The sequence below is a fragment of the Actinomycetospora sp. ABD4_176 genome (assembly GCF_056311855.1).
Genome location: NZ_CM149974.1, coordinates 225,789 through 337,881, shown reverse-complemented (window position 1 = coordinate 337,881; position 112,093 = coordinate 225,789). Strand labels below are relative to the sequence as shown.

Sequence of the window (112,093 nt, the reverse complement as noted above, 5' to 3'; positions counted from 1 at the left end):
GGCACCGCGCGCAGGAACGTCGCCGTGGCCTCGTCCGCCGGACCGCCCAGCACGTCGGCGAGCGCCCGGGCGGGCAGCGACGCCAGCGCCCCGCCCTGCACGACGCCCGCGTGGTTCACCGCGACGTGGTCGGGGGCCGCGCCCTCGAGCACGAGCCCGTCGGGCGCGCGCGGCGGGTCGGACCAGGTCGACGCGGCGCCGGGCCACGTCGACGCGGCGACCTCGTCGGCGAGGACCGCGTTGCGCCCGACCGCCCGCGCGACCGTGCGACCGGCGTCGTCGGTGATCATTGCGGTGCTCAGGGCGACGCCGTCGGTGACGTCGTCCAGCGTGCCCACCGCGCGCAGCGACCCGGAGGTGCGCGCGACGACGTGCAGCGTCAGCCGCAGCGTCGTGATCCGCTCCCCGGCGGCGAGCGTGCCGGTGACGGCCACGCCGGTGACGAAGTCGGCGAGCACCCACAGCGCCGCGTCGGGCTCGCGCGCCGGTGCCGGCAGCGCGGGCAGCGCGGGCAGCGCGGGCAGCGCGGGCAGCGCGGGCAGCGCGGGCAGCGCGGGCAGCGCGGGCAGCGCGGGCAGCGCGGGCAGCGCGGGCAGCGCGGGCAGCACCGCCTCGGCCCGCCCGGGCTCGACCGCCCGCAGCCGGGCCCCGACGGCCGCGTGCACCGGCGCGAGCGGGAGGTCGTCGGCGACGCAGCGCTCGAGCGCCCGCAGCGGGGCGTCGGTGGCGGTGCTCAGGACCGCGCGCCGGCGCGGATGTGCGGCGTGACCCCGGTCAGCTCCGCGGCGAGGTCCCACAGCGCGGCCTGGGTGGCGCGGTCGTGCGAGGCGACCGTCGAGCCGACCGGCACCGGCGGCCCGGAGATCTCCTGGAAGCCGCTGGGGCCGACGTAGGTGCCGCCGGGCAGGTCGGGCACCGTCGCCGCGTAGAGCGTGGGCTGCGCGCCACCGGCCGGGCCCTGCGCGACGATCTTGTTGAAGACGCCCATGGCGAGGTCCTGCACCGACTCGGTGCGGCTCTGCAGGTTGGTCGCGCTGTAGCCGGGGTGCGCGGCCATCGAGCGCAGCGGCGAGCCGGCGGCGACGAAGCGGTGCTCGAGCTCGTAGGCGAACATCAGGTCGGCGAGCTTCGACTGCCCGTAGGCGAGCCAGCGCTGGTAGCGCCGCCGCCGCCAGTTGAGGTCGGCGAGGTCGATCTTCCCGACGCGGTGGGCGACGCTCGACAGCGTCACCACGCGGTCGGTGACCACGTCGAGCAGCAGCCCCGTCAGGGCGAAGTGGCCGAGGAAGTTCGTGCCGATCTGCATCTCGAAGCCGTCGGCGGTGCGCCGCTCGGGGACCGCCATGAGGCCGGCGTTGTTGATCAGGACGTCGACCGGGCCGTCGAGGTCGGCGGCGAAGGCGCGCACCGAGGAGAGGTCGGCGAGGTCGAGGCGGCGGACCTCGGTGGTGCCGCGACCGGTGATCTCGGCGGTGATCTCGGCGGCGGCCTGCTCGCCCTTGTCGGTGTCGCGCACGGCGAGCACGACGCGGGCGCCGGCGCGCACCAGCTCGCGGGACGCCTCGAGGCCGATCCCGGAGTTCGCGCCGGTGACGACGAACGTGCGGCCGGACTGGTCTCCGATGTCGGCGGGGGTCCACGCGGTCATGCGCGTCCCGTGCCCCGCGGGGTGCTGATCCAAACGGTGGTCAGGGGGTGGTCAGGGCCGCGCGAGCACCTCGGCCAGGTGGCGGTACACCTCGACGTTGACGCCCAGCCCGACGTGGCTGCCGCGGACCTCGCGCCACTCCGCGTCGTCGGGGCGGCAGGCCGAGGGCCGCACGATCCCGTCCCCCGCGCTCCAGACGGCGACGACCGGCGGCGCGGCCGGCGCCTGCAGGTCGGCGGAGAACGGGCACGGGCAGCGCACGGTCAGGCAGTGCGGCCGGTGGGGGCGCACGACGTTCTGCGCGACGCGGGCGCCGCCGACCGCCGCGAGCGTGAGCACCGACGCGTCGAGCTGCGAGGCCAGCGGGCTGCCGAGGGCCACGACGCGCCGCACCCGGTCGGGGCTGCGCGCCGCGAGCGCGCGGGCGAACAGGCCGCCCCGGCTGTGCCCGACGAGGGTGACCGGGGCGCCGGCGCGCTCGGCGACGTCGGTGAGCCGGCGGTCGAGGCGGCGCACCGCGGCCTCGGAGCAGTCGACGTTCCAGGAGATGCCCGAGCGGTAGGACCGGTGGCCGATCCTGCGCAGCCAGTCGTGCAGGACCGCGAGGGTGAGGTCGCCGGCGAGGAACCCGGGCACGAGCATCACCGGCGCCCCGTCGCCGTGCGGGACGTCCGCGCCGCGCCAGGTGTCGGACAGGAGCAGCCGCGCCAGCTCGAGGTGCACCCGCGCCTCACCGAACGGGCGTCCCCACCAGCGCACCGGCGGCGGAAGCTCCGTCACGCCTCAACCCTATGTGAGCACTTTCCGGGGCTATAGGCCCGGAAAGTACTCACATGGGTGGGTCAGCCCCGGGCGTAGGTCTCCGCCGTCTTGGGCTCGAACTCCAGCGCGACGAAGGGCTCGTCGCTGATCACCCAGGCGTCGTGGCCCGGGGTCAGGCGGTAGGTCTCGCCGGCGTCGAGGTCCGCCTCGGTGCCGTCGTCGGCCCTGACGTGCAGGCGGCCCGCCACCACGTAGCCCAGGTGGGCCGTCTGGCAGCTCTCCCCGCCGACCACCGGCTTGATGCACTCCGACCAGCGCCAGCCCGGCTGCAGCGTCGCCCGACCGACCGTGGTGTCCCCGAGCTGCACGACCTCGAGGCGGGTCTTGTCCGGGGTGCGGGTCTCGTCCGGCGCACCCATGTTCCTGTGCTCGATCGCGGCCATGACGGCCTCCTTCGACGTGGCTCACCCGGGAACCCCGGGCGCCCCCCGTCGGGCCGCTCAGTGTGACCCTGCCCGCCGGGCCCGTCGCCGGACGCCACCCGTTCGGCCCTGCGCACGTCACTCAGGGCCAGCGTGTCAGCGTGCCCGGGTACAGCGCGTCGACGATCTGCGCCCACAGCTCCTGCGCCGGGACGGCCGCGCCGTTCCCGGCGTTGACCATCACCACGACGGTCGCCTGCCGCGCCGGGAGGTGGAAGACCATGTCGCTGTAACCGAAGATCGAGCCGTCGTGGCCCACCCAGTCACCGACCTGCGTCACGCCCAGCCCGTACTGCAGCCGGATGCCCGAGGCGGTCAGCGGCCCCCACACCTGGCGATCGGTCGCACCGGCGAGCATCGGGGCGTAGCGGGCCATGTCCGGCACCGTGGAGATCATCGCGCCGGCCGACCCGGGCACGGCGGGATTGGAGACCGTCCCGTCGCGGTAGGGCGGCGGGGTCTGGTCGTCGCCGGTGGCGATGGAGCCGCGGGCGAACGGCGCCGGGAGGTCGTCGCCCGAGGTCGGGTACGACGTCTGCGCGAGCCCCATCGCGCGCGCCTGCGCCGCGATCGCCTCGCCGGCGGGGCGGCCGGTCGCGCGCTCGAGGACGAAGCCGAGCAGGACGTACTCGGAGTTCGAGTACCGGGTCTCCGTGTTCGGCGGGCGGGCCTCGCCGGCGTGGGCCTGCAGGATCGGGACGACGTCCTCGGCGCGCCACCCCGGCAGCATCGGGTCGGCGTCGTAGCGGGCTCCGAAGCCGGGGTCCTCGGTGAAGTCGTAGACGCCGCCGCGCATGGCGACGAGGTCCCGCACCCGGATCCGCTCGCCGTTCGGGACACCGGCCACCGAGTCCGAGATCGGGGCGTCGAGCGACAGCCGCCCCTCGCCGGCGAGAGCGAGCACGGCGGCGGCGGTGAAGGACTTCGTGACGCTCGCGATGCGGTAGTGCGCGTCGGGCGCCATGGGGGTGCCGGCGGTGTCGGACGTCCCGTACGCGCGCAGCATCCGCAGGCCCGCCGGGTCCTCGATCGCCACCACCGCGCCGGTGATGCCGTTGCCGAGCGCGGCGTTCGCGAGCTGGTCGACCCGGGCGGCGGGGTCACCGCCCGGCGCGGCCGCCGCCGGGCTCGGCGCGGCCGGGGGCGGCGCCGCGCCCGACGAGCACGCCGCGAGCGCGGCCACGAGCAGGGGGACGAGGAGGGGGACGAGGAGGGGGACGAGCCGTGCTCTCCGCGGTGTCGTCACCCGGTCACCGCGATCATGACGTGGATCACGACCACGACCGTAGGAGATCAGGAGCACCGGAGCTGTCAGCGCGGCGACAGCGGCCGGCTCACCGTGCGCGATCGGTGAGGTAGCGGACGACGGCGAGGACGCGACGGTGGTCGTCGTCGGTCACCGCCAGGCCGAGCGCGTCGTAGATCCCCGACGAGTGGGCCACCACGGCCTTCTCGGTGATCCCCAGCCGGCGGGCGATCCCGCTGTTCGTGCGGCCCTCGGCGATGAGGGCGAGGACCTGCCGGCGACGGGGCCCGAGACCGGCGACGGCATCCTCGCGGCGCGACATCATCGCCGCCGCGACCTCGGGGTCGAGGGCCGTCCCGCCCGCGGCGACGCGGCGGAGGTCGTCGCAGAACCCGGCGCCGTCGGCGATGCGGTACTTCAGCAGGTAGCCCACGCCCGCCGCGGAGTCCCCGAGCAGCTCGCGCGCGTACCGCCGGGCGACGTGCTGGGACAGGACGACGACGGCGGTGCCCGGCACCTCGGCACGGACCCGCACCGCGGCGCGCAGGCCGTCGTCGGTGTGCGTCGGCGGCATCCGGATGTCGGTGACGAGCACGTCGGGGCGGCGCTGCCGGGTCAGCTCGACCACCTCGTCGGCGTCGGCGGCGCTGCCCACGACCTCGATCCCGGGCCGTTCCAGCACCAGGACGAGCCCTTCGCGCAGCAGCGCCTCGTCCTCGCCGATCACGACCCGCACGGCACCTCCAGCACCAGGCGGGTGCCCCGGCCCGGGGCACTGTCGAGGACGATGCCGCCACCGACCGCGCCCGCACGGTCGGCGACGCCCCGCAGGCCGGCGCCCGCCCCGACCCGCGCGCCCCCGACGCCGTCGTCGGTGACCTCCACCCGCAGCCGGCCGGCGACCCGGGCGACGTCGACGGCGATCTTGGTCGCGCCGGCGTGCTTGGCCGCGTTGGTGACCGCCTCGACGACCACGTGGTACGCGGTGCTCTCGACGGCCGGGAGGAGGTCGTCGTCGGCGCCCGCCTCGGCGGTGAGCACCAACGGCAGCGGGCTGCGCTCGGCGAGCTCCTCGACGGCGGCGACCAGGCCCTGCTCGATGAGCAGCGCGGGCAGCACGCCGTGGACGAGGTCGCGCAGCTCGGTGACGGCGTCCTCGATCCCCCGCCGCACCGCCGCGAGCGAGCCCTCCTCGGCCACCGAGGCGTCCGACGCGGCGACGGCCAGCAGCACCAGCCGGCTCTGCAGGCGGTCGTGCAGGTCCCGGGCGAGCCGGCGGCGCTCGCGGTCGCCGGAGGCGACGAGGCGCGCCCGGGACGCCCGCAGGTCCTCCCGACTCGCGAGCAGCGCCGCCGTCAGCCGCTCCCGGTCGGCGGCGAGGGCGACGATGCTCCCGGCCGCTCGGACCGGTTCGGGGTCGGGGTGCAGCGCGCGGTCGTGGATGACGACGGCGACCGCCCGCTCCCCCAGCACGACGGGGACGGCGACCCGGTCGTCGCCCGGCGGCGGGAGCGCCACCGGGGCGCCGGCCTCGTCGACCCACTCCCCGGCGGCCCACTCCCCGGGGACCCACGCCCCGGCAGCCCCCTCGGGGCGCTCCACCGGGAACGCGAGCCGCAGGGACGGGTCGCCGAGCGCGCGGGCCAGCGCCCCGCGCAGGTCGCCCTCACGCCCGGGGCGGGCGAGCCAGGCCGCGAGCTCCTGGAGCTCCCCGGTGCGCGCGAACCCGCCGCGCAGCATCGCCGCCGCGATCGCCACCGGCACCCCGGCCTGCGCGAGGAGCTGCAGCACCGGGGCGAGCAGCGGGTCGGCGCCGGCGTAGCGGGTCAGCGCGCTGAGCACCGAGATGCTCAGCACCGCCACCGCGCCGTAGGCGTACACGGGCAGCAGGGCCCGGCGCCGGTCGCGGTCGGCGACGACCAGACGCCGCACGAGCAGCAGGGCCGCCGCGCCGAGCAGGACGGTCGCCGCGACCGTCTGGGCCAGCGTCGCCGCCGTCGCGAGGGCCGGCCGGTCGGCGACGAACAGCGGGTCGTAGGGCGGGGACAGGGGTCGCCACGCGTAGCGGGCCGGCTGCGGCAGGACGGCCACGGCGTAGCCGGTCGCGGCCAGCGCGCGCGGGACCGGGGTGCCGAGCCGCCCGGACGGGAACGCGAGCAGCGCGTGCAGCACCACCGCGACCGGGATCCAGGCGGTGATCTGGCCGACGGCGATCAGGGGCGGGACGAGGGTGTTGACCAGCCCCGCCGCGAGCCACGCCAGGCCGCCGCCGACGAGGATCGCGCCGGTGCGGTTGCTCGGGCGGCGCGCCCAGGCCACGGCCCCGACCCCGGCGTACACGACGCCGGTGAGCGGGAGCAGCACGAGCAGGGCGTACGGAGCCTCCGGGCTGCCGACGAGCAGCACCATCTCGATCGCCGCGCAGAGCGCGACCGCGCCGACGAGCGCGACGAGGGCGAGGCGCAGGGTGCGCGTCGTCGCGCTCGCCCGTCGCCCCCCGGGGTCCACCTGATCACGGTGGCACGCCGCGGGGGCCGGGTCGAGACCGTGCCAGAGGCCGTGACGGGCGGGGCCGGGCCGATCACACGGCGTCGGGGGACTCCTCCTCGAGACGCTGCCGGCCGAGCCGGCCACGGGTCACGACGACCAGCACGAGCGCGACGACCCCGAAGCCGATCATGTACGGGAACGCGCTGGCCACGGCCTCGGGCGGGAAGATCGCCCCCAGGGTGCCGGTGAACGTGTCGATCGAGGAGTGCACGAGGACCGCGAGCAGCAGGCTGGCGCGCGTGTTGTTGAAGACCCAGGTGATCACGACGGTGAAGGTGATCGCGGTGAGGGTGAACAGCACGATGCCCGCCGGCCCGCCGCCGCCCGACGACGCCGCCCAGGACGGCACCATGAACTCGGGCAGGTGCCAGAGCGCCCACAGCACGCCGAGCAGCAGCGAGGCGCCGAGCGGCCCGAGCGAGCGCTGCATGCGCGGCAGGGCGAAGCCGCGCCAGCCGATCTCCTCGAACAGCGGCCCGCCGAGCACCGTCACGAGCAGGAACGTCACCACGTAGGACAGGAGGTAGGACGGACCGCCGAGCGCGCCGAACGCGGGCGTCGTGCCCGCGTAGACCATGGTGCCCACGAGCATGATCAGCGGCACGCCGACGAGCGCCACGACGTACCAGCGCAGCCCGACCCGCCAGAGCACGAGGCGCGCGAGGAGAGCGCGGACGGCGCCCGGGCCGCCGGTCACCCGCGCCATCACGAGCCCGGCCACGGTCGGGCCGGCGAGGATCGCCGCCGCGTTCAGATAGCCGACCAGTGCGGGATCGATCCGCACCGGGAGGAGCCCCGCCCCGTCCTGGCCGAGCACCCACGGCGACCACACGATCCACGAGAACGCGTAGGCCATGACGAAGAACGCGACGACCGGGTGGCGGGCGAGGAGCCCCCGCCGCTCGGACCGCGCTCGCTCCGGTGACACCGTCATGCTCGCCCTCCCGCAGCCCCGCGCCGGCTGTCGATCAGCCCGGCGCCGACGCTAGGCAGCACGCGGCGTGACGAGAAGGGACCTGGGTCCATCACCCCGACGGCCTAGTCAGGCGCGCTTCGCGGATAGGTCAGACGTCGGACGACGATCTCGGCCGGGCCGCGGTGCCCGGCGCGGGCGAGCGGGCCCGCGACGAGCACGCCCGCGAGCCACGTCGCGAGCCCCACCAGGGTCGCCGTCACCAGCGACGCCGAGGACCCCAGCCCGCCGGCGATCGTCGCGAACACGGCGACGAACACCACCGACTGGGAGAGGTACAGCGTCATCGACCACGTCCCGGCGGCCGCGACGAGGTCGCGCCCCGGCCAGGACACGCTGCCGAGCAGGCCCATGACGCCCAGCAGCCCGAGCGCACCCGCGTAGCCCCCGGCGGCGTGGGCCGCGCCGGCCAGCGCCCCGGTCGCCCCCGTCGGCGCCCACGTCCCCGCGACGGCCAGGGCCAGCGGCAGCCCGAGCAGCACGCCCGCCCCGAGCCCGCCCACCGCCCACACCGCGAGCCGACGCCGGTGCACGACGGGGTCGTCGAGCGTCCCGGACTGCGCGATCACCACGCCCACCAGCACCGCGGGTGCGGTGAGCAGCGCCGAGAACAGCGTCGTCACCAGCCACGCCGACGGGTGCTCGCCGAGGAAGGCGGCGACCGTGGGCGCCGCGATCGAGGGCACCGTCGGCACCCCCTGCGGGGTGCCCTGCCCGGTGGAGAGCAGCACCGCGATCGCCGCGATCCCCCCGGCCGTCACGAGGAGCGCCCGGGACGCCGTGGCCGACTCCCCGCGGCTGCCCACCGACGAGGCCACCATCGGCGCGCACAGCAGCGCCAGCAGTCCGTAGGCGCCGATGATGTCGCCGGGGAAGAGCAGGACGCCGTGCAGCGCCCCCACCCCGAGCAGCACCAGCCCCCGGCGGCGCAGCACCCGCTCGGGCGCGCGCTCGGCCAGTCGCGCCAGGCCGTAGCCGACGAGCGCGGCGAACAGCGGGTAGACGCGCCCGTCGACGAGCACCATCTGCACGACGGCGAGGACGCGGTCCGCCCCCGGGAGCTCCGCCGGGTAGCCGCGGTAGCCGATGGGGCGGGCGACGAGGTAGAGGTGCGCGTTGGCCACCGCGATGAGCGCGAGCAGCAGCCCCCGCGCGAGGTCGGGGGTGACGCTGCGCGTCGCCAGTCCGGCCGGTCCGGTCACCCTGGATTCCTCCTGCTCCGCCCCGTGTCTCCCCCGACCGGCGCCCGGCGGGCCGCGCCGGAGGACGGCGAGGATGACACGATGGCCCGGTGCACCTCACCGAGCCCCCGGACGGCGCGCCGGACGACGCCGCCCGCCTCGCGCAGCGGCACCGCGCGCTGGACGAGGACCACCGGGTGTGCGACGCCATCGCCGCCCTGCCCGACGACGCCGTGATGCACGCCTGGGTCACCCGCTTCGCCCTGCTCGCCGACCCCACGCGCCTGACGCTGCTGCTCTGCATCCACGCCGCCGGCGAGATCTGCGTGTCCGACCTCGCGGTCGCCGCGGGCCTCAAGGACACCACGACGTCCCAGGCGCTGCGCCTGCTGCGCGCGCAGGGCCTGGTCGCCACCCGCCGGGCCGGGCGCGTGGTGCGCTACCGGCTGGCCGACGAGACCGTGCACGCGCTGCTGCACGAGGTCGTCGGCGAGCCCGCCCGGCTGTAGCTCACAGCGCGAAGAGCTCCTCGAGGATCTGGGTCAGCCGGCGCGCCTCGATGAGGAACGCGTCGTGCCCGAACGGCGACTCGATGCGCCGCACCTCGCCCGCCCCGGGGATCAGGGCGGCGAGCTCCTCCTGCTGGTGCAGGGGGTAGAGCCGGTCGGACACCGAGCCCGCGACGACCGTCCGCGCCGTCACCGCGTCCAGCGCCTCGGCCAGCGACCCGCGGCCGCGGGCGACGTCGTGGCCGTTCATCGCCCGCGTGAGCTCGACGTAGCTGCCGGCGTCGAAGCGGTGCACGAGCTTCTCGGCGTGGTGGTCGAGGTAGCTCTCGACCGCGAAGCGCCCGTCGGTGCCCGGGTCCTCGCCCGGCTGCGGCCGGCGCGCGAAGCGCGTGTCGTACTCCTCGGCGGTCCGGTAGGTGTTGTGCGCGATCCGGCGCGCGACGCCCAGCCCGACGTGCGGGCCCTGCCCGCGCTCCCGGTCGTGGTAGTCGCCGCCGTTCCAGGCGGGGTCCTCGCGGATCGCGGCGAGCTGCGGGGAGGCCCACGCGATCTGGTCGGCCGACGCCGCGGCGGGCGAGCACAGCAGCAGCAGGCGCTCCACCCGCGCCGGGAACGTGGCGGCCCACTCGAGCGCGCGCATGCCGCCCATCGAGCCGCCGAGCACCGCGGCCCAGCTGCCGATGCCCAGCGCGTCGGCGAACCGCGCCTCCACCGCCACCTGGTCGCGCACCGTCGTCCGCGGGAACCGCGAGCCCCACGCCCGGCCGTCGGACGCCGGCGTGGCCGGGCCGGTCGTGCCCTGGCAGCCGCCGAGGACGTTGGGCGCGACGACGAACCAGCGGTCGGTGTCGATGGCCTTGCCGGGCCCGACCAGCGCCGTCCACCAGCCCGGCGTCGGGTGTCCGAGGCCCGCCTCGCCGGTGACGTGGCTGTCACCGGTCAGCGCGTGCAGGACCAGGACGGCGTTCGTGCCGTCGAATCGTCCCCACGTCTCGTAGGCGACACGGACGTCGGGCAGCGTCTCGCCGCCCTCGAGGGTGACCGCGCCGAGCTCGACGAAGCGGCGGTCACCGACCGGGTCCCCCTCCCGCCACGCGCCGGTGGCGGGAGGGAGCACCGGGACGGTCTGCAGTGAGTCGGTCACGCAGCCAGGGCCCTCACTGGGCCGACTTGGCCGCGGTGAAGCCCGCCTCGAGGTCGGCCAGGACGTCCTCGACGTTCTCGATCCCGACCGACAGGCGCACCAGGCCCGGCGTCACCCCGCTGGAGCGCTGCTCGGGCTCCGAGAGCTGGCTGTGCGTCGTCGACGCCGGGTGCACGATGAGGCTGCGCACGTCGCCGATGTTGGCGAGGTTCGAATGCAGGCTCGTGCCGTCGACGAACGCCCGGCCGGCCTCGACGCCGCCGCGCAGGTCGAACGCGACGATGCTGCCCGCGCCGCGAGGCATGTAGCGCTGCTGCGCCGCGTGCCACGGGCTGGACGCCAGACCGGCGTAGTAGACCTTCTCGACCTCGTCGCGGCCCTCGAGCCACTCGGCGACGCGCTGCGCGTTGTCGACGTGGCGCTCCAGGCGCAGCGACAGCGTCTCGATGCCCTGCAGGATGAGGAAGGCGTTGAACGGGCTCAGCGCCGCCCCGGTGTCGCGCAGGTGCTGGACCCGCATCTTCGCGGCGAACGCGCCCGGCCCGAGGGCCTCCCAGAACTTCAGGCCGTGGTAGCTCGGGTCCGGCTCGTTGAAGCCGGGGAAGCGCTGCGGGTCGTCGCCGAACGAGAACGTGCCGCCGTCGACGACCAGGCCGGCGATGCTCGTCCCGTGCCCGCCGAGGAACTTGGTGGCCGAGTGGATGACGATGTCCGCGCCGTGCTCGATCGGGCGCACGAGGAACGGCGTGGGCACCGTGTTGTCCACCATCAGCGGGACGCCCGCCTCGTGGGCGGCGTCGGCCACGGCCCGGATGTCGAGCACGTTGTTCGCCGGGTTGGGCAGCGTCTCGGCGAAGAAGAACTTGGTGTTCGGCCGGACGGCGTCGCGCCACTGCCCGAGGTCGTCCTGGTCGTCGATGAACGTGACCTCGATGCCCATCTTGGGCAGCGTGTAGTGGAAGAGGTTGTAGGTGCCGCCGTACAGGCTGGGGCTCGAGACGAAGTGGTCGCCCGCCTCGGCGATCGTCAGGATCGCCGCCGTCGTGGCCGCGCTGCCCGACGCGAACGCGAGAGCCGCGACCCCGCCCTCGAGCGCCGCGACGCGCTGCTCGAGGACGTCGTTGGTCGGGTTCATGATCCGCGTGTAGATGTTGCCCGGCTCGGCGAGGCTGAACAGGTCGGCGCCGTGCTGGGTGTCGCGGAACGTGTACGACGTCGTCTGGTAGATCGGCGTCGCCCGGGCGTTCGTCGTCGGGTCGGGGCTCGCGCCCGCGTGGATCTGCTGGGTCTCGAACGACCAGCCGGCGTTCGCGTCCGTCATGGGGTGATCACTCCATCGTGGGGTGGTTCGGGGGATGTGCTCGTCGCGCTCGCCGCGCTCGTCGTCGGTCGGGGTGCTGCCCCTCAACGACACCGCTCGTCGAACGCGTCGACACGACGACTCGGCCAGAAACCTTCGAGATCGACCCGCACCACGGCGGCGATCCTCTCGCCGGAGGCCACCGGGCACAACTCGCGCGCCGGGGTCACGGGGGTCACGTCCACCACCGCCTGGCGTGTCGGAGCGCTTGCTGGCAGCCTGCCAACGATGACGGCCTTCGCGGTGGATCTCGGTGACCGGGAGTTCTGGGCGGCGCCCTGGGCGCAGCGGTTCGAGGCGTTCGCCGGCCTGCGCGCCGACGCCGGCCTGCCGTGGTTCGCCGAGCCCGAGTTCCCCGGCTTCGAGAGGGGGCCGGGGTTCCGCGCGGTCACCCGCCACGCCGACGTCGAGTACGTCAGCAAGCACCCGGCCCTCTTCTGCTCGGGCCGCGGCGCGGTGTCGATCCTCGACCTGCCCGCCGAGGCGCACGAGTTCTTCGGCTCGCTGATCAGCATGGACGCCCCGCGGCACACGAAGATTCGCCGAATCGCCGCGCAGGCGTTCACGCCGCGGCGGACCGAGGCGCTGCTCGACGACGTGACCCGGGTGTCCCGCGAGGTGATCGCCACGGCGCGTGAGAAGGCGCTCGCCGGTGACGGGTCGTTCGACCTCGTCACCGACGTCTCCGCGCGCATCCCGCTGCTGATCATCTGCGACATGATGGGCGTGCCGGAGTCGCGGCGCGAGGAGGTCTTCGCGCACTCCAACGTCATCCTGGCCGGCGACGACCCCGAGTACGTCACCTCGGACAACCCGCTCGGGGACTACCTCGCCGCGGGCGCCGGGCTCTCGGGCCTGATGACCGAGCTGGCCGCGGCCCGCGAGGCCGAGCCGACCGACGACGTCACCTCCGCGCTCGTGCACGGCACGGTCGACGGCGAGCGGCTCACGCACCAGGAGATCGCGTCCTTCTTCATCCTGCTCTGCGTCGCCGGCAACGAGACCACCCGCAACGCGATCACCCACGGGGTCTGGGGCATGCACCTCGACCCGGCCCAGTGGGAGGCGTGGTCGGGCGACGTCGAGGGCGTCACCCCGACCGCCGTCGACGAGGTCGTGCGCTGGGCCTCCCCCATCAACTGGATGCGCCGCACCGCGGTCGAGGACACGACCGTCGGCGACGTCGAGGTCGCGGCCGGCGAGAAGCTGCTGCTCGTGTACGGGGCGGCCAACCGCGACGGGACCGTGTTCACCGACCCGGACCGGCTCGACCTGCGCCGCTCCCCCAACCCCCACCAGGGCTTCGGCGCCCACGGCCCGCACTTCTGCCTCGGCGCCCACCTCGCCCGCCGCGAGATCGCCGTGGCCTTCCGCGAGCTCTTCGCCGGGATGCCCGACCTGCGCGTCGTCGGCGAGCCCGATCGCCTGCGCAGCATCTTCGTCAACGGGATCAAGCACCTCCCCGTCGCGATCGCCGGGACCGACGCGGCGCGCTGACCGGCCCCGGCGCCTCGTGATCACGAGTTCGGTGACGAACGCCCGCAGAAGTGCGGGGGTTCGTCACCGAGGTCGCGATCATCGGGCCGGCGAGGGAGATCAGCTCGTCCGTACGGTCGAACCTGATCTCCGCGACGACCGCACGGGCGGGCTGATCTTTCTCAGGAAGCGGAGGCCCGCACCGGCGTCTCGACGGTGTCCGCCTCGGCGTTCCGCCGGGCGCGGTGGAGCACCCGGTGACGCAGGGCGAAGGCGGCCAGCGCCGAGAGGATCAGCGTGCCCACCACCGCCGGCGTCCCCAGCCCGCCGGGCACCGAGTCCACGGCCATGGCCTGGACGTCGCTGGTGGTGGTGACGCGGGCACCGTCGCCCTCGGCAGCCATCACGCGCAGCGGGCTGCCCGCCGGGGCGAGGAGCGCGAGGTTCGGTGCTCCGAAGTTCAGCGCCGGCACCCCGGCCAGGAGCCCGGCACCGCTGCCCGCTCCCGGTGCGACGAGGTTCGCGTTGCGGGCAGCCTGCTCCTGCGCGGCGCGCTGGGCCGCCCCAGCCGCGTCGTGCGCCGCGGCCTCCTGCTGAGCGTGCTGCTGCGACGCCTGCTGAGCCGTCTGGTCCCGCCTCGTCACCTGGGGTGCAGTGGGCGTCGAGGTGGCCGTCGGGCGAGACGTCGTTGTCGAGGTCGGTGGCGCGCTCGTCGTGGTGGTCGGCGGCACCACGACCACCTTCTGGAGGGCCCCACTGACGTCAGCGAGGACTGCCAGCAATCCCAACCGATTGCGACAGGTCCCGTCCTTGCCACGTGTGAACGGCTCGGCCACCTCGTAGCTGTCGTCGCCGACCTTGCACGTCTCAGGTTCCGCCGACGCCGCCCCCGCCCCGAGGGCCAGGGCCCCGGTGACGAGGGCGCCGACGATCACGCTCGGGAGCGGACGACCGGGACGGACGAGCATGCGCGGACCCCTTCGGCCGGATGGTGGACCCCCGAGTCGCACCCGTGTGGTTTGCGCGGTCATCGGTGCGTGCCGACCGTTGTTACCCGCCGGTCGCCCTTGCTGAGGAAGTGACTCGCTTCGGCCCAGCGCCTGCGGGCCGGACGGCGGTAACGGTTGACCCGAAGGCGAGGCGCGCGCCCGGGCGGATCGGTTGCGCCCTACAGGTCAACGCGCAGGCCCGACCGGGTGTCGGCCTCGTGCTCCACGCACCTGCCCGGTTGCGGTGCGTGACACTGATCGCATGACCGGGGAGTCGTTGCGCCTGGAGTTCCGGCGCCAGGTGCGCGAGCGGGTCCTCACGACCGCGTACCAGCACACGGTCGAGCGCGGCTGGGAGCGGGTGCGCGTGGGTGAGGTCGCCGTCGATTCCGGCGTCTCGCGCCCCACCCTCTACCGGGAGTTCGGGAACAAGGACGGGCTCGGCGAGGCGCTCATGAACCGCGAGGCCGAGCGCTTCTTCGCCGCCATCACCGAGGCCCTGGGCGAGCACGACGACGTCGGCGAGGCGGTCGCCGCCGCCACGCGCCTGACCCTCGAGGAGGCCGCGCGCAACCCCCTGCTGCGCGCCGTCCTCACCGGCAGCCGCTCGGGCGACGCCGGCCTGCTGCCGTTCCTGACCTCGCGCTCCGAGTCGATCCGCGAGTCCGCGCGCGCCCTGCTCGCCACCTGGCTGGAGCAGCGCCGCCCCGACCTCCTGCCGACCCGGATCGAGGAGGCCGTCGACGCCGTCGTCCGCCTCGTCATCTCGCACGTCGTCGCGCCGGCCCTCGACCCGGTCGACGTCGGCCAGCGCGTGTCCCGCCTCCTCCTGGCCCTCGTCCGACCGCCGAACTGAGACAAAAATCGGGTCTTGTCTCAGCGAGCGTCACAGCGCAGACTGTGTCGCGAGCCGTCGCGTCGAGGGAGACAGGCCCATGAGCACCACCGAAGTGACCACCGGGGACCGGACCGAGAGCGTCCCGCCGCGCCCGTGGCGGGACCGCAAGCGCTACCTCTGGCCGCTGGCCACGCTGATGCCGGCGATGCCGTTCGCCGGCGCCGGCCTGGTCGCGCTGACCGGCAGCCCCGTCTTCTGGTGGCTCGGGCCGATGATCCTGTTCGTCATCCTGCCGACGCTCGACATGGTGTTCGGCGCGACCGACGACAACCCGCCGGAGGACGAGCGCGAGCGGCTCGAGGCCGACCGCTACTACCGCTGGGTCACCTACCTGTTCCTGCCGATCCAGTACGCGAGCCTGGTGTTCAGCTGCTGGGTGTGGGCCACCTGGGGTCTGCCGTGGCACGCGCAGCTCGGCCTCGCGCTGACGATGGGCGTGGTCAGCGGCGTCGCCATCAACACCGCCCACGAGCTGGGGCACAAGCGCGAGGACGTCGAGCGCTGGCTGTCGAAGATCGCGCTGGCCAGCTCCGCGTACGGGCACTTCTACGTCGAGCACAACCGTGGCCACCACGTCCGCGTCGCGACCCCGGAGGACCCGGCGAGCTCGCGGCTGGGCGAGAGCTTCTGGGCCTTCCTGCCGCGCACGGTGTGGGGCAGCCTGCGCTCCTCCTGGCACCTGGAGCGCAAGCGGCGCGCCAAGGGCCGCCACAGCCTGCTCGACCACGAGATCGCGGTGGCCTGGGCGATGACCGTCGTCCTGTTCGTCGCCCTGGTCGCCGTCTTCGGCTGGGCGGTGCTGCCGTGGCTGGTGCTGCAGGCGGTGGTCGGGTTCACGCTGCTCGAGGTCGTCAACTACCTGGAGCACTACGGCCTCAAGCGCGGCAAGCGCGCCGACGGGCGCTACGAGCGCACCGACCCGCGCCACAGCTGGAACGCCGACCACACCGTGTCGAACCTGCTGCTCTACCAGCTGCAGCGCCACTCCGACCACCACGCCAACCCGCTGCGCCGCTACCAGACGCTGCGCCACTTCGAGGAGTCCCCGCAGCTGCCCAGCGGCTACGGCTCGATGATCGTCGTGGCCCTGTTCCCGCCGGTGTGGCGGCGGATCATGGACCCGAAGGTCCTCGCGCACTACGACGGCGACGTGACGCTCGCGAACCTCCACCCGCGCACGCGGGAGCGGTACCTCTCCCGGTACGCGCGGACATAGATTCGGCGCCGCGGGCGTTGCCACCGGGAGTGAGCGCCCCCGCAGCGGCCCCTGCCGACGCCCTCGACCCCGCCCGCCGCGGCCGGCTCTTCGCCGCGGTGGCCGGGGTCGTCGTGCTCTTCCTGGCCGCCTCGAGCGTCCCGTCCCCGCTCTACGTCGTCTACCAGGCGCAGTGGGGCTTCTCCGCCGCGACGCTAACGGTGGTCTTCGCCGTCTACGTGCTGTTCCTGCTGGCGTCGCTGCTGGTGGTCGGCGGGCTCTCCGACCACGTCGGACGACGGCCGGTGCTGGCCGTCGCGCTGGCGGTTCAGACGGTGGCCGTCGTGCTGTTCCTCGTCGCCGACGGGGTGACGACGCTGCTCGTGGCGCGGGCGGTGCAGGGCGCCGCGACCGGGGCGGCGATCACGGCGATGGCCGCGACGCTGGTCGACCTGCACCCGCGCCGGGCCGGGCTCGCCAACGCCACGACGCCGCTGGTCGGGCTCGCGCTCGGCGCCCTGGGCTGCGGGCTGCTCGTCGAGTACGCGCCGGCCCCGACGCGGCTGGTGTGGGGCGTGCTGCTGGCCGGGTTCGCGGTCGTCGCCGTCGTGCTCGCCCTGCTGCCCGAGACCGCGCCGCGCCGGGCCGGCGCCTGGGCGTCGCTGCGACCCCGGGTCCGCATCCCCGAGGGCCTGCGCGCCGACGTGCTGGCCATCGCGCCGACCCTCGCAGCGAGCTGGGCGCTCGGCGGGCTCTACCTGTCGCTGGGCCCGTCGGTGGCCGCCGAGATCCTGGGCCTGCGCAGCCACCTCGTCGGCGGGATCGTCGTGACGCTGCTGTGCGGGGTCGGCGCGCTGACCGCGATCACGGTCTTCCGCCGCCCGCCGGAGACGCTGCTCGCGCCCGCCGGCGGGCTGCTCGCGCTGGGCACCCTGGTGACGCTCGGCGGCCTGGTGCTGTCGTCGCCGCTGCTCACGGCGGTGGGGACGGTCGTCGCCGGGCTCGGGTTCGGGTCGGCGTCGCTGGCCTGCTTCGGCACGCTGGCGCGGATCGCGGCGCCGGAGACCCGCGGCGAGCTCATGGCCGTCGCGTACACCATCGCCTACCTCGCGTTCAGCCTCCCGGCCGTCGTCGCCGGGATCCTCACCGTGCGGATCGGTCTGCAGCCGGTCGCGGAGGGGTACGGGCTGGTCGTCGTCGCCCTCGGCCTCACCGCGGTCGTCGCGCGCCTGCTCGTGGTGCGCTCGCGCCGCGCGCGGGAGTGTGCCGGGACCTGACGCGGGCACCCCGCCGCCGACCCCACCGGAAGGACTCCCCATGCCCCGCCCCCCGCTGCCCGACGAGACCCAGCAGCTCCTGGCCCGTCCCAACCCGAGCGTGGTCGTGTCCCTGCGTCCCGACGGCCAGCCGGTGTCGGTGGCCACCTGGTACCTCTGGGAGGACAACCGGGTGCTGGTGAACATGGACAACGCGCGCAAGCGCGTCGAGTACCTCAAGAACGACCCGCGGGTCTCGATCACCGTCCTCGCCGAGGACGACTGGTACACCCACGTCAGCATGCAGGGCCACGTCGTCGAGTGGGCGGACGACCCGGAGCTCGCGGACATCGACCGGCTCGCGCAGCACTACACCGGCAAGCCCTACCCGATCCGCGACCGCGGACGGGTCAGCGCGTGGATCGAGGTCGACCGGTGGCACGGCTGGGGCGCGCACAAGGCCACCGACAACCCGGACAACGTCGGCTGATCGGGGCCCTCCCGGGCGGGGTGCGGTCACCCGTTCGGCATCGCCGCGCGCGTGGTTAGGGTTGCCTCGGTCGGCGCAGGAAGGATCGTCGCCGCCGTCCTGCCGCGTCGCGACGGAGGTGTGCGTGACCCTCGCCCGTGGGCCCCGCCCGGGCCCCGCCGGTGATCTCTCCCCCGGGTTCGATCCCGGTCGTGGACCCGTGTACGACACGGTGCTGGACGCGGTGGGCACGACGCCCCTGGTCCGGCTCGGGCGGATGTTCCCGCAGCCCGGCATGGCGGTCCTCGCCAAGCTCGAGCTGATGAACCCGGGCGGCAGCATGAAGGACCGCTCAGCGCGCTACATCGTCAGCACGGGGCTCGCGGACGGCTCCATCCCGCCGGGCAGCCGCCTCGTCGAGTCGAGCTCGGGCAACTTCGGGGTCGCCGTGGCGATGGCCGCGCGCCTGCACGGTCTCGCGTTCACCTGCGTCGTCGACCCCCACGCGAGCGCCGCCACCGTCGCGGTCATGCGCGGGCTCGGGGCGGACGTCGTCACCGTCGACGAGCCGGACGAGGCCGGCGGCTACCTGCACACCCGCCTCGCCCGCGTCCACGAGATCCTCGCGACCACGCCCGACACCGTGTGGATCAACCAGTACGCCAACGACCGCAACTGGCTCGCCCACTACCACGGCACCGGCGCCGAGATCGCCGAGGCGATGGTCGCCCCGACCCACCTCGTCGGCGCCGTCTCCACCACCGGCAGCCTGCTCGGCTGCGCCCGGCGGCTGCGCGAGAGCGGACCGGTCGAGGTCGTCGCCGCCGACGCCGTCGGCTCGGTGATCTTCGGCCCGGTGGGCGCGGAGACGGCAGCGCGGCGGGAGCTGCCGGGGCTCGGGTCCAGCCGCGTCCCCGAGCTGCACTCCCCCACCGAGATCGACCGCGTCGAGCACGTCGACGACGCCACGGCGGCCGAGGCGTGCCGCGAGCTGCTCGCGACCGAGGCGATCTTCGCGGGCGGCTCCACCGGCGCCGTCGTCACCGCGGTGCGCCGCCTGGTGCGCGACCTCGCCCCGCCGGCCCGGATCGTCGCGATCTTCCCCGACCGCGGTGACCGCTACCTCGACCGCGTGTGGGACGACGCGTGGCTCGACCGGGCCCGCGCCCGCCGGGTCGCCGCGCCGGTCTGAGCCGCCGGTGAGCACCGACCCGCGCGTCCTCGTCCTGCGCGACCTGCTCGACGCGGCCGTCGCCGAGGACCTCGCGGGCGCCGGGCGGGTGCGCCCCGGGTCGGGGCCGGACGGCCGGCCGGGCACGTGGGTGCGCCTGCTCCTGCCCGACGGGCGCTGCCTCGCCTGGCGGGCCCGGGCGGGCGGGGTGCTGCAGACCTCGCGCTACGTCGACGGGCCGGTACTGGTCGGGGCGCCGGGCGAACCGGTGTCCGAGACGACCGACCCCGCCGCGGTCCTCGAGGTCCTCGCCCCCGACGCGCCCTGCGGGGACGTCGTGGCCCGGGACCTGGGGACGGCGGTGGCGCACGCACTGTCCCTTCCCGCCGGCTCCGGTGAGGAGCTGGCGGCCGTGCGGGGCCGCCCCTTCCACCCGACGGCGCGGGCGGTGGCCGGCTGGTCGCGCGCGGAGCTCGACCGCTGGGGCCCGGGCCGGGAGGTCGCGCTGGACTGGGTCGCCGTGCGCCGCGACCACGTGCGGCACGGCACCGCGGGCCCCGTGGCCGCCGACGGCGCACCCGAGACCCCGGACGGCTACGAGGCGCTGCCCGTGCACCCGTTCGACCGCGAGCGCGTGCTCCCCGTCGCCTTCGGGCGCGAGCTCGCCGACGGCAGGGTCGTCCCGCTGGCCCGCGGGGTCGGGTCGGGCACGGCGACGTCGTCGCTGCGCACCCTCGACCTCGGCGGCGACCGGCACCTCAAGCTCCCGCTCGGGGTGACGACGCTGGGCTCGGCGCGCCTGCTCGGGGCGCGCTCGCTCGACCACGGGCAGCGCGGCGAGCTGGTGCTGCGCCGGGTACTCGCGGCCGACCCCGCCCTCGCGGCGCGGGTGGCGGTCGCCGGCGAGTCGGCGTGGTCGGGGTTCGCCGCCCCCGACGGCAGCGACGAGTTCCACGACCGGCCCGGGCACCTCGCCGCGGCGCTGCGCCGCCTGCCCCCGTGCCCCCATGGGGCTGTGCGCCTGCCCCTCGCGGCGCTCGCGGCGCCGGCCTGGGACGGGGCGCTGTCCGGGCTCGGGGACCCGGCGGCGGTGTTCGGCGCGGTGGTCGAGGCCGTCGTCGAGGCCGGGATCGGGTTCCTGCGCCACGGCGTGCTGCCGGAGATGCACGGGCAGAACGTCCTGGTGGAGGTGCGCTCCGGCCGGGTGGAGCGACTGGTGCTGCGCGACCACGACGCCGTGCGCGTCCACCCGCGCTGGCTCTCGGTCCCCGACCCCGCCTACCGCCTCGCGCCCCGCGGGACGCAGTCGCTGCGCCTGGACACCCCCGCGGAGCTGATCGGCTTCTTCTGCACCCTCGCCGTCGAGGTCGGGCTGGGCGGAGTGGTCGAAGCCCTGGTGCGCGCCACCGGGGAGCCCGAGCCGCGGTGGTGGTCGGTGATCCGGCACGCCGTGGAGGGGGCCGTCGACCGGACGCGCAGCCCGGTGGTCCGCCAGGCGTTGCGGGCGACGCTGCTCGACGCGGAGACCTGGCCCTACCGCACGGTGCTGCGCCCGCTGCTCGAGCGCGGCCCCTCGCGGGGCACGAGCATGCCAGCGGGCACCACGCGCGTCCCGAACCCGCTGCGGGCGGTGCCGTGAGGCCCGCCGAGGTCGCCGACGCGCTGGCGGCCGCGGGCCCGGTGCGCGACCGGGTGCTCGCGCAGCTCGTCGAGTCTCTGGTGCTCGAGGACGCCGTCGAGGTCGTCGGCGACGGTGGCCCCGGGACGACCGCCGGACCGTTCGCGCTGCGGTTCCTGCGCACGCCGTCGTTCGGGCGGGTGCGGCTGACGGCCCCGGTGACGCGCGACGGGCGGCCCGTCACCCCCGCCGAGTTCCTCGCCGACGCGCCGGTCCGCGCCGACCCCGCGCGCCGGGCCCGCCTGGCCGGCGAGCTCGCCGCGACCGTGCTCGGCGACGCGCTGGCGGTGCGCGCGCGCCCGGCCGGCCCGCTCGACCCGGACGCGGGCCACGCCGTGCTCGAGGCGCTCGTCGCGGACGGGCACCGCTACCACCCGGCGTACAAGTCGCGGATCGGGTTCGGGGTCGACGACCTCCTCGCCTACACCCCCGAGTTCGCGCCGACGGTGCGCCCGGTGCTGCTCGACGCCGACCCGTCGCTGGTCGCGGTGTCGGCGTCGGCGGGGCTCGACCCGGCGTCGGTGTGGCGCGCGCCGGCGGGGCGCGTCGGGATCCCCGTGCACCCGTGGCAGTGGGACCACCACGTGGCCGCCGCCCACGCCGAGGCCCTGGCGTCGGGGGCGTTGCGGGTGCAGGGCGACGACCCGGGGACCTACCGACCGCAGGCCTCGATCCGCACGCTGGCGCGGGTAGACAGGCCCTCCGCCCCGTCGGTGAAGCTGCCGCTGGCCATCACGAACACGTCGACCTCGCGGGGCCTCGCGCCGCACACCGTCCGCAACGCCGCCCCGATCTCGGACTGGCTGGCGGGTCTGGTGGCCGGCGACCCGGTGCTGGCGGACAAGGCCCGGGTGATCGTGCTGCGCGAGGTCCTCGGCGTGACCGTCGACGCGGGGCTGGGCGCGATCTGGCGGGAGAGCCTGCACGGGTACCTGCACCCCGGCGAGCGGGCCGTGCCGTTCCCGGGGCTGGCGTCGCGCTCGGTCGAGGGCGTGCCGCTGATCGACCCGTGGGTCCGGGCGCAGGGCGCGCGGGGGTGGGTGGAGCGGCTGGTCACGGCGACGGTGCTGCCGCTGGTGCACCTGCTCGTCGTGCACGGGGTGGCGCTGGAGTCGCACGCGCAGAACATGCTGCTCGTGCACGCCGGGGGCCTGCCGACGCGGGTGGCGCTCCAGGACTTCCACGACGGGGTGCGGTTCTCGCGGTCGCTGCTGCGCGCGCCGGCGCCGGTGCTGGAGGCCCCGCCGGCCGACCACCCCAACGCCAACTCCTTCCTCGAGACCGACGACCCCGCCCAGGTCACGGGGTTCCTGCTCGACTGCCTGTGCTTCGTGAACCTGGCCGAGGTGGCGTGGGTGCTGGCGAGCGACTACGGGTTCGGCGAGGAGGAGTTCTGGGCGGTCGTCGCGCGGGCGATCCGCGACCACGCCGGCCGGGTGCCGGAGTTTGCCGCCCGGCTGGCGACCTTCGACGTCTTCGCCCCGACGCTCGAGATCGAGAAGCTCACCACCCGCCGCCTCTGGCCCGACACCGAGCTCCGGGTGCACGACCTCCCGAACCCCCTACGTGAGCACTTTCCGGGGCTATAGCCCCGGAAAGTGCTCACGTAGCCCGGTCAGCGCAGGCCCACCGTCCGGAAGAGGCCGGAGGGGTCGTACTGCTCGCGCACGGCGGTGAGGAACGCGAGCGTCTCGGCGTCCCAGAGCGCCCCGAGCCGCCCGCCCGCCGCCGGGCCCTGGAAGTTCGGCAGCCCGCCGACCGTCCACGGCCGCACCGCGTCGACGACCCCGCGCGCCGCGGCCGGCGCGACCGCCGCCACCGGCGGGAACATCGGCGCCAGCGCGTAGAGGTGGAACGCGGCGTCCCGGCCCGCGACCGCGTCGTGGCCGCGCTCGGGGCGCCGCGCGATCGCCCCGCCGAGGTGGCGCAGCTCGGCCATGATCAGGGGCGTCTCCACCCCCGGCCCGGCGACGGCCAGCAGCGCGTCGACGGCCTCGGCGGGCAGGCTGCCCAGCGCCGCCGAGTCGTCCCAGATCGGCATCGGGTCGGTGGGGTCGGCGTGGATCGCGTCGATCGCCGCGAACGGCATCTCGTCGACCATGTCCGCGATCGGCGTCGCCACCGCCCGCATGGGCGCGAGCAGCGCGGCACCCTCCGCGGCGTCGCCGAGGTGCGTGAAGCGCAGGTGGGTCACGAAGGCACCCTGCAGCGGCGGCGGCAGCGTCGGGTCCGGGGGCAGGCGCAGCAGGGCGATCGAGCTCGATGCGGCGTCGGGCAGCGTCGCCACCCACTCCCGCCAGGCGTGCAGCAGCGCCGGCGACGCCTCGCCGGGGAAGAAGATGCCGCCGCCGTACAGGCGCGCGACGGGGTGCAGCGCGATCTCCATCTCGGTGACGACGCCGAACCCGGTCTTGCCGCCGCGCAGGGCGTCGAACAGGTCGGGCTCGCGCGCGGCGTCGACGTCGCGCTCGACGCCGTCGGCGGTGACGATCCGGAGCCGGCGGACCTGGTCGGCGCCGGTGCCGAACGCCCGGGACAGCGGGCCGTGCCCGCCGCCGAGGCAGAAGCCGACGACCCCGACCTGCGACGACGACCCGCACACCGGCGCCAGACCGTGCTCGGCGGCCGCGGCGATGACCTGCTTCCACGGTGTGCCGCCGCCGACGACCGCGGTGCGGGTGGCCGGGTCGACGCGCACGTCGTCGAGGTGCCGCGTCGAGACCAGCACCGAGCCGGCGAGGTCGGAGAGCAGCTGGTGGCCGGTGGCCTGCACCGTGACGGGCCGGCCCTCGGCGCCGGCCCAGCGCACCGCGGCGACGACGTCGGCGGGGCTCCGGGCCTCGACGACCAGGTCGGGCCGTGGCGTGGTCGTGGTGACGAACGGGGCGACGGCCGCGGCGAAGGCCGGGTCGCCGGGCTCGAGGGCGGCGGGGAGCGCGGGGGCGGTCATGGTCGGGTCCTTCCGGTGGGTGCGGGGAGGGTCAGCGGTTCAGCGGGCGGCGGTGGCGTCGATCTCGACGGCCATGCCGGGCAGGGCGAGGCGCGCGACCCCGAGGAGGGTCGTCGGCGGGGTGGCGCCGAGGGCGTCGAGCCGCTCGGTGATCGCGCCGTAGGCGGCGAGGGCGGTGTCGACGTCGGTCACGTAGACGACGAGGCGGGTGACGTCGCGCAGGTCCATGCCGCCGCGGGCCAGGAGGTCCTCCACGTACGCCATGGCGAGCGCCATCTGCGCGTACACGTCGCCGGTGTGCAGGACCTGCCCGTCGGCGTCGATCGACCCCTGACCGGCCACGGTGAGTAGCTGCGCGGGTGCCGGGCGGAGCTGGGCCTGGTCGTAGCGCAGGGACGCGTTCCAGGTGGTCGGGTTGATCCGCTGCGGGGCGGTGAGCTGCGGGAGTGGCATGGGGCAGAGCCTGGACCGCCGATCACGGCCCGCCCATCCCAGGGACCTGGGGTCCGGCCACCCCAGATATCTGGGATACCTCATCCGTCGCAGCGCGCACTACAGTGGGTGACGTGACCGTGATGAGCGCCGAGCGGGTGCGCGCCCAGATCGACGGGCTCGCCGCGGCGGGCCTGGACTGGCCCACCTTCGGCGCCGCCGCGATCGAGACCCTGCGCCGGGCGCTGCCGTTCTCCGCGGCGTGCCTGGCGACGCTCGACCCCGCGACCGAGCTGGTCACCGCCACCGTCAAGTGGGGCGACGTCGACGACGAGCACGACCTGCAGTGGTCCTACTACGAGTACGAGGTCGACGACGTCTACGACTTCCGCACGGTGTCGCGCCGGCCCGGGGCGGTCGCCGCGCTGGGCGCCGAGACCGGGGGCGACCCGGTGCGCTCGCGGCGGTTCGCCGAGATGTTCTCGCCGATCTGGGACTTCTCCGACGAGCTGCGGGCGGGCCTCGCCGCCGACGGCGCGACGTGGGGCGGCATCGCGCTGTTCCACCAGGGCGGGCGCACGTTCACGCTCGCCGAGCAGGAGTTCGTGAGCTCGGTGGCGCCGGGGTTCGCCCGCGGGCTGCGCACCGGGCTCGTCGTCGGCGCCGTCGACCTCGCGGCCGCGGACCACGGTGGGGCGCCGGCGGTGCTCGTGGTCGACGCGGACGACGAGGTGGTGTCGGCCAACGTCGGCGCCGAGGCCCGCGTCGCCGACCTGGGCGGCGGGCCGCTGGGCGAGTCGCCGCTACCGCAGGTGGTGTGCGCGATCGTCGGGGCCGCGCGGCGGCGGGCGTCGGACCCCACCGCCGCGGTCCCCCGGGCCCGGCTGCGCTCGCGGTCGGGGCGCTGGCTGGTCGCGCACGCGTCGCCGCTGGTGGGGCGGGGCGGGCGCGGCACCGACGTCGTCGTCACCCTCGAGGACGCCCGGCCGCCCGAGGTGATCCCGCTGATCGTCGCGTCCTACGGCCTGACCGGGCGCGAGCGCGACGTCGTCGGCCTCGTGCTCGCGGGCGTCGACACCGCCGACGTCGCGGCGCGGCTGCACCTCTCGGCGTACACGGTGCAGGACCACCTCAAGAAGGTCTTCACGAAGGTCGGCGTGCGCAGCCGCCGCGAGCTGATCGCCCGGATCTACCACGACCACTACGTCCCGCACCTCGTCGAGGGCGGCGCCCTGGCCCCCTCGGGGTGGTTCGCGCCGTAGCTCGTGAGCACTTTCCGGGCCTATAGGCCCGGAAAGTGCTCACGTGCGCGTAGCGCACACTGGCTCCACGTGGACGGGCTCTTCGTGGCGACGCCGTCGCCCGCGCTGGTCGAGATGGTCGGCGCCGCCGGGTACGACGTGGCGATCCTCGACGCCGAGCACGCGCTCGTCTCCCCCGACACCCTGCAGGAGATGATCCGCGCCGCCGAGGTGGCCGGGATCGCGCCGTGGGTGCGGGTGCCCGAGCACGACCCGGGGTTCGTCCTGCGCGTGCTCGACGCCGGGGCGACGGGCGTGGTGATCCCGCACGTGAGGACCCGCGCCGACGTCGAGGAGGTCGTGCGCGCGGCCCGGTACGCGCCGGCAGGGATGCGGTCGCTGAACTCGGGGCGGATGGTCGGCTACGGCCGGGTGGACCTCGCGACCCACGTGGCGACGGCGAACGCGCAGGTCACGGTGGTCGCGATGATCGAGGACGCCGAGGCGCTCGACGTCATCGACGAGATCGTCGCGACCCCGGGGCTGGACATGGTGCTCGAGGGCGCCGCCGACCTGTCCCAGTCGCTCGGGGTGCCGTGGCGCACGCGGCACCCGCGCGTGCGCCGGGCCGTCGAGCAGGTCCACGCCGCCTGCGCGCGCCACGGCGTGCGGTTCTGCGCCATCCCCCGCGTGCCCGCCGACGTCCACCGCTGGCGCGCCCGCGGCGTGCGCGACCTCGTCCACGGCGAGGAGCGGTCCCTGGCGGTGCGCGCCTTCCGTTCCCAGGTGAGCGAAATTCCCGGCTACAGCCGGGAACTTCGCTCACACGAGGACGTGATCGCCGCCGCCGTCGCCGGCCCGGGCCCGGTGTGCCTCTACTCCTACGATCTGCGCGCCCTGCAGGAGCACGTCCGGGCGGTCGTCGACGCCCTGCCGCCGCGGTGCCGGATGTTCTACGCGGTCAAGGCGAACGCCGACGAGCGGGTCGTCGCCGCTCTCGACGGGATCGTCGCCGGGTTCGAGGTCGCGTCGGGCGGCGAGCTGCGCGTCGTCGGCGACGCCGCACCGGACGCCGCGGTGCTCCTGGGCGGCCCGGCGCCGACCGACGACGAGCTCGCCGCCGCGGTCGCCGCCGGTGTCACCCGCGTCCACGTCGAGAGCCTGCTCGGCCTGCACCGGCTCAGCGACGCCGCGACCGCCCACGGCACCACCGCCGACGTCCTCCTGCGCGTCAACCTCGCCGGCCCCTTCCCGGCGGCCCGGATCGCCATGGCCGGGCGCCCGACCCAGTTCGGGATCGACGAGACCGACCTCCCCGCCGCCGTCGAGGCAGCGACGAGCCTGCCCGGGATCCGCCTCGCCGGGTTCCACCTGCACTCGCTGTCCAACAACCTCGACCCCGCCACCCACCTCGCGATGCTCGGGCACTACCGCGACGTCGTGCTCGCCTGGGAGGAGCGGTTCGGGGTCCGCGCCGAGGTCGTGAACGTCGGCGGCGGCATCGGCGTCGACTACGCGGCACTCGACACCCCGTTCGACTGGCCGGCCTTCTGCCGCGGCCTCGACGAGCTCCTGACGACGTTCCCCGCCCACTGGCGTGAGATCGACTTCGAGTGCGGGCGCTTCCTCGTCGCCCGCTGCGGCGTCTACGCCGCCGAGGTGCTCGACCTCAAGCACACCCACGGTCACGCCCACGCCCTGCTGCGCGGCGGCACGCACCACTTCCGCCTGCCCGCGTCCTGGCAGCACAGCCACCCGTTCCACGTCGTGCCCGTCGACGCGTGGCCCGCGGGGCGCCCGCGCCCCGAGGTCACCGGCGAGGAGGTGACGATCTGCGGCGAGCTCTGCACCCCGAAGGACACCCTCGCCCGCGCGCCCGTCGACCGGCTCCAGGCCGGTGACGTCGTCGTGTTCGACGCCGCGGGCGCCTACGGCTGGGACATCTCCCACCACGAGTTCCTGCGCCATCCGCACCCGCAGCGCGTCTTCCTCGGGCCGTGACGGATCAGCTCGCCTGCCGCTGCCCGTCGATCTTCCAGACGCCGTCGGCGAAGACCAGCCGGAACACCGTGCGCTCGTCGACCTCGCGGCCGTCGGCGTAGCGATAGGTCACCGTGGCGTCGACCTCGTCGCCGCCCGCGGACGACACCCCCCGCACGGTGACCTGCTGCATCTGGCCCCAGAACGCCCGGTAGCTCTCGAACCCGCCCGCGGTCTGCTGCTGGAACGAGGGCGTCAGGCGCCGCCAGCCCTCGTCCAGCTGGTCGGGGATCAGGCCGTAGTAGTCGATGATCGCCTGCTGGCGGGCCTGCTCCTCGGGGCTCCCGGACGGCGCCACCGTCGAGCCGCCGCCGGCGCTGCCGCTGCCCCCACCGCCGTCGCCCGCCGCGCTGCCGGTGGCGCCGCCCGTGCCCTCGCCCTCGGGCGCCGAGCTCTCCGGCGCGGCCGTGCCGCCCGGCACCGACGCGCCCGGCCGGTCAGCGGTCGTGCTCAGCAGCGCCGCCAGCGCGATCACGGCGACGACCGCGACGACCGCCGCCGCGGCCACGAGCCACGGCCACCGACGGCCACGGGCCGGCTCCTCGGTCGTCGGCGGCTCGTCCGGCCCTCCCGGACCAGCCGGACCGTCGCCGGGCGTCCCGACCGGCGCCGTCGTGGCCGGGCGCGTGTCGGGCGGCACGGCGACGGCGCCCTCCGACGCCCCGTGCCCCCCGGGAGCCGGTGGAGCCCCCGACGCGGGAGCCGGCGGGGGTGACGACACCGCGGGGGGCGGCGCCGCGCGTGACGCCGCGGGTGGCGCTGCGGGTGGTGACGCGGTCGACGACACGGACGCCGCCGGCGCCGACGTCACGGACATCCGCACGGGCGCCGGCGCATGGTCCGGCGCATGGTCCGGCCCGCGATCCGGCGCGTGGTCCGGCCCGTGCTCCGGCGCGTGCTCCGGCGCGTGGTCCGGCCCGCGGTCCGGTGCGTGCTCCGCTGCGTGGTCCGGCGCGGGAGCCCGGGCGGGCGCCGGGGACGGCCCGGGCTTCGCCGCCGGCACCGGCCGCGCCAGCACCGGCGTCACCGGCCCCTCCTCGGTGCCGGCCTCCGTCGACACGAGACGGGCGAGGTCGTCGCGCACCTGCCGCATGTCCGGGCGCTCCGCCGGCCCGGGCCGCAGCAGCGCCTCGACGAGCGGGGTGATCGGCCCGCGCGGCGTGGGCCGGGCGTACTCCCCGGACGCCACGCGGTGCAGCACCGCCAGCGGGTTGTCGCCGGTGCCGAAGGGCGGCGCGCCCTCGAGCGCGGCGTAGAGCGTCGAGCCGAGCGAGTACACGTCGGACCGGAAGTCGGCCGCCCCGCCGCGGGCCACCTCCGGCGCGAGGTAGGCCGGGGTGCCGGCCATCATCCCGGTCGAGGTGAGGGTGACGTCGTCGACGGCGCGGGCGATCCCGAAGTCGGTGACCTTGGCCAGCCCGTCGTCGGCGAGCAGCACGTTGCCGGGCTTGACGTCGCGGTGGACGATCCCGGCCTGGTGCGCGGCCGCGAGGGCGTCGGCCACCTGGCGCCCCAGCCGCGCGACCCGCTGCGGGTCGAGCGGGCCGTCGCCGACGAGGACCTCGGCGAGGCTGCGCGACGCCAGGTACTCCATGACCAGCCACGGGCGGTCGTCGTGCTCGACGACGTCGTAGACCGCGATCGCGTGCGGGTGGTGCAGCCGGGCGATCATCCGGCCCTCGCGGAAGACCCGCCGGTGGGCGCGGTCGCGGGACTGGTCGTCGGCGCCGGCGGGCAGGGAGACCTGCTTGAGCGCGACCTCCCGCTGCAGCCGGTCGTCCTCGGCGCGCCAGACGACGCCCATCGCGCCCTGCCCGACGCGCGCGAGGACGCGGTAGCGCTCGGCGACCAGCTCACCCTCGTCGGCCACCCGCGCTCCTCGCCGTCACGACGTCGTCTCCCGTTCGGTGCGGGGAGTCTGCCCCAGACGAGCGACGATCATGTGCAGACCGGGCGGTCAGCCCGACGGGAGCCGGAAACCGCCCGTCATGAGCTCGTAGCTCATCTCGTGCACGTCCTGGGTGGTGACGAGGTCGATGCCCCGGCGCGCGGCCTCGGCGCGCGCGGCGCCGAACGTGGCGTCGGAGTCCTCGTGCGAGCGCCCGAGCGTCCAGTAGCGGATGGCGTGGCAGTGGCTGCGCGCGAGCCCGCGGTCGAGGCGCAGGTGCTCGCGGATCGCCTTGACCGCGTGCCCCTCCCCCGCGACCCACACCGCGGTCCCGGCGGTGACCGCGCGGGCGCGCACGGCGTCGACGAGCGAGCCGCCCAGCGCCCGGTGCACCCACGTGACGGGGCGGGCGAGCGGCTGCTCGTCCTCGGGGTCGGCGACCTCGACGACCGTCGCGACGGGCAGGTCCGCGGGCAGCGCCTCGTGCAGGGCGGCGATGGCGGGCAGCGCCGTGTCGTCGCCGGCGAGCAGGACCGCACGGGCGTCGGCGGGCGCGGTCCAGCCGCCGCCCGGGCCGACGACGCCGGCGGGGTCGCCGGGGTGCGCCGCGGTGGCCCACCGCCCGGCGGCGGAGTCGCCGTGCAGGGCGATGTCGATCGTCATCGTGCCGCGGGCGCGGTCGAGCGCGCGCACGGTCATGCTGCGCGCGTAGGGCCGCGAGCAGTCCGCGGGCCACGTCAGCCCCGACGGGCCGGGGCTCGGGAGCGCGACCGGCGCCCCGGGCTCGGCGAAGAGCAGGCGGACGTGCGCGGCGGGCGGCACGGGCTCGAGGGCGCGCAGGGCGGGACCACCCAGCGTCACCCGCTGCATGCGCGGGGTGAGGCGTTCGGTCGCCACCACCTCGAGCAGCGGCAGCACCGCCATCCTCGCCACGGCCCCTCCTTCACCCGAACGCGAGGAAGGCTAGCCTCACCATCCTGGATCGAGCCACCCCGCGACCCGGTCGGGGCGCCGGGCGCGGTCCCGGACGCGACGGGCGGAGGTCAGGTCACAGCCCGAACACCTTGCGCGCGGTCTCGCCGAGGATGTTCCGCTTGGCGTGGTCGTCGAGGAACGGCAGCGACGCGATGCGCCCGGGGACGTCGAAATCCCAATGCGGCCAGTCCGACGAGTACATCAGCGTGTTCGGGGCGTCGATGGCCCGCAGCGTCGCCTCGAGCAGCGCGTCGTCGGTCCACTCCATGGGCTGCGAGGTGTAGTACATCTCGCGCATGTAGTGCGACGGCGGCTTCGTCAGCAGCGGGGCGTCGGACTGGCGCATGTAGTACTCGTGGTCGAGCCGCTGCATCATGAACGGCACCCACGCCAGCCCGCTCTCGATCCAGATCGTGCGCAGGTTCGGGAAGCGCTCGGGGATCCCGTTGATGACCCAGTTGGTCATGTGGGTCATGTTGCAGGTCACGAAGCTCATGGCGTGCGCCGACAGGAAGCGGTTCATCGTCGACGTCATCGAGTCGCCCTGGTTCGGGCCGGCGTGGAAGCCGATCGGCAGGCCCCGCTCCTCGAGCATCCGGTAGAGCGGCATGTACGCGTTGCGGTGCACGCCCGCGTGGCGCTGGCTGGTGACGAGGAAGCCGATGACGCCGGGGTGGTCGGCGAACTCCTCGACGGTCGCCAGGCACGCGTCGGGGTCTTCGAACGGCAGGCCGAGCATCGTCTTGACCCGCGGCTCGCGCGGCAGGATCTGGCTGGTGAACCAGCGGTTGTAGGCCTGGAGGAGCGCGCTCGCGACCTGCGGCTGCGGGTGCAGGCCGGTCTCGAGCATCGGCTGCGGGAAGACGACCTGCAGGTCGATGCTCATCGCGTCCATGGCCCGGCGCACGAGCGTCACGTCCCGCTCCGCGCCGGACGCCGCGCCCGGTGTCTCCTCGGCGAGCGACGCCTGGTGCGGGATGCGCCCGGAGACGTCCTGCATCGTCAGCCCGGGCGGGTGGTTGTGCAGAGCGAGGTGGGAGGCCTGCGGCCAGTTGCGCATCATCTGGTGCGCGGTGTCCTTGAGCACCGGCGAGTCCAGGTACTCGAGGATCTCCGGCCACGAGTCGAGCTCCACGTGGTGGGAGTCGACGTCGACGATGAAGTAGTCGTCGAGCCCGTAGCGCTCGGTGTCGCGGGCGGCGTTGGCGAGGATCTCGCGGCTGTCGGTGTGGGTGGTGATCTCCTGCGTCGGCAGGCGACGCACACCGTCGTCGATGGTCATGAGCTGCTCCTCGAGAACCAGAGGGCGAGGTCGAACGGGTTGAGGTCGTGCGCCTTGAGCGCCGCGGTCGCGAGCACGACCGCCTCCGTGGGCGTGATGTCGGTGCCCGTCGGCGGGTGCGCGTCCTCCTCGGCGGCGACGGCGTAGAGGCGGCCGGCGACGGCGAACAGGCGGCGGGCGACGTCGGGGTCCAGGGCCGCGATGGCCCCGTCGCCGAGGCCGGCGTCGACCTCGGTGGTCAGCTCCTCCACCAAGGAGGCGATGCGCTCAGACCGTGACACGGATCCGCCCGCCCTCCTCGGCGACCGTCACCGGGCGCAGCGCGTAGTCCGGCCGCCCGGGGTGGCGGCCGGTCGTCACGTCGTACTCGAAGCCGTGCCAGGGGCAGACGACGTGCATGACGGAGTCGTCGAAGACGAGGCCGAGGCTGCGCTGCCCGTCGTCGAGGCGCTCGCGCACCCGCGAGACGATGCGGCCCTGGCAGGCCGGGCCGCCCTGGTGGGCGCAGGTGTTCTCGTAGGCGTAGAGGCGGTCGCGGAAGCGGAAGACGCCGACGGTGACGGCGTCGGCGCCGTGCCCGAGGGTGACGACGAGCCGCCCGCGCTCGGCGACCTCGTCGCTCGCGCCGACGTCGTAGGTCCGCGCCGCCGGCGCCGTCCCGCCGGCGCCCGTCGACCCGTCCAGCGTGGTGGTCATGCGATCCACCGTGCGCCGCGCCACAACCGTTGTAAAGTTCAGGTATGTGGGCTGATACGTGAGCAATCCTGAGTATTCGCTGCGGCAGCTCGCCTACTTCGTCGCGGTCGCCGAGGCGGGGACGCTGGCCGGGGCGTCGGCGACGCTGCACGTCTCGGCGTCGGCGCTCTCACTCGCCCTCGACCAGCTCGAACGCGCCCTCGACGCCCAGCTCACCGTGCGCCGCCGCGCGCACGGCATCCGCCTCACGCCCGCGGGTCAGGAGACGCTGCGCCGGGCCCGGCGGCTGCTGCGCGAGGCCGGGGAGCTCGCCGACGCCGCGGCCGGCGACCCGGGCGAGGTCGCCGGCACCGTGCGGGTCGGCTGCTACACCACCCTCGCCCCCGGCCTGCTCCCCGCGGCGATCGGGCGCTTCACCGCGCGGCACCCGCGGGCACGCGTCGAGTTCGTCGAGGGCTCGCAGGACCTGCTCCAGCGGGGCCTGCTCTCCGGCGAGCTCGACGTCGCCGTCGTCTACGACCACCGCCTCGACCCGGCCCTCGAGCTCACCGGGGTCTCGGCGAACACGCCGCACCTCGTCCTGCCCCGCGGCCACGCGCTGCTGCAGGGGACGCGGCCGGTCGCGCTCGCGGACCTCGCCGGCGAGCCGATGGTCCTGCTGGACCTGCCGCCCAGCTCGGAGCACGCCCTCGGCGTCTGCCTCGCCGCCGGGCTGACACCCCGCGTCCGCTACCGCACGGCGAACGCCGAGACCGCCCGGGCGCTCGTGGCGCAGGGGCTGGGTTTCACGGTGCTCGCCCAGGCCGACCCGGGTGCCGGACGACGCGACGCGGTGGTCGCCGTGTCGATCGCGGAGGAGCCCGCCCCGCTGCCGATCGTGCTGGCCTGGTCGGGGCAGGTGGCCCCGACCGCGACGGCACGGGCCTTCGCGGCGGCGGTCGCCCCGTGAGCCGTGCACGACGCGGTCGCGATGGCCAGGATGGGACGGACAGGACGCACGACAGGCGGAGGCCACCGGTGGCTGAACTGCAGGACGACGAGTACGTCGCGGCACACCTGCGCGACGACCTCACCGAGGAGCCGCCGCCCTGGCCGCCCCACGAGATCGTGCCGGGGCTGTGGCAGTCCGGGAGCCCCGAGCCGGGCGAGCACTGGGACGCGGTGTTCGACCTGCACGGCAGCGCGCCGCCGCTCGAGGACGTCGAGTTCTACGTGCACTGGATCATCGAGGACGGCCCGGCGCCGGACTTCGCGACGCTGCGCGGGCTCGCCGACCTCGTCGACGACATGCGCAACGGGGGCAAGCGCGTGCTCATCCACTGCGCGGCGGGGATCAACCGCTCGGGGCTGCTCTCGGCGGCCGCGTTGATCCGCGGCGGTCACGACCCCGACGAGGCGATCGACCTGGTGCGCCGGGCGCGCACGGGCGCGCTCAACAACCCGAACTTCGTCGACCTGCTCCACGACCCCCGCTGGCACCGCCGGCCGGAGTGACCCCCGAGGGGGCGGACAGCTCGTCGCACGGGGCGCGTCGACGACGCCGTCCCCGCCGCGGAGAGGGGTCGTCCGGGCGTCGACCGACGCCGGCTCAGACCGTGTCGGCGAAGGTGCGGTGCGGCAGGTCGATGCCGTCGGTGTAGTGCTCGGCGGCGGCCCGCAGCCACATCGCCCGGCGCTCCTCGGCGTCCGGCTCGGGGAACCGCTCGCACATGCGCGCCCGGCCCGACGTCGCCTCCCCGCACGGCCCCCACACCTCGGCGTACTCGTACTGCCGCGACTCGGTCAGCGCGCGGGCCAGCACGACCGCGTCGTCGTGGTTCTCGCTCCACCCGAGGCTGTGCCAGCCCTCCTCGTCGGGCTGACGGCCCGGCGGGTCGGCCCACGCGCGGACCTCCCAGTCGAGCTCGGCGTGCTCGTGGCGGCGGCGGTCGGACAGCGGACGTTCACTCATGGCGATCGCGCTCCTCGCTCGGTCCCGGCGACGGAGGCGGCCCGGCCGCGAGGGGTGTGGCCGGGTCGTCAGCACCCGGTGTACACCCGCCGTTCACGCAGGTCGAGCCGACGAAACGGTCCTTCCGGGCGCCCTGCCACGTATCTCCGCGATCGTCAGGGAGACGCAAGACACCGGGTCGCCTCGGCGAGGTCCACGACGTCGGCGTACTTGGCGTCGAGGTCGGCGAGGTTCTGGTCGTGCAGCGCGGTGTTCCGGTCGGCGCACGCGTCGGCGACGACGATGGGCCGGAAGCCGTGCGCGAGCGCGTCGGTGGCGGTGGCGCGCACGCAGCCCGAGGTCGACACCCCGGCGACGACGACGGTGTCGACGCCGCGGGCGCGCAGCGTCCCCGCCAGCGAGGTGCCCGCGAACGACGACGCGTGCTGCTTGACGACGAGCGCCTCGCCGTCGGCCGGCGCCAGCGCGAGCTCGCCCCACCCGCCCGGCGCGCCCTCGGCGAAGCAGGCGAGCGAGGGCACCTTGGCGGCGAAGAAGCCGGCGTCGGCCATGTCCGGGGCGAACCGCACGACCGTCCAGAGCACGGGGAGCCGCGCGCCGCGGGCGGTGGCCACGAGGTCGGCGCAGGCCTCGACGACGGCCGGCGCGTCGAGGAAGAAGGGGCCGCCGGGCTCGGTGTAGGCGCGCACGAGGTCGACGACGACCACGGCGGGCCGGCTCCCCCAGCCCACGCGGCCGGCGAACGGGGCGCCGTGCGGGTTGCTCACCGCGCACCCACCATCACCGCGCGGGCGTTGCCCAGGTGGCAGCGCATCACCGCGCCCGCCCAGTCCCCGTCGCCGGCCCGCAGCGCGGCGACGATCTCGAGGTGGTGGGCGAGGCTGCGGGCGAGCGAGTCGGCGTCGTAGGCGCGGAAGGTCCGGGTGACGACGGGCGTGTGCACGACGTTCCCGAGCGCCGCGGCCAGCGCCGGCGCGTGGGCGAGGTCGAGCAGGCGCGCGTGGAAGTCGCGGTTGAGGTCGACGAGCGCGTCGAGGTCCTGGTCGGCCCCCGGGGCGCCGAGCTCCTGCATGCGGCGGGCGAGCGCCTCGAGGGCGTCGAGGTCGGCGGCCGTGGCGTGGGCGGCGGCGCGGGCGGTGGCACGGGGCTCGAGGGCGAGGCGGACGTCGAAGATGCCGTCGAGGTCGGCCCGGGAGAACCGGGTGACCCGCGCGCCGCGGTGGGCCTCGAGCTCGACCAGTCCCTCGGCGGCCAGCCGAGTGAGCGCCTCGCGGACCGGGGTGCGGGAGAGCCCCAGCCGCTCGGCGGTCTCGACCTCGCCGACGTGAGCCCCCGCCGCGAGGTCACCCTCGAGGATGGCGGTGCGCAGGTCGGCGAGCGCGCGCTCGGAGGCGCGTGCGGTGGTGCTGGTCATCGCCCTCCCGTCCCGTGATTGTGTGCAACTTAGGGTGCGTCGCCGCGCGCGACAAGGCACGATCGGCCACGGCCGTCCCCCGTTGTGCACAAGGAGCCCGCGTCGTGGGAGATCTGCTCAGCCGCCCCGGCAACCGCCGCGCCCGCCTGCGCGAGCTGCTCGACTCCGGGCGGCCCGTCCTCGCCCCCGGCGCCTTCGACGCCCACTCGGCGCGCCTCGTGGAGCAGGCGGGGTTCGACGTCGCCTACATGACCGGCTTCGGCACCACGGCCTCGCTGCTCGGGCGCCCGGACGTCGGCCTGCTCGGCCAGGCCGAGATGGTCGACAACGCGCGCCGGATGGCCGCGACGATCGACGTCCCGCTCATCGCCGACGCCGACACCGGCTACGGCAACCCGATCAACGTCATCCGCACCGTGCGCGAGTACGAGCAGGCGGGCGTCGCCGGGCTCCACATCGAGGACCAGGTGATGCCCAAGCGCTGCGGGCACCTCGCGGGCAAGGTCGTCGTCCCGTGCGAGGACATGGAGGCGAAGATCCGGGCGGCGGTCGAGGCCCGGTCCGACCCCGACATGGTCGTCATCGCGCGCACCGACGTCGCCGCCGTCGAGGGTCTCGACGCCGCGATCGACCGGGCGCGCCGCTTCCACGACGCCGGTGCCGACGTCCTCTTCGTCGAGGCGCCGACCTCCGAGGAGGCGATCGAGACGGTCGCGAAGGAGCTCGCCGGCCACCGCCTGCTGTTCAACTGGGCCGAGGGCGGCCGCACCCCGTCGCTGACCTACGACCGCCTCGCCGAGCTCGGCTTCTCGCTCGTCCTGTTCCCGGTGTCGACGCTGCTCGCCGCCGACACCGCCATGCGCTCGGTGCTCGCGCGTCTGCGCGCCGACGGCACCCCGGCCGCGGTGCTCGACGAGATCGGCGGCCTCGACGCCTTCGCCGCGCGCGAGGGTCTGGACGAGATCCGCGAGCTGGAGCAGCGCTTCACGACGTGAGCCGGGGCGCCGGCGCCGTCGTCGCGAGCACCCCGGCGAGGGGCACGTTCCACAGGCCGCGAGGCCTCTCGATCATGCCGAACGTGCCCCTCGCGGACCCGCGAGCGCCGGGCTCACTCCCCCGCGTCCACTCCCCCGTCGCGGCGCCAGCGGTCGCCCTCGAGGTGGTCGAGGTCCAGGTCGGCCGCGGCCTGCAGCGCCTCGGGCGAGCGGGCCACCAGCAGCGACATCCACAGCGGGTAGCGCTCCTGCTGGCGCAGCGAGACCTCGTGCTGCCCGGCGATGAGCAGCCCCGGGCGCGGGAGCCGGCACCAGCAGCGGGCGTGGTCGGGCATCGGCGCGTCGGGGTGGTGCGGGCAGTGCACGACGTGGTCGAGGAGGTTCGCGACGCGCTCGCGCACGGTCCACAGCGTGCGCACCGCGGTCTGCTCGTCGGTCTCCCCCAGCGCGACCCCGCCCTGCTGGCTGAACCCGATGACCCGCCCGCCGGCGCCCTTCCACAGCCGCAGCCGCTCGACGGCGTCCGGGAAGACCTCGATGTCGAACGGGCCGCGGTAGGGGCGGCCGAGGTCCTCGGGCGTCTTGCGCAGCACGCCCTCGACCTCGACGAAGAGCATCGGCACCGCGGGCCACGACGGTGGGGTCATGGCCCGGCGATCGTAGTGGTTCGCGGCACCGTGAGCGCTCGCCCGGCGCGGACGAGCACCCACGAGGGCGTCACGACCGCAGGGCGCGACGCAGCAGCTTCCCCGTCACGGTCTTCGGGATCTCGTCCATCAGCTCCACCTGGCGCGGGTACTTGTACGCCGACATCCGCTCCTTGCAGAACGCGATGAGCTCGTCGGGCTCGACGCTGTGGCCCGGGCGCACCGAGACGAACGCCTTGACCGTCTCGCCGCGATACTCGTCGGGCACGCCGACGACCGCCGCCTCACGGACCGCGGGGTGCTCGTAGAGCACGTCCTCGACCTCGCGCGGCCAGACCTTGTAGCCGCCGGCGTTGATCTGGTCCTTCTTGCGGTCGACGACGTAGAACCAGCCCTCGGCGTCCATGTAGCCCACGTCGCCGGTCCTGAGCTCCACCGACCCGTCGGGGGCGCGCAGCGCGTTCTGCGTCTCCTCGGGCTTGTTCCAGTACCCGGGCACCACCTGCGGCCCGCGCGTGACGATCTCGCCGACCTCGCCGACGTCGGCATCGGTGCCGTCGTCGCGGACGATCCGCACCACCGTCGAGAACACCGGCACGCCGACCGACAGGGCGCCCGACGCCGAGTCCACCGGGGCGTCGGCCTCGCGCGGCACGCCGTGCGAGGGCGAGCTGGTCTCGGTGAGCCCGTAGAAGTTGTGGATGTAGAGCCCGAACTGGTCGGAGAACGCCGTGATCGTCGACGGCGGGATCGGCGCGCCGCCGGAGTACAGCCGGGTCATCGACGCGAGGTCCTCGCGCTTGGCGCCCTCGGCGTTCATCAGCGCGATGAACACGGTGATCGAGCCGATCGAGAACGTCGGGCGGTGCTCGCGGATCGCGTCGAGCACCACGCCCGGCTCGAAGCGGTAGGCGAGCACCAGCGGGATCGGGATCAGCAGGGCGATCGCCATGTGCCCGATGACGCCGGTGATGTGGAACAGGGGCGCGACGCCGAGCACCGAGTCCTCGGGGCCGAGCTGGATCCAGTCGCGATAGGTGCGCGCGTTGAACACGACGTTGCGGTGGGTGTTCATCGCGCCCTTGGGCGGGCCGGTGGTGCCCGAGGTGTAGCCGAGGAACGCGACGTCGTCGAGGCCCAGGTCGACCGGCTCGGGCTTGCGATCCCCGATCGCCGCGAGCACCTCGGTGAGGTCCTCGGTGCCCTCGTGCCGCGTGCGCTCCATGCCCGTGAAGAGCCGCTCGTCGTGGCGGGTCTGGTACTCCAGCGGCGAGGTCGTCCAGGCGATGCGCAGCGACGGGATCGTCGGGACGACCTCCGCCGCGACCTGGCCGAACAGGTCCTCCTCGGCGAGCAGCGCGGTCGCCTCGCAGTCCGCGAGCAACGTGGTCAGCTCGCGGGTCCGGCTCATCGGGTTGATCGAGACGACGATGCCGCCGGCCTTCCACGTGCCGATGACGGCGATGAGCACCTGCGGGATGTTCTGCAGGTACGTCGCGAGCCGGTGCCCCTTCTCGAAGCCGCGGTCGGCGAGCGCGACGGCGAACCGGTCGGAGAGGCGGTCGAGCTCGCGCAGCGTGAGCGTGCCGTCGAAGTAGCGGACGATCTCGGTGTCCGGCGAGCGCTCCAGCGCCGCCGAGAACATCGCCAGCGCACTCGGGTACTCGGGCTCGACGTCGTGCGGGTAGTCGTCGCGGTAGCGCGGCAGCCAGGGCCGTTCGTCGTACGTCCCCATCAGCGGATCACCACGGGGTTGACGGGCGAGCCGGTCGCCTCGTGGATCTTCAGGGGCGCCGCGGTGTAGAGGAAGTCCCACCGGCCGTCGGCGGCGCAGGCGTCGGCCAGGTCGTCGAGCCAGATGATCTCGGCGAGGCTGACGCCGAGGTTGCGCAGCAGCGAGGCGTGCAGCGGCAGCAGCACCCCGGTCTCCGGGTGCGCGGTGACCTCGTTGGCGATGGTGTCGGTGACGAGGTTCGGGATCTCCTTGTCCTGGAACCACTGCACGAGCTCGCGCGAGTAGGTCAGGCCCGGCTCGACGAAGCCCTCGTAGAACTCCTCGGCGGGCGTCGCGTAGAAGTACTTCAGGAAGCCGGTGCGCACGAGCAGGATGTCCCGGTTCTCGATGGTCACGCCCTGCGTCGACGCGGCGGACTGCAGGTCCTCGTGCGTGAACGTCTCGCCCTTGTCGAGCCAGTCCTTGCCGCGGTGGCGCGCCATGTCGACGAGCACGCCGCGTCCGGCGACGCCCCGCTCGGCGATGGGCAGGATCGACGCCCAGCTCATGCCGCCGCCGGTGGTGGTGTCGGCGTGGCGCCCGTTCCAGAGCGTGTCGTCGTACCAGGCGTGGCCCAGCGCGTCGTACTGCGAGGAGCCCTGCAGGAAGATCTCGGCCTTGTCGTCGGTCGCGCGGATGCCGCCGGGGAAGCTCGGGCCCTCGCCGGACTCGAAGACGTCGTGGTCCCACACCATCTCGCGCTTGATGCCCTCGCGACCGGGGAAGACCGGGTCGCCGTGGGGGTGGCCCATCGGGCACTGCAGCGTGAAGACCTGGCCGCTCTTGACGCTGGCCACGCCGCGCAGCACCTGGTTCGCGTCGAGGTAGTTCAGGGAGCCGACCTCGTCGTCGTCGCCCCACTTGCCCCAGTTCTGCGGGGGGTCGTCGCCCAGCAGTTCCCGCATCGACGGGACGTCGGCCATGAGCTCCTCCTCGAGATCACGTGGAGATCACCGTGGAGATCACCGTGACCCGGCCCACGGTGCACCGTCGCTCCGCGGGCGACAAGGGGTCGCCGCGGCGGTGCGTTCCGTGACGAGGACGGGGGTCGTTCGGGACGCTACGGTTCGGCCATGCGGCCGACGGTCGAGGACCTCGCGGAGATCGAGTGGTTCCGCCGTCTGCCCGCCGACCTCCTCGTTCAGGCCGCCCGCGCCACCGCCGTGGTGACGCTCGCCCGCGACGCCGAGCTCTACCGCTCGGGCGGCGTCGCCGACGCGTTCTTCGTGCTCCTGCGCGGCCGGGTCGGGGCGTGGCGCGGCGACCCGACGGGGCCCGAGTCGATGCTCTACTTCGTCGCCGACCGCCGCCACGAGAGCCTGTGCCTCGAGAACGTCGTCGCCGACATCCCCTACTTCGCCACGATGCGCGCGCTGCTCGACGACACCCGCGTCCTGCGCGTGCCGGCGACGCTGCTGCCCACGATGCTCGCCGCCGACCGCGAGCTCGGGATCGCGATCGCGCGCCACATCGCCGAGCGGCTGCAGGCCTTCACCGAGCAGATGACCGACCTCGGCTCGCTGCCCGTCGTGCGCCGCGTGGCGAAGTTCCTGCTGGCCAGCCGGCAGCACGGGTCCGACCTCGTCGTCGTCACCCTGCGCCAGGCCGAGGTGGCGAGCCGGCTCGGGGCGGCCCGGCAGTCGGTCAACCAGGCGCTCGCGACGCTGGTGGCGCGCGGGATCATCGAGCCGGTGGGGCGCGGGGTCTACCGGATCCACGACCGGCCGGGTCTCGTGGCGCTCGCCCGCGGCGGGCCCGCGCCGGGGCCTGGATCACGGGCGCGCGGCGTGGTCGGATCACGGGGTGCCCGCGACGCATGAGGTCACCAACCAGGTCCCCGATCTCGTCGGCCACGACGTGGCCGCCGACCCGCCGCTGCTCGAGGCGCTCGAGCGCGAGGGGGCCGGGTGGTACCGCGACGAGCTGCACGCCGTCGGCCGCCTGGCCGGCTCCGCGACCGCGCAGGAGTGGGCCGACGCCGCGCACCGCAACGAGCCCCGGCTGCGCACCCACGACCGCGTCGGGCACCGCATCGACGAGGTCGACTACGACCCCGGCTACCAGGAGCTGACCCGCGTCGCCGTCGAGCACGGCTTCGCCGGCGCCGCGTGGGCCGACGACCGGCCCGGCGCCCACGTCGCCCGCGCGGCCGGCTACGTGACGTGGAGCCAGGTCGAGGCGGGCCACGGCTGCCCGATCACCATGACCTACGCCGTCCTGCCCGCCCTGCGCGCCGCGCCCGAGCTGCTCGCGCAGTACGGCCCGGGCCTGACCAGCCGGGTGCACGACCCCGGGCTGCGGGTGCCGACGACCAAGCGCGGCCTGCTCGCCGGCATGGGCATGACCGAGAAGCAGGGCGGCTCCGACGTCCGCGCGAACACCACGGTCGCCCGGCCCGACGGCTCCGGGGACACCGTCTACCGCCTGACCGGGCACAAGTGGTTCACCAGCGCCCCGATGTGCGACCTGTTCCTGGTGCTCGCGCAGGCCGGCGGGGCGAGCGGAGCGACGGGTCAGGGCGGCGGAGCCGGGCTGACCTGCTTCCTCGTGCCGCGCGTGCTGCCCGACGGCACGCGCAACACCTTCCGCATCCAGCGGCTCAAGGACAAGCTCGGCAACCGGTCGAACGCCTCCTCCGAGCCGGAGTTCGACGACACCGTCGCCTGGCGGGTCGGTGACGAGGGCCGGGGCGTGCGGACGATCATCGAGATGGTCGCGTGCACGCGTCTCGACACCGCGCTGGGCTCGACGGCCGGGATGCGGGCGGCGGTGTCGCGGGCCGCGCACCACGCGCGGTACCGCTCGGCGTTCGGGCGGACGCTGATCGAGCAGCCGCTGATGCGCGAGGTGCTCGCCGACCTCGCCTGCGAGTCCGAGGGTGCGGTGGCGCTGGCGATGCGGCTGGCGGGCGCGCAGGACCGGGCGGCGGGCGACCAGCACGAGGCGGCGTTCCGGCGGATCGGCGTGACGCTGGGCAAGTACTGGATCTGCAAGCGCCAGACCGCCGTCGTCGGCGAGGCGCTCGAATGTCTCGGCGGCAACGGCTACGTCGAGGAGTCCGGCATGCCGCGACTGTTCCGCGAGGCGCCGCTGAACTCGATCTGGGAGGGCTCGGGCAACGTCAACGCCCTCGACCTGCTGCGCCTTCTGGCCCGCGAGCCCGCGACGCTGGAGGCCTATCGCGCCGAGGTGCTCGGCGTCGACGACCGCGTCGACGCCGGGTTCAAGGACGTCGAGGCCGAGCTCGCCGCCCCCGAGGAGCGCGGTGCGCGGCGTCTCGCCGAGCGGATGGCGGTGCTGCTCACCGGGGCGCTGCTGGTCCGCAACGCCCCCTCGGCGGTGGCCGACGCCTACGTCGGCTCGCGGGTGGCCGGCGACCACGGGCACGCGTTCGGCACCCTGCCCCGCGGCACCGACGTCGACGCGCTGCTGGCGCGGCTGCCCGAGACGGAGGCGAGCGCCTGATGGACCACCTCATGCCGGGTGTGCGGGCCGCCGAGGTCCAGGGCCGCATCCGCACCCACTACCTCGAGTCCGGGCCGTCCGACGGCGAGCCCGTGGTGTTCGTGCACGGCAACCTCTCGACGGGCCGGTTCTTCGAGCACCTCATGCCCGGCGCGCCCGAGCGCTGGCACATCCTCGCCCCGGACATGCGCTGCTTCGGACGCTCCGAGGCCGCCCCGATCGACGCGACGCGCGGGCTCGGCGACTGGGCCGACGACCTGATCGGGTTCCTCGACGCGCTGGGGATCGACCGCCCCGCGCACCTCGTCGGCTGGTCCACGGCGGGCGCCGCGATCGCCCTCGTGGCGCGCGCCCGGCCCGTGGCGTCGCTGACCTTCCTCGACCCCGTCGCGCCCTACGGGTTCGGCGGGACCTTCCGCGACGGCAGCCCCTGCTGGCCCGACTTCGCGGGCTCCGGCGCCGGGGTCGCGAACCCCGAGTTCGTCCGCCGCCTGCGCGAGGGCGACCGCGGCGAGGACAGCCCGCTCTCGCCCCGCAACGTCATGAACGCGACCTACTGGCGCGCCGGGCACCGCGAGCCCCGCGACCGCGAGGACGTGCTCGTCGACGAGATCCTGCTGACGACGATCTCCGACGACGGCTACCCGGGCGACGCGCAGAGCTCGGAGAACTGGCCGGGCAGCGCGCCGGGCACCCGCGGGCTGCTCAACGCGCTGTCGCCGAAGTACTGCGACTGGTCGTGGCTGCCCACGCTCGCCGAGAAGCCGCCGGTGCTCTGGACCCACGGCAGCGACGACGTCGTGGTCGCCGACGGGTCGGCGCTGGAGCTCGGCACCCTCGGCGCGGGCGGGGTCGTGCCCGGCTGGCCCGGCGCCGACGCCTTCCCGCCCCAGCCGATGGTCAGCCAGATCCGCGAGGTGCTCGAGGCCTACCGCGCGGCGGGCGGGCGCGCGGAGATCGAGGAGTTCACGGGCTCCGGCCACGGCCCGCACGTCGACGCCGCCGAGCGGTGGGCGGCGACCTACTGGGCGTTCGTGGAGAGCGTGCGCTAGCTGAAGACCTGGTCCAGCCCGGTGAGCTTCAGCGCGCGGGCGGGCTGGCCGCGGGCCCCGCGGAGCACGAAGGTGGCGCCGACCTCGGTCGCGCGGCGGTGGGCGCCGAGCAGGACGCGCAGGCCGCAGGAGTCGCAGTAGGTCACCTCGGCGAGGTCGACGACGAGGTCCGCGGGCGGGTCGTGGAGCGCGGCGCCGACGGCGTCGTCGAGGCGGCCGTGGCTGTCGTAGTCGAGGTCACCGCCCACCACCACGACGGCCCGACCACCGGGGCCGTCCGTCCGCTCGGTGCGGATCGTCAGCTCGGGCATCGCGCCACCTCCTCACCCCACCGGGGCGGGCCGGCCTCCGTGGGCCCCGGGAGCGGAGCGGAGGAGTCGGACCGTGCGGGGGGAGTCTGCCAACGCCGCGGCCAACGCGTCGAGAGCGGGCGCGACCTCGCCGGTCCGCAGGCCGTCGGGGATCGTCACCGTGCCGACCCAGCGCACGAAGCCGTCGAAGAGGCCGGGGTCGTCGACGAACACGGCGGCGGCGAGGAAGTCGACGAGGTGCCCGAGGTCGTCGGCGAGCTCGTCGGGCACGTCGGCGGTCCCGGGCCGGACGGCCGCGGCGACGTGGCGCACGAGCTCGGCGCGGCGGGCGTGCAGCACCGCCTGCTCCTCGCGGGCCGGGACATCGCCGGGGGTGCCCGGGGTGCCGGTCGCCCTCGGGTCGGCGTCGGCGTCCTCGTCGGCGAACCACGGACCGTCGGGGTCCGCGGCGAGCATGGCGGCCGCCGCCCGGCCGTCGGGCGCCCAGCCGTCGGCGCCGACGGCGCGCGCCCACCGGCCGTCCTCGCCGAACGCGGCCCCGCCGGCGAGCACCGGCGTGCCCGTGGCGTGGCAGGCCTCGACCATCCGCCGCGCGGCGGGCAGCCGGGAGGGCAGCGAGCTGGAGATCGCGACGACGTCCGGCCCGGCCCGGTGCACGTGCGTCGCGAGCTGCGCGGCCGGCACCGAGGCGCCGAGGAACTCCACCGTCCAGCCGTGCCGGGCGAGGACCTCGGCGAGCAGCCGCGCGGGCAGCCCGTGCCACTCGCCGTCGAGGCAGGCCACCGCGACCTTCCCGAGCCCGCTCGGCACGGGCGCCGGGGCGCGCTGCGCGACCGCCGCGACGACCCGCTCGCTGATATGGGTGGCGACGTGCTCCTGCACGACGGTCCACTCCCCCGCCGCCCATAGGTCGCCGACCTCGCGCTGCGCGCCGGCGACGACGTCGAGCAGCACCGTCTCGGCGTCGACGCCCGCGTCGAGGGCACCGAGCGCCACCGCCACCGCGCCGGGCTCGTCGGACGCGGCGAGCCGCTCGAGGTACGCGGCGCGCAGGGCGTCCGGGTCATCGCCCGGGGACGTGCTGGTCACGCCTCGGTCCTCGGCGGCGCGGCGGCCGCGTGCGGGGGTGCCTGGACGGCGAGCATCGCGATGTCGTCGTGGTCGTGACCGTCGAGCCAGGACACGACGGTCTGCTCGAGGTACTCGCAGAGCACGGCGGCCGGGGTGCCGGCACAGCGCGGGAGGGCCTCGGCGAGACGCTCCTCGCCGAAGAAGTCACCGGCGCCGCGGGCCTCGACGACGCCGTCGCTGTAGAGCAGGCAGGTGTCGCCGGGTGAGAGCAGCACCTCGGCCTCGCCGAACCGGGCCCCGCGCAGGCCGCCGACGAGCATCCCGGCCACCGGCACCGCCTCGACCTCCCCGTTCGCGCGCAGCACCAGCGGCGGCGGGTGCCCGCCCGTGGCCAGCCGCAGCGCGACCGTGCCGTCGCCCCGGGTGCGGGCGTCGCCGAGCACCATCGTCGCGAACCGCGGGCTCTCGTCGCGGGTGGCGACGGCGTCGAGCAGGGCGGTGTTGAGCAGCGGGAGCAGGCGGCCCGGACGGTCCTCGAGCAGCCGCAGCGCGTGCCACGACTGCCGGACCCGCCCGGAGAGCACCGCGGCCTCGATGCCCTTGCCGCACACGTCGCCGAGCAGGAACGCCGACCGCTGTTCCCCGGGGTCGAGCTCCCCTATCGGCGTGCTCCCCCGATTGCTGCGTCTCCCGGAGCCGTCGACGACCTCGTAGAAGTCGCCCCCGACCCGCATCGTCTCGCGCGCCGGGCGGTAGGCCGCGCCCCACGCGATGCCGGGGGTGGCGGGCAGGCGCGGCGCGGCGAGGCTCTCCTGGAGGACGGCCCCGAGGTGGGCCTGCTCCTCGTGCAGCGCGGCCGCGGCCAGCGCGGCGCCGGCGCGGGCCACGTAGGAGGTGAGCACGTCCTCCTCGGCGACGGCGAGCGGGTCGCCGAGGCCCGGTCCCGCGCTGCGGGGGCCGGCGAGCACGACGAGGGCGTCGACGACCCCGGTGGTCGGCACCGCGAGCGCGCGCACGGCCCCGGCGGGCGCCTCCAGCCCCGTCAGCGTCGCCAGGTCGGCGGTGAGGAACGGGTCGCCGGTGCCGGCACCCTCGCCGGTCAGCGCGGCGGCGAGGCGGGGGACGCGGGCGAGGTCGGCGGCCTCCGCGTGGCCGAGGCGGGGGCGCCCGCCGCCGAGCTCCGCGGACGCCCAGGTGACGGTGTCGTCGTGGCGCACGACGAGCGTCACGCCCGCGGCCAGGCGCGGGACGGCGAGCGCGGCGACGCGGCGCGCGGTGCGGTCGAGGTGCAGGACGCCGTGCAGCGCCCGCCCGGCCTCGGCGAGGAAGGCGGCGCGCTCCTGGGCGGCGAGCAGCGTGTCGGCGCGCGCGTGCTCGCCGGTGACGTCGCGCAGGTACCAGGTGGTGTCGCCGTCCCGGGGCTCCGGCGGCGGGGGCGGGGCCGCGCCGAGGACCGGACCGCGGCGGCCGCGCAGGTGGCGCTCGCCCTCGGGGTGGACGACGACCGTCTCGAAGCTCGCGGGCGCGTCCCGGTCGTGGACCGCGCGCGAGAGTACCTCGCAGCGGGCCGCGTCGACGACCTCGCCGACGCGCAGCCGGGGAAGGAGCTCGCGGGCGGCGGGGTTCGCGGCGCGCACGACACCGGCGCGGTCGCAGACGACGACACCCTCCTCGAGCCCGTCGAGCAGGCCCGGTCCGCCGTCGGGCGGCGGGGCCGGGCGCGCGGGGGTGGTCGCGGCGGCGGGGGCGTCGGCGGGCTCGGCGGACCCGGCCGGCCCGGCGGCCTCGCGTGTCGGGGCGCCGTGACGTCCCTCCATGCCGCCCCCTCCCGTCCGACGATCCGGATCACCGTAGTCGACCGCCGGCCGGGACACCGTCACCTGCGGGCGACCGGACGGCGAGCCGTCGGTGACCGCGGACGAGCGGTGGGTGACGACGGACGGCCGGGCGGGCGCCACCCGGACGGTGTCCGCGACGGCCCGTCCCGCGGCGGCCCGCCTGCGCCGTCCGGTGTGATGCGGGCGGGCGCGGTGGGTACCGGCCCGCCATGAGCATCAGCCTGGAGCAGGCCCAGAGCATCGTGTCCGCCGCGCTCGCGCACGCCCGCGCGCAGGGGTTCAAGCCGCTCACGGTGGCGGTGCTCGACCCGGGCGGCGCGGTCGTGGCGCTGGGCCGCGAGGACGGGTCGGGCTTCCTGCGCCCCGACGTCGCCACCGCCAAGGCCTACGGCGTGCTCGGTCTCGGCATGGACAGCCGGGCGATCGCCGCGCGCGCCGCGGACTCGGCGGAGTTCTTCACCTCGGTCGCGTCGCTGACCGGCGGCAAGGTGTTCTCGGTGCCCGGCGGGGTGTTCATCCACGACGACGCCGGCGCCCTGCTCGGTGCGGCGGGCGCCAGCGGGGACGCCTCGCTCGCCGACGAGGAGGCCGTCGTCGCCGGCATCCAGGCCGCCGGCCTCACCCCCCGGACGGGCGCCTGACGGCAGGTGGTCCGATCGTCGCAGTGTCACGCGGCCGTCCGGATGGATTCTCGATACTCCCGAGCAAGATCGGCCGAGGACCGGGCACAGTGCCGTGCGACCGGAGGAGGTGGCGCGGGCCGTGACTGGCGGCGGTCTCCATCGCGGGCGTGTCACGGGCGGCCCCAACACCGGCGCGCACTGGTGGGGTGGTCGCGGCCCGGCCGGCGGCGGCTCGCACGCGGCGCCCGGCGGCCGTCGGCGCCTGCCGGTGCTCCTGCTCCTGCTGGGGGTCCTCGTCCTGGGCGGTGTCGCCGTCGCCGTCGCGGTCACCGGCACGTCCGACCCGCCACCGGCGCCGGCCGCCTCGCGCGCGCCGGCCCCGCCGCTGTCCGCCGCCTCCGGCACGCCGGCGACGTCCACCGCCGGCGGCGCCGACGTCGCCGTCCTGCAGGACACGATCGACGACGTCCTCGCGGCCACACCGCTGCGCTTCCCGCCGGACGGCGCCACGCCGGTGGACGGGGCCGACGAGGCCGTCGAGCGCCTGGCCGGGGCGTTGCGCGCGGCCCCCGACTCGCCGGTCACCGTCGAGGGCCACACCGCCCCGACCGGCGAGGACACCGACGACGCCCAGGACCTCTCGCAGCAGCGCGCCGAGGAGATCGTGCGCCGGCTGGAGGCGGCCGGGGTCCCCGCCGGCAGCCTCACCGCCGTCGGCGTCGGGTCGCAGCGGCCGCGGGACTCGCTCGCGGCCAGCCGCCGGGTCGAGGTCCGGGTGACCGACTGACGGCCCGGACTAGGAGACTGCTGAAGAACTCAGCGCGTCGGCGCTGGTGGTCGGCGCTCGGGCTGGGATCCTCTTTGGGTGCAGGGGCGCTCTGATGATCAGCGTGAGTTGCTGGATGTGGAGTCGGTCGCCGGGCATCTGCTCAAGCCGGGCAGCGTGTTCGCGTTCCTGGCCGCCCACCGGATGAGGCTGTTCGCGCCGGAGCTGTTCAGCGACCTGTTCCCGACCCGCCGGGGCCGGCCGAGTGTGCCGCCGGAGGTGGTGGCCAGCGTGCTGGTGCTCCAGGCGCTGCACGGGCTGTCGGACCGGGAGGTGGTGGAGGCACTGACGTTCGATCTGCGGTGGAAAGCCGCGTGCGGGCTGGCGATCACCGATGCCGCGTTCGACCCGTCGACGTTGACCTACTGGCGACGTCGGCTGGCCGCCTCGGCCCGCCCGAACCGCATCTTCGAGGTCGTCGCGCAGGTCATCGCCGCGTCCGGGGCGGTGGCGGGGAAGACCCGCCGGGCGCTGGACTCGACGATCCTGGATGACGCGGTGGCCCGCCAGGACACCGTGACCCAGCTGATCGCCGCGGTCCGTCGGGTCGCTCGCGAGGTTCCCGACGGCGCCGAGATCGTCGCAACGGTCGCCACGAGCGGGCACGACTACGCGAAGACCGGCAAGCCCGAGATCGCTTGGGACGATCCGGCCGCTCGCGACGAGTTGGTCTCGACACTGGTGGGCGACGCGCTGGCGGTGCTCGCCGAGCTCGAGGAACGCCATCCCGACAGCGCGGGGCTGGAGGCCAAGGCGGCCGAGGCGGTGGCGTTGCTTGCCCTGGTCGCGGGCCAGGACGTCGAACCCGCGGAGGGCTCGGATGGCACCGACGGCCGCTGGCGCATCGCCCGCCAGGTCGCCCCGGACCGGGTGATCTCCACCGTCGATCCCGACACCCGCCACGCCCACAAGAGCCGCGAACGCCGCCAGGACGGGTTCAAGGCCCATGTGGTGGTCGAGCCCGACACCGGGCTGATCACCAACACCGCCCTGACCAAGGCCACCGGGCCGGACAACAGCGACGCCACCGTGGGCATCGGCCTGCTGGCCGGCGATGCGAGTGTGGACTCCGCGGTCGGTGACCCGGTCGAGGTGCTGGCCGACTCGGCCTACGGCACCGGCGACGCGCTGGCCGTGCTCGAGCAGGCCGGCCACACCGCGGTGATCAAGCCGTGGCCGCTGCGTCCTGCCATCGAGGGCGGGTTCACCCTCGACGACTTCGCCGTCGACGAGACCGCCGGCACCGTCACCTGCCCCAACGGGCTCACCCGTCCCATCACCGCCAGCCGCACAGTGAACTTCAGGGCGGCCTGCACCGGCTGCCCGCTCCGCGCCCGCTGCACCAACTCCGCGCACGGCAGGAAGCTGGCGCTGCATCCCCACCACGAGCTCCACCGCGCCCACCGAGCCCGCGCCAGCACCGACCCCGGCTTCGCCGAGACCTACCGGCGTCACCGACCGATGGTGGAGCGCTCCATCGCCTGGCTGACCCGCGGCAACCGCCGCGTCCCCCACCGCGGCGTGACCAAGAACAACGCCTGGCTGCACACCCGCGTCGCCGCGATCAACCTGCGCCGCCTGCTCACCCTCGGGCTGCACCTCGACCACGACCGCTGGACCCTCGCCGCGGCCTGACCCCGGCCCTCGGCTCCAGCCTCGACACAACCGTCGACCCGGGCCACCATCGTCGCCGGGCGGGGCGACCTCTCGTCGCACCCACGGGTGCTGACCTCACCGCAGCGCGACTGCCGCGAGGCGCCCCGCCCCCCAACCCCACTTCTTCAGCGGTCTCCTAGGTCGGCAGGACCCCCGCCCGCCGCCGGTAGTCGTCGACGAACGCCAGCAGCTCCGGACCCCGCGGCCGGCGCCCGGCGACGACGTCGCACGTCCCGGTCTTGGTATCCATGATGTGGACGTTGGGGTCCAGCGAGATGCCGATGAGCTCGTTGGCGGCGTCGCCGGTGACGAGCCCGTTCGGCCCCCAGTGCCACGGCAGCCCCACCTGGTGCACGAGCTCGCCGTCGATGCGCAGCGGCTTGCAGCGCTCGGTGACGACGACGCGGGCCTCGATCGCCGACCGCGCGGTGACGATCGTGGCCCAGCCCGTGTGCTCCAGGCCCCGCTCGGCGGCCAGCGCCGGGGAGACCTCGACGAACATCTCCGGCGCGAGCTCCGCGAGGTAGGGCGTCCACCGGCTCATCCCGCCCGCCGTGTGGTGCTCGGCGATGCGGAACGTCGTGAACGCGTAGGGGAACACCTCCGAGCCCGGCTGGTGGTCCGACGGGTTGTAGAGGTTGTCGGGCCGCTCGAAGCGCTGCCGCGCGGGGTTGGCCCGGGTCGCCGGGTGCACCGCGTTGCGCGTCGGCGACTCCTCCGGCTCGTAGTGCACCGGCATCGGGCCGTCGGCCAGCCCGGTCGGAGCGTAGAGCCAGATCCGCCCGTCGGCCTGCATGATGAACGGCTCGTCACCGCCGATGGCGTCCTGGGCCGTGGCGCCCTCGGGCGGCCGGTAGGACGGCGGCTTCGTGGCCTCGAAGTCCGGCACGTCGTGCCCGGTCCAGGACTGCGACTCCTCGTCCCACCACACGTAGGCCTTGCGCTCGCTCCACGGCCGGCCCTCGGGATCGGCCGAGGCGCGGTTGTAGAGCACGCGCCGGTTCATCGGCCACGCCCAGCCCCACTCCAGCGCGGCGAGGCTCTCCCCGCCGCCGGGCGTGCGCCGGGCGGCCTGGTTGACGCCGTCGGCGTAGACGCCCGAGTAGATCCAGCACCCGCAGGAGGTGGAGCCGTCGTCCGCCAACGCGGTGTAGCCCGACACCGGGTCACCCTGCGCGTCGACCCCGCTGATCTCCTTGAGGACCGCGTGCGCGTCGGGGTCGCCGTGCGGCCCCTCAGTGGGGTAGTCCCAGGTCAGCGCCCGGATCCCGTCGTCGCGGGACAGGCCGGAGTCCGCCAGCCGCGCCCGGATCCGCCGGCCCAGCTCGTGGACGAACCACAGGTCGCTGCGCGCGTCGCCCGGCGGCTCGACGGCCTTGTGCCGCCACTGCAGCAGTCGCTGGGTGTTGGTGAACGACCCCTCCTTCTCGACGTGCGTGGCCGCGGGCAGCAGGAAGACCTCGGTGTCGATGTCCTCGGTGCGCATCTCGCCGGTCTCGATCTCGGGCCCGTCCTTCCAGAACGTGGCCGTCTCGATCTCCTGCAGGTCACGCACCACCAGCCACCTCAGCGCCGCGAGGCCCTGGCGCTGCTGCTTGGAGTTCGTCGTCCCGACCGCGGGGTTCTCGCCGAGGACGAAGTAGCCCTCGCAGTGCCCGTCGATCATGTTGAGGACGGTGGTGAACGTCGAGTGGTCGCCGGTGATCCGCGGGACGAGGTCGAAGCAGAAGTCGTTCTCCGGGGTGGCCGCGTCGCCGTACCAGGCCTTGAGCAGGCTCACCATGTAGGCGGGCATGTTGCCCCAGAAGCCCTTGGCCGCCGCGTCGGCCTCGAGGAAGTCCGACAGCTCCATCTTCTTGTGGGCGTGCGGCATCGGGATGTAGCCCGGCAACAGGTCGTAGAGCGTCGGGATGTCGGTGGAGCCCTGGATGGTGGCGTGCCCGCGCAGGGCCATGATCCCGCCGCCGGGCCGGCCGACGTTGCCCAGCAGGCCCTGCAGGATCGAGGCGCAGCGGATGTACTGCACGCCGACCGTGTGCTGGGTCCAGCCCACCGAGTAGACCCACATCGTGGTGCGCTCGCGCCCGGAGTTCGCGCAGATCGCCTCGGCGACCTGGTGGAACTGGCCCACCGACATCCCGCAGACCCGCGAGACCATCTCCGGGGTGTAGCGCGCGAAGTGGCGCTTGAGCACCTGGTACACGCAGCGCGGGTGCGTCAGCGTGTCGTCGCGGACCGGCTCGCCGCGGAAGTTCGCCCCGCCCGACCCCGCCGACTCGGACTGGCCGAGCAGGTGGGTCAGGCGGTTCGACTCGCGGCGGGCCTCGGGCTGGTGCTCGTCGGAGTCCCACTGGTCGCGGTCGCCGGAGGCGGCGGCCACGTCGGCGCCCTCGTACTGCCAGGTCGACGTGTCGTAGGTGCCCGACCCGGGGTCCCACCCGGAGTAGAGCCCCTCGTCGCCGACGTCGGCGAACTCCTCGGTCACCAGCAGCGGGGCGTTGGTGTAGGCGACGACGTACTCGCGGAAGTCCTTCTCCTCCGAGAGGACGTGGTTGATCAGCCCACCGAGGAAGGCGATGTCGGTGCCGGGCCGGATCGGGACGTGCGCGTCCGCCACGGCGCTGGTGCGCGTGAAGCGCGGGTCGACGTGGATGATCTTCGCACCGCGCGCCTTGGCCTCCATGACCCACTGGAAGCCGACCGGGTGTGCCTCGGCCATGTTCGAGCCCTCGAGCACGACGCAGTCGGCCTGCGCGATGTCCTGCTGGGTGTTGGTGGCGCCGCCGCGCCCGAAGCTGGTCCCCAGACCGGGGACGGTGGAGCTGTGTCAGATGCGCGCCTGGTTCTCCACCTGGACGGCGCCGATCGCGGTGTAGAGCTTCTTGAGGAGGTAGTTCTCCTCGTTGTCCAGCGTGGCGCCGCCGAGGTGGGCGATGCCCAGCGTGCGGTGCAGGACGCGGCCCTCGTCGTCGGTGTCCTGCCAGGTCCGCGCCCGGGTGTCGACGACGCGGTCGGCGATCATGTCCATCGCCGTGTCGAGGTCGAGGTCCTCCCAGTCGGTGCCGCCGGGCCGGCGGTAGCGCACGCGCGTCACCCGCGACGGCGAGGTCACCAGGGACAGGCTCGACGAGCCGCGGGGGCAGAGCCGGCCGCGGCTGATCGGCGAGTCCGGGTCGCCCTCGATCTGGGTGACGCGCCCGTCCTTCGCGTACACGCGCTGGCCGCAGCCGACGGCGCAGAAGGGGCACACCGAGCGGGTGACGCTGTCGGCGTCCGCCGTGCGCGCGTGCCACTCGGTGTCGGAGGACGACTCGACCGCGGCACCGCGTCCCAGGGGGTCGGGACCGGTCAGCTGGCGGACCAACGGCCAGGAGCGGATCAGGTCGGCCGCACGGCGGGACAGGCTCACGGCAAGCGCCTCCGGAGGTCTCCGGGTGGTGGGGGCGCACGGCTGCCGAGGGTGAACCGAGTGGGAGAACGGTGTCACCGGCCGGAGGAGAGCGCAAACAGGGGCGACGACGTTTGCGGCGCCGCCGGATCACCCACCTCTCGGCGACCCGCCCGACCCCGTGGAGGAGCCATGAGCCAGCAGACCGACGAATCGGACCGTTCGGACCCCGACGCCGGGCACGAGGGCGAGGCCATCACCCTCACGCTCGGCGACCGCGAGATCGTGCTGCGCCAGCGCTACGAGCTGCTGAGCATCCTCAACGACATCGGCATCTTCCTGTTCTTCACCATCGGCAGCATCGCCTTCTACTGGCACGAGCTGTTCAACGTGGGCGTGACGCTGTTCGTCATCGGCAGCGTGCAGCTCGGCATCCGCCCGCTCATCCGCTTCACCCGTCGCGTCCAGCTGCGCAAGGCCTCCCGGGGCATGCCGCACGAGGTGGCGCGGGACTTCTGAGGTCGCCGCTGTCCGCGTCCCGCAGCGCGGGGACTCCGGAGGGCCCGGCGGGGTCGGGCCGTTGGACCCCTGCCCCCGCGGGCACCGCGCTGTTGCCTCGGAGGCCCGCAGCTCCGGGAGGTGACCGACGATGGGCGACATCGACGAGACCGGCCGCACGCAGGCCACGCGGGACGGGCCGCCGGACGACGAGGAGCCGCTGGCGAGGCTGAAGGTCCGCGACATCAAGCGCCGGCTCGACGGGCACGAGACGGAGGCCGACATCGCGCGCGACTTCCGGATCCGTCCCGCGACCGTCCGCCGGATCCGGGACGGCGAGGTGTGGGCCGACGTGCCGAGCCCGACCGGTCGACCCTGGCCCCTCGACCTCGGCCTGTGGGGGGAGCCCGGTGGGGAGAGCGAGCGAGCCTTCCCTCCTCGGCGTCGGACCTCCCGGGACGACCCGGCACCGCGGCGCGGGGACACCTGAGCCACGGACGAGCCACCACGGACGAGCCACCGACCCACGCCGGGCGACCGGGTCAGCGCCGCGGCGTCTCGTCGTCGAGCTCGTGGTGGCGGACGGCGGCGCCGCGGTCGAGCGTCGTCAGCACCCGCTGCCACCACGGCTGCTCGGGCAGCGTGTGCCCGGGCTGCGGGGAGTCGTCGCCCGGCGCCGGGAGCAGGCGGTCGACGAGCGCCAGCGCCCGCTGGGTCAGCCCGGGGGCGAGCCCGTGCACGCGCAGCCCGACCTTCGCCGCCGGCGTCAGCACGACCTCGGGCCGCCCGGCGAGCCCGCCCGCGACGATCCGGCGGGCCGCGGCGCCCGCGTCCATGGACAGCAGCGGGAGCGACGCCAGCGTCGTGAACCACCGCAGCTCGCGCTCGCGGTCGCCGCCGACCAGGGCGTTGCGCGTGGACCCGGTGCGCATGAGCCCCGGGACGACGGTCGTGACGCTGATCCCGTCGCGACCGGCCTCGGTGCGCAGGGACTCGGCGAAGCCGACCGTCGCGAACTTCGCCGCGGTGTAGGGCAGCAGGCGCGGTGTGGGGATCTTCCCGCCGATCGAGCTGATGACGACGACCCGTCCCCCGCCGCGGCGGCGCATCACGTCGACGGCGGCCATCACCGGGTACACGGCGCTCCAGAAGATCGCGTCGTGGGCGTCGGCGACGTCCTGCGCGGTCAGCGCGCGCACCGGCGCGACCTGGATGATCCCGGCGTTGGCGACGACGACGTCGAGGCGCCCGAGCTGCGTCATCGCCGTCTCGACGACCGCCTCGGCGGCGGGTCGTGACGCGAGGTCGGCGGGCAACGTCAGCACCGTCGCGCCGGTGGCCTCGAGGTCGACGCGGGCCGCCTCCAGCCCGTCGGCGGAGCGGGCCACGACGGCCAGGTCGTGGCCGCGCCGGCCCAGCTCCTGCGCGATGAGGAACCCCAGCCCCCGGCTGGCGCCGAGCACCAGCGCCACCGGGCGGTCACCCCCGCCGCGGCCGGTCGCGGACGCGGGGCCGTCGGGCGCCGGGGTGTCCTCGCGGGTCCCGGTGCGTTCGTCCAGCACGACGATCCCTCCCAGGGCGCACGGCGTTCTCCGGGCGTCGGCGGCCCCGTCCGTGCTCGCGGACGCCGCCGATCGTGCCCGCGGCTACCCGCGCGACCGCCGTCGCTACCGGCGCCCGGTCCGACGGACGCCGGCCCGGCCGGGACCGGGCACGTCGCGGTTTCACGACGCCGTCACCGGACACCCCCGGTCATCGGGTTGAGCGAGCCAGCCCATTCCTCCGGCGGACACACCGCCGTTCCCGGCGTGCGACACCGCGGCGAGCCGCGGCCGACGACGCGCGCCCACCTCCGGCAAGGGAGCCCCATGAGCACGCGCAACACCGTCCTGCACGCCCTGCACGACGTCGGCCTGGCCGCCTGGTTCGGCGGCTCGCTGTTCGGCCTCGCGGGCCTGAACGCGGCGGCCGAGGAGGCCGGCGACCGGCGCACCGCCGACCGTGTCTCCAGCATCGGCTGGGCCAAGTGGAGTCCGGTCAACGTCGCCGCCATCGCTGCCCACACGATCGGCGGCGCCGGCCTGCTGGCCGAGAACCGCAAGCGTGCGCTGGCCCAGAAGGGCCACACCGGCACGGTCAACGCCAAGCTCGCGCTGACCGTCGCCGCGATCGCCGCGTCCGGCTACACGCGCATCGTCGGCAAGAAGGTCGAGGACGCGGTCGTCCACCAGGCGTCCGGCGTGTCGTCGTCGACCACCTCGACGCTCTCCGACGCCACCGCCAAGCAGGGCGGCGGCAGCGGCGTGGGCGAGGCCGCCCGCGAGGCCGACAAGCGCATCGGGCAGGCCGCCAGCACCGTCGCCGAGCAGCTGCCGGCCGACGTCGCGAGCGCCAACCGCCAGCTGCACGCCCTGCAGTACGCGATCCCGGTGCTCACCGGCGCGATCGTCGTGCTCTCCGCGCAGGCCAGCGAGCAGCAGCGCCCGGGCGACCAGGTCCGGGGCATCGCCCGCCGCGCCGGCTCCGCCGTGCAGTCGATCGCCTCCGCGGCGGCGGCCTGACCGCCCAGGAGTTCCCCTCACCGGCCGGTACCGCCCCTCGCGGTGCCGGCCGGTGGTGTGTCGTCAGTCGGGACGCACGACCGCCTTGATGGCGTCGGGGTCCCGGCGGGCGGCGAGCAGCGCGTCCTCGGCGCCGTCGAGGTCGTGGTGCGAGGTCACCATGTCGTCGAGCCGCACCGCCCCGGACGCCGCCAGCGCGATCGCCGCCGGGTAGACGTGGGCGTAGCGGAAGGTCCCCTTGACCACCAGCTCGCGGGACTGCACGACGTCCAGCGGCAGCGTCACCTGCTCCCCCGTGCCGACGAGCACGACGGTCGCGGCGGGCGCGGTCGCGGAGATCGCGAGGTCCACCGCGGCCTGCACGCCCGTGCACTCCAGCACGACGTCGACCGGCGCGAGCCCCGGGTCGCCGGCGGCGGGGTCGACGACCGCGTCGGCGCCGAACTCGAGGGCCTTGGCGCGTCGCCGCTCCACCGGGTCGGAGACCGCGACGTGCGCGGCGCCCCGGGCCTTCGCGACCTGCAGGCAGAGCAGCCCGACCGGCCCGGCGCCGCTGACGAACACGCGCACGTCCGGCCCGATCTCCGCCTTGCCCGCGGCGTGCACCGCGACGGCCAGCGGCTCGATCATCGCCGCGGCGTCGTCGGTCAGGCCGTCGGGCACGGGGTGGGCGCGGGTGGTGGGGACCACGACGTACTGCGCGAACGACCCGTCGATCGGCGGGGTCGCGAAGAACGCGATCCACGGGCATAGGTGGTAGCGCCCGCGGACGCACTGCTCGCAGCGCCCGCAGTTGCGCTGCGGCTCGACCGCGACGCGCGTCCCGACCGCCGGCGCCTCGACGCCCTCGCCCAGGGCGCTGACCACGCCCGAGGTCTCGTGCCCGAGGACGAGCGGGGCGTGCATGACGAACCCGCCGATGCGACCGTGGTCGTAGTAGTGCACGTCGGAGCCGCAGACGCTCACCGCCCGCACCGCGACCTGCACCTCCCCCGGGCCGGGCTCGGGGACCGGGCGGTTCTCGACGGTCATGTGCTCGGGCTCCTGGAGCACGGCCACGCGCTGCTCGACGGTCATGGACCCGGGGTACCCGACTCAATCGACGGCTGCGCGGACCTTCCGCGACGGCGAGAAGACACGCAGGTCGAGCATCCCCGGCGGCTCGGCGACCCCGGGTCCGCCCGCGTCGACCCACGCGACGACCTCGTCCTCGGTCTCGGCGTCGAGGACCCCGAACAGCCACACCGGCCGCGCGCCCGCGGCCCGCCCGTCCCGCGACGGGGACACGACCACGACGTTGGAGTACGCGCAGGCGTCGAGGCAGTCGGTGACCCGCACGCGCGCGCCCGTCGCCTCGAACCGGGCGAGCTGGGCGCGGTGGTCGATCTCGGGGTGCTTGCGCGCGGTGCCGCAGCAGCAGCCGCGGCAGACGGTGAGGGACGGGCCGCTGGTCATCACCCGCGACGGTACGTCAGCGGACGATCACCGCTGCCTCAGCGCCAGGTCGACGTGAGGCAGGCCAGGCGCCCGCCGGCGGTGCCCGCCTCGCCCGGTGCGGTCGCCGTCATCTCCTCCTCGTGCACGACCACCGAGGCCGGCGCCCGCTCCGGGAACCCGAACGGCACGGTGGCGGTCGCCGTGCCCGCCCCGGCCGCGTCGGTGCGCAGGTCCAGCCACACCTCGTTCTGCGGGTTCGCGTACGCGGGATCGGACGAGGGCGCCTGCGGCGTGGCGGCCGGGTCGACGCGGTTCTGGAAGTGCGGCCCGGCGTCGGCGCCGGTGGGTCCGCACGGCCGGACGTGGGCGTGCACCGCGTAGCCGCGGTCCGGGCGCATCCCCGCGACCCGGAACGTCGCCGTCGTCGAGCCCTCCGCCGGCACGACCTCGAGCACGAGCCGCGCGCCCGCCGGTGCGGCGTCGGGCGTGTAGGTCAGGGCGGGCCCGCCCTGCGCGGCCGGGGCGAGGACGCCCTCGGTCACGAGCGGGGCGGCCGCCTCGGAGGACGAGCAGCTCGCGACGAGCGCGGCACCCGCGAGGAGCAGGGCGATGTGGGCGGAACGGCGCAGCACGGGACGATCCTGGCAGGAGCCGGCGCACCCGGCGTCACCGGCCACTCACCCGGCGTGTCCCCGCCGCCGTCGAGACCTCCTGCCGGACCGGCCCGGCGGTTACCGTGGAGCCGGCCCTCGGGCGGGTCCGACGACGAAGGGGACGCCGATGACCACCACCTCCGTGACGGCGACCGTTCCCGTCGTGCGCGCGCTGGTCGCGGCCCTGCCCGCGGGGCGGGTCGTCGAGGACCCCGACGTCCTCGCGAGCTACGCCCACGACGACGCCGAGTGGGCCCCGCACGCGCGGCCGGCGGCCGTCGTGCGCCCCCGCACCGCCGAGGAGTGCCGGGACGTCGTGCTCGCGTGCCTGGCGCACCGCGCGCCGGTGGTGCCGCGCGGCGCGGGCACCGGGCTCTCGGGCGGGGCCAACGCCACCGAGGACAGCGTGGTGCTCTCCACCGAGCACATGACCGAGGTGCTCGAGATCGACGGCGCCGAGCGGCTGGCGGTCGTGCAGCCCGGCGTGGTCAACGACCACCTGCGCGCGGCCTGCGCCGACCAGGGCCTCTGGTACCCGCCGGACCCGGCGAGCTCGCCCTGGTCGACGATCGGCGGCAACGTCGCCACCAACGCCGGCGGCGTGTGCTGCGTGAAGTACGGCGTCACCCGCGACTACGTGCTCGGGGTGCAGGTGGTCAACGGGCTCGGCGAGCTCGTCCGGCTCGGGCGGCGCACCGCCAAGGGCGTCGCCGGGCTCGACCTCGCGGGGCTGATGGTGGGCTCGGAGGGCACGCTCGGCGTGATCACCGAGGTCACCGTGAAGCTGCGGCCCGCCCGCGCGCCCGAGCACACCGTCGCGGGCTACTTCGACTCGGTCGTCGACGCCGGGCGTGCCGTCGCGGCGATCACGGCGGCCGGGCTGACGCCCTCGGCGCTCGAACTCGTCGACCGCACCTGCCTCGAGGCCGTCGACGCCTGGAAGAACATGGGTCTGGCCGCCGAGGCCGACGTCGTGCTGCTGGGCCGCTCCGACGCGCCGGGTGCCGCCGGCGACGCGGAGGCGGCGGAGATGCTGCGCCACTTCTCCGACGCGGGGGCGACGTTCTCCGCGCAGGCGGCCGACGCCGAGGAGGCCGAGGCGCTCTTCGCCGCGCGCCGGCTGGCCTACCCGGCGCTGGAACGGCTCGGGCCGGTGCTCACCGAGGACGTCTGCGTGCCCCGCGCCGCCGTGCCCGAGATGCTCGCCCGCATCCAGGAGATCGGCCGCCGCCACGACACGACGATCGCCAACCTCGCCCACGCCGGCGACGGCAACCTGCACCCGCTGCTCATCACCCCGGTCGGCGACGAGCCGGCCCGGCAGCGCGCGCAGGCGGCGTTCGAGGAGATCCTCGCCGACGCCCTCGCGCTCGGCGGCACGGTCACCGGCGAGCACGGCATCGGCCTGCTCAAGCGGGACGGCCTGCACCGGGAGCAGGCCCCCGAGGTGCTCGCGATGCAGCACGCCGTGAAGGCCGCCCTCGACCCGCACGGGATCCTCAACCCCGGCAAGGGCATCTGAGCCGTTTCCCGGTGGTGGGCCCCGGGAAGTCCGCGCCGTGACCGACGTCCCGGCCCCCGACGCGTACGACGACCACGGCGGCTCCGTCCGCCACGAGACCGGCGAGGACGCGCCCGGCCCCGATCGCCGCGGCGACCTCGACGAGGCCACCGTCGAGGCGCTGGGCAAGCTGAGCGAGGGCTTGGAGTTCGTGGAGCGCGCCCGCGGCCACCTCTACGCGTTCCACCAGCTCTCGGGCACCGCCGACCTCACCATCGGCACCGCCGTCAACGCCTTCCGCGAGGCCGGTCACGACGCGATCGCCGACCGGCTCGCCGACGAGCTCGTGGGGCGGAACCTGCTCGAGGGGCGCTGGAGCTTCCAGATCGTCGAGGAGTACGACGACACCTACTGGTCGGTGGTCCGCGACCACGAGCGCCGGGCCCGCGAGCAGCTCGGGGGCGGGCGGCGGCACGTGTTCGAGGCGGCGATGAAGGAGTCGCGCCGCACCCACGGGCGCCGGCACCACGAGGCGCGGCCGGGCGACGAGGTGCGCTGAGGCGCCGCACGGCGTGTCGCGCGGGCGAGGATGTGGCGATCCTGGCTTCTGTTGCCAGCGATGCCGCATCGCTCGTCAGGAGCCGCCGGAGGTGGAGGTGGCGCTGGAGCTGTCGGTGGTCGTGGGGCTCGTCGTGTCCGGCGTGGCGGCGCCGCGGCAGGGTGCGCCCCACACGCCGCGCTCGGCGAGGCGGGCGCGGTCCTGGGCCGCGCGGACCGGTGGCATGGCGGCCGGGTCGGCGCCCACCGGGTAGGCGCGGGCGATGCCGGCCTCGGCGGCGAGCACCGCGTAGTCGGCGCCGTCGAGGGTGACCGCGGCGAGGCGGCGGTCGAAGCGGTCGGTCGCGGGCCCACCCACGAGCCGGACCGCGCGGCGGTCGAGGACGCGCGAGGCGAAGGCGGTGGCCTGCGCGCCGTAGCACGTGCCCGGCGGCTGCACCCCCAGGGCACGCACCCGCACGACCGCGCCGCCGTCGGGCAGGCGGACGTCGAGCGTCACCGCGTCGACCACCCGCTCCACGACGACCCGCTCCCCCCGTGGGGCGGTGCCGACGCCGGTGAGGGCGGCCGCGGGGTCCGCGGGAGGGACGGGCCCCGCGGCCACCGGTGCGGCTCCCGGCGAGCCCGGGGCGGTCACCAGCGTCACGACGGCGGCCGCCGCGCAGACGGCGACGGCGACGCCGAGGAGGAGGCGGGCGAGCGCGACGCGGGACACGCGCTCATGGTGACTGATCGTGATGGGTAGTCGACGTTCGGTCACCGGGGGCGTCGGTCACCCGATCAGGTCGCGACCACCGGCAGCCGTCGCGTGCCGAGCACACGACCCGTGTACGGCCGCTGCTCCCCCTCGCCCACGGACAGCCCAGCGTAGCGAGCGGTCATCTCCTCGAGCGCCACGCGCGCCTCGAGACGGGCGAGCGGCGCGCCGAGGCAGAAGTGGATGCCGTGACCGAACGCGGTCTGGGCGCCGCCGCCGATGCCGGGGCGGGTGGGGTCGAAGCGCTCGGGGTCCGGGTGCGCGTCGGGGTCGTGGGTGGCCGAGAGCAGCCACGGCATGACGAACGAGCGCGCCGGCACCGTCGTCCCCGCGACCTCGACGTCGCGCGTGGTGGCCCGCGCGGTTAGCGGGAAGGGCGGGCGCAGCCGCAGCACCTCCTCGATCGTCGCGGGGATCGTCGACGGGTCCGCGCGCAGCGCCGCCCACGCGCCGGGGTGCTCGTCGAGCATCCGCACCGCGTTGCCCAGCAGCAGCGTGGTCGTGATGTGGCCGGCGAAGAGCAGCAGCATCGAGAAGTTGGCGGCCTCCTCGTCGTCGAGGACCCGGCCGTCGACCTCCGTGGTCACGAGCGCGGACACGAGGTCGTCGGCGGGCTCGGCGCGCCGGGTGCGGCACCAGTCGCCGAGGTAGCCGGTGATCTCGCCCAGCGCGTCGCGGACGCGGGGGTCGTCGACCGCCTCCTTCGGGTCGTCGACCTGCATCGAGAACAGCCCGTCGGCCCACTCCCGGAACCGGCCGCGGTCGGCGGCGGGCAGCCCGAGCATCTCGGCGATGACGGTGACGGGCAGCGGGAAGGCCAGGGTGTCGACGAGGTCGAAGGTGGCGGGGGCGTCGGGGAGCATCTCGCGGGTCAGCTCGCGGATGCGCGGCTCGAGCCCGGCCACGCGCTTCGGGGTGAACGACCGGCTGACGAGGTGGCGCAGCGCCCCGTGCTCCGGCGGGTCGAGGCGGGTGAGCATGCCCTTGCTCATCTGCTGCGCCTGCGGCATCACCGCCGAGAAGTCCGAGCTGAACGTGGCCGTGTCGCGCAGCACGAGCTCGACGTCGGCGGCGCGGGTGACGTGGTGCACGCCGTAGCGGTCACGCCAGACGGGCGCCTCGGCGCGCAGGTGGGCGAGCCAGTCGAGGACGGCGGGCAGGTCGGCGACGTCGGGGGGCAGGTCGCGGTCTCGGGTGGTGTCGGTGCTGGTCATGGCTCCTCCGGGAGGGCCGCGGTGAGGTGGTGGAGGGTGCGCTCGTAGAGCGCGGCGAGGCCGGGGGCCGCCGCCGCGAGGGCGGCCGGGTCCGGCTGTCCGGGCGGGGTGAAGCCCGCCCGGACGACGGCGGCGAGAGCGTCGGCCCGGGCCGTGACGTCCATCCCGGCACCGGCCGGGACGAGGTGGTCGACGAAGAAGCCGATGCTGGCGGCGTTCAACCGGTAGGTCAGATCGGGCGTCGTGGCCGGGTCGTCGGCGAGCAGGCCGTGCCGGTGGAGCAGCGCGACGTGCTCGCGGGCGAACTCCGACTTGTCGGTGACGACCTCGAGCCCGGTCTTCGTGTCGGTGGCGATCGCGCCGAGGACCTCGACGTCGCCCGCGAACAGGGCCCGGGTGAGCGGCCGGTGCTGGACCGCGAGGAACGTCCGGCGCAGGGTGACGTCGAGCGCGGCCTCGGCCGGGTCCGCCCGCAGCGCGGCGAGCAGCTCCGCGGTGACGTCGACCGACTCCCGCACCAGCACCCCGGCGAAGAGCTCGAGCTTGCTGGCGAAGTGCAGGTACACGGTGCCCTTGCCCACGCCGGCCCGGCGGGCGACGTCCTCGACGGTGACCCGCCGGTAGCCGTGGGCGAGCAGCAGCTCCCCCGCCGCGTCCAGCATCTGCGCCACCCGGCCCACGCGGCCCTCCTCGCCGACCCGTGACCAGATTTCTCATCCGGTCACGGGTCACGGTAGGCCTCGACGTGCCGCGCGGACAGCCCTCGCGCGGAGATCATCGGACCGGCAAGCTCTCGGGTCATGACGAGAACGGTGCGGTTCTCCGAGCTCGGCGAGCCCGACGTGCTGCGGATCGACGACGAGCCCGACCCGGCGCCGGGGCCCGGCGAGGTCGCGGTGGACGTCGCCGCCATCGGCCTCAACCGGGCGGAGTCGATGTTCCGGCGGGGCACCTACATCGAGGAGACCCGGCTCCCGGCGCGGCTGGGCTACGAGTGCTCGGGCACCGTGGCCGCCCTCGGCGAGGGCGTCACGCGCTGGTCGGTCGGCGACCGCGTCAGCGTCGTCCCGGCGTTCTCGATGAACGACTACGGCGTCTACGCCGACCGCGCCGTCGTGCCGGCCCGCGCGCTCGTGCCGCTGCCCGCGGCGACGAGCTGGGTCGACGGTGCCGCGGTGTGGATGCCGTTCCTGGTCGCCTACGGCGGGCTCGTCGAGACGGGCGGGCTGCGGGCCGGCGACCACGTCCTGGTCACCGCCGCGACCTCGAGCGTCGGGCTGGCGTCCCTCGCGGTCGCCACCCGGGTGGGCGCGGTCCCGATCGCCACCAGCCGGTCGAGCGCAAAGGCGCAGCAGCTGTACGACGCGGGCGCGGCGCACGTGGTCGCGACCGGCGAGGAGGACCTCGTCGAGCGCGTCCTGGAGATCACCGACGGTCGCGGGTGCGAGCACGTGTTCGACGCCGTCGCCGGGCCGGGGGTCGCCGAGCTGGCCCGGGCCACCGCGAGGGGCGGGGTGCTGACGATCCACGGGCTGCTCTCGGGGCAGCCGACGCCCTTCCCGGCCGAGACGTTGCCCGATCTCTGGATGCGGGCCTATACGTTGTTCGCGATGACACACGACGCAGAGCGGCTGCGCCGCGCGGGCGCCTTCGTGGGCGCGGGCCTGCAGGACGGCGCCTTCGCGCCGCAGGTCGACCGGGTGTTCGAGGGCCTCGACCAGGTGGTCGACGCCCACCGGCACCTCGAGTCGAACACCCAGGTCGGCAAGATCGTCCTGCTCCCGGGCGGCACGCGGTGAGCGCCGAGGAGATCCCCGACGCCGTGACCGACTGGTTCCGCGCCCACGTCGACGAGGTCGAGGGCGCCCTGGCGTTCACGCGCATCGCGGGCGGGCGCTCGAACCTGACCTACCGGGTCACCGACGAGGCGGGGCACGCGTGGGCGCTGCGGCGCCCGCCGCTGGGCGGGGTGCTGGAGACCGCGCACGACATGGGGCGCGAGTGGCGCTTCCTCTCGGCGCTCAACCCCACCGACGTGCCGGTGCCCACGCCGCGGGCGTTCTGCGACGACCACGACGTCTGGGGCGCCGACCTCTACGTCATGGACTTCGCGCCCGGCACGGTCCTCAACGACACCGCGTCCGGGGAGAAGGTGCCGGCGGCGGCGCGCACGAACGTCGGCACGACGACCATCGACGTGCTCGCCGCCCTGCACCACGTCGAGCCGTCGTCGGTCGGCCTCGACGACCTCGCCCGGCCCGGCAACTTCGTCGCCCGCCAGCTCAAGCGCTGGCACCGGCAGGCGCACCAGTCGGCGATGGAGGACCTGTCGGCCATCGACGCCACCCACGAGGCATTGGCCGCTCGCATCCCGGAGGGCGAGGTCGGGATCGTCCACGGCGACTTCCGTCCCGGCAACATCTCCTACGACGCCGACGGGCGGGCGGTGGCGGTGTTCGACTGGGAGCTCGCGACCATCGGCGACCCGCTCTGCGACCTCGGGCACCTGCTCGTGTCGTGGAGCGAGCCCGGCGACACGGTGCCCGAGGCGCTCTCCAGCCCCACGCCGGCCGGCGGCTACCCCACCCGCGAGGAGCTCGTCGCGCGCTACACCGCGGCGACGGGCACCGGGGACGTCGACATCGCCTACTACCTCGCGTTCGCGCGGTGGCGCGCCGCGTGCATCCACGCCGGCGTCTGGACCCGCTACCGGGCGGGCGACATGGGCGCCGACGCCGACCCCGACGAGGTCACCGGCCCCGAGGCCATCGACCTGCAGGCCGAGACAGCGCTGGCGGAGCTGCAGCGCTGACCCTCGTGTGAGCGCGGGTGCGCGTCACAGGTGGGCGCGGTCACGGTGCGGGTCCGGCCGGGACGGTCCGGGCACCACACTGGGAGCGGCCCCGCGCTCGGCGTCGGCGTGCGGGACCGCTCCCCCAGCGCCGACGTGCCCGGAGTCCCGCGAATGATCACCGGCGAGTGCCACTACTGCGAGTCCGTACGGGTGTGGAAGCTCTACCCCCTGCGCCACGAGGACGGCTGCCCCACCGGCGGCCGCCGCCCCCAGCGCCTCAGCCCGGACGACGCGGCCCTCTTCGCCCACCCGGACCTCGCCGAGCTCGACCTCGAGATCAGCGCCTGGTACCCGCAGCTGGTGGCCTGACCCCGCCGGCGCGCCTCTCCTCGGGGACTTCCTCGGGGGTCGACCCCGAGGCTGCGGCGCCGACCCGTCCCTAGCGTCGTGCGCACCCGGCGGAACGGACGAGGGTGGGTGGGCGGGATGGGAGACGTCGAGCGCGACTGGGTGATGCTGCGCGGTCAGGTGTCGTGCCTGCTGCTCGCGCTGCGCGAGGCCGAGACCGAGGGCGGGGTCCCGCTCCCGGTGCCGCTGACGCACGGCGAGACCCTGCGCAGCTGGACCGCCGCGACGCGTGCGCCGGGCGCGGACGACGGGGAGGCCCTGGACCTCCTCGGCTGGGCGGCCCGCACGCTCGGGCGCTCGCTGTGCCGGTGGCGGGCGACGGGTGTCCGCGACGTGGTCGCGACCGTGCTGCTCCGCGAGGCGGCGGCGCACGGCTGCGAGCCCGAGCTGCTGGTGGCGCAGGTGGCGCGCGTCCAGGGCGTCCTCACCGCGCCCGACCCGGTCTCGGCCGCGCTCGTGTGGGACGCGCTGGCCTCCACCGGCGCCGAGACCGACACCGACGCCCCCGCCTGCTGAGGAGAGAGGGACCTCCGTGGACTACACGACCATGCGCGGCCTGTTCTTCGCGCCGCCCGACCGGCCCCGACCCGCCGACCCGCCCGCCCGCCGCGACCCGTCGCCGGCGCGCGCCCTGCGGGACGCCGTCGAGGCGGTGGCCTGCCTGTCGATCTGGTCGCCCGAGGCGGCCGAGGGCTACGCCGCGGTCGGGCTCGACGACTACTTCGCCGCCTACGTCCGCCAGCGCACCGCGCCGCTCGGGACGCCGCCGACGGCCGTCGCGGTGATGGCGCTCGGGGTGTTCGAGCCCGGTCTCGTCGGCCCGCAGTACGAGGCCGGCGTGGCGGCGGCGCCGCTCGCCGACGTCGTGCGGGTCCGCGTCGAGGCGCCGGGCGCGACGCTGCGCCGGCTGCTCGGTGACGTGGACGCCGAGGCCGCCGCGCTGCTGCCCGCCCTGCGCCGCGGTATCGACGCGGCCGACGTCACCGCCCGCCCCCTGTTCACCGGCCTGACCGTCGAGCCCTGGCCGTCCGACCCGCTCGCCGCCCTCGTGCACGCGTGCCACGTCCTGCGCGAGCACCGCGGCGACTCCCACCTCGCGGTCTGCGCCGTCGACGGGCTCGACGCGGTGCAGATGAACGTGCTCACCGAGCTCTGGTGCGGCTACCCCCTCGGGGCCTACACGCCGTCCCGCGGCTGGAGCCCGGAGCAGATCGCGGCGGCCGTCACCGGGCTGCGGGGGCGGGGACTGCTCGACGGCGAGGCGCTGAGCGACGACGGCCTGCGATACCGCGCCGACCTCGAGGGGCGGACGGACGCGATGCAGCAGGCCGTCGTCGACGCGATCGGCGACGATCTCCCGGCGGTCACCAAGCGGCTCGCCGAATGGTCCGACGCCCTGGTCGACCTCGACGCCGCGCCGCCCGACCCGGCGAAGCGGCTCGCCGGCTGACCATGTGAGCACTTTCCGGGCCTAGAGGCCCGGAAAGTGCTCACATACCGATCAGGCCTCCGGCTCGGGCTCCGGCCCGTCGATCGGCTCCTCGTGCCCGGAGCCCAGCACGGCGCCGGGGACGTCGCCACCCTGCTCCACGACCGGCTCGTACGACGGCTCGCCCTGCGCCGGCGGCTGGTCGGCCGTGGCCAGCGGGTCGGTGCGGTCGCTGCGCTCGCCCGCCATCAGTGCGCGCCCTCGAGCGTCGCCGCCGGGCCGGCCGCCGGGGTGCTCACGAGCTCCGCGGCCAGCTCGCGCAGCCGGAAGCGCTGCACCTTGCCCGTCGCGGTGCGCGGGATCTCGCCGATCTCGATGACGTGGCGCGGGCGCTTGAACGACGCCAGTCCCTCGCGGCACCAGGCGACCAGCGCCTCGGGGTCGACCGTGTGCCCCTCGTGCGGCACGACGCAGGCGACGGGCACGTCGAGCCCGTCCGCGTCGTGCACCGCCACGACGACGACCTCGGCGACCGACGGGTGCGCCACCAGCCGCTCCTCGACCTCGGCCGGCGTCACCCAGATGCCGCCGACCTTGAGGACGTCGTCGGTGCGCCCGAGGCAGGTGTAGGTGCCGTCGGGGTTGCGGACGTAGGTGTCGCCGGTGCGCAGCCACTCCCCCTCGAAGACGAGGCGGTTGGTGGCGGTGCGGCACCAGTAGCCGGTGCAGATCGAGTCGCCGCGCACGTAGAGCGTGCCGGTCTCGCCGTCGGGCACCGGGCTGCCGTCGCTGCCCCGGATCTCGACGTCGTAGCCGGGCACGGGCACCCCGGAGGTCCCGGGGACGACCTCGCCGGGCCGGTTGGACAGGTAGATGTGCAGCGCCTCGGTGGACCCGATGCCGTCGAGCACCTCGATCCCGAAGACCGAGCGCATCCCCTCGACCATCCGCGCCGGCAGCGCCTCGCCCGCCGAGACCCCGCGGCGCACGGTCGCGAACGCCGCCGGGTCGACCTGCCCCGACTCGGCCGCCGCGAGCAGCGGACCGAACGAGCTCGGGGTGCCGAAGAACATCGTCACGCGGTGGCGCGAGGCGAGCTCGGCGAGCAGCGCCGGCGTCGGGCGCGACGGCTCGAGCACCGCCGCGGCGCCGACCGACAGCGGGAAGAACATCGAGTTCCCGATGCCGTAGGCGAAGAACAGCTTCGCCACCGACAGGCACAGGTCGTCCGGGCGGATGCCGAGCACCTGCTGCCCGTAGGTCTCGCAGACGACGCGGATGTCGGCGTGCCGGTGCATCGCGGCCTTCGGCTTGCCCGTCGTGCCCGAGGTGTAGAGCCACAGCGCCTGCGACTCGTCCCAGGTGTCGTACGCCGGCGGCGCGCCGCCCAGCGCGTCCCCGGCGGCGAGCATCTCGTCCCACGTCCGCGCGGCCACATCGGCGCCGAAGCCGGACGCGTCGTCGCCGGTGACGACGACCTCCGCGACGTCCCCGCCCCGCTCCCGCGCCGCGAGGACGGCGGCGCGGGAGGTGTCGGCGAACGTCGCGGAGCAGACCAGCAGGCGGCTGCGCGAGTCGGCGACGAGCACCGCCAGCTCCGCGCCGCGCAGCATCGTCGACACCGGCACCGCGACCGCGCCGAGCCGCATCGTCGCGAGGATGCCGGTGAACAGCTCGACCTCGTCGACCATGCACAGCACGACCCGCTGCTCGGGCTGCACGCCCAGCGCCGCGAGCCCGGCCGCGACCCGCCCTGTCTCCGCGTCGAGCTCGGCGTAGGTCAGCGAGCGGGACGGGGCCCGCACCGCCTCCCGGTCGCCCTCGCCGGCCGCGATCCGGCGGCCGACGAGGTAGTCCGCGGCATTGAACGACTCCGCCATGCGCTGCCCGTCCTCGCTGTGGTGATGGCGTGGTGTGGTGGGTGGCCCGATCGTGGCCCGCGCCGCGCCCGAGCGGAAGACGCGTCAGTTGAAGTGCACGTACTCGAAGTCCACGGGCTTGTCGTTGATCCCGTTGGTCGGCGGCGCGATCCAGCTCGCAATCTTCCCGGGCTCCAGGACGGGGTGCATGAGCCCGCGCACGTGGGTCTTGTCGACCTCGGTGGGCAGCCAGCGGTCCTCGTTCCGCTGCCACTCGTCCTCGGAGATCATCCGGCCCTCGGGCGAGATCCGCTGGCCCGCGAACGCCCCCACCTGGCGGTTGAAGCCGACGTGGGGCAGGTAGAGCTGCGCGTCGATGCCGTGCTTGCTGAGGATGCGGTTCCAGCGCTTGAGGCCGTTGGAGCAGTCGCCGATGTACTCGCTGCGCAGGTCCTGGTTCAGCGCGAGCAGCGCCGGCACCTCGGACGTCGTGATCTGCCCGTCGCGCACGGCGTCCACCGCGCCGGCGTCGTCGGTGAGCACGTGGTCGTCCTTGCGCCGCTCCTCCTGCCAGCGGCCCTTCAAGCCCGCGGTGAAGTAGTTGGCGGCGTTGGTGGACGACTCGTTGCCGAAGAGGTCCAGCGAGACCGTGTAGTGGAAGTTGATGTACTTCTGGATCATGTCGAGCGGGATGCCGCCGGCGCCCGCGACGTCGGCGGAGTCGTGCTCGTTCATCAGCTGCGCGGTGCGGGTGACCACGCGGTCGATGCCGGTGGTGCCCACGAACATGTGGTGGGCCTCCTCCTTGAGCATGAACTCGCAGGTCCGGGAGAGCGGGTCGAAGCCCGACTCCTTGAGCGTGCCGAGCTGGTACTTCCCGTCGCGGTCGGTGAAGTACGTGAACATGTAGAACGACAGCCAGTCCGGGGTCTCCTCGTTGAAGGCCCCGAGGATGCGCGGCGAGTCGTCCGAGCCGGAGTTGCGCGCGAGGAGCTGGTCGGCCTCCTCGCGCCCGGCGCGACCGAAGTAGGCGTGGAGCAGGTACACCATCGCCCAGAGGTGGCGGCCCTCCTCCACGTTGACCTGGAACAGGTTGCGCATGTCGTAGAGCGACGGCGCCGTGGCGCCGAGGAAGCGCTGCTGCTCGACCGACGCGGGCTCGGTGTCGCCCTGGATGACGATGAGGCGCTGCAGGTCGGCGCGGTACTCGCCGGGCACCTCCTGCCAGACCGGCTCGCCCTTGTGCTCACCGAAGGCGATCTTGCGGTCCGGGTCGTGCTCGGAGAGGAAGACGCCCCACCGGTACTCGTTCATCGGCACGTGGTCGAAGTGCGCCCAGCCCTCGCGGCCGACGTCGACGGCCGTGCGCAGGTAGACGTCCTTGGTGTCGACGGCCGGACCCATGTCGCCCCACCAGTCGAGGAAGTTGGGCTGCCAGCGCTCGAGCGCGCGCTGGAGCTTGCGGTCCGACGCGAGGTCGACGTTGTTCGGGATCTTGGCGTCGAAGTCGATCCTCGGGCGTGATGACGTCACGGGGTCACACTCGCTTCTTGTCGAAGTCGGCCTTGCGCCCGGTGCCGTAGCGGCGCAGCGCACCCTCGGCCCCCGACGCGTTCGGGCGGATGAAGATCCAGTTCTGCCAGGCGGTGAGGCGGCCGAAGATCCGCGACTCCATCGTCTCCGGGCCGACGAAGCGGTGGTTGGCCTCCATGCCGGTCAGCGCGTCCGGGGACAGCGACGCCCGCTCCTCGAGCAGGATGCGGATCTCGTCGGCCCAGTCGATGTCGTCGGGGGCGTCGGTGACCAGCCCGGCCTCCTCGGCCTGCGCTCCGGTCATCCGCTCGCCCACCCGCTCCTGCAGCGCCGCGACGGTCTCGTCGTCGCCGTAGAAGCGGGACTGCAGGCGGGTCAGGCCGTTGCCCATCGGGAAGGCGCCGAAGTTGGACGCGGTCAGGACGATCTGCGCCGGGTCCTGCTCCTCGTCCAGATCCTCGAACGTGCCCTCGAGCATGTACTGCCGGTCGCACGCCAGGGCGAGCTCCAGGAGCGCGCCGGCGAAGCAGCTGCCGGGCTCGATCAGCGCGATGAGGCTGCGGCTCGTGACGTCGAGGCGCTTGAGCGTGCGCTTGAAGTAGTGGCGGATCTCGTTGACCAGCCAGTCCGAGCCCGAGCGCTCGGCGATCACCCGCTCGAAGGCCAGCGCGCCCTCGACCGAGCCCTGGGTCGTGATCAGCCAGGTGCCGATGTCGAGCTCGTTGGTGCGCAGCCGCAGGACGAGGTCGTCGAGCTCGCGGGTCATGGCGAGCGGCCAGAAGTCGGCGTCGAGCGCGTGGATGCGCTCCAGCGACTCGGGCACCGTGCCGGGCTCGGGGCCGAGGACGGTGATCGTCGCCGTGCGCGCCTCACGGTCGATCGCGCAGCGCACGTTCGGGTAGGTGATCGCGTCCTCGGTGACCTCGCGGCGAAGGGGCGGGAGGTCGATCCCCCGGGCGCCCTGCGGTCGCGACGATCCGGCGGCCGCCTCGGCGGCCCGCTGCCGCACGGTCTCGTCCCACTGCTTGCGCGACACCGTCTCGTCGACGAGCTTCCACTCGACGGCCTTCGGCCCCTGGAAGCCCTCCGACTTGGTGGCGAAGATGTCGGCGCGGTCCCTGCGGACGTGGCGCTTGTCGGTGACGCGGGTGAGCCCGCCGGTGCCGGGCAGCACGCCGAGCAGCGGGACCTCCGGGAGCGCGACGGCGCTCGACCGGTCGTTGACCAGCAGGATCGTCTCGCACGCCAGCGCCATCTCGTAGCCGCCGCCCGCCGCGGTGCCGTTGAGCGCGGCCACCCAGGTCTGGCCCGAGTGCGCGGTCATGTCCTCGATGCCGTTGCGCGTCTCGTTGGTGAACTTGCAGAAGTTCACCTTCCAGGGGTGGCTCGACTGCGCCAGCATCCGGATGTTCGCGCCCGCGCAGAAGTTCGAGTCCTTGCCGCTGGTCAGCACCACGCTGCGCACCTCGGGGTGGGAGAAGCGCAGCCGCTGGGTGATGTCGTAGAGCTCGATGTCCACACCCAGGTCGTACGAGTTGAGCTTGAGCTCGTAGCCCGGGACGAGGCCGCCGTCCTCGGCGACGTCGAGGTAGACCCAGGCCGTCTCGCCGTCGACCTCCAGGCGCCAGTGCCGGTAGCGCGTCGGGTCGGTGTCGAAGTCGACCTGTGGAACGGTCTCCAGAGGGGTTGCGGCTGGCGCGTCCTCGACAACGGTCACGGTGGTGGTCCTCCCTTGTCGTGCGGGCCACAGTCTACGAGAATTCGACGGCAGTGCATAGAGCTGTAGAACTTCTGGAGGGCACGATGACGTGGCACTGGGTCGCCGAGCACGAGCCCCGCTGGGACCAGGACAAGGCGGCGGCGCTGGGCGACCTGCCCCCCACCCTGTTCGGTCTCGGCCACCCCGAGGTGGGCCGCCCGCTGGGCGACGCGTGGTGGCGGGTGGAGGACGACACGGGCGCCGCCATCGGCTACGGCCGGCTCGACGACACGTGGGGCGACGCCGAGATCCTGATCATCGCCGCACCGACGGTGCGCGGGACCGGGGTCGGCGCGTTCGTGCTCGACAACCTCGAGCGGGAGGCCGCGGCCCGGCAGCTCAACTACGTCTACAACGTCGTGCCGACGCGCCACCCCGACGGCGAGGACGTGCGCGGGTGGCTGACGCACCACGGGTTCGCGGCCACCGAGGTCGGCGAGCTGCGCAAGCGCGTGGCGTCCGGCGCGGCACCGGGCACGGACTAGCCGACCAGCGTCGGGAGCTGCCGGCGCACCCCGTCGCGGAGGTCGTCGAGCGCGTCGGGCGACCCGGCGAGGTGGCGCAGCAGCGCCTGCTGGAACAGGCCGTCGACGGTCGCGTACGCGAACGACGGCGAGCACGTCGGCGTCGCGCCGACCAGCCCGGCGTACGCCTCGACCGTCCGCCAGATCATGCGCTGCAGGCTGTCGTCGATCTCGGCGACGTCGGCGCGGAACGACTCCTCGAACAGCGACTGGCCGCGCAGGTCGTACCAGAGCCGGTGCATCAGCGCGTCCTGCGCGAGCGTGTCGGCGAGGGCGTCGCCGACGCCCGCGAGCAGGGCGGCCGGCCCGGTCGCCGTGGCCACGATCCCGTCGTGTCGGTCCACGCAGTGGGCCTTGTACCGCCGCACGCAGTAGGCGATGAGGTCGACCTTGTCGCGGAAGTAGTAGTGCAGCACCCCGTGCGAGAAGCCGGAGTCCTTCGCGATCTCCCGCAGGCTCGTGCGCGCGTACCCGCGCTCGGACAGCGTCAGCAGCGCCGCGTCGGCGAGCCGGCGGCGACGGTCGGCGACCTTGTCCACCCGGCGCCGCGCGATGCGGTCGGCCGGGGCGTCGAACTCGGCGTCGGGCCCGTCGACGGGCCCGGCGACGGACGGGGACGTGCTGGTCACGGGCGGTCTCCGGTGGGATCGAGACGTCCGAGCGTAGCCGACCGCGGACTCCTGGACAGTCGTCCAACGATTCCTTGACGGCCGTCCGAGACCGTCCCTACGTTTGTGACCTGCGTCGCACCAGCGAAGCACGGGACGTGTCGTCCGGCCGCGGCGCCGGCGGGAAGGACTGCGGATGAGTGACGAGCTCGCCGGCCGGAGGGTGCTGATCACCGGCGGCGCCCGCGGCCTGGGCGCCGGGATGGGCGCGGCCATGGCGGCCGCCGGGGCCTCGGTGGTGCTGGGCGACGTGCTCAAGGACGTCGGCGAGCAGACCGCGGCGGGCATCCCGGGCGCGCGCTTCGTCCCCCTCGACGTCACCGACGACGCGCAGTGGGAGGCCGCGGTCGCCCAGACGGTCGCGGAGCTCGGCGGGCTCGACGTCGTGGTCAACAACGCCGGGCTCGAGGTCACGTCGCTGCTCGTCGACACCGAGCCCGACGACGTCCGGCGCATGCTCGAGGTCAACCTGCTCGGCACGATGCTCGGCATCAAGCACGCGTTCCGCGCCATGCGTCCCGGCGGTGTGGCGGGCAACGGCGGCGCGGTCATCAACATCGCCTCGGTGGCGGCGACCATCGCCTTCCCGGCGATCGCCGGCTACTCGGCGACGAAGTCGGGCGTCGACCGCCTCACCCGCGTCGCCGCCATGGAGTCGGGGAAGCTCGGCTACGGGGTGCGCGTGAACTGCCTCTACCCCGGCCTCGTGCCCACCGACATGGGCGTCAAGCTCGCGGTGGAGACCTCGGGGCTGGGGCTGTTCGAGAGCCCGGACGCCGCCGTCGCCGCGGTCGTCGACCTGACCCCGTCGGGCCGGCTCGCCGAGGTGTCCGACATCGCCGACGTGGCGGTGTTCCTCGCCTCCGACGCGGCGCGCTTCGTCAACGGGGCCGGCCTGCCGGTCGACGGCGGGATGGGCATGTGAGATCGCGTCCTCGGTGACGGGACGCCGCAGGTGTGCGGGGTCCCGTCACCGGGGTCGTGATCAGCGGTGCCCGGCCACCCCGCGGGGCTCGTAGCGCTCCTCGAGGCCGGCGATCTCGTCGTCGTCGAGGTGCAGGTCCAACGCCGCGACCGCGTCGTCGAGGTGGTGGGCCTTCGTCGCCCCGACGATCGGGGCGTCGACCACGGGGTTGGACAGCACCCACGCCAGCGCCACCTGCGCCCGGGAGACCCCGCGCTTCTCGGCGACCTCGGCCACCTTCTCGACGATGTGCCGGTCGGTGTCGCGGTAGAGCGTCTTGCCGAACTCGTCGGTCTCGCCGCGGGTGGTGGACTCGTCCCAGTCGCGCGTGAGCTTGCCGCGGGCCAGCGGGCTCCACGGGATCGAGCCGACGCCCTCGTCGGCGCAGAGCGGGAGCATCTCCCGCTCCTCCTCGCGGTAGAGCAGGTTGTAGTGGTCCTGCATCGTCACGAACCGGCTCCACCCGTTGACGTCCTGCAGGTGCAGCGCCTTCGAGAACTGCCACGCCCACATCGACGACGCCCCGATGTAGCGCGCCTTGCCCGCCTTGACCACGTCGTGCAGGGCCTCGAGCGTCTCCTCGATCGGCGTCTCATGGTCCCAGCGGTGGATCTGGTAGAGGTCCACGTAGTCCATGCCGAGGCGGCGCAGCGAGGCGTCGATGCCGGTCATGATCGCCTTGCGGGAGAGGCCGGCGCCGTTGGGGCCCTGCCGCATGCGGTTGAACACCTTGGTGGCGACGACGATCTCGTCGCGGTCGGCCATCTCGTTCAGCCAGCGGCCGGTGATCTCCTCGGAGGTGCCGGCCGAGTAGACGTCCGCGGTGTCGAAGAAGTTGATGCCGGCGTCGAGCGCCTGCCGGAAGAAGGGCTCGGCGTCGTCGGCGTCGAGCGACCAGGGCCAGCCGCCGGCGTCGGGGACGCCGTAGCTCATGCAGCCCAGGCAGATGCGCGAGACGTCGAGACCCGTCATGCCGAGCTTCGTGTACTCCATGGACGTCAGCGTGCCCCACCGACCGTTCGCCGACGCGGGATCCGCACGGGGAATCGGCCGGTGATCGGCCGCGCTGGCCCGGAGAGCGTCGCCGCACGCCGGGACAGCGCCGTCCCCTCAGCGCGAACCGCCCGGAACCACCCGGAACCTTCCAGAACGGTCGTACGCCCCGTGAACTCTCCCGCCGACGCGTCGCCGGACCGGCGCCGCTGGCTGATCCTGGCCGTCATCGGGGTCGCCCAGTTGATGGTGATCCTCGACAACTCCATCGTGAATATCGCCCTGCCCTCGGCCCAGGCGGACCTCGGGTTCGACGACGCGCAGCGCCAGTGGGTCGTCACGGCCTACGCGCTGGCGTTCGGGAGCCTGCTGCTGCTCGGCGGCCGGCTCTCGGACCTCTTCGGGCGCAAGCGCGCCTTCCTCGTCGGGCTCGTCGGGTTCGCCGTCGCATCGGTGCTCGGCGGGCTCGCGCCCGGCTTCGAGCTGCTCGTGGCCGCCCGCGCCCTGCAGGGTGTCTTCGGCGCGCTGCTCGCGCCGGCCGCGCTGTCGCTGCTGACCACGACGTTCACGGAGGGACGGGAGCGGGCGCGCGCGTTCGGCGTGTTCGCCGCCCTCGCCGGCTCCGGCGCGGCGATCGGGCTGCTGCTGGGGGGCGCGCTGACCCAGTACGTCGACTGGCGCTGGTGCATGTACGTGAACGCCGTCTTCGCCGCGGTCGCCTTCGTCGGGGCCTCGCTCCTGCTCCCGGCGCACCCGGTCGAGCACCGGCCCCGCCTCGACGTCCTCGGCACGGTCCTGGCGTCCGCGGGCCTGTTCGGCGTGGTCTACGGCTTCGCGAGCGCCGAGACCGACGGCTGGTCCTCGCCGCTGGTCTACACCTTCCTCGCGGCGGGCCTCGTCCTGCTCGTGGCCTTCGTCGTCGTCCAGCGCCGGGTGCGGGCCCCGCTGCTGCCGCTGCGCGTGGTCACCGACCGCTTCCGCGGCGGCTCGTTCCTCACGATCCTCGTGCTGACCACCGGCATGTTCGCGGTGACGCTGTTCCTCGCGTACGTGCTGCAGCAGGTCTTCGGCTTCTCGCCGCTGCTCACCGGGGTGGCGTTCCTGCCGATGGTGGCGTGCATCGTGACGGCCGCGAACACCGTGCCCACGTACCTGCTCCCCCGCACCGGCCCGAAGCCGCTGGTGGTGCTGGGGATGCTGCTGGGCGCCGGCGGCCTGTTCTGGTTCTCGTTCCTGACCCCGACCTCCGGGTACGCGAGCCACGTCCTCGGCCCGCTGATGATGATCGGCCTGGGCATGGGGACCGCCATGTCGACCTCGATCAACACCGCGACCTACGGCGTCGACCCCGGTGACGCCGGTGTCGCCTCGGCGTCGGTGAACACGATGCAGCAGGTCGGCGGGTCGGTGGGCACGGCGCTGCTCTCGAGCGTCGCGGGCACCGCGACCGCGGGCTTCGCCGGGCCGCCGCTCGCGGCCGCGCTGCACGGCTACACGGTCGCGTTCCTCGTCGCCGCCGGGATCTTCGTCGGTGGCGCCGTGGTCGTCGGCCTCCTCATCCCGGCCGGGCGCACCACCGGACGCCGCGCGGTGACGACGCGGACCGACGCCCCGGACTCCGCTGCGCCGGTCGGTACCGGCCTCGCCGGGGCGGTCCGCGACGCCACGGGGCGGACGGTCGCGGGCGCCACGCTGACCCTCGTCGACCCCGCGGGCCGCGAGGCGGGGCGGGCGGTCAGCACCGACGGCGGCGACTTCGACCTGCGCGCCGACGCCCCCGGCGACCACCTGCTCGTCACCGGCGCCCCGGGCCTCGCCCCCAGTGCCCAGCGGATCGTGCTCCTCGACGGCCGCACCACCCGCGGCGACGTGGTGCTCGACCTCGCCGCGGAGCCCGCCCGCACCTGACCTCGCCCGGGGGTGGGAGCGAGGGCCACCTCGGCTGCGTCCTGCGCAGCGAGCGTGACCCTCGCTCCCCCGGGGGCGAGCCCACCTCACGCCGTGTGGTGCACCTCCTGCTTGGCGTGCACCGGGGTCGGCATCCCGACGGAGCGGGCCTTGAGCTGCAGGGCGAGGTAGAGCGAGTAGAAGCGCGACTGGTGCAGGTTGCCGCCGTGGAACCACAGGTTGTCCTGCTGGGTCGGCTTCCACATGTTGCGCTGCTCGCCCTCCCAGGGACCGGGGTCCTTGGTGGTGTCCGAGCCCAGGCCCCAGACCTTGCCGACGCGGTCGGCCATCTCCTGGCCGATGATGTCGGCGGCGCGCTGGTTCATCGAACCGTAGCCGGTGGCCAGCACGAGCAGGTCGGCCTCGAGGCGGGTGCCGTCGTCGAGGACGACCTCGTGCTCGGTGAGCTCGCTGATCTGCCCCTTGGCCAGCTTCACCTTGCCCTCCGCGACGAGGTCGGCGGCGCCCACGTCGATGTAGTAGCCCGAGCCGCGGCGCAGGTACTTCATGAACAGGCCCGAGTCGTCGTCGCCGAAATCCAGGTCGAAGCCGGCCTCGGTGAGCTTGCGGTAGAAGTCCGCGTCGATCTCGCGGGCCTTGTCGTAGGTCGGCTTCTGGAACGTGTGCATGATCCGGTACGGCAACGACGCGAAGATCATGTCCGCGGTGTGGGTGTCGATGCCGCCCGCCACCGCGCGCTCCGAGTAGAGGTCGCCGAGCCCGTACTCCATGAGCGTGTCGGACTTGATGATGTGCGTGGAGCTGCGCTGCACCATCGTCACGTCGGCGCCGACCTCCCACAGCGCCCCGCAGATGTCGAACGCCGAGTTGTTCGACCCGATGACCACGACCTTCTTGCCCTTGTAGGCGTCGGGGCCGGGGTGCTGGCTGGAGTGCTGGATCTCGCCCTGGAACTTCTCCTGGCCCGGGATGGCCGGGATGTTCGGCTTGCCCGAGACCCCCAGGGCGAAGACCAGCTGCTTCGGGCGGAGGGTGACCTCGCTGGAACCGTCGGGGCCGGCGCGGTCGACGACGACCGACCACTCGCCGGACGCCTCGTCGAAGGTCGCGGACTTCGCGGTGGTGGAGCCCCAGTAGTTCAGCTCCATGATCTTCGTGTACATCTCGAGCCAGTCGCCGATCTTGTCCTTCGGCGCGAACACCGGCCAGTTGTCCGGGAACTTGAGGTAGGGCAGGTGGTCGTACCAGACCGGGTCGTGCAGGGCGAGGCTCTTGTAGCGCTTGCGCCAGGAGTCGCCCGGGCGCTCGTTGGCTTCGACGATGATCGCCTCGACGCCGAGCTGGCGCAGCCGCGCGCCCAGCGCGATCCCGCCCTGCCCGCCACCGATGATGACGACCTCGGGCTGGCGCGTGTAGCCCAGCTCCGCGGCCTCGGCCTCGCGGCGCTCCCGCCAGGTCACGCGGTCGGGGTTGGCGCCGTGCTCGGTGCCGAACGGCCGGCGGTCCCCGCGCGGCTCCTCGTGGCCCTTGAGCTCGTCCAGCGTGGTCAGCAGCGTCCAGGCCTTGCCGTCGCTGTTCAGCCGCAGGTGCCCGCTGCCCCGCCCGATCGCGGTCTCGAAGGTCAGCCACGCCTCGGTGACCCCGTCGGCCTCGGTCGGCTCGCCCGTCACCTCGAAACTCACCGGGGCCACCTGGCGCGCGGCCTCCGACCCCACCACGCCGGCCACGCCCGACGGGCCCTCCACGGTGACCAGGTTCCAGGTGAACGACACCAGGTCCCGCCAGTACGACTCGTCCGCGAACAGCGCCCCGGCGCGCTCGGCGTCGCCCGACGACACCGCGTCGGCGAAGTCCGCGAGCCAGCTGCTCACCCGCCGTCCGGTCTCGGTGCGGCCGCTCTCCACCGTCTGCGTCACTGCTGCCTCTCTCCACCGGGCGACCTCGGAGTGTCGACCGTGGGCGGACGCCCGCCTCCGCCCCCGGTCCTCCTGCGTGCCCGACAGTGAAGCCGATCACGCCCGCCGGCGGCAGGGGTTGCAGGGAGGTTGCGTGCGCCCGTAGGTGAGCACTTTCCGGGGCTATAGGCCCGGAAAGTGCTCACACGAGGGTCAGCCGAGGACCAGGGGGCGGTAGCCGAGGACGCTGGCGGCGCCGTCGAGGTAGGCGCGGCGGTGGGCGCGCGGGACCCACTCCTCCACCGGGTGCACGGTGAGCATCCCGCCGCCGGCGATGCGCCGGTGCTCCTCGTCGGCGACGGCGGCCGAGGCGTCCTGCTCGCCCTGGGCCCGGGCGACCTGCTCCGGAGTCATGACCGGCAGGCTCCCCCACGACGACGGCGCCCGTCCAGCACGAGGGGACCGACGCCGATCAGAAGATCGAGTACGCCCCGTCCACGACGATCTCGTCGCCCGTGTGGAACCCGCCCGCCCCGCCCGCGAGGTACACCGCGAGGCGCGCGAAGTCGTCGGGCGCACCCCAGCGCCGCTGCGGCATCCGCGGCATCACGGCGGCCTCGAAGCGCTCGTCGTGCAGCGTGCGGGAGGCCAGCGGTGTCTCGGTCCAGCCCACGACCAGCGAGTGCGCGTTGACCCCGTACCGCGCGAGCTCGATCGCCAGGCCCTTGATGATCGCGGTCAGCCCCGCCTTGCTCGCGGCGTACGCCTGGTTGCGCGGCGCGCCGTGGACCGTCGACACGCTCGAGGTGCCGACGAGCACCCCGCCACCGCCCCGGTCGACCATGTGCCGCGCCGCGGCCCGCAGCGTCAGGAACGCGCCGTCGAGGTCGACCCGCGTCACCCGCCGCCACTCCTCCAGCGTGGTGTCGACGAAGCGGCTCCCGGACCCGCCGATCCCGGCGTTGGCGAAGCACGAGTCGATGCGGCCGAAGTGCTCGAGCACGCCGGCGAAGGCGGCCTCGACGTCGTCCTCGTCGCCGACGTCGCAGCGCCAGGACCGCACGCGCGTGCCGTGGGCGCCCAGCTCCTCGACCGCGGCGGCGTTGCGTTCCTCGTTGGTCCCCCAGATCGCGACGTCCGCGCCGCTCCGCGCGAGACCCCGGGCCATGCCCAGACCGATCCCCGAGTTCCCGCCGGTCACGAGCGCGACGTGCCCGGTGAGGTCGAAGAGACCGCCGGTCACCTGACCGCCCACCGCCCCGTGAACGTCGCGTCGCGCTTCTCGTTGAAGGCCGCGAACGCCTCGGGCGCGTCCTCTCCCGCGAAGTTGACCGACTGCGCCCGGGCCTCGCTCGCCAGCGCGTCGCGCAGCGGGCGGTCGGCGTTCTCGTGCAGCAGGGCCTTGGACTGCGACACCGCGACCGGCGCCATCGCCGCGAGACGGCTCGCCAGGTCGGCGGCGTAGGCCTCGATCTCCTCGACGGGGACCACCCAGGTCACCAGCCCGAGCCGCAGGGCCTCGTCGGCGTCGATCATCTCGGCGAGCAGCGCGAGGCGCTTGGCCTGCTGCATCCCCACCAGGCGCGGGAGCAGCCACGAGCCGCCGAAGTCGAGCGAGAGCCCGCGCCTGGCGAAGATCTGGGAGAACCGCGAGCGAGGGGTCGCGACGACGAGGTCGCAGCCCAGCGCGAGGTTCCAGCCCGCCCCGACCGCGACGCCGTCGACCGCCGCGACGGTGGGCACCGGCAGATCGTGCAGCAGCAGGGCGACGTCGTTGACGAAGCGCATCCGGTCGAGCGGGTGGCCCTCGCGCGCACCCGACAGGTCGGCGCCGGCGCAGAAGTCGCCGCCCGCGCCCGTGATCACCACGGCCCGCACCTCGGGGTCCCGGCGCACCGCGGAGAGCCGGGTGTGCAGCGCCTCCCACAGCGCCGCGTCCAGCGCGTTCTTGCGGTGCGGGCGGTTGAGGGTGAGCGTGAGGACCCCGCCCTCCCGCCCGACGAGCAGGACCTCGTCGTCCATGGTGCGCGGCTCCGTCCCCGGTCGGCTGATGACCTCGCGAACCTATCGATCGATCGTTCGGGGGTCGAGGCGCTCTATGCTGTCGCGATGACCAGCCCGGCGGCGGTGCCGCGCGGGGGCGGGCGGGAGGCCATCACGCGCGCCGCCCGCGAGAGCTTCGCCGAGCGCGGCTACCACGGGACCTCGATCCGCGACATCGCCGCGCGCGCCGGCCTGTCCCTCTCGGCGCTCTACCACTGGCACGCCGGCAAGCAGGAGCTGCTCGCCGCGCTCGTCGAGGAGAGCACCGAGGAGTACTTCCGCCGCTGCGACGAGGCCCTGCGCGACGCCGGCGACGACCCGGCGGCCCGCCTGCGCGCCCTCGTCCGCGCGACGATCGAGTACCGGGTCAGCCGTCAGGTCGAGAGCACCATCACCGCCTCGGAGTGGCGCAACCTCGACCCCGGGAACCGCGAGCGCCTCGACGCGCTGCGCGCCGCCGCGTCGACGCTCTGGGCCGACCTCGTCGCCGAGGGCGTCGCCCGCGGCGTGTTCCGGTGCGAGCACCCCGACGACGCGCGCCGGGCCGTCGTCGCCGCGTGCAACGCCATCGCCCAGTGGTACGAGCCCGAGCGGAGCGGACTCGACGTGCCGGCCCTCGTCGAGCGCTACACCGCGATCGCCCTGCGGATCGTCGACTGCCGGTAGCGCCTCACAGCTTGGTCAGCACCACCTCGGCGGTGGACTTCTCGTGGTCCGGCGGCGCGTCCTCCACGTCCATCCAGGTCAGCGTGCCGTCCTCGATCACCGCCGCGTAGCGCTGCGACCGGACCCCGAGCCCGAAATCGGTGGCGTCCATGTCGGTGCCCATCGCCTTCGCGAACAGGGCCGACCCGTCGGCGAGCATGGTGATGCCGTGGACCTGCTGGTCCTTCGCCCAGGCGCCCATGACGAACGGGTCGTTGACCGAGACGCACACGATCCGGTCGACGCCCTTGTCCGCGATCTCGCCGGCCCGGGCCACGAAGCCCGGGAGGTGCGCGTCGCTGCACGTCGGACTGAACGCGGCGGGGACGCCGAACAGCACGCTCCGCCCGCTCGCGAAGAGCTCGCCGGAGCGCACGGACTCCGTGTTCCCCGCGGCGTCCACCGTCGTCAGCGGCACGTCGGGGATCTTCTCTCCCACAGCGATCATCGTTCGGGGCTCCTTCGATGGGTTGCGGACAACTACTAGCTGCCCACGGCAGCGGCGTCCAGGAGGTGAGCGAACTTCCGCTTCGCCTCCTCGCGGCGGGTCGGCACGTGCTCGCTCGGGACCTCGCGGGGCTCGTAGCCGCGCAGCACCCGCCGCGCGACGGTGACCTTGTGGACCTCGTCCGGGCCGTCGTAGATCCGCGCCGCGCGGGCGTGGCGGTACATGTTCTCGAGCGGCAGGTCGGTGGTGAAGCCCAGCGAGCCGTGCACCTGGATCGCGCGGTCGATGACGTTGTACAGGACCGTCGCGCCGTAGAACTTGATCATCGCGATGTCGGTGAGCGCCGCCTCGGTGCCGCCCTGGTCCATCTTCCAGGCGGCCTGCAGCGTCATCAGCCGCGCGGCGGTCATCTCCGCGGTCGAGGTCGCGATCCAGTCCTGGACCATCTGCTTCTCCGAGAGCACCGACCCGTGCGTGTACCGCGACACCGCCCGCTCGCAGAGCATGTCGAAGGCGCGCTGCGACTGCCCCAGCCAGCGCATGCAGTGGTGGATGCGCCCGGGCCCGAGACGCTTCTGCGCGAGCAGGAAGCCGTCGCCCTCCGCGCCGATGAGGTTCTCGGCCGGCACCCGGACGTCGCGGTAGACGACCTCGGCGTGCCCGCCGGGCTGCCCGGAGCGCTCCTCCGGGTGCTCCATCGTCGGGATGTCGCGCAGGACCTCGACGCCCGGGGTGTCGGTCGGGACCACGAACATCGACGCCCGCCGCCGCGGCGCCGCGTCCGGGTCGGTGACGGCCATGAGGATGAGGAAGTCGGCCACCGACCCGTTCGACGTGAACCACTTGTGCCCGTTGACGACGTACTCGTCGCCGACGCGCTCGGCCCGCGTCGTCAGCAGGGTGGGGTCGGCGCCGGCGTTCGGCTCGGTCATCGAGAAGGCGCTGCGCAGCTCGCCGTCGAGCAGCGGCTCCATCCAGCGCTTCTTCTGGTCGTCGTTCGCCCCGAGGGCGAGCAGCTCCGCGTTGCCGGAGTCGGGCGCGTTGTTGCCGAAGACCGCCGGGGCGTACGCGCACTGGCCGAGGATCTCGTGCATCAGCCCGAGCTTGACCTGCCCGAACCCGCCCCCGCCGAGCTCCGGCGGCAGGTGCGCGGCCCACAGCCCGCGCGCCTTGACCTCCTCCTTGAGCGGGGCGGTCGCCCGCGCCATCGTCTCCCCGTCGAGGTCGAGGGTCTCGAGGGGGAGGATCTCCTCCCGGACGAAGGTGCGCATCCACGCGAGCTGCGCCTCGAACTCGGGCTCGGTGGAGAAGTCCCAGGCCATGCGCTGTCCTTTCAGGCCGTGTAGGCGAGGTCGAGTCCGGTGCCGTCCCACTCGAGGGTGTACAGCACGCCCCGCCCCGAGGACGTCACCCAGGCCGTGCGCGAGTCGGCGCCGGCGAAGCAGATGTTCGTGACGTACGGGTCGTGCTCGGGCACCGGGATCTGCCGGCGCAGCTCCCCGTCCGGCGCGATCACGCTGATCGCGCCGGTCATCAGCGTCGCGACGCAGACGTTGCCCGCCCCGTCGACCGCGAGCGAGTCGAGCAGCTGGTAGCCGCCGAACCCGTGCAGCAGCGCCGCGCCGCGCGGCCCCACCGGCTCCGCGGCGCGGGCCAGGCGTCCGGGACGCGCGACGTCCCACGCCCAGACCCGGCCGGTGACGGTCTCGGCGATGTAGAGCCGGGACCCGTCGGGCGAGAGGCCGACGCCGTTGGGCTGGGTCAGCGGATGGACGACCTCGGTGATCGAGGACCCGTCGGCCTGCGCGTGGTACAGCGCCCCGGTGTCGCGGTCGCGCTCGCGGCTCTTGCCGATGTCGGTGAACCAGAAGCCGCCGTCGGTGTCGAAGACGATGTCGTTGGGCCCGCGCAGGGGCCGGCCGTCGCACTCGGTGTAGAGCGTGGTGACGGAGCCGGCGTCCGGCCCGTCGAGCTCGACCCGCTGGATGCTCCCGCCGACGTAGTCCGGGGGCTGGTGGCCGGGCGCGGTGATCCCGTCGCGGTCGTGCCAGGCGAAGCCGCCGTTGTTGCAGACGTAGACCGCACCGTCGGGCCCGATCGCCGCGCCGTTGGGTCCGCCGCCGAGCTCGGCCACCACGGACGTCTGGCCGTCGGGCGCGACGCGGGTCAGCGTGCCCCGTCGGATCTCGACGACGAGGACGTCGCCGCCGGCCAGGGCGACGGGTCCCTCCGGGAACCCCAACCCGGTCGCCACGGCGCGCATGCTCACGAGCCTCTCCCTGAACGGTCGTTCAGCGCAATGTCGGGGAGAGCTCACCCGGGTCGCGAGAGGTGGCGCGGGTCGGCGACCGCGAGCTTGTCGGTCACCGCGGCGCGGACGGCCGCGAGCAGCTCCGGGTCGGTGTCGTCGACCTCGCCGCGGCGGATCGCGGCCGCGAGCCCGGCCTGGTCGGCGTACCCGAGCGCCGCGAGCCGGTCGCGGTGGCGCCGCTCGAGCTCCGGGCCCAGCGCGATCTCCCGCCCGACGCCGTCGAGGACGTTCGCCGCGACCCGCCCGAGGAACGCGAGGCGCTCGTCGCCGGTGGTCATGACCTCGTCGCGCAGGAAGCCCGCGACGGCCTCGACGAGGTCGCCGGCGCTCGGCCGTCCGCCCAGGTCGGATCGCGGGGCCGGGGGATCCCGGCGCCCGGCTCGGCGGGCAGCCCGAGCAGGAGCAGCAGGTCGTGCTCCTGCTCGGCGACCCGCCGGCCGATCGCGGCCAGCTCGACCGAGCGCGTCTCCCCCGCGAGGTGGCGCCCGGCCATGCGCCGGCACCCCAGCGCCCACCACGTCGTGCGGTGGACCTGCCACCACCGCACGGCCTCGGGGTCGGGGCGCACGCCGGCGACCTCGGCGTAGCCGTCGAGCAGCTCGTCGATCGTGCCGAGACCCGCGACGGGCAGCGGCGAGCCGAAGCGCCAGCACTTGACGCAGAGCCACCCGAGGTCCTCGCGCGGGTCGCCGCGGTGGACCTGCTCCCAGTCGAGGACCGCGGCGAGCCCGGACTCGTCGACGATGAGGTTGCCGAGCCGGAAGTCGCCGTGGACGAGGGCGTCGGGGACCGGGTCGGGGCGGTGCCGGTCGAGCCACCGCAGGGCGATCTCCACGGTCGGCAGCGGCTCGTCGAGCGCGTCGTAGGTGGCGCGCAGGTCCTCGACGGGGTCGTCCGCCGGGAGCCCGGGGACCGCGTCGAGCGGGATGGCGTGGACGCGCGCGAGGGTGCGGCCCAGCTCGCCGGCCAGGCCCTCGCGAGCCGACGCGAAGCGCTCCTCGCGCAGGATGCGGGGCCCGAGGGTCTCGCCGTCGACGTGTTCGGTGAGCAGGTAGGGCGCGGCGACGACCGCCGGGTCGCTACCGCTGTCGACCAGCGGCGGGACCGGGACGCCCGCCGCCGCGGCCGCCGCCAGCGACGCCGCCTCGAGCGCCATGCCCTCGGGGCGGTCGTCGCCGGGCGGGTCGCGGCGCAGCACGAGGGCGCGGGAGCCATCGGCGTCGATCGCGGTGAACGACCACGTCTCGCGGCTGGCCCCGGCGGTCAGGCGGCGCAGGCCCTCGATGCGGACGTCGGTGCCGGTGACCGCGCCGAGGCGTCGGGCGAGCCGGTCACCGAGATCGCCGCCGGTCACCGCTGCCTGTTCGGGCCCGCGAAGCGGAACAGGTAGGCCGCGACCTTGCGCATCTGGATCTCCTCGGCGCCCTCGGTGATCCGGTAGCGCCGGTGGTGGCGGTAGATGTGCTCGAACGGCGTGTGCCGCGAGTAGCCGAGGCCGCCGTGCACCTGCATGGCGCGGTCCGCGGCGTCGCACACGAAGCGGTTGGCCCGGTAGTTGCACATCGAGACGCGGTCGCTGATCTCCGTGTGCGGGACGCGGTCGAGCTCCCACGCCGTCTTGCGGACCAGCCCGCGCAGCATCTCGCCCTCGGTCGCCAGCTCGACCAGCGGCCACTGGATCGCCTGCCGCGTGGCCAGCGGCGCGCCGAACGTCTGCCGCTCGCGGGCATAGGTGACGCTGCGGTCGATGCAGTACTGCCCCGCGCCGACGCCCGACGCGGCCTGGCGGATGCGGTTCTCGTGCACGAACGTCTGCGCGACGGCGAGCCCCTCGCCCTCCGCACCGAAGATCGCCTCGTCCGGGACCCGCACGTCGCGCAGGCTCACCTCGGCGTGGTCGGTGGGCATGTTGAACGTCCACCAGTGGAAGTCGACCGAGAAGCCCGGGGTGTCGGTCGGCACGAAGAACGCGGTGATCCCGCGCGCGTCGCCGTCGGAGCCCGACGTGCGGGCGAAGACGACGTCGTGGGTCGCGGAGTGCATGTTGGAGTTCCAGCGCTTCGCGCCGTTGATCACCCAGTCGCCCCCGTCGCGGACGGCGCGGGTCTCCATCCACGTGGCGTCGCTGCCGTGGTCGGGCTCGGTGAGACCGAACCCCAGCCGCGCGATGCGCGTGAGCATCGGCTCGAGGAACTCCTCGCGCTGCGCGTCGGTGCCGAACGCCATGAGCATGTGCACGAACGGGAAGTTGCCGACCACCGACGACTCGTTCTGCAGGTCGTTGTGCAGCCCGAGCCCGCGGTGCGCGAGGTGCTCGCGGATCACCGCCATGTCGAGGTTCGTCCCGCCGGACCCGCCCACCGCCGTCGGCAGCCCGTAGCGCAGCCACCCCGCGGCGTCGGCCCGGCGGAACATCTCGCCGAGCAGCTCCTCCCACTCGCGCCGCGGGACGCCGCCGTTCTCGAAGTCGGTGCGGGCGTACTCGCGGCGGTGGTCGAAGAACCGCTGGTTGTCGTCCTGCTCCTCGAGCGGCCTGATCTCCCGCTCGATGAAGTCGTCGAGGTCCGCGAGACGCTGCGTCAGCTCGGTCGGGATCTCGAAGTCCACGCCGACCTCCTCCTGAACGACCGTTCAGGGAGCATGCCAGCGTCGCGCGGCTCGCGGGAAGGGACGGGCGACCGAGGACCGGAGATCAGGAGCACGTCACATGCGCCTCGGCCGCCTGAGCTCCGGGGCCGCACGGGTTGACCCCGTACTCCTGATCACGGTGGAGGCGCGGGCACGGCGTGTCGCGCCGGCGAGCGTGTGGCGATCCTGGCGTCAGATGCCAGCGATGCCGCATCGCTGGTAGACCCCCTGCCATGAGCGACGAGCAGGAACGGGTGCGGGTCCAGGTCGTCGACGGCGTCGCCGACGTGCGGCTGTCGCGGCCGGAGAAGCGCAACGCCCTCGACCCGGCGATGTTCGAGGGCCTGGTCCAGGCCGGCGAGTCGCTGCGCGGGGACCCCTCGGTGCGGGTCGCGGTGCTCTCCGGCGAGGGCCCCGACTTCTGCGCCGGGCTCGACTTCGGCTCGTTCCGCGCGATGGCGGGCGGCGAGCGGCTCTCGGCGTCCGCGCAGCTCCCGCCGTCGAGCGGGCCCGCGCGGGCGACCGGGCAGCGCGCGGCGTGGGTGTGGGCCGAGCTCGAGGTCCCGGTGATCGCCGCCATCCGGGGCAACGCGCTGGGCGGGGGCCTGCAGATCGCGCTCGGCGCCGACATCCGCATCGTCGCCCCCGACGCGCGCCTGTCGGTGATGGAGGTCAAGTGGGGCCTGATCCCGGACATGACCGGGACGCAGGTGCTCCCCGAGCTCGTCGGGCGGGACGTCGCCAAGGAGCTCACGCTGACCGCGCGGGTCGTCAGCGGCACCGAGGCCGCCGCGCTCGGGCTGTGCACCCGCACCGACGACGACCCCCTTGGCGCCGCTCTGGCGCTCGCCCGCGAGATCGCCGGTCGCAGCCCGCACGCCGTCCGCGCAGCCAAGCGCCTGCTCGACGCCGCCGGCCGCGTCGACCTCGCCACCGGCTTCGCCGCCGAGCAGACCGAGATCGGCGCGCTGATCGGCAGCGCGAACCAGGTGGAGGCGGTGACCGCGGGCTTCGAGAAGCGCGCGCCGGTCTTCGACGAGGTCTGACCTCGGCCAATGTCAGGCGTCCAGGACGCCCATCAGCACCGAGGCGACGTCCTCCCCGAGCTCGCGCGACGAGCGCGGGCCGGCCGGGTCGAACCACTTGTAGGTCCAGTTCGCGGCACCGAGGCAGGTGTTGACGTAGGTCCCGACCGACATCGGCAGGGTCCGCCCGGTCTCGCGCAGGTGGGCCGCCACGGCGTGGCGCACCACGCGCTCGAACTCGCGGCGGCGCTCGAGGATCGGCTCGGCGAGCTCGGGCGGCAGCGCCGACTCCTCGTGGAAGCAGATCGTCAGCAGATCCCGGTGCTCGCAGGTGTACCGGACCCGCTCGACGATCAGCCCCCGCACCGCCTCCCGCGACGACGGCGCCTCGGCGACGATCCGCCGCGCGCTCCTCAGGCTCTCGTCGAGGACCTCCTCGTAGACCGCGACGAGCAGGTCCTGCTTGGTGCGGACGTAGTGGTACAGCGTCGGCTTCCGCAGGCCGACCTGGTCGGCCACCTCGTTCATCGACGCGGCCCGGTAGCCGCGGCGGCTGAACACGGCGACGGCGCCCGCGAGGATGCGCTGCCGCTGCTCGTCGGCGCGGCTGCCCGTCGCCGACCCTGCCCCGGTCTCCCGTGTCGCCATCGCGCTCCCGGTTCCCCTCGGACGTCTTGACCGAACGTCTGTGACGTGAGGTACTTTCGCCCGACCGGTCGGTCGAGACAAGGAGCAATGTGGCTGACGACCTCGGCGAGCTGCACGAGGACTTCCGGCGGACGTGCCGGGCGTTCACCGACCAGCGCGTGCGCCCCGTCGTCGCGGAGGCCGAGCGCGCGGGACGTCCGCCCGAGCGCCTGTGGAAGGAGCTCGGCGACGCGGGCCTGCTGGGCCTGCTGACGCCCGAGGAGTTCGGGGGCTCCGGCGGCACCGACGGGGACGACCGGGCCGACGACGGGTCCGGCCGGTCGCTCGCGGTCGCCGTGCTCGCCGAGGAGCTCTCCCGGGCCTGCGGCGGCATCGCGGTCAGCGCGCTGGTCAGCGCCTACATGGCCGCCCCCCACCTCGTCCGCTACGGCACCCCCGCGCAGCGCGAGCGCTGGGTCGGACCCCTCGCGGCCGGCGAGGCGATCGCCGCCATCGCCGTCACCGAGCCCGGCGCCGGCTCCGACGTCGCGGGCATCACCACGCGGGCGCGGCGGACCGGATCGGGCTGGGTGCTCGACGGCCGCAAGATGTACATCACCAACGCCGGCCTCGCCGACGTGCTGGTCGTCGGCGCCAAGACCGACCCCGACGGCGGCCACCGCGGCATCACGACGTTCGTGGTCCCCGCCGGGACGCCGGGGCTGTCGATGGGCGCGCCGCTGGCGAAGATGGGCTGGCACTCGTCGGACACCCGCGAGGTCGTCCTCGACGGCGTGGAGCTGGCCGAGGACGCGGTGCTGGGCGTCGAGGGCCGCGGTTTCCACCAGATCATGGCGGCGTTCCAGCTGGAGCGGGTCGCGCTCGCCGCCATGGGGCTCGGCCACGCCGCCGAGGCACTCGACACGGTCACCGAGTACGTCCGCGGGCGCGAGGTGGCGGGCGAGCCGCTGACCGCGCGCCAGACGATCCGGCACCGGCTCGCCGCGATGGAGGTCGAGCTCGAGGCGGCCCGCGTCCTGACCTACCGGGCGGCCGACCGCCTCGACCACGGCCATCCCGACGCCGACCGCTCGGTCGCCGCCGCGAAGTACTTCGCGGCCAAGGCGGCGGCGTGGATCGTCGACGAGGCCGTGCAGCTCTTCGGCGGCGCCGGCTACCTCGAGGAGACCCCGATCGCGCGCCACCACCGCGACGTGCGCATCCTGCGCATCGGCGGCGGCACCGACGAGATCCAGCTCGAGATCCTCGGGAAGCGGCTCGTCCCGTGACCGGCACCGCCCGCGACACACCTCCCCCGTGGGAGGTGCCGGCGCCCCATCCCCCCGGACGCCGGCACCTCCCTCGGGGGACGACGTGCTCGCGGCGGCGGAGGTGGCCCGCCGTGGCGGGGACACCAGCCGGTGGCCGGACAAGCTGCCGGTGCGCGAGCGCCTCGCGGTGCTGCTCGACCCGGGCAGCTTCGTCGAGGACGGCGTGCTGGCGTCGGCGGGCACCCCGGGGATGCCGGCCGACGGCGTCGTCACCGGGGTGGGCACCGTCGAGGGCCGCCCGGTCGCGGTGATCGCCCACGACTTCGGCGTCAAGGCCGGCTCGTGGGGCGAGCGGACCTGCGAGAAGCAGATCCGCATCCTCGAGCGCGCCGACCGCGACCTGCTGCCCGTCTTCTACCTCGTCGACTCCGCGGGCGGCCGGCTCACCGAGCAGATGGGCTTCTTCCCCGGCCGACGCGGCGCCTCCAAGATCTTCCACCTGCAGGTCGCGCTGTCGGGGCGCGTGCCCCAGATCTGCTGCCTGCACGGCCCCTCGGCCGCGGGCGGGGCGTACATGCCCGCCTTCACCGACTGGGTCGGCATGGTCGACGGGCAGGCGTCGATGTACCTCGCGTCGCCGCGGGTGGCCGAGAAGGTCACCGGCGAGCTCACCACCGCCGAGGAGATGGGCGGCGCGCGGATGCACGCCGAGGTCTCCGGGTGCGGCGACGCGGTGTTCGACGAGGACTGGCAGGCCGTCGCCGCCGCCCGGTTGCTGTTCTCCTACCTCCCGGGCCGGTTCGACGCCCTCCCCCCGGACGCCGAGCCGGTCGAGCCGGAGGCCGCCGGCTGGGACGGCCTCGTGCCCGAGGACCCGACCGTCGGCTACGACATCGCCGGCGTGATCGACCGGCTCGTCGACGGCGGCTCGTTCTTCGAGGTCAAGCCCGACTGGGCGCCCGAGATCGTGGTCGGGTTCGCGCGGCTCGAGGGGCGGGTCGTCGGGCTCGTCGCCAACCAGCCGCGGGTGCGCAGCGGCGCGATCCACGTCGACTCCGCCGACAAGGCCGCGCGCTTCATCAGCCTCTGCGACGCCTTCAACGTCCCGCTGCTGTTCCTGCAGGACGTGCCCGGCTTCATGGTCGGCGTCGCGGTCGAGCGCCAGGGCATCATCCGCCACGGCGCCAAGATGATCACTGCCATGGCGTCGGCCGAGGTCCCGAAGTTCACGGTCGTGCTGCGCAAGGCCTACGCCGCGGGCTTCTACGCGATGTGCGCGCCCGGGTTCGAGCCCCGGGCCACCCTCGCCCTGCCCAGCGCGTTCATCGGCGCGATGGGACCCGAGGCGTCGGTCAACGCGGTGTACGCCGGCAAGATCGCGGAGATCGCGGACGAGGACGAGCGCGAGGCGTTCGTCGCCGCCCGCGTCGAGGAGCACCGCGCCGAGGTCAACCTGCTGCGCATGGGCGACGAGCTCGTCGTCGACGCCGTCGTGCCCGGCGAGGAGCTGCGCGCGGAGCTGGTCGCGCGCCTGCGCCACGCCGACGGCTGGACCCGCACCCGCGGCCGCCGTCACCACCCCGTCAGCCCTGTCTGAGTTCCCGTTCGCAGGAGAGACGATCATGGACGATCGCGACACCCTGGCCACGCTCATCTCCGCGCCGCGGCAGCCCCTCGACGAGCGGTGGCGCTCCGGAGAGCGTGCGGCCGAGCTCGCCGAGGCCCGCGCCCTCCACGACCGCGACCCCGACGACTACTGGGCCTGGGTCGCCGGGAAGCACCGCTGGCTGACGCCCTGGCAGACCGTGCGCACCGGCGAGCTCGGCGACTTCCGGTACTTCGACGGCGGGCGAATCAACGTCGCCGACAACTGCGTCGACCGCTGGGCCGACGACCCGGCCACCGCCGACCGCCCCGCGGTCGTGTGGGAGGGCGAGCCCGGCGACACCCGCACACTGACCTACGCGCAGCTCGCCGACGAGGTGAACCGGCTCGCCGGCGGGCTGCGCTCGCTCGGGATCGGCCACGGCGACGTCGTCGCGGTCTTCATGCCCAACCTCGTCGAGGCCTTCACCGCGATCCACGCGTGCAACAAGATCGGCGCGATCTACACCGTGCTGTTCTCCGGGTTCGGGCGCGACGCCGTCGCCTCGCGCCTGGCGGCCGCGCGCGCGAAGGCCGTCATCGTCGCCGACGCGATCTACCGGCGCGGGAGGACGGTCGAGCTGCTCGAGACCCTGCGCGCGGCCCGGCCCGAGGCGCCGACCGTCGAGCACGTGGTGGTCGTCGACCGCACCGGGCGCGGGGTCGAGCTCGGGCCGGGCGAGGTGTCCTACGCGGCCCTGCTCGCCGAGCACCCCGAGGGCGCGCCGACCGTCGCCCTCGACCCCAACGAGCCCGCGTTCCTGATCTTCACCAGCGGCACCGAGTCCCGCCCCAAGGGCGTCGTGCACTCGGTCGGCGGCTTCCTGCTGGGCACCTGGGCGAACGTGCACTGGCAGGCCGGACCCGTCGAGGGCGACGTCTACTGGGTGGCCGCGGACGTCGGCTGGCTGACCTTCCCGATCCAGGCCGTCATCGGCGGGCTGGCGCACGGCTCGACGATCGCCTGCTACGAGGGCGCGCTGGACACGCCGGGCCCGTCGCGCTTCTACGACATCTGCGCGCGGCACGGCGTCACCCAGGTCCTGTGCGCGCCGACGGTGCTGCGGATGCTGCGCAAGTTCGGTGACGACCTCGCCGCGGAGCACCCGCTCCCCCGCCTCGCCCTGATCACCGTGCAGGGCGAGCCCCTCGACGGCGAGACCTTCACCTGGGCGACCGAGACCTACGGCGTGCCGGTCGTCAACGCCTACGGGCAGACCGAGACCGGGTCGACGTGGACCTACCCCGTCACCGGCGTCGACGACCTCAAGGCCGGCTCGGCGGGCACACCGGTGCCCGGGCACGCCTACGCGGTGGTCGACGACGACGGCCACGAGGTGCCGGCGGGGGTGAAGGGCAACCTCGTCATGACCCGCCCGTTCCCGACGCTCGCGCGCACCGTGTGGGACGACCACGAGCGCTACCTCTCCACCTACTTCGGGCGTTTCCCGGGCCGCTACGCCACCAACGACGAGGCCGTCGTCGACGACGACGGGCACCTCTGGGTGCTCGGGCGGGCCGACGACGTCATCAACGTGGCCGCGCACCGCCTGTCGACCATGGAGATCGAGGCGGTGGTGACCACCCATCCCCGCGTGGTGGAGGCGGCCGTCGTCGGGATCCCGGACCCGACCAAGGGCACGGTGCCGGTCGCGTTCGTGACCGTTACCGGCGGGAGCGCCGACGACGTCCCCGACGAGGTGCGCGCCCTCGTCGCCGACACCATCGGCGGCATCGCCCGGCCCGACCGCGTCATCGTCACCGCGGCGATGCCGAAGACCCGCACCGGCAAGATCATGCGGCGCCTGATGCGCGAGGTCCTGCTGCACGGCGAGGCCCGCAGCGACACCAGCGCGCTGGAGGACCCGGGGTCGCTGGACACCCTCGCGGCCGCGGTGAACGCGTGAGCGGCCTCTGGTTCGAGGACCTCACCGAGGGCCTCGTCGTCGAGCACGCGACCCGGCGCACGGTCACCGAGACCGACAACGTGCTGTTCACCACGATGACGATGAACCCGGCGCCGCTGCACCTCGACCACGCGTACGCGGCGACCACGGAGTTCGGGCGCCCGCTGGTCAACAGCATGTTCACCCTGGCCCTGGTGGTCGGGCTGTCGGTGCCGGAGCTGACGCTCGGCACGATCGTCGCCCAGCTCGGGCTCGACGAGGTGGCGTTCCCGGCGCCGGTGTTCCACGGTGACACCGTGCGGGTGGAGACCGAGGTCGTGTCGGCGCGGGAGTCGAGGAAACGTCCCGAGGCCGGGATCGTGGTGTTCGCCCACCGGGCGTTCAACCAGCGCGACGAGCTGGTGTGCTCCTGCACGCGCACCGGCCTGATGCACCGGCGGCCGGCGTGAGGGTCCCGCGGAGCCTGCTGTTCGTGCCCGGCGCGCGGCCCGACATGGTCGCCAAGGTGCCGCGCTGGTCGCCCGACGCGGTGGCCGTCGACCTCGAGGACGCCGTCGCCGCGGCCGACAAGGAGACCGCGCGCGAGGCGACGGTGCGGGCGGTCGGCGAGCTCGCCGACGGCGACACCCTCGTGCTCGTCCGCGTCAACGGCCCGACGACGCCGTGGTACGCCGACGACGTCGCCGCGGTCGCGGGCTCCGGGGCGCACGGGGTGGTGTTGCCCAAGCTCGAGTCGCCCGAGCAGCTCGCCGACCTGCGCGCGCGCCTCGACCTCCCGGTGGTCGGCGGGCTGGAGAGCGCGCGCGGCATCGCCCGGTGCCGCGAGATCCTCGCCGGCGGCGACCTGCTCGCCGCCTACTTCGGCGCCGAGGACTACATCGCCTCGGTCGGCGGGCGGCGCACCGCGGGGTCGCTCGAGGTGCTGCACGCGCGCAGCGAGGTGGTGCTCGCGGGCGCGCTGGGCGGGGTCGGGCTGCTCGACCAGGCCGTGGTCGCCGCGCACGACGCCGAGGCGTTCCGCGCCGACGCCGCCGCCGGCCGCGACCTCGGCTACGACGGCAAGATCTGCATCCACCCCTCGCAGGTCGCGCTCGCCCACGAGGCCTTCACGCCGACCGACGACGAGATCGCACACGCCCGGCTCGTCGTCGAGGCGGGGCGCTCCGGGGTCGGGGTGGTCGACGGGGAGATGGTCGACGACGTGCACCTGCGGATGGCGGCGGCGGTGCTCTCCCGCGCGGGAGTGTCGTGAGGGTCGGGCTGATGATGCCGCCGACCATGGCGGCGCAGGACGCCCGGCGGGCCGAGGAGCAGGGCTTCGACATCGTCGCCGCCGGCGAGCACGTGCTCTTCGGCAGCCCGACGGCCAACGCGTTCGTCACCCTCGCCGCGGCCGCGGCGGTCAGCAGCGGGGTGCGGCTGCTCAGCGCGGTGACGCTGCTGCCGCTCTACCCGGCGCCGCTCGCCGCGAAGATGGCGACCACCCTGGATCGCGTCTCCGGCGGGCGCTTCGAGCTCGGCATCGGGGTGGGCGGCGAGAACCCCGTGGAGTTCGCGGCCTGCGGGGTCCCGGTGCGCGAGCGCGGACGACGCACCGACGAGGGCCTCGACGTGCTCGGGCGCCTGTTCGCCGGCGAGGCGATCGACGTCGACGGCACCCCGGCGACGCTCGACCCGCTCCCCCTGCAGCGCCCGCGCCCACCGATCTGGGTCGGCGGGCGCTCGGAGGCGTCGATGCGCCGCGCGGGCCGCGCGGGCGACGTCTGGATGCCGTACCTCGGCAGCCCCGACCGCGTGGCCCGCGGGCTGCGCACCGCCCGTGAGGAGGCCGAGCGCCACGGCCGCGACCCCGCCGGGGTCACCGGCGCGTACTTCGCCTGGAGCTGCGTCGACACCCATCCCGCGGCCGCCCGGCAGGCCGCCTTGGACTCGCTGGCGGCGACCTACGGCCAGGACATGGAGCGGATCGTCGACGCCTGCGTCCCGCACGGCACGCCCGAGCAGGTCGCCGCGCGCCTCGCCGAGTACCGCGACGCGGGCGCGGAGTCGGTGGTGGTGGCGCCGGCGGTCGGTCCGGGCGGGCTCGAGGGCATGGTCGACCTCCTGGCCGGCGAGGTGCTCCCCCGCCTGCGCTGATCGTGAGGACGCGGTCCCGAACGAGACCTCCTCACCTCGGGGTCCGAGCGCTGGCAGCATCGTCCCCCGTGGCGACGACGCAGGTCCTGGTCCTCGGGCTCGATCCCCGCACGGTGCCGGGGTACGACCCGGCGCCGGTGGTCGCGAAGATCGCCGACGGCGAGCGGCGCTTCGTCGAGCGCGGCATCGCCGCCCGTCACGAGCTGCTCCCCTACGACGAGGACCCCGACGCCCTGGCCGCCCGCATCGCCGACGTCCTCGCCGCCGAGCCGTACGCCTGCGTCGTCGTCGGCGGCGGGATCCGCACCGACGAGCCACGCCTGGAGTTCTTCGAGCGCGTCGTGAACCTCGTCCGCCGCCACGCGCCGCAGGCCGCCATCGCGTTCACCGCGGGCGCGGGCGACGCCGCCGACGCGGCCGCCCGCTGGCTGCCGCGCCCGTGAGGGCGACCCTGCGTGGAGGTGTGCACACCGCACCGTGACGGCGGGACGAGGTCGTGCCGGCGGCCCAGTCTCGTGACCACTCCTTTGCCGAACCTTGACCCTGGTCCGGGCGGGCCGTTCGATGGCCGGGCACCCCGACGACGAGGAGCACCGCCATGGCCAGCGACGCGTCCGGAACCGACTCGGTCGAGGGCGGCCGCGCCGGACCCTCCCTACGGGTGCCGCGCCGGGTCGCCGCGGCCAGTCTCGTCGGCACGACCATCGAGTGGTTCGACTTCTTCATCTACGGCACCGCCGCGGCGCTGGTGTTCAACAAGGTGTTCTTCCCGGCCGCCGACCCGGCGATCGGGACGATCGCCGCGCTCGGCACCTTCGCCACCGGCTTCATCGCCCGCCCGATCGGCGGCGCGGTGTTCGCGCACTTCGGCGACCGGGTCGGCCGCAAGCCGATGCTCGTGTACTCGCTGCTGCTCATGGGCGTCGCGACGGTCGGCATCGGGCTGCTGCCCGGCTACGCGGCGATCGGTGTCCTCGCCCCCGTCCTGCTCGTGGTGCTGCGCTTCGCCCAGGGCTTCGGGGTCGGCGGCGAGTGGGGCGGCGCCGCGCTCATGGCCGTGGAGAACGCCCCCGAGGGCCGGCGCGGCTTCTACGGCAGCTGGCCCCAGGTCGGCGTCCCGCTCGGGCTCGTCCTGGGCACCGGCTCGTTCCTCGTGCTCGACCTGACCGTCAGCGAGCCGGCCTTCCAGTCCTGGGGCTGGCGGATCCCCTTCCTCGCCAGCGCGGTGCTCATCGCCGTCGGGATGTGGATCCGGCTCACCGTGGCCGAGAGCCCGGTGTTCCGCCGCGACCAGGAGCGGCGCGAGGCGAGCAGGCTGCCGGTGCTGCAGGTGCTCCGGGAGCACCCGAAGCTCATCCTCCTGGCGGCGGGGTCGTTCGTCGCCACCAACGCGACCTTCTACATCAGCTCGGTCTGGCTCGTCTCCTACGCGACGACCGAGCTCGGCTACACGCGCAGCACGATCCTCGGCGCCAACACCTTCCTGTCCGCGTCGGACATCCCGATGATCCTGCTGCTCGGGCTCCTGTCCGACCGGGTCGGGCGCCGACCGATGTTCCTGGCCGGGATGGCGGTGCTCGCGCTGTTCGCGATCCCCTACTTCCTGCTCGTGCAGACCGGGGTCATCGGGCTGTTCATCCTCGGCGGGCTCATCGTCCAGGCCTGCCGCAGCTCGGTGTACGGGCCGCAGTCGGCGTACTTCTCCGAGCTCTTCCCGACCCACCTGCGCTACAGCGGCGCCTCGCTCGCCTACCAGCTCGCGTCGATCGTCGGCGGCCTCGCGCCGGCCATCTGCGGCCTGCTCGTGCTCTGGACGGGCAGCCTCATGGCGGTCGCCGGCTTCACGGTCCTGCTCGCCCTCATCTCGCTGGCCAGCAGCTGGGCGATGAGCGAGACGCTGACCCGGGGCCTCGACGGCCCGGACGAGGCGCCCACGCGCGGGGTGGCCGCGCAGGCCTGACGTCCCCGGTCAGCGCGCGGGCTCGTCGATCCCGAACACGGCCCGCGCGTTGCCCGCGGTGCAACGCTCGCGCTCCTCGTCCCCGGGAACGTCGCGAGGAACGCCGCGATGTCCGCCGCCGACGGGCGCTGGAAGGGCTGGTCGGTGGAGAACGGCGGCCGTTCGGGCGTGGTGACCTTCGAGACGCTCGAGGTTGTCGCCCATCTCGTCGAGGGCGACGCTCTCGTCGCCCCGCTCGACGGGCAGGGCCTTCACGGCGGAGGTGAGCTCCGGCAGGTTCCCGTGCTCCTCGATCGCGATCAGGGACGACGCCGGTCTCCCCCTCGAGGCGGAGGGCGCCGGCGCGGCTCGTCCCCCGGACGGACGCGGCCCGACGGCCCGGGGGGCATCGTGGACGGCGCCGGGACACGAGGGGGCGATCCCTCGCGGCACGACGGTCCGGTCACCGACCACGGATGGAGCGAGGGACATGACGGGCGCGGGCGCCGACACGAGCCGCGGACAGCAGGACGAGCAGACCGAGCCCGTCACGGCGACGCCGAAGCGCTTCCGGTGGCGGACGAAGGACTACACGCCCGAGGAGATCGCCGAGGCCAAGAAGGTCTGGCGCGACGCCATGCCGTGGGACCACCCGATGTCGCGCGGCGACAAGGTCCTGGTCCTCTCCACGCTCGGCGTCCTCGTCGCGATGCTGGCGACGATGCCGCTGCGGCCGTTCCTGCTGGCGTCGCACCCCACCGCCCTGGCCGCCGTCACCGGCAGCCTCTCCGCGACCGGGGCGGGCGCCGCGTTCGCGCGGATCGGCGAGGGGAACCTGTGGCTGGTCATCGTCGCCGGGACCTTCGGCATGATCAAGTTCGACTGGCTGTTCTGGCTGGCCGGGCGCCGGTGGGGCGAGAAGATCGTCGCGCTGTGGGCGCCCGGTGACGTCGCGCAGCGCTTCGTCACGTGGATCCGGTCGGCGCCGCGGTGGGCGACCGCGCTGGCCGTCGTCGGTGCCTCGCTGCCCGGCGTGCCGGGCGCCGCGGTGTTCGCCCTGGCCGGTCTCGGGCGCATGCGGCTGCTGCCGTTCCTCGTCCTCGACGCCCTCGGGGCGGCGCTCATGACCGGGCTCGTCGCCGGCCTCGGCTTCGGGATCGGGCAGCACGCCGTCGACGTCGTCCTCACGGTCGACCGGTACGCGCTGTGGATCTCCCTGGGACTGATCGTCCTGGTGTCGGTCAAGGCCGGCCGGCGCTCGCAGCGGGAGCAGAAGGCCCGGAAGGCCCAGAAGCCCGAGAAGGCCGAGCCGACCGAGCCGGAGACCTCGGCCTGATCAGCCCGGAGCCGTGGACGGCTCGGCGCGGCGGACCGCGCTGGGGGCGTGCCCGCGGTGGCGGTGGAACGCGGTGCTGAAGCTGAAGGGGTTGGCGTACCCGACGCGGCGGGCGACCGCCGCCACGGTGGCGTCGGGCTCGGTGACGAGCGCGCGCTCGGCGAGGTCGAAGCGGTGCTCGCGCAGGTAGGACAGCGGCGAGGTGCCGACCTCCTCGCGGAACCGGCGGGCGAACGCCGCCCGGCTGACCCCGGCGTGCGCGGCGAGGCGCGCCACCGTCCAGGGCCGGGAGGGGTCGTCGTGGATGGCGGCGAGCGCGGCGGCGACGCCGGGGTCGGTGGCCGTCACCTCGCCGGCCGCCGCGGTGAGGACGTCGCGCACGGTGTCGGTGACGAGCCAGTCGAGCAGGCGGGTGGACACGACGTCGGTGGTGGGGGCGGCCTCGAGCTGGTCGGTGACGCGCTCGACGAGCAGCCGGCAGAACTCCGAGTCGGCGCGCACGACCGCCCGCGCGGGCAGCAGCGCCAGCCGGGGCGCGGCGCCGCGCAGCGCGAACTCGGCGACGAGCAGCGTCGCGCCCTCGTCGCCGACCCGGACGGCGAGGCGGCCGGGGCCGCGCAGGAGGACCGCGTCGCCGGGGTGCAGGGCGCCGTCGCCGAGGTCCGCCTCCCCGCGCGCGACGGCCACGAGGGCCCACCGCCCGCCGGTGGGGACGGTGGCGTGGCCGGGGGCGAGCGCGTCGGCACGCATCGCGGGCTCCTCGACGTGGACCGTCCCGAGCAGCGCGTCGATCGTCCCCACCTCCCCGAGGTTAGACGCTCGTGGAGGTGGAGGTTGGACGCTCGCGAAGGTGCCGGAGCGTCGCGCCGATGGGCAGGACCTCCTCCGCGGACGAGCCTGGGGGCATGGCAGACGATGTGGCGGTCCTCGCCGGGACCGGGAAGTCGGGCCGGCGTCTCGCGGCGGCGTTGCGCGTCGCGGGACACAAGGTCCGGGCGGCGGGACGACGCGGGCCGGTGCGGTTCGACTGGGACGAGCCGGCGACGTGGGGCGGGGTGGTCGAGGGCGCCGACGCGCTCTACCTCGTGGCCCCGTACAGCGACCCCGCGCCGATCGCGCCGTTCGTGGACACCGCGGTCGCCGCCGGGGTCCGGCGCCTGGTGATGATCTCCGGCCGCGGGCTCGAGCACTTCGACGGGCGGTTCGGCGACACGATGGTCGAGGCGGAGCGCGCGGTCGCGGCGACGGGGCGGGGCACGATCCTGCGCGCCTCGAACTTCGCCCAGAGCTTCACCGAGGACGCGCTCGCGCCCGGGGTGCGGGCGGGCCGGCTCGCCCTGCCCGCGAAGGCCGAGGTCGCCGACGCGTTCGTCGACCTCGGCGACGTCGTCGCCGTCGCCGCGCACGTCCTGACCACCCCCGGGTACGAGGGCCGCACCTACGAGCTCACCGGACCCGAGTCGCTGTCGTTCGGCGAGGCGGTCGACGTCATCGCCGCCGCGACCGGCCGCGACATCCGCTACGAGGCGCTCGACCCCGACGCCTACGCCGTCGAGCTGCGCGCCGACGGCACCGACGAGGCGACCGTCGAGGAGCTCGTCGGGCTCTTCGCGATCATGAGCGAGGGCCACCTCGACGCCGTGACCGACGACGTCGCGCGCCTGCTCGGACGGCCCCCGCACCCCTTCCGCGAGTGGGCCGTCGAACAGGCCGCGCTCGGCGCCTGGCACTGACACCCCTTCTCCTGGAGGCCACCGGCATGCTCACCGACGACGACCGCGCCCTGCTCGACCGCCCGCTGCACGGCCTGCTGACGATCCCGCCCGCACCGGGGCGCCTGCCCGCACCGCGCCCGGTGTGGTTCGAGGCGACGCTCGAGGGCGGCGTCCAGCTGTTCTCGCTGGTGAGCTCGCCCAAGGTGCGCCGCCTCGAGGCCGACCCGCAGGCCACGTTCGTCGTGGTCCGGCCGAACGGCGAGACCGAGGGCTGGGTGTCGATCGAGGCGGACGTGACCGTCCACCACGACGGCGCCAAGGAGCTCGCGGACCGCCTCGCCCAGCGCTACTGGGACGACCCGGACTCCGACGAGCACCGCGCGACCGCGGCGGCCTGGGCGGAGGAGGACGACATCCGGCGGATCGTCCTGCACCCGCGCCGCGTCACCCGCGTCTGAGCGCCCTTGCCCCGGGGTGACGAAACCCTGACCCCGGCGCACGGCCCCTGTGCCCGTAGCGGTGATTCTGCGGCGACGCCGATCGGCGGACGCTGTCGTGGTCACCCCCCGTCGGGCGCCAGGGAGCCTTGATGACCACGACCGAACCGCCTCGTCCGCGGACCCCGCACGCGGCGGGTGCGGTCACCCACCGCTTCCCGACGCCCCGGCCGCCGGCGGGCCCGGGGGCGCGGCCGGGCGTGCGGCCCCCGTCGGTCGACGCGCCGACGGTGAGGTTCACCCCGACCCGACCGATCGAGGTGGTCGCCGCGCCCGCCGCCTCCCGGACGTCACGGGTCCGCGGCGTGGACGTGGCCCGGGCTCTGGCGCTGATCGGGATGATCGCCGCCCACACGCTCCCGCTGTCCGCCGGCGACCAGCCGACGCTGGTCGGGCGCGTGGTCAACGGGCCCGCCGCGGCGCTGTTCGGCGTGCTGGCCGGGCTCTCGGTGGCGCTGCTGACCGGGCGGCGCCGCGTCGAGACCGGCACCGGGGGCGGCCGCCGCCACGCCCTGCGCCTGGTGGTGCGGGGCCTCGCGATCGGCACGATCGGGCTCGCCCTCGGCCAGGCCGAGCTCGGCAGCATCGACGTGATCCTCACCTACTACGGCGTGCTGTTCGTGCTCGCCGTGCCGCTGGTGCTCCTGCCGACCCGCGTGCTGGCCGGGCTCGGCGCGGCGCTCGTCGTCGTCGCCCCGATCACGAACCACCTGCTGCGGGCGCAGCTGCCGCCCACCGAGCTGCTCGACCCGTCGTTCACGATGCTCGTCACCGACCCCGCCGGGCTGCTGACCACCCTGCTGTTCACCGGCGCCTACCCGGTCTGGCCGTGGCTGGCCTACCTCTGCGTCGGCATCGCCGTCGGCCGCCTGCGCCTCGACCGCACCCGCACCGCCGCCCTGCTCGCCCTCGGCGGCGCCGCGCTCGCCACGGTCGCCGCGGTCACCTCGGCCGTGGCGCTCCAGGTGGCGGGTGGCCTCGGGCCGGTCCTCACGACGACCGGGCTCGACCCCGAGGAGGTCGCGGGCCTGGTCGTCGAGGGGCCGAACGGCGTCACGCCGGCCACGAGCTGGTGGTGGCTCGCGGTGTCGTTGCCGCACTCCTCCACGCCGTTCGACCTCGCGCGCACGATCGGGACCTCGCTGACGGTGCTGGGCCTGGCGCTGCTGCTCGACCGGCTGGTCGCCCGCTTCACCGACCGCACGCCCGGGCGCGTGCTGGGCGCGGTGCGGGCTCCGCTCGCCGCGGCCGGGTCGATGACCCTGACCTTCTACGTGCTGCACGTCGTCGTCACCGGGCTCGCCGAGGGGACCGACCCGTGGGTGATCTTCGGAGTGCAGGCCGTCGGCGCCCTGGTCGCGGGGATGGCGTGGCAGCGGTTCCTGGGCCGCGGCCCGCTGGAGGCCGGGGTGGCGCGGCTCGTCGACGCGGTGGCGCCCGCCCCGGCGACGACCCCGGCCCCGGCCACCTCGCGCCGTGTCGGGGCGGGCCTCGCGTCCGCGGTCGCCATCGGCGCCCTGCTCGTCGCCGTGACCGCCGGCGCCGGCGTGGCCCTGGCCTTCCCGTCGACCGGCGACCCGGCCGCGACGAGCGCGGAGACCGAGACGTCCGAGGAGGAGCCGGCCGACGCCGGGACGGCCGAGGAGACGGAGACGACCGGCACCGCCGAGCCGGGCGCCACCGCCGAGGACCCCGCCTCCGGGACAGGCGCCACCGACGACGACGCGGGCGACGCCGGCGACTCCGGCGAGGCCGGCGAGGCCGGCGAGGGCGGGACCGGGTCGGGCGAGGACGGCTGATCGAGGTGGGGCAGGTCGGGCTCGAACCGACGACCTGACGGATTATGAGACCGTTCGGACGCTCTCCGGGGGTGCCCGGGAACGCCGGTTCCCGATGACCGCGTAGCCGCGTTGTTACTGGTCAGAGCAACAAGTCCGCGTTGTCGGTCCCCGTAGCTCCCCGTCGCGCCGTGTCGCTCCCCGCGCTCGTCCGGGTCCCGTACGGGCCCCCGCGATCTTGAGCGTGCACCGGTGAGCGATCTTGTTCGCGGGAGTCGTGTACTCTGTGTAGTCATTCTTCGTACACAGCGCCACCTTCGCTCTCGTGATCAACTTCGTCCCGGGACCTCGTGCGCCGACTCCTCGGCCGTGGCCGGCCAGGGCGCCACCGCTCGACCGGAGGTGGCGGTCAGTGGTCGATGCGGGACCGTCGCCGTCGTCGGTAGCCGTTACCGAACCTTGACCTTGGTCGTTGATCCGAGGCCAGGCGGCGCGCTCGTCGTGCGGCCGCCGTGTGTATCGAGGGGGAACTATGTCGAGTCGGCACGGTCAGCCAGACCCGAGCGACGAGACGACGCAGCAGGCTTACTACGGCTCGCGGGGGCAGCAGCAGAGCTACGGCCAGCAGCCCGCTCAGCAGTCGGGACCGTACGGGAACTATCCACCGCCTGGCCCAGGCCAGTATGGGTCGGGCGGCCCGAACCAGCCGCCACCCCCGCAGTATCAGTTCGCGGGCGGCTACCAGCCGCCGCAGCCTCCCGCCCGCAAGAAGCGCAAGAAGTGGCCGTGGATCGTGGGGGCCGTCGCCCTCCTCTTCCTGATCATCGCGGTGTCCGGTGGCGGAGGGGCCCAGCCGACCACACCCGCAGCGGGGGTCGGGCAGCCGTCGAGTGCTGCACCCGCCGCGCCTTCAGCGGACGCGTCTGAGTCCGAGGCGCCCGCCGGTGGCAGCGGAACTGTCGTCTATGAGGTGACCGGCGAAGGCCGCGCCACCAACGTCACCTACTCGTCGAACGGCAGCGGAGGCCAGTCGCAGCGCACGAACGTCCGGCTGCCCTTCCGCGAGGAGATCCAAGCCGAGGAGTTCTTCGGCTTCTACTCCGTCGTCGCCCAGAACGGCCAGAGCGGCGGCACGATAACCTGCAAGATCACCAAGGATGGTGAGGTGATCGGCGAGGGCGAGTCAGAAGGCGCGTTCGCCGTAGTCACCTGCAACGGTTCGTAGCCATGCCGTAAGACCTATCGACGGCCCGGCCTCCCGCTTAGGAGCGCCGGGCCGTTGTGTTTCCACCTGGGGGTAGCCGAATCTCTGGGCGCGTGACCATCGTCTCATTCGCCTACTCCACGGCCGGTTCCGCGCCGGCACGATCCCGCACGACCGCACACAGCCCCGCGATTCGCCGTCGGACCCGGGGCGAGCTTCCTAGCGTCCCGAGACGTGCGATCTGCCCCGTGTGACGAACAGCCCCGACGGACGGCCGATCCGGGCGCGGGTACGCCGCAGTCTCGGACTCTGAGCCCCATGATGCGCCCTCGTTCCATCGCTCCCCACGCGAACCGGTCCCGCCCGGGTCGGCCCTACCGCCACCACCGGTCAGCCCGCGAGCGCCCACGAGAGGCGGCCCGCTCGCGTAGTCTAGTGAGCGGTCACCTTCTGGGGTGCCGAGCCGGGCCCGGACGACCCGCTGCCGCGTATATTCTATTTCTTCTTATTGTTCATACATCGCGGTTCGATCCTGCATCCTGCGGGGAGAACTAATGAGCAATCAAGTTCGCGATTGGCTTATAGTAGCGACTCTCGTCGTTGCTGTACTGGCTTTGGGAGTCGCGGTACTGGCGATGATTCCCGACTGGCTACAACTTATTGCGGAACTCGCAAAGGTGCCGTAGATGCGACAACGCCCCGGTCTCCCACGTCGGGGAGCCGGGGCGTTGGTCGGGCGGGGGCGGGTTACTCCTCGGCGTCGTCCTCCTCGAACGCAACCCAGTCGTGGACCGGGGCGGCGAGCCCGCGCATCGGCATCGAGCTCATCGTCTCGAACCGCCACCACACGCGGCCCTCGCGCTCGACGGTCGCCCTGTCGAACAGCAGCGCCTCGCCGCAGTCGGTCGGGCACCCATTCTCGTCCTCCAGGACGGAGAGCGCCGCCCGTCGGGCCAGGTCCGACGGGGGCGGGGTCGCGCCCTCGCGGACGTACGCGCCAGCCGAGACACCCAGCGCTCGATCTGGCGCGCGGTGATCGCCAAGGCGGCGAGATCGGGCCCGTTGCGGCGGACGAGGTGTCGGGGCCGGGCGTGCGTCACGGAGACAGCTCCTCTCGGTTGGATCGGAGAGAAGCCGGCGCTGATTCCCCGTTCTCTCCTAGGGAGTCAGCGCAGCCCGCGCGGGACCGCTGCCTTCCGTGTCGCTCCGGGGCTCCCCGCTGCTACCCGGGTCCGTCCGGGTCCCGGTAGGGTCCCGGTAGGGTTCCGACGATCTTGGAAGCGCGGTCGCTGGGCAACCTCGTAGGGCCACGACCAGCGATAATGGGTGGGGCAGGTCGGGCTCGAACCGACGACCTGACGAATTATGAGTTCGCTGCTCTGACCAGCTGAGCTACTGCCCCCCGGGGCGCCGCGCGCCGGGGCGGTCACGGCGGGGCGAGCGTACGACACTTCGGGCACGGGGCCGCCGAGCCCGCTCGACGTGACATCGGTGTGAACCCGCGTGACGGCGGCGTGATCTTGTCGAGATCCTCGCGAGGACCACCCGAAGGGCCCTGGACAAGGGCGTGCGGTCGCGCGGTGCAGTCAGTCCGTCACAGCGCGCGTGATGATCTCGTTACCGAGTCCCGGAATGGGCCGTTCTGGCTTGAACCGGACGCCGGGAGCCCGCGATGGTTCGGCCGTTCGGGTCAGCCGGACCCGGACGGTCACCGTCCTGATCGGGAAGGACTCCCATGAAGAAGAGCACGATGCGCCTCGCGTTCGCCGCCGTCGCCGTCCCCGCGGCCGTCACCGGCGTCGCCGCCCCGGCGGCCAGCGCGGTCGAGCTGGCGCCGTACGCCCACCAGCTCGACGAGGACGTCGCCGCCACCGAGGCCGAGGTCGGCGCCGCCGTCGACGCGCTGGGCCTCGCCGCCGAGTGACCACCCGACACCGCGTCGGTCGCACGACCAGCAGTGATGCAGCAGTGACGTACTGAGAGCCGCTCCCCACAGCAGCTTCCGCGAGGGCCCGGGTCGGGACCGACCCGGGCCCTCCGCGCGTCCGCGGGACGCGAACGCTGGACATCGCGGGGTTCGCCGACGACGCTGGTGGCACGTCACGTCGATCGCACGAGTTGCTCGGAGGCCGCCATGCGCCTGGGACGTCGACTCTCCGCCGGCATCGCCGAGGACCCGCCCGCGCCCGCAGCGCCCGAGGAGCGCGCGGTCGAGGAGGTCCTCGAGGACACGGATCAGCGTGAGCCGGCCGAGCAGCTGGTCGATCGCTAGGCACCGGCCGGAGGGCCCGCTCACCGGGTACAAGATCGCGTACCCGATGATCTCCGCGGACTCGCGCCGCGCGGGCTTCAACGGCGTCGCGTTGGGCCGCTCGCAGGTCTACGGCGCGGTCGCCGACGCCGTGTGCATCCAGAGCCCGCGGCACCGCTGCCCGTCGTCGTGGTGCGACTGCGGCTTCTACTGCTTCCACGCGCGGGACGACGCCCGCGACCTCGCATGCGACCCGCAGTACCAGCACTGCGTGCTGCTCGAGGTCGCGGCGTCCGGCCGGTTCGTGCGCTACGAGCTGGGCCTGCGCTACGCGCGCCAGACGGTCCGCTCCGTGCGGCTGGGGCGATGCGGCTGCGGCCGCGCGGCGACGGCGCTCGCCGACGGCGGGCCCGGCATCGTCGGCTGGCGGCGCCTGCACCCGGTGTGCGGGCTGTGCGCCGGCCCCCGTCCCGTGCTGACGCCGGAGGCGTTCGGGGTGCTGCTGGGACACGTGCCGGTGCAGGCCGAGGACGCCGCCGCCGACGGGCTCGCCCCGCTCGCGGGGCTCGGGGGCGAGGTCGACGAGGCCGCCCTCGTGCCGTTGCTCAGCGCCGAGGTGGCGCTGTTGCAGGCGCGCCTCGACCAGGTCCAGAGCCGCCTGGAGCAGCTGACCGACCGTTCGGACTGATCGCGACGCGCCCTGGCGTGGCCGCGCGCGGGCGCCCGGTGTAGGCAGGACGGGTGACCTCCCTCGAGCTGGGTCCCCTGCTCCGCCACGTCGGCACCACCACGGCCACGATCTGGGTCGAGACGAGCGAGCGCTGCACGGTCGAGGTGCTCGGCGCGTCCGCCCCGACCTTCGAGGTCTGCGGGCAGCACTACGCGCTCGTCGTCGTCGACGGCCTCGAGCCCGGGACCGTCCGCTCCTACGAGGTGCGCCTCGACGGCGAGCTGGTGTGGCCGATCGAGGGCACCTCGACGCCGCCGAGCTACCTGCGCACCCGCCTGGAGCGCACGCCCGAGCCCGACACCACGCGGTTGCGGTTCGTCTTCGGCTCCTGCCGCTACCCGCCGACCGACGACCCCGAGCTGGAGGCCTCGCTCGGCATCGACGCGCTCGACGCCTTCGCGACGCGGCTGATGGACGAGGTCGCCGCGGCCGAGGACCCGGCGACGGTCCTGCCCGACGCGCTGTGCCTGCTCGGCGACCAGGTCTACGCCGACGAGATCACCCCGCGCACCGAGCGCTGGATCCGGGAGAACCGTGACCCCGACGCCGAGGACGGCCCGGGCCTGGAGATCGCGGACTACGGCGAGTACGCCCACCTCTACAGCGAGTCGTGGACCGACCGGGAGCTGCGCTGGCTGCTCTCGACGGTGCCGACGGCGATGATCTTCGACGACCACGACGTGCGCGACGACTGGAACACCTCGCAGACCTGGCGCGACCAGATGGCGTCGAAGCCGTGGTGGCCGCAGCGCATCCGGGCCGGGCTCGCCTCGTACTGGGTCTACCAGCACCTGGGCAACCTCGACCCCGCGACGCGCGACGCCGACCCGCTCTACCGCAAGGTCCTCGAGGCCGACGGCGACGTCTTCGAGATGCTCGCCGACTTCGCCGCCCGCGCCGACGCCGAGGTCGGCGAGCCCACCGGCGTGCGCTGGAGCTACCGCTGGGACCTGGGACGCACGCGGCTGCTGATGGTGGACTCGCGCTGCGCGCGGGTGCTCAACGACGAGAACCGCCTGATGATCAACGACCACTCGTTCTCCTGGATCGAGGAGAACGCGTCGGAGCCCGACGAGGAGGTCGACCACCTGCTGCTCGGCTCGTCGATCCCGTGGCTGATGCCGCCCGCGGTCAGCCACGTCCAGTCGCTCGACGAGTGGGCCGCCGCGCGGGGCAGCAAGCTCGCCGAGACCGTGCGCCAGGCCGTCGACCTCGAGCACTGGCCGGCCTTCCGCGCCTCGTTCGACCGCCTCGCCGACCTCGTCCGCGGCGTCGCCTCGGGCCCGTCGGCGCCGGCGACGGTGTGCGTGCTCTCCGGGGACGTCCACCACAGCTACGCCGCCGAGGCCCGCTACTCCTCCCCCACCCGTTCCCGGGTCTACCAGCTGACCTGCTCGCCCGTGCGCAACGGCGTCCCGTGGTTCATGGAGTACGTGTTCGCGCTGGGCTGGTGGCGGCGCCTGACCAACGCCCTGGGAGGCGTCGCCAGGGCGGCGGGGATCGGGGACCTGCCGCTGTCCTGGTCGACGATCGGTGGGCCGTGGTTCGGCAACGCAGTGTCGACGCTCGAGGTCAGCGGCCGCGACGCCCGCATCCGCGTCGAGCGCTCGGGCAGCCGCGGCGGCCTCGAGGCGGTGGCGGAGCTCCCGCTGACCTGAGCGGAACCGATCGGCGGTCGGCTGCGTCGAACCCTGTGCCGGATCGGGTGCGTGTCGGTGCCCGTCCGGGCCGTGGCGTCGTTCTACGGTCAGGGGTCGAGCAGCGGAGGGAGCAGGCGTGCGGTTCGTGCACACCGCCGACTGGCAGCTCGGCATGACGCGACGGGTCCTCGGGGCCCGGCCGCCCAGGGAGGCCGCCGGCGGGCTGACCGGCGAGGCCCAGGCCCGCTTCGCCCAGGCCCGCCTCGACGCCGTGTCCGCGCTCGGGCGCCTCGCCGACGAGCGCGATGCCGCCTTCGTCCTCGTCTGCGGCGACGTCTTCGAGTCCAACCTCGTCGGTCCCGACGTCGTCGCCCGCGCCTGCGAGGCGCTGGCGTCGTTCCGCACACCGGTGCTGCTCCTGCCCGGCAACCACGATCCCGCCGACGCCGCCTGCGTGATGCGCCGCCCCGACTTCGCGCGCCGCTGCCCGCCCCACGTCACGGTGCTCGACACCCCGGGCGTGCACGAGGTCGCGCCGGGCGTGGAGGTCGTCGCCGCGCCGTGGCGGTCCAAGCACCCGCTCACCGATCTCGTCGGCGAGCAGCTCGCCGCCCTCGAGCCCGCGCCGCCGGGCACGGTACGGGTGCTCGCGGGGCACGGCGAGCTCGACGTCCTCGACCCCGACGACGACGAGCCGGCCCGCATCCGTCGCGACGGGGTGCTCGCGGCGCTGGCCGACGGCCGCGTGCACTACGTGGCGCTCGGCGACCGGCACTCGGCCTGGGTCGACGCCGTCGACGACCGCATCCGCCACCCCGGCACGCCGGAGGTCACCGATTTCGACGAGGTCGACCCGGGCCACGTCCTGGTCGTCGACCTCGACGAGCGCGCCGCGCAGGTGGCGGTCGAGACCGTGGGCCGCTGGCGGTTCGTCCGCCACGACGCGCGTCTCGACGGCGACGAGGACCTCGACGCGCTCGACGCCCGGCTCGGCGCGCTGCCCGACAAGGAGCGCACCGCGGTGCGGCTGGCGCTGGTCGGCACGCTGTCGCTGCGGCAGCGCGGCCGCCTCGACGACATGCTCGCCGCGCACGGCCACGCCTTCGCCGCGGTCGAGGTGCTCGAGCAGCACTCCGACCTCGCGACGGTCCCCGACGACGCCGACCTCGACGACCTCGACCTGCACGGCTTCGCCGGCGACGCCGCCACCGATCTCTTCGCCGCCGCCGGCCGCGAGGACGGCGAGGCCCGCGACGCCCTGCGCCTGCTCCACCGGCTGGTCGGGGGCCCGCGATGAGGCTGCACCGCATCCGGCTGCGCGACTTCCGCGGCGTGCACGACCGCGAGGTCGCCCTCGCCGAGCGCGGGGTCACCGTGCTGCAGGGAGACAACGAGGTCGGCAAGACCTCGACGGTCGCCGCGCTCGACCTGCTCTTCGACGCCGCCGACTCCTCGCGCCGCGCCGACATCCGCGCCGCGCAGCCGGCCGGGGTCGACGCCGGGCCCGAGGTCGAGGCCGAGGTGTCCACCGGCCCCTACCGCTTCGTCTACCGCAAGCGCTGGCTGCGCCGGCCGCGCACCGAGCTGCACGTGCTCGAGCCCGCCCGCGAGCAGCTCACCGGGGCCGACGCGCACGCCCGCGTGACGGCCATCCTCGACGAGACCATGGACCGTGTGCTGTGGCGCGGGCTGCGGGTCGAGCAGCACACCGCGGTCGGCCAGGCCGATCTCGGTGGCCAGGACGCCCTGACCCGCGCGCTCGACCGCGCCGCCTCGGGTGCGGGCGGGACGGCGCGCCCCGACCCCACCGCCGACGACGGGCTGGTCGAGCGCGCCGTCGAGGAGCTGCGCCGCTACCGCACGCCCAGCGGCCGGGCCACCGGCGAGCTGCGCGCCGCCGAGGTGCGCCTCGCCGACGCCGAGGTCGAGCACGAGCGCTGCCGGGCCGCGCTGGAGGCCGTGGAGCGCGACGTGGCCGCCCGCGACCGGCTCGACGCCGACGCCGCGGGCGTCCGGAGCCGGCGCCTCGCCCACGCCGCCCAGGCCACCGAGCTCGAGGACCGCTGGGCCGGGCTGCAGTCGCGGCTGCGGGAGGTCGAGACGGCACGCGGCCGCGCCGTGCTGGCGCGCGAGCGCGCGGGGACCGCTCGCGAGCGCCGGGAGGCGCGCGACGCCCTGGTCGCCGCGGTCGAGGCCGACTCCGCCGTGGTCGCGCGCGCCGAGGAGGCGCGTGACGCCCACGACGCCGAGCACACCGCGGCTCGCGACGAGCGCGACGCCCGGCGCGCCGCCGACACCGCGGCCCGCGAGGAGGCCGCAGCCGCCCGCCGGGCCGCCGACGGCGCCGCCCGGGACGTGTCCGCCGCCCGCGACCGCGTCGAGCTCGCCGACCTCGCCGAGCGCCTGCGCCGGGTCGAGGAGGCCGAGGCCGGCCTCGCCGCCGCCGAGCGCGTTCTCGCGGCCGCCACGGTCGGCCCCGACGACCTCGACGCGCTCGAGGACCTCGCCCGCGACCTCCTGCGCGCCGAGGCCGCCCGCGACGCCGCCGCCACGCGCGTCGAGCTGGCCGCGCCGGCGGAGCTGACGATCGAGGTCGACGGCGAGCCGGTGACGCTCGCGCCCGGCGAGACACGCTCGCTGCCGGTGGCGGGGTCGCGGGCGGTGTCGGTGCCCGGGGTGCTCGACGTGCGCGTGCGGCCCGGCCACGACGAGGCCGGTCGCGACGACGCCGTGCGGGCGAGCGCCCGCGCGCTGGCGCAGCGGTGCGCGGAGCTGGGCGTCGCCGACCTCGAGGCCGCCCGCGCCGCCCGCCGCCGTGCCGACGAGGCGTCCCGGCGCGCGAG

At 74.8% G+C, this 112,093-nt stretch carries 109 protein-coding genes and 1 tRNA gene (2 of these 110 only partly in view); 54 read left to right on the top strand and 56 right to left on the bottom strand.

What is annotated here, in order from left to right:
- The 9 genes from ACYX4T_RS01595 to ACYX4T_RS01555 form a co-directional block, all read right to left on the bottom strand.
- Window positions 1-797: the 5' portion of a PaaI family thioesterase gene (locus ACYX4T_RS01595; RefSeq protein ID WP_476012832.1), read on the bottom strand. It extends 139 nt beyond the left edge of the window; the window shows 797 of its 936 coding nt (coding positions 1-797); it begins with the start codon at window positions 795-797; its stop codon lies off the left edge, out of view.
- Window positions 734-1,648 (bottom strand): oxidoreductase, encoded by a 915-nt coding sequence (locus ACYX4T_RS01590; protein ID WP_476012831.1) that lies wholly within the window; start codon window positions 1,646-1,648, stop codon window positions 734-736. The genes ACYX4T_RS01595 and ACYX4T_RS01590 overlap by 64 nt, the downstream gene beginning before the upstream one ends.
- Before the next feature lie 51 nt (window positions 1,649-1,699).
- Complete coding sequence (locus tag ACYX4T_RS01585; protein ID WP_476012830.1) at window positions 1,700-2,428, bottom strand: esterase/lipase family protein; 729 nt, start codon at window positions 2,426-2,428, stop codon at window positions 1,700-1,702.
- A 62-nt stretch (window positions 2,429-2,490) separates the two neighbouring features.
- Window positions 2,491-2,853, bottom strand: coding sequence for a cupin domain-containing protein (locus tag ACYX4T_RS01580; protein WP_476012829.1), 363 nt, complete (start codon window positions 2,851-2,853; stop codon window positions 2,491-2,493).
- Between the two features lie 121 nt (window positions 2,854-2,974).
- Window positions 2,975-4,138 (bottom strand): serine hydrolase domain-containing protein, encoded by a 1,164-nt coding sequence (locus ACYX4T_RS01575; protein WP_476012828.1) that lies wholly within the window; start codon window positions 4,136-4,138, stop codon window positions 2,975-2,977.
- 88 nt (window positions 4,139-4,226) lie between these two features.
- On the bottom strand, window positions 4,227-4,874 hold the full coding sequence (locus tag ACYX4T_RS01570) for a response regulator (protein ID WP_476012827.1): 648 nt from the start codon (window positions 4,872-4,874) through the stop codon (window positions 4,227-4,229).
- Window positions 4,862-6,646, bottom strand: a complete 1,785-nt coding sequence (locus ACYX4T_RS01565) for an ATP-binding protein (RefSeq protein WP_476012826.1) — start codon at window positions 6,644-6,646, stop codon at window positions 4,862-4,864. Before ACYX4T_RS01565 ends, ACYX4T_RS01570 begins: the two co-directional genes overlap by 13 nt.
- A 73-nt stretch (window positions 6,647-6,719) precedes the next feature.
- Window positions 6,720-7,622 (bottom strand): CPBP family glutamic-type intramembrane protease, encoded by a 903-nt coding sequence (locus tag ACYX4T_RS01560; protein WP_476012825.1) that lies wholly within the window; start codon window positions 7,620-7,622, stop codon window positions 6,720-6,722.
- Between the two features lie 104 nt (window positions 7,623-7,726).
- Entirely contained in the window at window positions 7,727-8,863 is a 1,137-nt protein-coding gene (locus ACYX4T_RS01555; RefSeq protein WP_476012824.1) for a DUF418 domain-containing protein, read from the bottom strand.
- A gap of 89 nt (window positions 8,864-8,952) precedes the next feature.
- Here ACYX4T_RS01555 and ACYX4T_RS01550 point away from each other — a divergent pair, with 89 nt between their 5' ends.
- Complete coding sequence (locus tag ACYX4T_RS01550) at window positions 8,953-9,351, top strand: ArsR/SmtB family transcription factor (RefSeq protein ID WP_476012823.1); 399 nt, start codon at window positions 8,953-8,955, stop codon at window positions 9,349-9,351.
- 1 nt (window position 9,352) lies between these two features.
- On the opposite strand, the gene metX is transcribed toward ACYX4T_RS01550, so the two are convergent.
- From metX to ACYX4T_RS01535, 3 genes are all read right to left on the bottom strand, one after another.
- A complete protein-coding gene (metX, locus tag ACYX4T_RS01545) occupies window positions 9,353-10,495 on the bottom strand; it encodes a homoserine O-acetyltransferase MetX (RefSeq protein ID WP_476012822.1) in 1,143 nt (380 codons plus the stop codon).
- A gap of 13 nt (window positions 10,496-10,508) precedes the next feature.
- Complete coding sequence (locus tag ACYX4T_RS01540) at window positions 10,509-11,816, bottom strand: bifunctional o-acetylhomoserine/o-acetylserine sulfhydrylase (RefSeq protein ID WP_476012821.1); 1,308 nt, start codon at window positions 11,814-11,816, stop codon at window positions 10,509-10,511.
- Window positions 11,817-11,899: 83 nt separating this feature from the next.
- Window positions 11,900-12,034 carry a hypothetical protein gene (locus ACYX4T_RS01535; RefSeq protein ID WP_345381064.1) on the bottom strand — a complete coding sequence of 45 codons (135 nt, stop codon included), beginning with the start codon at window positions 12,032-12,034 and terminating at the stop codon, window positions 11,900-11,902.
- 49 nt (window positions 12,035-12,083) lie between these two features.
- Between ACYX4T_RS01535 and ACYX4T_RS01530 the strand changes: the two genes are divergently transcribed.
- Window positions 12,084-13,352 carry a cytochrome P450 gene (locus ACYX4T_RS01530; protein WP_476012820.1) on the top strand — a complete coding sequence of 423 codons (1,269 nt, stop codon included), beginning with the start codon at window positions 12,084-12,086 and terminating at the stop codon, window positions 13,350-13,352.
- Window positions 13,353-13,513: 161 nt separating this feature from the next.
- Here the strand turns inward: ACYX4T_RS01530 and ACYX4T_RS01525 are convergent, their stop codons facing one another.
- Window positions 13,514-13,975, bottom strand: coding sequence for a hypothetical protein (locus ACYX4T_RS01525; RefSeq protein ID WP_476012819.1), 462 nt, complete (start codon window positions 13,973-13,975; stop codon window positions 13,514-13,516).
- A gap of 607 nt (window positions 13,976-14,582) precedes the next feature.
- Here ACYX4T_RS01525 and ACYX4T_RS01520 point away from each other — a divergent pair.
- The 7 genes from ACYX4T_RS01520 (at window position 14,583) to ACYX4T_RS01490 (ending at window position 22,576) form a co-directional block, all read left to right on the top strand.
- Window positions 14,583-15,176, top strand: coding sequence for a TetR/AcrR family transcriptional regulator (locus tag ACYX4T_RS01520; RefSeq protein ID WP_476012818.1), 594 nt, complete (start codon window positions 14,583-14,585; stop codon window positions 15,174-15,176).
- 79 nt (window positions 15,177-15,255) lie between these two features.
- A complete protein-coding gene (locus ACYX4T_RS01515) occupies window positions 15,256-16,434 on the top strand; it encodes an alkane 1-monooxygenase (RefSeq protein ID WP_476012817.1) in 1,179 nt (392 codons plus the stop codon).
- A gap of 29 nt (window positions 16,435-16,463) precedes the next feature.
- Window positions 16,464-17,690, top strand: coding sequence for an MFS transporter (locus ACYX4T_RS01510; protein ID WP_476012816.1), 1,227 nt, complete (start codon window positions 16,464-16,466; stop codon window positions 17,688-17,690).
- Window positions 17,691-17,730: 40 nt separating this feature from the next.
- A complete protein-coding gene (locus tag ACYX4T_RS01505; protein WP_476012815.1) occupies window positions 17,731-18,159 on the top strand; it encodes a TIGR03618 family F420-dependent PPOX class oxidoreductase in 429 nt (142 codons plus the stop codon).
- A 199-nt stretch (window positions 18,160-18,358) separates the two neighbouring features.
- Window positions 18,359-19,330: a 2,3-diaminopropionate biosynthesis protein SbnA gene (sbnA, locus tag ACYX4T_RS01500; RefSeq protein WP_476012814.1), complete on the top strand. Its 972-nt coding sequence runs from the start codon at window positions 18,359-18,361 to the stop codon at window positions 19,328-19,330.
- A gap of 7 nt (window positions 19,331-19,337) precedes the next feature.
- A complete protein-coding gene (locus tag ACYX4T_RS01495) occupies window positions 19,338-20,948 on the top strand; it encodes an IucA/IucC family protein (RefSeq protein ID WP_476012813.1) in 1,611 nt (536 codons plus the stop codon).
- Window positions 20,945-22,576 (top strand): IucA/IucC family protein, encoded by a 1,632-nt coding sequence (locus tag ACYX4T_RS01490; protein ID WP_476012812.1) that lies wholly within the window; start codon window positions 20,945-20,947, stop codon window positions 22,574-22,576. The genes ACYX4T_RS01495 and ACYX4T_RS01490 overlap by 4 nt, the downstream gene beginning before the upstream one ends.
- Window positions 22,577-22,602: 26 nt before the next feature.
- Here the strand turns inward: ACYX4T_RS01490 and ACYX4T_RS01485 are convergent, their stop codons facing one another.
- Entirely contained in the window at window positions 22,603-23,937 is a 1,335-nt protein-coding gene (locus ACYX4T_RS01485) for an FAD-binding oxidoreductase (protein ID WP_476012811.1), read from the bottom strand.
- A 39-nt stretch (window positions 23,938-23,976) separates the two neighbouring features.
- On the bottom strand, window positions 23,977-24,390 hold the full coding sequence (locus ACYX4T_RS01480) for a RidA family protein (protein ID WP_476012810.1): 414 nt from the start codon (window positions 24,388-24,390) through the stop codon (window positions 23,977-23,979).
- Window positions 24,391-24,512: 122 nt separating this feature from the next.
- Here ACYX4T_RS01480 and ACYX4T_RS01475 point away from each other — a divergent pair, with 122 nt between their 5' ends.
- Together ACYX4T_RS01475 and ACYX4T_RS01470 are read left to right on the top strand one after the other, a co-directional pair.
- Entirely contained in the window at window positions 24,513-25,631 is a 1,119-nt protein-coding gene (locus ACYX4T_RS01475; protein ID WP_476015161.1) for a helix-turn-helix transcriptional regulator, read from the top strand.
- Between the two features lie 69 nt (window positions 25,632-25,700).
- Window positions 25,701-27,611 (top strand): aldolase/citrate lyase family protein, encoded by a 1,911-nt coding sequence (locus ACYX4T_RS01470; protein WP_476012809.1) that lies wholly within the window; start codon window positions 25,701-25,703, stop codon window positions 27,609-27,611.
- 4 nt (window positions 27,612-27,615) lie between these two features.
- Here the strand turns inward: ACYX4T_RS01470 and ACYX4T_RS01465 are convergent, their stop codons facing one another.
- The 5 genes from ACYX4T_RS01465 to ACYX4T_RS01445 form a co-directional block, all read right to left on the bottom strand.
- Window positions 27,616-29,520, bottom strand: a complete 1,905-nt coding sequence (locus ACYX4T_RS01465; protein ID WP_476012808.1) for a serine/threonine-protein kinase — start codon at window positions 29,518-29,520, stop codon at window positions 27,616-27,618.
- 87 nt (window positions 29,521-29,607) lie between these two features.
- The gene (locus ACYX4T_RS01460) at window positions 29,608-30,462 is read right to left on the bottom strand and encodes a siderophore-interacting protein (RefSeq protein ID WP_476015160.1); all 855 of its coding nucleotides are present in this window, start codon (window positions 30,460-30,462) and stop codon (window positions 29,608-29,610) included.
- Between the two features lie 124 nt (window positions 30,463-30,586).
- The gene (locus ACYX4T_RS01455; RefSeq protein WP_476012807.1) at window positions 30,587-31,795 is read right to left on the bottom strand and encodes an amidohydrolase family protein; all 1,209 of its coding nucleotides are present in this window, start codon (window positions 31,793-31,795) and stop codon (window positions 30,587-30,589) included.
- Window positions 31,792-32,076 carry a hypothetical protein gene (locus ACYX4T_RS01450; protein ID WP_476012806.1) on the bottom strand — a complete coding sequence of 95 codons (285 nt, stop codon included), beginning with the start codon at window positions 32,074-32,076 and terminating at the stop codon, window positions 31,792-31,794. Before ACYX4T_RS01450 ends, ACYX4T_RS01455 begins: the two co-directional genes overlap by 4 nt.
- Window positions 32,063-32,491 (bottom strand): Rieske (2Fe-2S) protein, encoded by a 429-nt coding sequence (locus ACYX4T_RS01445; RefSeq protein WP_476012805.1) that lies wholly within the window; start codon window positions 32,489-32,491, stop codon window positions 32,063-32,065. The genes ACYX4T_RS01450 and ACYX4T_RS01445 overlap by 14 nt, the downstream gene beginning before the upstream one ends.
- A gap of 58 nt (window positions 32,492-32,549) precedes the next feature.
- Here ACYX4T_RS01445 and ACYX4T_RS01440 point away from each other — a divergent pair, with 58 nt between their 5' ends.
- Together ACYX4T_RS01440 and ACYX4T_RS01435 are read left to right on the top strand one after the other, a co-directional pair.
- On the top strand, window positions 32,550-33,440 hold the full coding sequence (locus ACYX4T_RS01440; protein ID WP_476012804.1) for a LysR substrate-binding domain-containing protein: 891 nt from the start codon (window positions 32,550-32,552) through the stop codon (window positions 33,438-33,440).
- A 68-nt stretch (window positions 33,441-33,508) separates the two neighbouring features.
- On the top strand, window positions 33,509-33,985 hold the full coding sequence (locus tag ACYX4T_RS01435) for a protein-tyrosine phosphatase family protein (RefSeq protein ID WP_476012803.1): 477 nt from the start codon (window positions 33,509-33,511) through the stop codon (window positions 33,983-33,985).
- 94 nt (window positions 33,986-34,079) lie between these two features.
- Here ACYX4T_RS01435 and ACYX4T_RS01430 read toward each other — a convergent pair whose 3' ends face one another.
- The 3 genes from ACYX4T_RS01430 to ACYX4T_RS01420 form a co-directional block, all read right to left on the bottom strand.
- Entirely contained in the window at window positions 34,080-34,442 is a 363-nt protein-coding gene (locus ACYX4T_RS01430) for a hypothetical protein (RefSeq protein ID WP_476012802.1), read from the bottom strand.
- Window positions 34,443-34,597: 155 nt separating this feature from the next.
- A complete protein-coding gene (locus ACYX4T_RS01425) occupies window positions 34,598-35,209 on the bottom strand; it encodes an isochorismatase family protein (protein WP_476012801.1) in 612 nt (203 codons plus the stop codon).
- On the bottom strand, window positions 35,206-35,856 hold the full coding sequence (locus ACYX4T_RS01420) for a GntR family transcriptional regulator (RefSeq protein WP_476012800.1): 651 nt from the start codon (window positions 35,854-35,856) through the stop codon (window positions 35,206-35,208). The genes ACYX4T_RS01425 and ACYX4T_RS01420 overlap by 4 nt, the downstream gene beginning before the upstream one ends.
- A gap of 104 nt (window positions 35,857-35,960) precedes the next feature.
- Between ACYX4T_RS01420 and ACYX4T_RS01415 the strand changes: the two genes are divergently transcribed.
- Window positions 35,961-36,851, top strand: coding sequence for an isocitrate lyase/PEP mutase family protein (locus tag ACYX4T_RS01415; protein ID WP_476012799.1), 891 nt, complete (start codon window positions 35,961-35,963; stop codon window positions 36,849-36,851).
- A gap of 113 nt (window positions 36,852-36,964) precedes the next feature.
- Here the strand turns inward: ACYX4T_RS01415 and ACYX4T_RS01410 are convergent, their stop codons facing one another.
- From ACYX4T_RS01410 to ACYX4T_RS01400, 3 genes are all read right to left on the bottom strand, one after another.
- Window positions 36,965-37,498: an HAD family hydrolase gene (locus tag ACYX4T_RS01410; RefSeq protein ID WP_476012798.1), complete on the bottom strand. Its 534-nt coding sequence runs from the start codon at window positions 37,496-37,498 to the stop codon at window positions 36,965-36,967.
- Between the two features lie 70 nt (window positions 37,499-37,568).
- Entirely contained in the window at window positions 37,569-39,233 is a 1,665-nt protein-coding gene (locus ACYX4T_RS01405) for a class I adenylate-forming enzyme family protein (protein ID WP_476012797.1), read from the bottom strand.
- Entirely contained in the window at window positions 39,233-40,195 is a 963-nt protein-coding gene (locus ACYX4T_RS01400; protein WP_476012796.1) for a cyclase family protein, read from the bottom strand. Before ACYX4T_RS01400 ends, ACYX4T_RS01405 begins: the two co-directional genes overlap by 1 nt.
- Window positions 40,196-40,345: 150 nt before the next feature.
- Between ACYX4T_RS01400 and ACYX4T_RS01395 the strand changes: the two genes are divergently transcribed.
- Genes ACYX4T_RS01395 through ACYX4T_RS01385 form a run of 3 tightly spaced genes read left to right on the top strand, consistent with a single transcriptional unit; the run spans window position 40,346 to window position 43,789 of the window.
- A complete protein-coding gene (locus tag ACYX4T_RS01395) occupies window positions 40,346-41,092 on the top strand; it encodes a Crp/Fnr family transcriptional regulator (RefSeq protein WP_476012795.1) in 747 nt (248 codons plus the stop codon).
- The gene (locus ACYX4T_RS01390) at window positions 41,076-42,737 is read left to right on the top strand and encodes an acyl-CoA dehydrogenase family protein (protein ID WP_476012794.1); all 1,662 of its coding nucleotides are present in this window, start codon (window positions 41,076-41,078) and stop codon (window positions 42,735-42,737) included. The genes ACYX4T_RS01395 and ACYX4T_RS01390 overlap by 17 nt, the downstream gene beginning before the upstream one ends.
- Before the next feature lie 11 nt (window positions 42,738-42,748).
- Complete coding sequence (locus tag ACYX4T_RS01385; RefSeq protein ID WP_476012793.1) at window positions 42,749-43,789, top strand: alpha/beta fold hydrolase; 1,041 nt, start codon at window positions 42,749-42,751, stop codon at window positions 43,787-43,789.
- On the opposite strand, the gene ACYX4T_RS01380 is transcribed toward ACYX4T_RS01385, so the two are convergent.
- Genes ACYX4T_RS01380 through ACYX4T_RS01370 form a run of 3 tightly spaced genes read right to left on the bottom strand, consistent with a single transcriptional unit; the run spans window position 43,786 to window position 46,988 of the window.
- A complete protein-coding gene (locus ACYX4T_RS01380; protein WP_476012792.1) occupies window positions 43,786-44,100 on the bottom strand; it encodes an STAS domain-containing protein in 315 nt (104 codons plus the stop codon). The genes ACYX4T_RS01385 and ACYX4T_RS01380 overlap by 4 nt on opposite strands.
- Window positions 44,101-44,112: 12 nt before the next feature.
- Window positions 44,113-45,189 (bottom strand): cobalamin B12-binding domain-containing protein, encoded by a 1,077-nt coding sequence (locus ACYX4T_RS01375; RefSeq protein ID WP_476012791.1) that lies wholly within the window; start codon window positions 45,187-45,189, stop codon window positions 44,113-44,115.
- Entirely contained in the window at window positions 45,186-46,988 is a 1,803-nt protein-coding gene (locus ACYX4T_RS01370) for a PP2C family protein-serine/threonine phosphatase (RefSeq protein WP_476012790.1), read from the bottom strand. The genes ACYX4T_RS01375 and ACYX4T_RS01370 overlap by 4 nt, the downstream gene beginning before the upstream one ends.
- A gap of 230 nt (window positions 46,989-47,218) precedes the next feature.
- Here ACYX4T_RS01370 and ACYX4T_RS01365 point away from each other — a divergent pair, with 230 nt between their 5' ends.
- The 3 genes from ACYX4T_RS01365 (at window position 47,219) to ACYX4T_RS01355 (ending at window position 50,093) form a co-directional block, all read left to right on the top strand.
- Window positions 47,219-47,650 (top strand): GlcG/HbpS family heme-binding protein, encoded by a 432-nt coding sequence (locus ACYX4T_RS01365; protein WP_476012789.1) that lies wholly within the window; start codon window positions 47,219-47,221, stop codon window positions 47,648-47,650.
- Window positions 47,651-47,771: 121 nt separating this feature from the next.
- Complete coding sequence (locus tag ACYX4T_RS01360) at window positions 47,772-48,419, top strand: OmpA family protein (protein ID WP_476012788.1); 648 nt, start codon at window positions 47,772-47,774, stop codon at window positions 48,417-48,419.
- A 78-nt stretch (window positions 48,420-48,497) separates the two neighbouring features.
- Entirely contained in the window at window positions 48,498-50,093 is a 1,596-nt protein-coding gene (locus tag ACYX4T_RS01355; RefSeq protein ID WP_476012787.1) for an IS1182 family transposase, read from the top strand.
- Window positions 50,094-50,250: 157 nt separating this feature from the next.
- Here ACYX4T_RS01355 and fdh read toward each other — a convergent pair whose 3' ends face one another.
- Window positions 50,251-53,517 (bottom strand): formate dehydrogenase, encoded by a 3,267-nt coding sequence (fdh, locus tag ACYX4T_RS01350; RefSeq protein WP_476015159.1) that lies wholly within the window; start codon window positions 53,515-53,517, stop codon window positions 50,251-50,253.
- Window positions 53,518-53,694: 177 nt separating this feature from the next.
- On the opposite strand from fdh, the gene ACYX4T_RS01345 reads away from it, so the two are divergent.
- Window positions 53,695-54,021 (top strand): YrhK family protein, encoded by a 327-nt coding sequence (locus tag ACYX4T_RS01345; RefSeq protein ID WP_476012786.1) that lies wholly within the window; start codon window positions 53,695-53,697, stop codon window positions 54,019-54,021.
- Between the two features lie 130 nt (window positions 54,022-54,151).
- Window positions 54,152-54,490 carry a hypothetical protein gene (locus ACYX4T_RS01340; RefSeq protein ID WP_476012785.1) on the top strand — a complete coding sequence of 113 codons (339 nt, stop codon included), beginning with the start codon at window positions 54,152-54,154 and terminating at the stop codon, window positions 54,488-54,490.
- A gap of 52 nt (window positions 54,491-54,542) precedes the next feature.
- On the opposite strand, the gene ACYX4T_RS01335 is transcribed toward ACYX4T_RS01340, so the two are convergent.
- Window positions 54,543-55,562, bottom strand: a complete 1,020-nt coding sequence (locus ACYX4T_RS01335) for an SDR family NAD(P)-dependent oxidoreductase (RefSeq protein WP_476012784.1) — start codon at window positions 55,560-55,562, stop codon at window positions 54,543-54,545.
- Between the two features lie 306 nt (window positions 55,563-55,868).
- Here ACYX4T_RS01335 and ACYX4T_RS01330 point away from each other — a divergent pair, with 306 nt between their 5' ends.
- Window positions 55,869-56,561 carry a hypothetical protein gene (locus ACYX4T_RS01330; protein WP_476012783.1) on the top strand — a complete coding sequence of 231 codons (693 nt, stop codon included), beginning with the start codon at window positions 55,869-55,871 and terminating at the stop codon, window positions 56,559-56,561.
- A 63-nt stretch (window positions 56,562-56,624) separates the two neighbouring features.
- Here the strand turns inward: ACYX4T_RS01330 and ACYX4T_RS01325 are convergent, their stop codons facing one another.
- Genes ACYX4T_RS01325 through ACYX4T_RS01315 form a run of 3 tightly spaced genes read right to left on the bottom strand, consistent with a single transcriptional unit; the run spans window position 56,625 to window position 58,630 of the window.
- The gene (locus ACYX4T_RS01325) at window positions 56,625-57,638 is read right to left on the bottom strand and encodes an NAD(P)-dependent alcohol dehydrogenase (protein ID WP_476012782.1); all 1,014 of its coding nucleotides are present in this window, start codon (window positions 57,636-57,638) and stop codon (window positions 56,625-56,627) included.
- Window positions 57,639-57,656: 18 nt separating this feature from the next.
- Window positions 57,657-58,016 (bottom strand): hypothetical protein, encoded by a 360-nt coding sequence (locus ACYX4T_RS01320; RefSeq protein WP_476012781.1) that lies wholly within the window; start codon window positions 58,014-58,016, stop codon window positions 57,657-57,659.
- Between the two features lie 38 nt (window positions 58,017-58,054).
- On the bottom strand, window positions 58,055-58,630 hold the full coding sequence (locus tag ACYX4T_RS01315; RefSeq protein ID WP_476012780.1) for a superoxide dismutase: 576 nt from the start codon (window positions 58,628-58,630) through the stop codon (window positions 58,055-58,057).
- A gap of 148 nt (window positions 58,631-58,778) precedes the next feature.
- On the opposite strand from ACYX4T_RS01315, the gene ACYX4T_RS01310 reads away from it, so the two are divergent.
- Together ACYX4T_RS01310 and ACYX4T_RS01305 are read left to right on the top strand one after the other, a co-directional pair.
- On the top strand, window positions 58,779-60,173 hold the full coding sequence (locus ACYX4T_RS01310) for an FAD-binding oxidoreductase (protein ID WP_476012779.1): 1,395 nt from the start codon (window positions 58,779-58,781) through the stop codon (window positions 60,171-60,173).
- A 37-nt stretch (window positions 60,174-60,210) separates the two neighbouring features.
- Window positions 60,211-60,711, top strand: a complete 501-nt coding sequence (locus tag ACYX4T_RS01305; RefSeq protein WP_476012778.1) for a hypothetical protein — start codon at window positions 60,211-60,213, stop codon at window positions 60,709-60,711.
- A gap of 75 nt (window positions 60,712-60,786) precedes the next feature.
- Here ACYX4T_RS01305 and ACYX4T_RS01300 read toward each other — a convergent pair whose 3' ends face one another.
- The 3 genes from ACYX4T_RS01300 to ACYX4T_RS01290 form a co-directional block, all read right to left on the bottom strand.
- Window positions 60,787-61,425 (bottom strand): thermonuclease family protein, encoded by a 639-nt coding sequence (locus tag ACYX4T_RS01300; RefSeq protein ID WP_476012777.1) that lies wholly within the window; start codon window positions 61,423-61,425, stop codon window positions 60,787-60,789.
- A gap of 65 nt (window positions 61,426-61,490) precedes the next feature.
- Window positions 61,491-62,681, bottom strand: coding sequence for a cytochrome P450 (locus tag ACYX4T_RS01295; protein WP_476012776.1), 1,191 nt, complete (start codon window positions 62,679-62,681; stop codon window positions 61,491-61,493).
- The gene (locus ACYX4T_RS01290) at window positions 62,678-63,361 is read right to left on the bottom strand and encodes a TetR/AcrR family transcriptional regulator (RefSeq protein ID WP_476012775.1); all 684 of its coding nucleotides are present in this window, start codon (window positions 63,359-63,361) and stop codon (window positions 62,678-62,680) included. Before ACYX4T_RS01290 ends, ACYX4T_RS01295 begins: the two co-directional genes overlap by 4 nt.
- 120 nt (window positions 63,362-63,481) lie before the next feature.
- Here ACYX4T_RS01290 and ACYX4T_RS01285 point away from each other — a divergent pair, with 120 nt between their 5' ends.
- The 5 genes from ACYX4T_RS01285 (at window position 63,482) to ACYX4T_RS01265 (ending at window position 67,333) form a co-directional block, all read left to right on the top strand.
- Complete coding sequence (locus ACYX4T_RS01285) at window positions 63,482-64,480, top strand: zinc-dependent alcohol dehydrogenase family protein (protein WP_476012774.1); 999 nt, start codon at window positions 63,482-63,484, stop codon at window positions 64,478-64,480.
- Entirely contained in the window at window positions 64,477-65,493 is a 1,017-nt protein-coding gene (locus tag ACYX4T_RS01280) for a phosphotransferase family protein (protein ID WP_476012773.1), read from the top strand. The genes ACYX4T_RS01285 and ACYX4T_RS01280 overlap by 4 nt, the downstream gene beginning before the upstream one ends.
- 153 nt (window positions 65,494-65,646) lie before the next feature.
- On the top strand, window positions 65,647-65,844 hold the full coding sequence (locus tag ACYX4T_RS01275; protein WP_476012772.1) for a hypothetical protein: 198 nt from the start codon (window positions 65,647-65,649) through the stop codon (window positions 65,842-65,844).
- Between the two features lie 117 nt (window positions 65,845-65,961).
- A complete protein-coding gene (locus ACYX4T_RS01270; protein WP_476012771.1) occupies window positions 65,962-66,399 on the top strand; it encodes a hypothetical protein in 438 nt (145 codons plus the stop codon).
- A 16-nt stretch (window positions 66,400-66,415) separates the two neighbouring features.
- Window positions 66,416-67,333: an SCO6745 family protein gene (locus ACYX4T_RS01265; protein WP_476012770.1), complete on the top strand. Its 918-nt coding sequence runs from the start codon at window positions 66,416-66,418 to the stop codon at window positions 67,331-67,333.
- A gap of 51 nt (window positions 67,334-67,384) precedes the next feature.
- Here ACYX4T_RS01265 and ACYX4T_RS01260 read toward each other — a convergent pair whose 3' ends face one another.
- From ACYX4T_RS01260 to boxC, 4 genes are all read right to left on the bottom strand, one after another.
- A complete protein-coding gene (locus ACYX4T_RS01260) occupies window positions 67,385-67,561 on the bottom strand; it encodes a hypothetical protein (RefSeq protein ID WP_476012769.1) in 177 nt (58 codons plus the stop codon).
- Complete coding sequence (locus ACYX4T_RS01255) at window positions 67,561-69,192, bottom strand: benzoate-CoA ligase family protein (protein WP_476012768.1); 1,632 nt, start codon at window positions 69,190-69,192, stop codon at window positions 67,561-67,563. The genes ACYX4T_RS01260 and ACYX4T_RS01255 overlap by 1 nt, the downstream gene beginning before the upstream one ends.
- A gap of 84 nt (window positions 69,193-69,276) precedes the next feature.
- Window positions 69,277-70,704, bottom strand: coding sequence for a benzoyl-CoA 2,3-epoxidase subunit BoxB (boxB, locus tag ACYX4T_RS01250; RefSeq protein WP_476012767.1), 1,428 nt, complete (start codon window positions 70,702-70,704; stop codon window positions 69,277-69,279).
- A gap of 4 nt (window positions 70,705-70,708) precedes the next feature.
- Complete coding sequence (gene boxC / locus ACYX4T_RS01245) at window positions 70,709-72,385, bottom strand: 2,3-epoxybenzoyl-CoA dihydrolase (protein ID WP_476015158.1); 1,677 nt, start codon at window positions 72,383-72,385, stop codon at window positions 70,709-70,711.
- Between the two features lie 122 nt (window positions 72,386-72,507).
- Between boxC and ACYX4T_RS01240 the strand changes: the two genes are divergently transcribed.
- Window positions 72,508-72,948 (top strand): GNAT family N-acetyltransferase, encoded by a 441-nt coding sequence (locus ACYX4T_RS01240; RefSeq protein ID WP_476012766.1) that lies wholly within the window; start codon window positions 72,508-72,510, stop codon window positions 72,946-72,948.
- On the opposite strand, the gene ACYX4T_RS01235 is transcribed toward ACYX4T_RS01240, so the two are convergent.
- Window positions 72,945-73,541, bottom strand: coding sequence for a TetR/AcrR family transcriptional regulator (locus ACYX4T_RS01235; RefSeq protein ID WP_476015157.1), 597 nt, complete (start codon window positions 73,539-73,541; stop codon window positions 72,945-72,947). The genes ACYX4T_RS01240 and ACYX4T_RS01235 overlap by 4 nt on opposite strands.
- A 250-nt stretch (window positions 73,542-73,791) precedes the next feature.
- On the opposite strand from ACYX4T_RS01235, the gene ACYX4T_RS01230 reads away from it, so the two are divergent.
- Complete coding sequence (locus ACYX4T_RS01230; protein WP_476012765.1) at window positions 73,792-74,580, top strand: SDR family NAD(P)-dependent oxidoreductase; 789 nt, start codon at window positions 73,792-73,794, stop codon at window positions 74,578-74,580.
- Window positions 74,581-74,640: 60 nt separating this feature from the next.
- Here the strand turns inward: ACYX4T_RS01230 and ACYX4T_RS01225 are convergent, their stop codons facing one another.
- Window positions 74,641-75,612, bottom strand: a complete 972-nt coding sequence (locus tag ACYX4T_RS01225; RefSeq protein WP_476012764.1) for an aldo/keto reductase — start codon at window positions 75,610-75,612, stop codon at window positions 74,641-74,643.
- Between the two features lie 171 nt (window positions 75,613-75,783).
- Here ACYX4T_RS01225 and ACYX4T_RS01220 point away from each other — a divergent pair, with 171 nt between their 5' ends.
- The gene (locus ACYX4T_RS01220) at window positions 75,784-77,520 is read left to right on the top strand and encodes an MFS transporter (RefSeq protein WP_476012763.1); all 1,737 of its coding nucleotides are present in this window, start codon (window positions 75,784-75,786) and stop codon (window positions 77,518-77,520) included.
- 86 nt (window positions 77,521-77,606) lie between these two features.
- Here the strand turns inward: ACYX4T_RS01220 and ACYX4T_RS01215 are convergent, their stop codons facing one another.
- The 4 genes from ACYX4T_RS01215 to ACYX4T_RS01200 all read right to left on the bottom strand — a co-directional run bounded on the left by ACYX4T_RS01215 (window position 77,607) and on the right by ACYX4T_RS01200 (window position 81,437).
- Entirely contained in the window at window positions 77,607-79,436 is a 1,830-nt protein-coding gene (locus ACYX4T_RS01215) for a flavin-containing monooxygenase (protein ID WP_476012762.1), read from the bottom strand.
- Window positions 79,437-79,628: 192 nt separating this feature from the next.
- Window positions 79,629-79,829: a hypothetical protein gene (locus tag ACYX4T_RS01210; protein WP_476012761.1), complete on the bottom strand. Its 201-nt coding sequence runs from the start codon at window positions 79,827-79,829 to the stop codon at window positions 79,629-79,631.
- Between the two features lie 58 nt (window positions 79,830-79,887).
- Window positions 79,888-80,658: an SDR family NAD(P)-dependent oxidoreductase gene (locus ACYX4T_RS01205; RefSeq protein ID WP_476012760.1), complete on the bottom strand. Its 771-nt coding sequence runs from the start codon at window positions 80,656-80,658 to the stop codon at window positions 79,888-79,890.
- A complete protein-coding gene (locus ACYX4T_RS01200) occupies window positions 80,655-81,437 on the bottom strand; it encodes an enoyl-CoA hydratase/isomerase family protein (protein ID WP_476012759.1) in 783 nt (260 codons plus the stop codon). The genes ACYX4T_RS01205 and ACYX4T_RS01200 overlap by 4 nt, the downstream gene beginning before the upstream one ends.
- An 87-nt stretch (window positions 81,438-81,524) precedes the next feature.
- Here ACYX4T_RS01200 and ACYX4T_RS01195 point away from each other — a divergent pair, with 87 nt between their 5' ends.
- Window positions 81,525-82,124: a TetR-type transcription factor C-terminal domain-containing protein gene (locus tag ACYX4T_RS01195; RefSeq protein ID WP_476012758.1), complete on the top strand. Its 600-nt coding sequence runs from the start codon at window positions 81,525-81,527 to the stop codon at window positions 82,122-82,124.
- 4 nt (window positions 82,125-82,128) lie between these two features.
- On the opposite strand, the gene ACYX4T_RS01190 is transcribed toward ACYX4T_RS01195, so the two are convergent.
- The 6 genes from ACYX4T_RS01190 to ACYX4T_RS01165 are packed head-to-tail and all read right to left on the bottom strand — an operon-like array spanning window position 82,129 to window position 87,529.
- Window positions 82,129-82,611: a redoxin family protein gene (locus tag ACYX4T_RS01190; protein WP_476012757.1), complete on the bottom strand. Its 483-nt coding sequence runs from the start codon at window positions 82,609-82,611 to the stop codon at window positions 82,129-82,131.
- Window positions 82,612-82,646: 35 nt separating this feature from the next.
- A complete protein-coding gene (locus tag ACYX4T_RS01185; protein ID WP_476012756.1) occupies window positions 82,647-83,933 on the bottom strand; it encodes an acyl-CoA dehydrogenase family protein in 1,287 nt (428 codons plus the stop codon).
- Between the two features lie 11 nt (window positions 83,934-83,944).
- On the bottom strand, window positions 83,945-84,874 hold the full coding sequence (locus tag ACYX4T_RS01180) for an SMP-30/gluconolactonase/LRE family protein (RefSeq protein ID WP_476015156.1): 930 nt from the start codon (window positions 84,872-84,874) through the stop codon (window positions 83,945-83,947).
- A gap of 50 nt (window positions 84,875-84,924) precedes the next feature.
- Window positions 84,925-85,200 (bottom strand): DUF6285 domain-containing protein, encoded by a 276-nt coding sequence (locus tag ACYX4T_RS01175; protein WP_476012755.1) that lies wholly within the window; start codon window positions 85,198-85,200, stop codon window positions 84,925-84,927.
- A complete protein-coding gene (locus ACYX4T_RS01170; RefSeq protein WP_476012754.1) occupies window positions 85,197-86,276 on the bottom strand; it encodes a phosphotransferase family protein in 1,080 nt (359 codons plus the stop codon). Before ACYX4T_RS01170 ends, ACYX4T_RS01175 begins: the two co-directional genes overlap by 4 nt.
- The gene (locus ACYX4T_RS01165) at window positions 86,273-87,529 is read right to left on the bottom strand and encodes an acyl-CoA dehydrogenase family protein (RefSeq protein WP_476012753.1); all 1,257 of its coding nucleotides are present in this window, start codon (window positions 87,527-87,529) and stop codon (window positions 86,273-86,275) included. Before ACYX4T_RS01165 ends, ACYX4T_RS01170 begins: the two co-directional genes overlap by 4 nt.
- A gap of 254 nt (window positions 87,530-87,783) precedes the next feature.
- Between ACYX4T_RS01165 and ACYX4T_RS01160 the strand changes: the two genes are divergently transcribed.
- Window positions 87,784-88,596 carry a crotonase/enoyl-CoA hydratase family protein gene (locus ACYX4T_RS01160; RefSeq protein ID WP_476012752.1) on the top strand — a complete coding sequence of 271 codons (813 nt, stop codon included), beginning with the start codon at window positions 87,784-87,786 and terminating at the stop codon, window positions 88,594-88,596.
- A 12-nt stretch (window positions 88,597-88,608) separates the two neighbouring features.
- Here the strand turns inward: ACYX4T_RS01160 and ACYX4T_RS01155 are convergent, their stop codons facing one another.
- Entirely contained in the window at window positions 88,609-89,223 is a 615-nt protein-coding gene (locus tag ACYX4T_RS01155) for a TetR/AcrR family transcriptional regulator (protein ID WP_476012751.1), read from the bottom strand.
- A gap of 89 nt (window positions 89,224-89,312) precedes the next feature.
- On the opposite strand from ACYX4T_RS01155, the gene ACYX4T_RS01150 reads away from it, so the two are divergent.
- The 9 genes from ACYX4T_RS01150 (at window position 89,313) to ACYX4T_RS01110 (ending at window position 99,435) form a co-directional block, all read left to right on the top strand.
- Window positions 89,313-90,491, top strand: coding sequence for an acyl-CoA dehydrogenase family protein (locus tag ACYX4T_RS01150; protein ID WP_476012750.1), 1,179 nt, complete (start codon window positions 89,313-89,315; stop codon window positions 90,489-90,491).
- Window positions 90,492-90,576: 85 nt separating this feature from the next.
- A complete protein-coding gene (locus ACYX4T_RS01145; protein ID WP_476012749.1) occupies window positions 90,577-92,070 on the top strand; it encodes an acyl-CoA carboxylase subunit beta in 1,494 nt (497 codons plus the stop codon).
- 25 nt (window positions 92,071-92,095) lie between these two features.
- Window positions 92,096-94,024: an AMP-binding protein gene (locus ACYX4T_RS01140; protein ID WP_476012748.1), complete on the top strand. Its 1,929-nt coding sequence runs from the start codon at window positions 92,096-92,098 to the stop codon at window positions 94,022-94,024.
- Complete coding sequence (locus ACYX4T_RS01135) at window positions 94,021-94,473, top strand: MaoC family dehydratase (protein WP_476012747.1); 453 nt, start codon at window positions 94,021-94,023, stop codon at window positions 94,471-94,473. Before ACYX4T_RS01140 ends, ACYX4T_RS01135 begins: the two co-directional genes overlap by 4 nt.
- Complete coding sequence (locus tag ACYX4T_RS01130; RefSeq protein WP_476012746.1) at window positions 94,470-95,276, top strand: HpcH/HpaI aldolase/citrate lyase family protein; 807 nt, start codon at window positions 94,470-94,472, stop codon at window positions 95,274-95,276. The genes ACYX4T_RS01135 and ACYX4T_RS01130 overlap by 4 nt, the downstream gene beginning before the upstream one ends.
- The gene (locus ACYX4T_RS01125) at window positions 95,273-96,160 is read left to right on the top strand and encodes an LLM class flavin-dependent oxidoreductase (RefSeq protein WP_476012745.1); all 888 of its coding nucleotides are present in this window, start codon (window positions 95,273-95,275) and stop codon (window positions 96,158-96,160) included. The genes ACYX4T_RS01130 and ACYX4T_RS01125 overlap by 4 nt, the downstream gene beginning before the upstream one ends.
- A gap of 68 nt (window positions 96,161-96,228) precedes the next feature.
- A complete protein-coding gene (locus ACYX4T_RS01120; protein ID WP_476012744.1) occupies window positions 96,229-96,603 on the top strand; it encodes a hypothetical protein in 375 nt (124 codons plus the stop codon).
- A 155-nt stretch (window positions 96,604-96,758) separates the two neighbouring features.
- Window positions 96,759-98,120, top strand: a complete 1,362-nt coding sequence (locus ACYX4T_RS01115) for an MFS transporter (protein ID WP_476012743.1) — start codon at window positions 96,759-96,761, stop codon at window positions 98,118-98,120.
- 469 nt (window positions 98,121-98,589) lie between these two features.
- A complete protein-coding gene (locus tag ACYX4T_RS01110) occupies window positions 98,590-99,435 on the top strand; it encodes a DedA family protein (RefSeq protein WP_476012742.1) in 846 nt (281 codons plus the stop codon).
- Here the strand turns inward: ACYX4T_RS01110 and ACYX4T_RS01105 are convergent, their stop codons facing one another.
- Window positions 99,436-100,236, bottom strand: coding sequence for an AraC family transcriptional regulator (locus ACYX4T_RS01105; protein ID WP_476012741.1), 801 nt, complete (start codon window positions 100,234-100,236; stop codon window positions 99,436-99,438).
- 104 nt (window positions 100,237-100,340) lie between these two features.
- On the opposite strand from ACYX4T_RS01105, the gene ACYX4T_RS01100 reads away from it, so the two are divergent.
- The 4 genes from ACYX4T_RS01100 to ACYX4T_RS01085 all read left to right on the top strand — a co-directional run bounded on the left by ACYX4T_RS01100 (window position 100,341) and on the right by ACYX4T_RS01085 (window position 104,650).
- On the top strand, window positions 100,341-101,168 hold the full coding sequence (locus ACYX4T_RS01100) for a Rossmann-fold NAD(P)-binding domain-containing protein (RefSeq protein WP_476012740.1): 828 nt from the start codon (window positions 100,341-100,343) through the stop codon (window positions 101,166-101,168).
- A gap of 26 nt (window positions 101,169-101,194) precedes the next feature.
- Window positions 101,195-101,608 carry a pyridoxamine 5'-phosphate oxidase family protein gene (locus ACYX4T_RS01095; RefSeq protein ID WP_476012739.1) on the top strand — a complete coding sequence of 138 codons (414 nt, stop codon included), beginning with the start codon at window positions 101,195-101,197 and terminating at the stop codon, window positions 101,606-101,608.
- A gap of 131 nt (window positions 101,609-101,739) precedes the next feature.
- On the top strand, window positions 101,740-103,446 hold the full coding sequence (locus tag ACYX4T_RS01090; RefSeq protein WP_476012738.1) for a heparan-alpha-glucosaminide N-acetyltransferase domain-containing protein: 1,707 nt from the start codon (window positions 101,740-101,742) through the stop codon (window positions 103,444-103,446).
- Window positions 103,447-103,957: 511 nt separating this feature from the next.
- Window positions 103,958-104,650 carry an MmpS family transport accessory protein gene (locus ACYX4T_RS01085; protein ID WP_476012737.1) on the top strand — a complete coding sequence of 231 codons (693 nt, stop codon included), beginning with the start codon at window positions 103,958-103,960 and terminating at the stop codon, window positions 104,648-104,650.
- 1,306 nt (window positions 104,651-105,956) lie between these two features.
- On the opposite strand, the gene ACYX4T_RS01080 is transcribed toward ACYX4T_RS01085, so the two are convergent.
- A tRNA-Ile gene (locus tag ACYX4T_RS01080) sits at window positions 105,957-106,031 on the bottom strand.
- Window positions 106,032-106,364: 333 nt separating this feature from the next.
- Between ACYX4T_RS01080 and ACYX4T_RS01075 the strand changes: the two genes are divergently transcribed.
- The 6 genes from ACYX4T_RS01075 to ACYX4T_RS01050 form a co-directional block, all read left to right on the top strand.
- Entirely contained in the window at window positions 106,365-106,553 is a 189-nt protein-coding gene (locus ACYX4T_RS01075) for a hypothetical protein (RefSeq protein WP_476012736.1), read from the top strand.
- Window positions 106,554-106,763: 210 nt separating this feature from the next.
- Window positions 106,764-106,901, top strand: a complete 138-nt coding sequence (locus tag ACYX4T_RS01070; RefSeq protein ID WP_476012735.1) for a hypothetical protein — start codon at window positions 106,764-106,766, stop codon at window positions 106,899-106,901.
- A 46-nt stretch (window positions 106,902-106,947) separates the two neighbouring features.
- Window positions 106,948-107,568, top strand: coding sequence for a hypothetical protein (locus tag ACYX4T_RS01065; protein ID WP_476012734.1), 621 nt, complete (start codon window positions 106,948-106,950; stop codon window positions 107,566-107,568).
- A 53-nt stretch (window positions 107,569-107,621) separates the two neighbouring features.
- Window positions 107,622-109,268, top strand: coding sequence for an alkaline phosphatase D family protein (locus tag ACYX4T_RS01060; protein WP_476012733.1), 1,647 nt, complete (start codon window positions 107,622-107,624; stop codon window positions 109,266-109,268).
- Between the two features lie 118 nt (window positions 109,269-109,386).
- Window positions 109,387-110,547: a metallophosphoesterase family protein gene (locus ACYX4T_RS01055; RefSeq protein ID WP_476012732.1), complete on the top strand. Its 1,161-nt coding sequence runs from the start codon at window positions 109,387-109,389 to the stop codon at window positions 110,545-110,547.
- On the top strand, window positions 110,544-112,093 hold the 5' portion of the coding sequence (locus ACYX4T_RS01050) for an AAA family ATPase (protein ID WP_476012731.1). It continues 1,285 nt past the right edge of the window; the window shows 1,550 of its 2,835 coding nt (coding positions 1-1,550); its start codon is at window positions 110,544-110,546; the stop codon falls past the right edge of the window. Before ACYX4T_RS01055 ends, ACYX4T_RS01050 begins: the two co-directional genes overlap by 4 nt.

Bases quoted from the DNA above. Each gene is read 5' to 3' on its own strand.
- ACYX4T_RS01190 (WP_476012757.1), bottom strand. From the start codon at position 82,611: ATGATCGCTGTGGGAGAGAAGATCCCCGACGTGCCGCTGACGACGGTG.
- ACYX4T_RS01295 (WP_476012776.1), bottom strand. From the start codon at position 62,681: ATGACCAGCACCGACACCACCCGAGACCGCGACCTGCCCCCCGACGTC.
- ACYX4T_RS01160 (WP_476012752.1), top strand. From the start codon at position 87,784: ATGAGCGACGAGCAGGAACGGGTGCGGGTCCAGGTCGTCGACGGCGTC.
- ACYX4T_RS01255 (WP_476012768.1), bottom strand. From the start codon at position 69,192: ATGGCGGAGTCGTTCAATGCCGCGGACTACCTCGTCGGCCGCCGGATC.
- ACYX4T_RS01365 (WP_476012789.1), top strand. From the start codon at position 47,219: ATGAGCATCAGCCTGGAGCAGGCCCAGAGCATCGTGTCCGCCGCGCTC.
- ACYX4T_RS01210 (WP_476012761.1), bottom strand. From the start codon at position 79,829: ATGACTCCGGAGCAGGTCGCCCGGGCCCAGGGCGAGCAGGACGCCTCG.
- ACYX4T_RS01395 (WP_476012795.1), top strand. From the start codon at position 40,346: ATGCGGCCGACGGTCGAGGACCTCGCGGAGATCGAGTGGTTCCGCCGT.
- ACYX4T_RS01345 (WP_476012786.1), top strand. From the start codon at position 53,695: ATGAGCCAGCAGACCGACGAATCGGACCGTTCGGACCCCGACGCCGGG.
- ACYX4T_RS01320 (WP_476012781.1), bottom strand. From the start codon at position 58,016: ATGACCAGCGGCCCGTCCCTCACCGTCTGCCGCGGCTGCTGCTGCGGC.
- ACYX4T_RS01405 (WP_476012797.1), bottom strand. From the start codon at position 39,233: ATGGGGACGTACGACGAACGGCCCTGGCTGCCGCGCTACCGCGACGAC.
- ACYX4T_RS01455 (WP_476012807.1), bottom strand. From the start codon at position 31,795: ATGACCATCGACGACGGTGTGCGTCGCCTGCCGACGCAGGAGATCACC.
- ACYX4T_RS01325 (WP_476012782.1), bottom strand. From the start codon at position 57,638: ATGACCGTCGAGCAGCGCGTGGCCGTGCTCCAGGAGCCCGAGCACATG.
- ACYX4T_RS01385 (WP_476012793.1), top strand. From the start codon at position 42,749: ATGCCGGGTGTGCGGGCCGCCGAGGTCCAGGGCCGCATCCGCACCCAC.
- ACYX4T_RS01590 (WP_476012831.1), bottom strand. From the start codon at position 1,648: ATGACCGCGTGGACCCCCGCCGACATCGGAGACCAGTCCGGCCGCACG.
- ACYX4T_RS01370 (WP_476012790.1), bottom strand. From the start codon at position 46,988: ATGGAGGGACGTCACGGCGCCCCGACACGCGAGGCCGCCGGGCCGGCC.
- ACYX4T_RS01485 (WP_476012811.1), bottom strand. From the start codon at position 23,937: ATGACCGCCCCCGCGCTCCCCGCCGCCCTCGAGCCCGGCGACCCGGCC.
- ACYX4T_RS01180 (WP_476015156.1), bottom strand. From the start codon at position 84,874: ATGCGCGCCGTGGCGACCGGGTTGGGGTTCCCGGAGGGACCCGTCGCC.
- ACYX4T_RS01070 (WP_476012735.1), top strand. From the start codon at position 106,764: ATGCGCCTGGGACGTCGACTCTCCGCCGGCATCGCCGAGGACCCGCCC.
- ACYX4T_RS01065 (WP_476012734.1), top strand. From the start codon at position 106,948: ATGATCTCCGCGGACTCGCGCCGCGCGGGCTTCAACGGCGTCGCGTTG.
- ACYX4T_RS01225 (WP_476012764.1), bottom strand. From the start codon at position 75,612: ATGGAGTACACGAAGCTCGGCATGACGGGTCTCGACGTCTCGCGCATC.
- ACYX4T_RS01420 (WP_476012800.1), bottom strand. From the start codon at position 35,856: ATGACCAGCACCACCGCACGCGCCTCCGAGCGCGCGCTCGCCGACCTG.
- ACYX4T_RS01515 (WP_476012817.1), top strand. From the start codon at position 15,256: ATGAGCACCACCGAAGTGACCACCGGGGACCGGACCGAGAGCGTCCCG.
- ACYX4T_RS01505 (WP_476012815.1), top strand. From the start codon at position 17,731: ATGCCCCGCCCCCCGCTGCCCGACGAGACCCAGCAGCTCCTGGCCCGT.
- ACYX4T_RS01085 (WP_476012737.1), top strand. From the start codon at position 103,958: ATGTCGAGTCGGCACGGTCAGCCAGACCCGAGCGACGAGACGACGCAG.
- ACYX4T_RS01270 (WP_476012771.1), top strand. From the start codon at position 65,962: ATGGGAGACGTCGAGCGCGACTGGGTGATGCTGCGCGGTCAGGTGTCG.
- ACYX4T_RS01275 (WP_476012772.1), top strand. From the start codon at position 65,647: ATGATCACCGGCGAGTGCCACTACTGCGAGTCCGTACGGGTGTGGAAG.
- ACYX4T_RS01460 (WP_476015160.1), bottom strand. From the start codon at position 30,462: ATGGCGGTGCTGCCGCTGCTCGAGGTGGTGGCGACCGAACGCCTCACC.
- ACYX4T_RS01400 (WP_476012796.1), bottom strand. From the start codon at position 40,195: ATGGCCGACGTCCCGTCGATGCGGGAACTGCTGGGCGACGACCCCCCG.
- ACYX4T_RS01140 (WP_476012748.1), top strand. From the start codon at position 92,096: ATGGACGATCGCGACACCCTGGCCACGCTCATCTCCGCGCCGCGGCAG.
- ACYX4T_RS01330 (WP_476012783.1), top strand. From the start codon at position 55,869: ATGAGCACGCGCAACACCGTCCTGCACGCCCTGCACGACGTCGGCCTG.
- ACYX4T_RS01560 (WP_476012825.1), bottom strand. From the start codon at position 7,622: ATGACGGTGTCACCGGAGCGAGCGCGGTCCGAGCGGCGGGGGCTCCTC.
- ACYX4T_RS01115 (WP_476012743.1), top strand. From the start codon at position 96,759: ATGGCCAGCGACGCGTCCGGAACCGACTCGGTCGAGGGCGGCCGCGCC.
- ACYX4T_RS01195 (WP_476012758.1), top strand. From the start codon at position 81,525: ATGACCAGCCCGGCGGCGGTGCCGCGCGGGGGCGGGCGGGAGGCCATC.
- ACYX4T_RS01200 (WP_476012759.1), bottom strand. From the start codon at position 81,437: ATGGACGACGAGGTCCTGCTCGTCGGGCGGGAGGGCGGGGTCCTCACG.
- ACYX4T_RS01090 (WP_476012738.1), top strand. From the start codon at position 101,740: ATGACCACGACCGAACCGCCTCGTCCGCGGACCCCGCACGCGGCGGGT.
- ACYX4T_RS01285 (WP_476012774.1), top strand. From the start codon at position 63,482: ATGACGAGAACGGTGCGGTTCTCCGAGCTCGGCGAGCCCGACGTGCTG.
- ACYX4T_RS01260 (WP_476012769.1), bottom strand. From the start codon at position 67,561: ATGGCGGGCGAGCGCAGCGACCGCACCGACCCGCTGGCCACGGCCGAC.
- ACYX4T_RS01230 (WP_476012765.1), top strand. From the start codon at position 73,792: ATGAGTGACGAGCTCGCCGGCCGGAGGGTGCTGATCACCGGCGGCGCC.
- ACYX4T_RS01480 (WP_476012810.1), bottom strand. From the start codon at position 24,390: ATGCCACTCCCGCAGCTCACCGCCCCGCAGCGGATCAACCCGACCACC.
- ACYX4T_RS01520 (WP_476012818.1), top strand. From the start codon at position 14,583: ATGACCGGGGAGTCGTTGCGCCTGGAGTTCCGGCGCCAGGTGCGCGAG.
- ACYX4T_RS01475 (WP_476015161.1), top strand. From the start codon at position 24,513: ATGAGCGCCGAGCGGGTGCGCGCCCAGATCGACGGGCTCGCCGCGGCG.
- ACYX4T_RS01155 (WP_476012751.1), bottom strand. From the start codon at position 89,223: ATGGCGACACGGGAGACCGGGGCAGGGTCGGCGACGGGCAGCCGCGCC.
- ACYX4T_RS01075 (WP_476012736.1), top strand. From the start codon at position 106,365: ATGAAGAAGAGCACGATGCGCCTCGCGTTCGCCGCCGTCGCCGTCCCC.
- ACYX4T_RS01095 (WP_476012739.1), top strand. From the start codon at position 101,195: ATGCTCACCGACGACGACCGCGCCCTGCTCGACCGCCCGCTGCACGGC.
- ACYX4T_RS01340 (WP_476012785.1), top strand. From the start codon at position 54,152: ATGGGCGACATCGACGAGACCGGCCGCACGCAGGCCACGCGGGACGGG.
- ACYX4T_RS01410 (WP_476012798.1), bottom strand. From the start codon at position 37,498: ATGACCCCACCGTCGTGGCCCGCGGTGCCGATGCTCTTCGTCGAGGTC.
- ACYX4T_RS01100 (WP_476012740.1), top strand. From the start codon at position 100,341: ATGGCAGACGATGTGGCGGTCCTCGCCGGGACCGGGAAGTCGGGCCGG.
- ACYX4T_RS01380 (WP_476012792.1), bottom strand. From the start codon at position 44,100: ATGCCCGAGCTGACGATCCGCACCGAGCGGACGGACGGCCCCGGTGGT.
- ACYX4T_RS01445 (WP_476012805.1), bottom strand. From the start codon at position 32,491: ATGACCACCACGCTGGACGGGTCGACGGGCGCCGGCGGGACGGCGCCG.
- ACYX4T_RS01310 (WP_476012779.1), top strand. From the start codon at position 58,779: ATGACCACCACCTCCGTGACGGCGACCGTTCCCGTCGTGCGCGCGCTG.
- ACYX4T_RS01175 (WP_476012755.1), bottom strand. From the start codon at position 85,200: ATGACCACCGGCGACGAGCGCCTCGCGTTCCTCGGGCGGGTCGCGGCG.
- ACYX4T_RS01185 (WP_476012756.1), bottom strand. From the start codon at position 83,933: ATGGCCTGGGACTTCTCCACCGAGCCCGAGTTCGAGGCGCAGCTCGCG.
- ACYX4T_RS01580 (WP_476012829.1), bottom strand. From the start codon at position 2,853: ATGGCCGCGATCGAGCACAGGAACATGGGTGCGCCGGACGAGACCCGC.
- ACYX4T_RS01540 (WP_476012821.1), bottom strand. From the start codon at position 11,816: ATGACGGACGCGAACGCCGGCTGGTCGTTCGAGACCCAGCAGATCCAC.
- ACYX4T_RS01240 (WP_476012766.1), top strand. From the start codon at position 72,508: ATGACGTGGCACTGGGTCGCCGAGCACGAGCCCCGCTGGGACCAGGAC.
- ACYX4T_RS01430 (WP_476012802.1), bottom strand. From the start codon at position 34,442: ATGAGTGAACGTCCGCTGTCCGACCGCCGCCGCCACGAGCACGCCGAG.
- ACYX4T_RS01530 (WP_476012820.1), top strand. From the start codon at position 12,084: ATGACGGCCTTCGCGGTGGATCTCGGTGACCGGGAGTTCTGGGCGGCG.
- ACYX4T_RS01110 (WP_476012742.1), top strand. From the start codon at position 98,590: ATGACGGGCGCGGGCGCCGACACGAGCCGCGGACAGCAGGACGAGCAG.